Origin of the sequence: Streptomyces malaysiensis subsp. malaysiensis, assembly GCF_040653035.1 — a bacterium.
Lineage (GTDB): Bacteria > Actinomycetota > Actinomycetes > Streptomycetales > Streptomycetaceae > Streptomyces > Streptomyces malaysiensis.
In genome coordinates this window covers 168,533-282,882 of record NZ_JBEZNG010000002.1, presented here as the reverse complement: position 1 = coordinate 282,882, position 114,350 = coordinate 168,533, and the positions used below count along the sequence as shown (strand labels likewise).

General features: G+C 70.0%; 101 protein-coding genes and 4 pseudogenes (2 of these 105 running past the window's edge). 33 read left to right on the top strand and 72 right to left on the bottom strand.

Features of this window, described 5'->3' with window-relative positions:
- On the top strand, positions 1-321 hold the 3' end of the coding sequence (locus AB0E24_RS05475) for a Pls/PosA family non-ribosomal peptide synthetase (protein ID WP_359375000.1). The gene continues 3,846 nt to the left of window position 1, outside the view; 321 of the gene's 4,167 nt are visible here — the last part of the coding sequence; its start codon lies beyond the left edge, outside the window; its stop codon occupies positions 319-321.
- Positions 322-373: 52 nt separating this feature from the next.
- On the opposite strand, the gene AB0E24_RS05470 is transcribed toward AB0E24_RS05475, so the two are convergent.
- Both AB0E24_RS05470 and AB0E24_RS05465 read right to left on the bottom strand, forming a co-directional pair.
- Positions 374-1,777 carry an MFS transporter gene (locus AB0E24_RS05470; protein ID WP_359374999.1) on the bottom strand — a complete coding sequence of 468 codons (1,404 nt, stop codon included), beginning with the start codon at positions 1,775-1,777 and terminating at the stop codon, positions 374-376.
- Positions 1,774-1,995 carry a hypothetical protein gene (locus AB0E24_RS05465; RefSeq protein ID WP_359374998.1) on the bottom strand — a complete coding sequence of 74 codons (222 nt, stop codon included), beginning with the start codon at positions 1,993-1,995 and terminating at the stop codon, positions 1,774-1,776. The genes AB0E24_RS05470 and AB0E24_RS05465 overlap by 4 nt, the downstream gene beginning before the upstream one ends.
- A 91-nt stretch (positions 1,996-2,086) precedes the next feature.
- Here AB0E24_RS05465 and AB0E24_RS05460 point away from each other — a divergent pair, with 91 nt between their 5' ends.
- Entirely contained in the window at positions 2,087-3,019 is a 933-nt protein-coding gene (locus tag AB0E24_RS05460; protein WP_359375264.1) for a LysR family transcriptional regulator, read from the top strand.
- Positions 3,020-3,071: 52 nt separating this feature from the next.
- Complete coding sequence (locus AB0E24_RS05455) at positions 3,072-3,887, top strand: class I SAM-dependent methyltransferase (protein ID WP_359375262.1); 816 nt, start codon at positions 3,072-3,074, stop codon at positions 3,885-3,887.
- 55 nt (positions 3,888-3,942) lie between these two features.
- On the opposite strand, the gene AB0E24_RS05450 is transcribed toward AB0E24_RS05455, so the two are convergent.
- On the bottom strand, positions 3,943-4,557 hold the full coding sequence (locus tag AB0E24_RS05450; RefSeq protein WP_347236981.1) for a dihydrofolate reductase family protein: 615 nt from the start codon (positions 4,555-4,557) through the stop codon (positions 3,943-3,945).
- Positions 4,558-4,686: 129 nt separating this feature from the next.
- A complete protein-coding gene (locus AB0E24_RS05445) occupies positions 4,687-5,364 on the bottom strand; it encodes a hypothetical protein (RefSeq protein ID WP_359374997.1) in 678 nt (225 codons plus the stop codon).
- 294 nt (positions 5,365-5,658) lie between these two features.
- On the opposite strand from AB0E24_RS05445, the gene AB0E24_RS05440 reads away from it, so the two are divergent.
- Positions 5,659-6,864: a serine hydrolase domain-containing protein gene (locus tag AB0E24_RS05440; RefSeq protein WP_435865246.1), complete on the top strand. Its 1,206-nt coding sequence runs from the start codon at positions 5,659-5,661 to the stop codon at positions 6,862-6,864.
- 32 nt (positions 6,865-6,896) lie between these two features.
- Here the strand turns inward: AB0E24_RS05440 and AB0E24_RS05435 are convergent, their stop codons facing one another.
- The 3 genes from AB0E24_RS05435 to AB0E24_RS05425 form a co-directional block, all read right to left on the bottom strand.
- Positions 6,897-7,331, bottom strand: coding sequence for a VOC family protein (locus tag AB0E24_RS05435; protein ID WP_206331117.1), 435 nt, complete (start codon positions 7,329-7,331; stop codon positions 6,897-6,899).
- A 43-nt stretch (positions 7,332-7,374) separates the two neighbouring features.
- Positions 7,375-7,809 carry a helix-turn-helix domain-containing protein gene (locus tag AB0E24_RS05430; protein WP_167746815.1) on the bottom strand — a complete coding sequence of 145 codons (435 nt, stop codon included), beginning with the start codon at positions 7,807-7,809 and terminating at the stop codon, positions 7,375-7,377.
- A gap of 205 nt (positions 7,810-8,014) precedes the next feature.
- Positions 8,015-8,947, bottom strand: a complete 933-nt coding sequence (locus tag AB0E24_RS05425) for an NADP-dependent oxidoreductase (protein WP_100808636.1) — start codon at positions 8,945-8,947, stop codon at positions 8,015-8,017.
- Between the two features lie 94 nt (positions 8,948-9,041).
- Between AB0E24_RS05425 and AB0E24_RS05420 the strand changes: the two genes are divergently transcribed.
- A complete protein-coding gene (locus AB0E24_RS05420) occupies positions 9,042-9,422 on the top strand; it encodes a winged helix-turn-helix transcriptional regulator (RefSeq protein ID WP_069869417.1) in 381 nt (126 codons plus the stop codon).
- A 117-nt stretch (positions 9,423-9,539) separates the two neighbouring features.
- Here the strand turns inward: AB0E24_RS05420 and AB0E24_RS05415 are convergent, their stop codons facing one another.
- Both AB0E24_RS05415 and AB0E24_RS05410 read right to left on the bottom strand, forming a co-directional pair.
- Positions 9,540-11,132, bottom strand: coding sequence for an amidase (locus tag AB0E24_RS05415; protein WP_359375258.1), 1,593 nt, complete (start codon positions 11,130-11,132; stop codon positions 9,540-9,542).
- Between the two features lie 157 nt (positions 11,133-11,289).
- Positions 11,290-11,637: a hypothetical protein gene (locus AB0E24_RS05410; RefSeq protein ID WP_359374996.1), complete on the bottom strand. Its 348-nt coding sequence runs from the start codon at positions 11,635-11,637 to the stop codon at positions 11,290-11,292.
- Between the two features lie 280 nt (positions 11,638-11,917).
- On the opposite strand from AB0E24_RS05410, the gene AB0E24_RS05405 reads away from it, so the two are divergent.
- The gene (locus tag AB0E24_RS05405; RefSeq protein ID WP_359375282.1) at positions 11,918-12,139 is read left to right on the top strand and encodes a hypothetical protein; all 222 of its coding nucleotides are present in this window, start codon (positions 11,918-11,920) and stop codon (positions 12,137-12,139) included.
- Positions 12,140-12,209: 70 nt separating this feature from the next.
- Positions 12,210-12,474: pseudogene (locus AB0E24_RS05400) on the top strand (AMP-binding enzyme); the annotation flags it as partial.
- A 450-nt stretch (positions 12,475-12,924) separates the two neighbouring features.
- Here AB0E24_RS05400 and AB0E24_RS05395 read toward each other — a convergent pair.
- The 4 genes from AB0E24_RS05395 to AB0E24_RS05380 are packed head-to-tail and all read right to left on the bottom strand — an operon-like array spanning position 12,925 to position 18,567.
- On the bottom strand, positions 12,925-14,175 hold the full coding sequence (locus tag AB0E24_RS05395) for an NAD(P)/FAD-dependent oxidoreductase (protein ID WP_359374995.1): 1,251 nt from the start codon (positions 14,173-14,175) through the stop codon (positions 12,925-12,927).
- On the bottom strand, positions 14,172-15,608 hold the full coding sequence (locus tag AB0E24_RS05390; protein WP_069869422.1) for an NAD(P)/FAD-dependent oxidoreductase: 1,437 nt from the start codon (positions 15,606-15,608) through the stop codon (positions 14,172-14,174). Before AB0E24_RS05390 ends, AB0E24_RS05395 begins: the two co-directional genes overlap by 4 nt.
- Complete coding sequence (locus AB0E24_RS05385) at positions 15,605-17,038, bottom strand: FGGY family carbohydrate kinase (protein ID WP_359374994.1); 1,434 nt, start codon at positions 17,036-17,038, stop codon at positions 15,605-15,607. The genes AB0E24_RS05390 and AB0E24_RS05385 overlap by 4 nt, the downstream gene beginning before the upstream one ends.
- Complete coding sequence (locus AB0E24_RS05380; RefSeq protein ID WP_206331111.1) at positions 17,035-18,567, bottom strand: APC family permease; 1,533 nt, start codon at positions 18,565-18,567, stop codon at positions 17,035-17,037. Before AB0E24_RS05380 ends, AB0E24_RS05385 begins: the two co-directional genes overlap by 4 nt.
- 445 nt (positions 18,568-19,012) lie before the next feature.
- Between AB0E24_RS05380 and AB0E24_RS05375 the strand changes: the two genes are divergently transcribed.
- The gene (locus AB0E24_RS05375; RefSeq protein ID WP_069869425.1) at positions 19,013-19,774 is read left to right on the top strand and encodes a DeoR/GlpR family DNA-binding transcription regulator; all 762 of its coding nucleotides are present in this window, start codon (positions 19,013-19,015) and stop codon (positions 19,772-19,774) included.
- Positions 19,775-19,796: 22 nt separating this feature from the next.
- Here AB0E24_RS05375 and AB0E24_RS05370 read toward each other — a convergent pair whose 3' ends face one another.
- Genes AB0E24_RS05370 through AB0E24_RS05360 form a run of 3 tightly spaced genes read right to left on the bottom strand, consistent with a single transcriptional unit; the run spans position 19,797 to position 23,627 of the window.
- Positions 19,797-21,248 (bottom strand): carboxylesterase/lipase family protein, encoded by a 1,452-nt coding sequence (locus AB0E24_RS05370; protein WP_359374993.1) that lies wholly within the window; start codon positions 21,246-21,248, stop codon positions 19,797-19,799.
- Positions 21,245-22,294 carry an alpha/beta fold hydrolase gene (locus tag AB0E24_RS05365; protein ID WP_359374992.1) on the bottom strand — a complete coding sequence of 350 codons (1,050 nt, stop codon included), beginning with the start codon at positions 22,292-22,294 and terminating at the stop codon, positions 21,245-21,247. Before AB0E24_RS05365 ends, AB0E24_RS05370 begins: the two co-directional genes overlap by 4 nt.
- Positions 22,295-22,337: 43 nt before the next feature.
- Positions 22,338-23,627, bottom strand: coding sequence for an esterase/lipase family protein (locus AB0E24_RS05360; protein WP_359374991.1), 1,290 nt, complete (start codon positions 23,625-23,627; stop codon positions 22,338-22,340).
- A 371-nt stretch (positions 23,628-23,998) separates the two neighbouring features.
- Here AB0E24_RS05360 and AB0E24_RS05355 point away from each other — a divergent pair, with 371 nt between their 5' ends.
- Together AB0E24_RS05355 and AB0E24_RS05350 are read left to right on the top strand one after the other, a co-directional pair.
- A complete protein-coding gene (locus AB0E24_RS05355) occupies positions 23,999-24,337 on the top strand; it encodes a hypothetical protein (RefSeq protein WP_359374990.1) in 339 nt (112 codons plus the stop codon).
- Positions 24,338-24,360: 23 nt separating this feature from the next.
- Entirely contained in the window at positions 24,361-24,657 is a 297-nt protein-coding gene (locus AB0E24_RS05350; RefSeq protein WP_359374989.1) for a hypothetical protein, read from the top strand.
- Positions 24,658-24,848: 191 nt separating this feature from the next.
- Here the strand turns inward: AB0E24_RS05350 and AB0E24_RS05345 are convergent, their stop codons facing one another.
- The 18 genes from AB0E24_RS05345 to AB0E24_RS05260 all read right to left on the bottom strand — a co-directional run bounded on the left by AB0E24_RS05345 (position 24,849) and on the right by AB0E24_RS05260 (position 45,776).
- Entirely contained in the window at positions 24,849-26,069 is a 1,221-nt protein-coding gene (locus AB0E24_RS05345; RefSeq protein WP_359374988.1) for an alpha-D-ribose 1-methylphosphonate 5-triphosphate diphosphatase, read from the bottom strand.
- Positions 26,066-26,884, bottom strand: a complete 819-nt coding sequence (locus tag AB0E24_RS05340) for an ATP-binding cassette domain-containing protein (protein ID WP_359374987.1) — start codon at positions 26,882-26,884, stop codon at positions 26,066-26,068. The genes AB0E24_RS05345 and AB0E24_RS05340 overlap by 4 nt, the downstream gene beginning before the upstream one ends.
- Before the next feature lie 5 nt (positions 26,885-26,889).
- Complete coding sequence (locus AB0E24_RS05335) at positions 26,890-27,750, bottom strand: ATP-binding cassette domain-containing protein (protein ID WP_147969169.1); 861 nt, start codon at positions 27,748-27,750, stop codon at positions 26,890-26,892.
- On the bottom strand, positions 27,747-28,727 hold the full coding sequence (locus tag AB0E24_RS05330; protein ID WP_232636026.1) for an alpha-D-ribose 1-methylphosphonate 5-phosphate C-P-lyase PhnJ: 981 nt from the start codon (positions 28,725-28,727) through the stop codon (positions 27,747-27,749). The genes AB0E24_RS05335 and AB0E24_RS05330 overlap by 4 nt, the downstream gene beginning before the upstream one ends.
- Complete coding sequence (locus AB0E24_RS05325; RefSeq protein WP_359374986.1) at positions 28,724-29,809, bottom strand: carbon-phosphorus lyase complex subunit PhnI; 1,086 nt, start codon at positions 29,807-29,809, stop codon at positions 28,724-28,726. Before AB0E24_RS05325 ends, AB0E24_RS05330 begins: the two co-directional genes overlap by 4 nt.
- A complete protein-coding gene (locus AB0E24_RS05320; protein ID WP_359374985.1) occupies positions 29,806-30,885 on the bottom strand; it encodes a carbon-phosphorus lyase complex subunit PhnI in 1,080 nt (359 codons plus the stop codon). Before AB0E24_RS05320 ends, AB0E24_RS05325 begins: the two co-directional genes overlap by 4 nt.
- A 1-nt stretch (position 30,886) precedes the next feature.
- Positions 30,887-31,558, bottom strand: a complete 672-nt coding sequence (phnH, locus tag AB0E24_RS05315; RefSeq protein WP_069869436.1) for a phosphonate C-P lyase system protein PhnH — start codon at positions 31,556-31,558, stop codon at positions 30,887-30,889.
- Positions 31,555-31,995 (bottom strand): phosphonate C-P lyase system protein PhnG, encoded by a 441-nt coding sequence (phnG, locus tag AB0E24_RS05310; RefSeq protein WP_359374984.1) that lies wholly within the window; start codon positions 31,993-31,995, stop codon positions 31,555-31,557. Before phnG ends, phnH begins: the two co-directional genes overlap by 4 nt.
- Before the next feature lie 112 nt (positions 31,996-32,107).
- Positions 32,108-32,827 carry a GntR family transcriptional regulator gene (locus AB0E24_RS05305; protein ID WP_202819307.1) on the bottom strand — a complete coding sequence of 240 codons (720 nt, stop codon included), beginning with the start codon at positions 32,825-32,827 and terminating at the stop codon, positions 32,108-32,110.
- Positions 32,828-33,051: 224 nt separating this feature from the next.
- Complete coding sequence (gene phnE / locus AB0E24_RS05300) at positions 33,052-34,854, bottom strand: phosphonate ABC transporter, permease protein PhnE (RefSeq protein ID WP_246623010.1); 1,803 nt, start codon at positions 34,852-34,854, stop codon at positions 33,052-33,054.
- A gap of 3 nt (positions 34,855-34,857) precedes the next feature.
- Positions 34,858-35,715, bottom strand: coding sequence for a phosphonate ABC transporter ATP-binding protein (gene phnC / locus AB0E24_RS05295; protein WP_147965964.1), 858 nt, complete (start codon positions 35,713-35,715; stop codon positions 34,858-34,860).
- The gene (locus AB0E24_RS05290; RefSeq protein WP_359374983.1) at positions 35,712-36,653 is read right to left on the bottom strand and encodes a phosphate/phosphite/phosphonate ABC transporter substrate-binding protein; all 942 of its coding nucleotides are present in this window, start codon (positions 36,651-36,653) and stop codon (positions 35,712-35,714) included. The genes phnC and AB0E24_RS05290 overlap by 4 nt, the downstream gene beginning before the upstream one ends.
- Positions 36,654-36,874: 221 nt before the next feature.
- Positions 36,875-38,383 (bottom strand): peptide MFS transporter, encoded by a 1,509-nt coding sequence (locus tag AB0E24_RS05285; protein ID WP_359374982.1) that lies wholly within the window; start codon positions 38,381-38,383, stop codon positions 36,875-36,877.
- A gap of 702 nt (positions 38,384-39,085) precedes the next feature.
- Complete coding sequence (locus tag AB0E24_RS05280) at positions 39,086-39,979, bottom strand: LysR family transcriptional regulator (RefSeq protein WP_206331099.1); 894 nt, start codon at positions 39,977-39,979, stop codon at positions 39,086-39,088.
- Between the two features lie 93 nt (positions 39,980-40,072).
- Positions 40,073-42,499 carry a beta-glucosidase H gene (locus AB0E24_RS05275; RefSeq protein ID WP_359374981.1) on the bottom strand — a complete coding sequence of 809 codons (2,427 nt, stop codon included), beginning with the start codon at positions 42,497-42,499 and terminating at the stop codon, positions 40,073-40,075.
- 98 nt (positions 42,500-42,597) lie between these two features.
- Complete coding sequence (locus AB0E24_RS05270; RefSeq protein WP_069869443.1) at positions 42,598-43,410, bottom strand: carbohydrate ABC transporter permease; 813 nt, start codon at positions 43,408-43,410, stop codon at positions 42,598-42,600.
- On the bottom strand, positions 43,410-44,396 hold the full coding sequence (locus AB0E24_RS05265; protein ID WP_079153466.1) for a carbohydrate ABC transporter permease: 987 nt from the start codon (positions 44,394-44,396) through the stop codon (positions 43,410-43,412). Before AB0E24_RS05265 ends, AB0E24_RS05270 begins: the two co-directional genes overlap by 1 nt.
- A gap of 3 nt (positions 44,397-44,399) precedes the next feature.
- Entirely contained in the window at positions 44,400-45,776 is a 1,377-nt protein-coding gene (locus AB0E24_RS05260) for an ABC transporter substrate-binding protein (RefSeq protein WP_359374980.1), read from the bottom strand.
- 137 nt (positions 45,777-45,913) lie between these two features.
- On the opposite strand from AB0E24_RS05260, the gene AB0E24_RS05255 reads away from it, so the two are divergent.
- Positions 45,914-46,657, top strand: a complete 744-nt coding sequence (locus tag AB0E24_RS05255; RefSeq protein WP_079255845.1) for a GntR family transcriptional regulator — start codon at positions 45,914-45,916, stop codon at positions 46,655-46,657.
- Positions 46,658-46,693: 36 nt separating this feature from the next.
- On the opposite strand, the gene AB0E24_RS05250 is transcribed toward AB0E24_RS05255, so the two are convergent.
- From AB0E24_RS05250 to AB0E24_RS05230, 5 genes are all read right to left on the bottom strand, one after another.
- Positions 46,694-47,743 carry a BadF/BadG/BcrA/BcrD ATPase family protein gene (locus AB0E24_RS05250; protein ID WP_174882953.1) on the bottom strand — a complete coding sequence of 350 codons (1,050 nt, stop codon included), beginning with the start codon at positions 47,741-47,743 and terminating at the stop codon, positions 46,694-46,696.
- Positions 47,740-49,041 carry a family 4 glycosyl hydrolase gene (locus tag AB0E24_RS05245; protein WP_359374979.1) on the bottom strand — a complete coding sequence of 434 codons (1,302 nt, stop codon included), beginning with the start codon at positions 49,039-49,041 and terminating at the stop codon, positions 47,740-47,742. Before AB0E24_RS05245 ends, AB0E24_RS05250 begins: the two co-directional genes overlap by 4 nt.
- 57 nt (positions 49,042-49,098) lie before the next feature.
- Positions 49,099-49,923: a 6-phosphogluconolactonase gene (locus tag AB0E24_RS05240; protein WP_359374978.1), complete on the bottom strand. Its 825-nt coding sequence runs from the start codon at positions 49,921-49,923 to the stop codon at positions 49,099-49,101.
- Positions 49,924-50,276: 353 nt separating this feature from the next.
- Entirely contained in the window at positions 50,277-50,555 is a 279-nt protein-coding gene (locus AB0E24_RS05235) for a hypothetical protein (protein ID WP_069869448.1), read from the bottom strand.
- Between the two features lie 196 nt (positions 50,556-50,751).
- Complete coding sequence (locus tag AB0E24_RS05230; protein ID WP_359374977.1) at positions 50,752-51,678, bottom strand: LysR substrate-binding domain-containing protein; 927 nt, start codon at positions 51,676-51,678, stop codon at positions 50,752-50,754.
- Positions 51,679-51,920: 242 nt separating this feature from the next.
- On the opposite strand from AB0E24_RS05230, the gene AB0E24_RS05225 reads away from it, so the two are divergent.
- Entirely contained in the window at positions 51,921-53,381 is a 1,461-nt protein-coding gene (locus AB0E24_RS05225) for an MFS transporter (protein WP_359374976.1), read from the top strand.
- A gap of 37 nt (positions 53,382-53,418) precedes the next feature.
- On the opposite strand, the gene AB0E24_RS05220 is transcribed toward AB0E24_RS05225, so the two are convergent.
- The 12 genes from AB0E24_RS05220 to AB0E24_RS05165 all read right to left on the bottom strand — a co-directional run bounded on the left by AB0E24_RS05220 (position 53,419) and on the right by AB0E24_RS05165 (position 67,413).
- Positions 53,419-54,735 (bottom strand): aspartate aminotransferase family protein, encoded by a 1,317-nt coding sequence (locus tag AB0E24_RS05220; RefSeq protein WP_359374975.1) that lies wholly within the window; start codon positions 54,733-54,735, stop codon positions 53,419-53,421.
- Complete coding sequence (locus tag AB0E24_RS05215) at positions 54,732-56,453, bottom strand: acetolactate synthase catalytic subunit (RefSeq protein WP_359374974.1); 1,722 nt, start codon at positions 56,451-56,453, stop codon at positions 54,732-54,734. Before AB0E24_RS05215 ends, AB0E24_RS05220 begins: the two co-directional genes overlap by 4 nt.
- A gap of 195 nt (positions 56,454-56,648) precedes the next feature.
- Complete coding sequence (locus AB0E24_RS05210) at positions 56,649-57,287, bottom strand: carboxymuconolactone decarboxylase family protein (RefSeq protein ID WP_359374973.1); 639 nt, start codon at positions 57,285-57,287, stop codon at positions 56,649-56,651.
- 145 nt (positions 57,288-57,432) lie between these two features.
- A complete protein-coding gene (locus AB0E24_RS05205; protein WP_359374972.1) occupies positions 57,433-58,698 on the bottom strand; it encodes an ABC transporter substrate-binding protein in 1,266 nt (421 codons plus the stop codon).
- A gap of 41 nt (positions 58,699-58,739) precedes the next feature.
- Complete coding sequence (locus tag AB0E24_RS05200) at positions 58,740-59,555, bottom strand: carbohydrate ABC transporter permease (RefSeq protein WP_359374971.1); 816 nt, start codon at positions 59,553-59,555, stop codon at positions 58,740-58,742.
- Positions 59,552-60,466, bottom strand: coding sequence for a carbohydrate ABC transporter permease (locus AB0E24_RS05195; RefSeq protein ID WP_069869454.1), 915 nt, complete (start codon positions 60,464-60,466; stop codon positions 59,552-59,554). Before AB0E24_RS05195 ends, AB0E24_RS05200 begins: the two co-directional genes overlap by 4 nt.
- Complete coding sequence (locus tag AB0E24_RS05190; protein WP_359374970.1) at positions 60,463-61,554, bottom strand: ABC transporter ATP-binding protein; 1,092 nt, start codon at positions 61,552-61,554, stop codon at positions 60,463-60,465. Before AB0E24_RS05190 ends, AB0E24_RS05195 begins: the two co-directional genes overlap by 4 nt.
- A 1-nt stretch (position 61,555) precedes the next feature.
- A complete protein-coding gene (locus tag AB0E24_RS05185) occupies positions 61,556-62,596 on the bottom strand; it encodes a succinylglutamate desuccinylase/aspartoacylase family protein (RefSeq protein WP_069869456.1) in 1,041 nt (346 codons plus the stop codon).
- Positions 62,593-63,435: a phytanoyl-CoA dioxygenase family protein gene (locus tag AB0E24_RS05180; RefSeq protein ID WP_359374969.1), complete on the bottom strand. Its 843-nt coding sequence runs from the start codon at positions 63,433-63,435 to the stop codon at positions 62,593-62,595. The genes AB0E24_RS05185 and AB0E24_RS05180 overlap by 4 nt, the downstream gene beginning before the upstream one ends.
- A 20-nt stretch (positions 63,436-63,455) precedes the next feature.
- Positions 63,456-64,598 carry an aminotransferase-like domain-containing protein gene (locus AB0E24_RS05175; RefSeq protein WP_359374968.1) on the bottom strand — a complete coding sequence of 381 codons (1,143 nt, stop codon included), beginning with the start codon at positions 64,596-64,598 and terminating at the stop codon, positions 63,456-63,458.
- A gap of 189 nt (positions 64,599-64,787) precedes the next feature.
- Positions 64,788-65,918, bottom strand: coding sequence for a pyridoxal phosphate-dependent aminotransferase (locus tag AB0E24_RS05170; RefSeq protein WP_359374967.1), 1,131 nt, complete (start codon positions 65,916-65,918; stop codon positions 64,788-64,790).
- 4 nt (positions 65,919-65,922) lie between these two features.
- Positions 65,923-67,413: an alkaline phosphatase family protein gene (locus AB0E24_RS05165; protein WP_359375256.1), complete on the bottom strand. Its 1,491-nt coding sequence runs from the start codon at positions 67,411-67,413 to the stop codon at positions 65,923-65,925.
- 290 nt (positions 67,414-67,703) lie between these two features.
- Between AB0E24_RS05165 and AB0E24_RS05160 the strand changes: the two genes are divergently transcribed.
- The 4 genes and pseudogenes from AB0E24_RS05160 to aroA form a co-directional block, all read left to right on the top strand.
- Positions 67,704-68,588: a MurR/RpiR family transcriptional regulator gene (locus AB0E24_RS05160; protein ID WP_079255832.1), complete on the top strand. Its 885-nt coding sequence runs from the start codon at positions 67,704-67,706 to the stop codon at positions 68,586-68,588.
- A gap of 11 nt (positions 68,589-68,599) precedes the next feature.
- Positions 68,600-69,271 carry an HAD family hydrolase gene (locus tag AB0E24_RS05155; protein ID WP_359374966.1) on the top strand — a complete coding sequence of 224 codons (672 nt, stop codon included), beginning with the start codon at positions 68,600-68,602 and terminating at the stop codon, positions 69,269-69,271.
- Positions 69,272-69,395: 124 nt separating this feature from the next.
- Entirely contained in the window at positions 69,396-69,665 is a 270-nt protein-coding gene (locus AB0E24_RS05150; protein ID WP_093706747.1) for a hypothetical protein, read from the top strand.
- A 481-nt stretch (positions 69,666-70,146) separates the two neighbouring features.
- Positions 70,147-71,367, top strand: a pseudogene (gene aroA / locus AB0E24_RS05145) (3-phosphoshikimate 1-carboxyvinyltransferase); the annotation flags it as partial.
- Positions 71,368-71,508: 141 nt separating this feature from the next.
- On the opposite strand, the gene AB0E24_RS05140 reads toward aroA, so the two are convergent.
- A complete protein-coding gene (locus AB0E24_RS05140) occupies positions 71,509-72,393 on the bottom strand; it encodes a MurR/RpiR family transcriptional regulator (RefSeq protein WP_359374965.1) in 885 nt (294 codons plus the stop codon).
- Positions 72,394-72,954: 561 nt separating this feature from the next.
- Here AB0E24_RS05140 and AB0E24_RS05135 point away from each other — a divergent pair.
- Genes AB0E24_RS05135 through AB0E24_RS05125 form a run of 3 tightly spaced genes read left to right on the top strand, consistent with a single transcriptional unit; the run spans position 72,955 to position 75,758 of the window.
- Entirely contained in the window at positions 72,955-73,926 is a 972-nt protein-coding gene (locus AB0E24_RS05135) for an amino acid ABC transporter permease (protein ID WP_359374964.1), read from the top strand.
- A gap of 59 nt (positions 73,927-73,985) precedes the next feature.
- A complete protein-coding gene (locus tag AB0E24_RS05130; protein ID WP_359375254.1) occupies positions 73,986-74,741 on the top strand; it encodes an amino acid ABC transporter ATP-binding protein in 756 nt (251 codons plus the stop codon).
- Positions 74,742-74,786: 45 nt separating this feature from the next.
- Positions 74,787-75,758 (top strand): ABC transporter substrate-binding protein, encoded by a 972-nt coding sequence (locus AB0E24_RS05125; RefSeq protein ID WP_174882968.1) that lies wholly within the window; start codon positions 74,787-74,789, stop codon positions 75,756-75,758.
- Between the two features lie 145 nt (positions 75,759-75,903).
- On the opposite strand, the gene AB0E24_RS05120 is transcribed toward AB0E24_RS05125, so the two are convergent.
- The 3 genes from AB0E24_RS05120 to AB0E24_RS05110 are packed head-to-tail and all read right to left on the bottom strand — an operon-like array spanning position 75,904 to position 78,754.
- Positions 75,904-76,773: a citryl-CoA lyase gene (locus tag AB0E24_RS05120; RefSeq protein ID WP_359374963.1), complete on the bottom strand. Its 870-nt coding sequence runs from the start codon at positions 76,771-76,773 to the stop codon at positions 75,904-75,906.
- Complete coding sequence (locus AB0E24_RS05115) at positions 76,770-77,996, bottom strand: CaiB/BaiF CoA transferase family protein (RefSeq protein ID WP_093701462.1); 1,227 nt, start codon at positions 77,994-77,996, stop codon at positions 76,770-76,772. Before AB0E24_RS05115 ends, AB0E24_RS05120 begins: the two co-directional genes overlap by 4 nt.
- Positions 77,993-78,754, bottom strand: a complete 762-nt coding sequence (locus AB0E24_RS05110; RefSeq protein WP_174882971.1) for an IclR family transcriptional regulator — start codon at positions 78,752-78,754, stop codon at positions 77,993-77,995. Before AB0E24_RS05110 ends, AB0E24_RS05115 begins: the two co-directional genes overlap by 4 nt.
- A gap of 151 nt (positions 78,755-78,905) precedes the next feature.
- On the opposite strand from AB0E24_RS05110, the gene AB0E24_RS05105 reads away from it, so the two are divergent.
- The 3 genes and pseudogenes from AB0E24_RS05105 to AB0E24_RS05100 all read left to right on the top strand — a co-directional run.
- A complete protein-coding gene (locus AB0E24_RS05105; RefSeq protein ID WP_200764597.1) occupies positions 78,906-80,285 on the top strand; it encodes an MFS transporter in 1,380 nt (459 codons plus the stop codon).
- Between the two features lie 211 nt (positions 80,286-80,496).
- Positions 80,497-80,896: pseudogene (locus AB0E24_RS45965) on the top strand (VanZ family protein); the annotation flags it as partial.
- A pseudogene (locus AB0E24_RS05100) lies at positions 80,883-81,347 on the top strand (winged helix-turn-helix domain-containing protein); the annotation flags it as partial. The pseudogenes AB0E24_RS45965 and AB0E24_RS05100, both read left to right, overlap by 14 nt.
- Positions 81,348-81,369: 22 nt before the next feature.
- Here the strand turns inward: AB0E24_RS05100 and AB0E24_RS05095 are convergent.
- Together AB0E24_RS05095 and AB0E24_RS05090 are read right to left on the bottom strand one after the other, a co-directional pair.
- Positions 81,370-81,717, bottom strand: a complete 348-nt coding sequence (locus AB0E24_RS05095; RefSeq protein WP_359374962.1) for an extracellular solute-binding protein — start codon at positions 81,715-81,717, stop codon at positions 81,370-81,372.
- Entirely contained in the window at positions 81,638-82,267 is a 630-nt protein-coding gene (locus AB0E24_RS05090; protein WP_359374961.1) for a type 2 periplasmic-binding domain-containing protein, read from the bottom strand. Before AB0E24_RS05090 ends, AB0E24_RS05095 begins: the two co-directional genes overlap by 80 nt.
- Before the next feature lie 72 nt (positions 82,268-82,339).
- Between AB0E24_RS05090 and AB0E24_RS05085 the strand changes: the two genes are divergently transcribed.
- Positions 82,340-82,780, top strand: a complete 441-nt coding sequence (locus AB0E24_RS05085) for an Lrp/AsnC family transcriptional regulator (protein WP_069869473.1) — start codon at positions 82,340-82,342, stop codon at positions 82,778-82,780.
- 67 nt (positions 82,781-82,847) lie between these two features.
- Positions 82,848-85,805 (top strand): aminotransferase, encoded by a 2,958-nt coding sequence (locus AB0E24_RS05080; RefSeq protein ID WP_359374960.1) that lies wholly within the window; start codon positions 82,848-82,850, stop codon positions 85,803-85,805.
- Positions 85,806-86,028: 223 nt separating this feature from the next.
- Here the strand turns inward: AB0E24_RS05080 and AB0E24_RS05075 are convergent, their stop codons facing one another.
- Together AB0E24_RS05075 and AB0E24_RS05070 are read right to left on the bottom strand one after the other, a co-directional pair.
- Positions 86,029-86,865, bottom strand: coding sequence for an SGNH/GDSL hydrolase family protein (locus tag AB0E24_RS05075; RefSeq protein ID WP_232636051.1), 837 nt, complete (start codon positions 86,863-86,865; stop codon positions 86,029-86,031).
- Between the two features lie 593 nt (positions 86,866-87,458).
- On the bottom strand, positions 87,459-88,103 hold the full coding sequence (locus tag AB0E24_RS05070; RefSeq protein ID WP_359374959.1) for an NlpC/P60 family protein: 645 nt from the start codon (positions 88,101-88,103) through the stop codon (positions 87,459-87,461).
- 334 nt (positions 88,104-88,437) lie between these two features.
- Between AB0E24_RS05070 and AB0E24_RS05065 the strand changes: the two genes are divergently transcribed.
- On the top strand, positions 88,438-88,629 hold the full coding sequence (locus tag AB0E24_RS05065) for a phosphoenolpyruvate hydrolase family protein (protein ID WP_359374958.1): 192 nt from the start codon (positions 88,438-88,440) through the stop codon (positions 88,627-88,629).
- A 239-nt stretch (positions 88,630-88,868) separates the two neighbouring features.
- Here AB0E24_RS05065 and AB0E24_RS05060 read toward each other — a convergent pair whose 3' ends face one another.
- Positions 88,869-90,446 carry an APC family permease gene (locus AB0E24_RS05060; protein WP_359374957.1) on the bottom strand — a complete coding sequence of 526 codons (1,578 nt, stop codon included), beginning with the start codon at positions 90,444-90,446 and terminating at the stop codon, positions 88,869-88,871.
- 319 nt (positions 90,447-90,765) lie between these two features.
- A complete protein-coding gene (locus AB0E24_RS05055) occupies positions 90,766-91,485 on the bottom strand; it encodes a TetR/AcrR family transcriptional regulator (RefSeq protein WP_069869476.1) in 720 nt (239 codons plus the stop codon).
- A gap of 131 nt (positions 91,486-91,616) precedes the next feature.
- Between AB0E24_RS05055 and AB0E24_RS05050 the strand changes: the two genes are divergently transcribed.
- Positions 91,617-92,840, top strand: a complete 1,224-nt coding sequence (locus AB0E24_RS05050; RefSeq protein WP_251771144.1) for a saccharopine dehydrogenase family protein — start codon at positions 91,617-91,619, stop codon at positions 92,838-92,840.
- A 368-nt stretch (positions 92,841-93,208) separates the two neighbouring features.
- Here AB0E24_RS05050 and AB0E24_RS05045 read toward each other — a convergent pair whose 3' ends face one another.
- Entirely contained in the window at positions 93,209-93,604 is a 396-nt protein-coding gene (locus AB0E24_RS05045) for a hypothetical protein (RefSeq protein WP_359374956.1), read from the bottom strand.
- Here AB0E24_RS05045 and AB0E24_RS05040 point away from each other — a divergent pair.
- A complete protein-coding gene (locus tag AB0E24_RS05040; RefSeq protein WP_359374955.1) occupies positions 93,513-94,328 on the top strand; it encodes an erythromycin esterase family protein in 816 nt (271 codons plus the stop codon). The two genes, AB0E24_RS05045 and AB0E24_RS05040, sit on opposite strands and share 92 nt — an antisense overlap.
- 172 nt (positions 94,329-94,500) lie before the next feature.
- On the top strand, positions 94,501-95,760 hold the full coding sequence (locus AB0E24_RS05035) for an alpha/beta hydrolase family protein (RefSeq protein ID WP_359374954.1): 1,260 nt from the start codon (positions 94,501-94,503) through the stop codon (positions 95,758-95,760).
- A gap of 65 nt (positions 95,761-95,825) precedes the next feature.
- On the opposite strand, the gene AB0E24_RS05030 is transcribed toward AB0E24_RS05035, so the two are convergent.
- The 3 genes from AB0E24_RS05030 to AB0E24_RS05020 all read right to left on the bottom strand — a co-directional run bounded on the left by AB0E24_RS05030 (position 95,826) and on the right by AB0E24_RS05020 (position 98,639).
- Positions 95,826-96,977: an oxalate decarboxylase family bicupin gene (locus AB0E24_RS05030; protein WP_347235214.1), complete on the bottom strand. Its 1,152-nt coding sequence runs from the start codon at positions 96,975-96,977 to the stop codon at positions 95,826-95,828.
- Between the two features lie 91 nt (positions 96,978-97,068).
- Positions 97,069-98,364, bottom strand: a complete 1,296-nt coding sequence (locus AB0E24_RS05025) for an Nramp family divalent metal transporter (RefSeq protein WP_359374953.1) — start codon at positions 98,362-98,364, stop codon at positions 97,069-97,071.
- Positions 98,361-98,639 (bottom strand): hypothetical protein, encoded by a 279-nt coding sequence (locus AB0E24_RS05020; protein ID WP_141729609.1) that lies wholly within the window; start codon positions 98,637-98,639, stop codon positions 98,361-98,363. Before AB0E24_RS05020 ends, AB0E24_RS05025 begins: the two co-directional genes overlap by 4 nt.
- Positions 98,640-99,028: 389 nt before the next feature.
- Between AB0E24_RS05020 and AB0E24_RS05015 the strand changes: the two genes are divergently transcribed.
- A complete protein-coding gene (locus AB0E24_RS05015) occupies positions 99,029-99,802 on the top strand; it encodes an AfsR/SARP family transcriptional regulator (RefSeq protein ID WP_069869481.1) in 774 nt (257 codons plus the stop codon).
- Between the two features lie 346 nt (positions 99,803-100,148).
- Here AB0E24_RS05015 and AB0E24_RS05010 read toward each other — a convergent pair whose 3' ends face one another.
- On the bottom strand, positions 100,149-101,060 hold the full coding sequence (locus AB0E24_RS05010; protein WP_359374952.1) for an SDR family oxidoreductase: 912 nt from the start codon (positions 101,058-101,060) through the stop codon (positions 100,149-100,151).
- A 105-nt stretch (positions 101,061-101,165) separates the two neighbouring features.
- Between AB0E24_RS05010 and AB0E24_RS05005 the strand changes: the two genes are divergently transcribed.
- On the top strand, positions 101,166-101,744 hold the full coding sequence (locus AB0E24_RS05005) for a TetR/AcrR family transcriptional regulator (RefSeq protein ID WP_069869483.1): 579 nt from the start codon (positions 101,166-101,168) through the stop codon (positions 101,742-101,744).
- 277 nt (positions 101,745-102,021) lie between these two features.
- The gene (locus AB0E24_RS05000; RefSeq protein ID WP_359374951.1) at positions 102,022-106,107 is read left to right on the top strand and encodes a discoidin domain-containing protein; all 4,086 of its coding nucleotides are present in this window, start codon (positions 102,022-102,024) and stop codon (positions 106,105-106,107) included.
- A gap of 152 nt (positions 106,108-106,259) precedes the next feature.
- Here the strand turns inward: AB0E24_RS05000 and AB0E24_RS04995 are convergent, their stop codons facing one another.
- The 6 genes from AB0E24_RS04995 to AB0E24_RS04970 all read right to left on the bottom strand — a co-directional run bounded on the left by AB0E24_RS04995 (position 106,260) and on the right by AB0E24_RS04970 (position 113,048).
- On the bottom strand, positions 106,260-107,045 hold the full coding sequence (locus AB0E24_RS04995; protein ID WP_359374950.1) for a class I SAM-dependent methyltransferase: 786 nt from the start codon (positions 107,043-107,045) through the stop codon (positions 106,260-106,262).
- Positions 107,042-108,640 (bottom strand): ABC transporter ATP-binding protein, encoded by a 1,599-nt coding sequence (locus AB0E24_RS04990; RefSeq protein WP_359374949.1) that lies wholly within the window; start codon positions 108,638-108,640, stop codon positions 107,042-107,044. Before AB0E24_RS04990 ends, AB0E24_RS04995 begins: the two co-directional genes overlap by 4 nt.
- A complete protein-coding gene (locus AB0E24_RS04985; RefSeq protein WP_359374948.1) occupies positions 108,628-109,458 on the bottom strand; it encodes an ABC transporter permease subunit in 831 nt (276 codons plus the stop codon). Before AB0E24_RS04985 ends, AB0E24_RS04990 begins: the two co-directional genes overlap by 13 nt.
- Entirely contained in the window at positions 109,455-110,399 is a 945-nt protein-coding gene (locus AB0E24_RS04980; RefSeq protein ID WP_232636064.1) for an ABC transporter permease, read from the bottom strand. Before AB0E24_RS04980 ends, AB0E24_RS04985 begins: the two co-directional genes overlap by 4 nt.
- Positions 110,400-110,405: 6 nt before the next feature.
- The gene (locus AB0E24_RS04975) at positions 110,406-111,938 is read right to left on the bottom strand and encodes an ABC transporter substrate-binding protein (protein WP_069869489.1); all 1,533 of its coding nucleotides are present in this window, start codon (positions 111,936-111,938) and stop codon (positions 110,406-110,408) included.
- Between the two features lie 279 nt (positions 111,939-112,217).
- Positions 112,218-113,048: a helix-turn-helix transcriptional regulator gene (locus AB0E24_RS04970; protein ID WP_069869640.1), complete on the bottom strand. Its 831-nt coding sequence runs from the start codon at positions 113,046-113,048 to the stop codon at positions 112,218-112,220.
- 158 nt (positions 113,049-113,206) lie between these two features.
- Here AB0E24_RS04970 and AB0E24_RS04965 point away from each other — a divergent pair, with 158 nt between their 5' ends.
- Both AB0E24_RS04965 and AB0E24_RS04960 read left to right on the top strand, forming a co-directional pair.
- Positions 113,207-114,085, top strand: coding sequence for an alpha/beta hydrolase (locus AB0E24_RS04965; protein ID WP_069869490.1), 879 nt, complete (start codon positions 113,207-113,209; stop codon positions 114,083-114,085).
- A 181-nt stretch (positions 114,086-114,266) separates the two neighbouring features.
- Positions 114,267-114,350 carry the beginning of a PPOX class F420-dependent oxidoreductase gene (locus tag AB0E24_RS04960; protein ID WP_359374947.1) on the top strand. Its footprint extends 309 nt past the window's final position, so the window shows 84 of its 393 coding nt (coding positions 1-84); the start codon lies at positions 114,267-114,269; the stop codon falls past the right edge of the window.

Genomic DNA, 114,350 nt, shown 5'->3' with positions numbered 1-114,350 from the left:
GGCGTCCGCATGGGACACCGGGTCTTCGACGACGGATGCCGGATCCTGGAGCGCACCCTCACCCGGATCGGCGACGACTGCGTCCTGAACGCAGGCAGCATCCTCCAGGCGCACTCCCTCGAAGAAGGCGTCTTCAAGTCCGACCACATCGCGATCGGCGACGGCTGCACGATCGGTACCAGCGCCTTTGTGCACTACGGCGTGGTCGTCGAGGACCACGCCCGCCTCGACGCCGACGCGTTCTTGATGAAGGGCGAACACATCCCGGCGCACGCCCGATGGCGTGGCAATCCGGCGGCGGCACTCGTTCGCCCGCCATGACGGCCGAACCCGGCGTGGATGGAGCGGAACACCCGGCCCGAGCGGGGCTGTGTCAGGCGGTCCAGCCGTGCGTCTTGGAAGGTGGTCCTGGCCGGGATCGCACCGGCCCCGAGCCGGTCCGTCGCAGCGGGAGCGCGATCAACGCCGTGAGGACGAAGACCGCGGCCTCGTAGGCCATGGCGTGACCGAACGCCGCGTTCGCACCATCCGCCGGCGCGAAGTAGGCCAGCCCGGCCGTCGTCACCCCGAGCGAGCCACCGAGTTGCTGGGCCGTGGGCAGCAGGCCGGAGACCGAGCCCGCCGCGGGGCCCCGCACACCCGCCAGCACCAGAGCGAACACCGCGGCTGTGAACAGGCCGAACGCCGCGCCCCCGGCCGCCAGCACCGGCAAGGCCGCCAGGCGCCCGGGCCCGGTGCCGATGAGCCGCGCGAGCGCCAGGGCCATACCCGCCAGGACCAGCGCCGCGGCCGTCAGCACCGTCGGACCCAGCCGGCGGGAGAGTGCCGGAGCGGCATGGCTGCCCAGGACGGCCGCGGCGGCGAACGGCGCCGACACCAGCGCGGCGGACAGCACCGGATACCCGAGGGCGGACTGCAAGTGCAGGAACAGCAGGTACGTGAACGACGGCACCCCGGCGTTGAACACGAACACCAGCAGCACGCCCCGCCGCGCGGTTCCGTCTCGCAGGACCGACGGGTGAACCAGAGGGGCCGGCCGGCGCCGGAGGGTGAGGACGAAGCAGGTGAGGGTCGCCGCGGCCACGGCGAAGGAGGCCCATGTCCACCAGGGCCAGCCGGCCTCCCGGCCCAGCGCGCACGGCAGCACCAGCGCGCCGAAGCCAGTGGTGGTCAGAGCCGACCCGGCCCAGTCCACGCGCTGCCCGTCCGCACCGCGCGTACGGGGCAGCAGGGCGGCCCCCGCCAGCGAGACAACCGCCACCGGCACCGTGACCAGGAAGACCGCACGCCAGCCGAGGCCGAAGAGGTCGGCGCCGAGGAGAAGTCCACCGACGAGCGGTCCGGCCAGTGAGGCCACGCCCATCGTCGCGCCGTAGAGGGCGAGGGCCCGTGGGCGACGCTCGGGGGAGATGCCGGTGCGGATGAGCGAGAGCACCTGCGGGGCGACCAGGCCACTGCCCGCGCCCTGCACCAGCCGGGCCGCGACCAGCCATCCGGCGCCGGGCGCGGCGGCACAGGTCAGCGAGCCGACCGTGAACACCGCGGTGCCCAGCACGAACAGCCGCCGGTAACCGTAGCGGTCGCCCAGCCGTGCGGCGGTGATGAGCAGACACGCGTACGCCAGGGTGTACCCGGCCAGGACGAGCTGCACCGCGCCGGGGCCCGCGCCCAGGCCGGACTGGATGGCCGGAGCGGCGATCTGCCCGATCGTGACGTTGAGCAGCTGCACGAAGGTCGCACTCAGCACCACCGGCAGCAGGAACCGACCGCCGTTCACCGGACCAGCGCCCCGGCGAGCCACGACCTCCCGGTCAGCGGACCGGGCCGGCCGGACAGCGGGTATCCGCCGGGCGGGGGAGTGCCGAAGCCGTGCCGGTACAGGTCGCCGGCCCCACTCGCGGCACCGGCACCGGCATCGGCATCGGCACTGGCATCGGCGCCGTGGACGAGAACGGAGACCGTGTTGTTCACATCGGTGTTCAGGGAGGGCGTCATGGCTCCCATCCCAGTCGGCGACGGCAGCGTCATCCACTGAAAGATGTGACAGGCTGGGTGGCGATACTTCTCGGGTATGGAAGGGCTGGTCATGGAGGCGCGGCATCTGCGGTACGCGCTCGCCCTCGCCGAGCACGGACACTTCGGCAGGGCGGCCCACGCGCTGGGCATCGCGCAGCCCCCGCTGTCCAAACAGATCGCCGATCTGGAGCGCGAGACCGGGGCCCGGCTGTTCGACCGTACGCGCCAGGGCGTGTTCCCGACCGCCGCGGGCGAGGCATTCCTCAGCCGGGCGCGGCGGGCGCTGGAGGAAATGGCGGCGGCCACGGTCGACGCCGGCCGGGCGGCGCGCGGTGAGACGGGCCGGCTGCGCCTGGGGTTCATCGCCTCCGCGCTGCTCGACCCGCTGCCGGACGTCCTGGGCCGATTCGGCCGCGAGCGGCCCGATGTACGGCTGGAGCTGCACGAGATGGCATCGGGCCGCAGCGCCACCGCCCTCCTGGCCGGAGAACTGGACGTGGCCATCACCCTCGGATCGCCACGGGGCGCCGGGGCCGAGCACCTGGTGTCCGTCCCGGTCGGGCACGACCACCTCATCGCCGTCGTCAGCAGCGCACACCCCTACGCGGGCCAGGCGTCGGTGAGCGTGAACCAACTGCGGCGGCAGCCGCTGATCGTGGCCCCAGGGGAGGACGAGCCCGCGGTCGCCGCCGGACTGCGCACCCTGCTCGGCGAGGACGCCGCCGCGCTGGACGGTGCGACCGTCGCCAGGGACGTGCACACGATCATCGGCCTGGCCGCCTGCGGGGTCGGCGTGGGCCTCGGGCCCTCCCGCATGCTGGCGGCCCCCCGCCCAGGCATCTGGTTCTGCGAAGTGACCCCGCGCACGGCACTGCCCGACCTGGTCCTCTCCTTCGCCGACCGGCACCGCTCCCCGGTACTGGACGCCTTCCTCGACACGGTCCGCAGCAACTGCCCCGACGTCGGCGCCGCACTCGACCGGCGGTTCGGCGGTGTGCGTTAGCGTCAGGGCCTGCCGTGTTGTTGTGGCGGTGGCGGTTGTTCCAGGGAGGGGACTGGTAGTGCGGACGGCGTTTGACGAGTCCGAGCGGCGGGCGTGGGCGGGGCAGGCTGATGCCTATGCCGTGAGCTTTGCCAAACTCTGTGCGTATCCGGTGCCCGGGCTCCTCGACGCTGCCGGAGTCGGAAGGGGCGCACGGGTCCTCGATGTGGGGACGGGCACCGGTACTGCGGCCGCGGCCGCGTGTGAGCGGGGAGCGAAGGTGACAGCGGTGGACGCCGAACCCGGCATGGTCGCCCGGGCGGCGCCGGCGGCCCCGGGAGCTGACGTGCGGGTCGCTGCCCTGCCTCGCCTGCCGTTCGCCGACGACGAGTTCGACGCCGTGGTCGGCAACTTCGTCCTCAACCATGTCGGACGGCCCCGGGAGGCCCTGAGGGAACTGCGCCGGGTGACGCGGCCTGGCGGGCGGATAGCCGCCACCATCTGGGGGGTACCCGCGGCCTCGGGGCAGGCCCTGCTGGGCAGGGCTGTTCAGGCGGCGGGCGTCACCCGTCCCGCTCACCTGCCGACTCTTGCGCCAGAGGAGGACTTCCCGCGCACTGAACAGGGTTTTGCCGCGTTGCTGGGCGAGACGGGTCTGATGGATGTCGTCTGCGAGACCCTGTCCTGGGACCATCGGACCACTGCCGAGGAGTGGTGGAGCGGGCCGGCCGCCGGAGTGGCGACGATCGGGCAGATCGTGGCGAGTCAGGATCCGGCGGTCATCGCGGTAATCAAGGATCGTTTCCAGTCGCTGTGTGTGGAGTTCGCCGGTCCGGACGGCGTATTGATGTTGCCTCACATGGCCCTGATGGCGCATGGCCAGGCATGACGTTGCCCTCCCAAGGCGGGCAGGGTTGGGCAGGTAGGGGGGCTTGAGAGCACCGTCAGAGGATGTCGTAGGTCAGGTGCGTCGCTGTCGATGTCGGGGTCACGCTGCGCTGTACCAGTGTGTGCCGCGCCGTGCCGGTGAACAGCGGTGTCCCGGCGCCCAGGATGACGGGCGCGAGGTGGAGTGACAGCGCGTCGGCCAGCCCGGCGTCCAGCGCCGAGGCGACCGTTGCGCCGCCGCCCATGAGGACGACGTCGAGGTTCTTGCCGCTGGCGGACGATGCCGCCTGGGCGCGTTCGCGAGCCGTGGTGATGGCGTCGGGCAGTCCGGTGGTGACGAAGGTCCAGTCGAGGTCGGTGAGCCGCACTGATTCCGGTGGTGAGCTCGTGACGACGACGAAGGCCGGTTTGCCGACCTCGGCGGCTCCGTAGCCGGTGGTGTCGTTCCAGCCGTTCGGCCCGTCGACCAGGTCGAAGAGCCGGCGGCCGAGGACGACCGCGCCGGAGCGGGCGGTCGCCTCGCGCAGGACCCGGCGGTCGTCGGGATCGTCGGAGAACGCCCAGGTGTGCAGGGCTTCGCCGCCGGTGCCCAGACCGTTGTCGGGGCCGGGGTCGGGCCCGGTGACGAAGCCGTCGAGGGAGACCGAGATGTCGGCGATGATTCGTGTCATGCCAGGGCAGACCCGATCCGCCGCCCAAACTCATCGCTCCCGCGAGAGCGTTCGTTGCTGTGGTGAGGGACCGGAGCGTTCCCGCGGCCGGTTCTCGCTCCGGGCTGATCGGTGTGATCGTTGTACGCGCTATCGCAGCCTCGGATCCGGTGGCGGTGCCACATCCTTCGGATTCGGGTATTCGGGGTCCTCCCGGCAGTTCAACTGGGACGTTACCTTCTTCGCTGAGGCGATGAGCAGTTTGGCGTGAGAGTGGTCGCTGAGGGTGAAGTAGTCGCGCATGTTGAACTCCAGGGAACGGCCCCCTCCCGATTCCGTCCCGCTGCCGCCATCCGTGTCACATGTGACGAGGAGGCTGCCGGCGTTCTGCGGACCGGTGGTGGTCGTGTAGTGCACCGACCGGGCCGACGGGGGCGAGTGCGGAACCCACGCCACAGTGATGGCGAGCAGCTCTGCGCCATCGGCCTTGTCCGTCAAGGTGCAGAGGTGCTCGGGCGCGCCTCTCCTGGCCGGCTCCTCCCGCAGGGCCTTCGCGGTGTGACTGGTGGGGTCGGTCTTGACCGGATAGACCTTGCTGGGTCCGTTCGGCTTCCGGGCTTCCTTCGCGATGGCTTCGTCGAACAGGCCATCGCAGGCTTGGGTGACGGGTATGAGTCCGGCGTTGGCGGTCGGTTTCCGAGTCTCGGAGTCGTCGTCGCCGCTGCCGCAGCCTGTGAGGACGATGACGGACGTGCAGGCAAGGGCTGCCAGTCGCCCCGGAGTCAGGCGAAAGTCACACGGCACGATCTCTCCTGTCGGCTTCATCAACTGCCGCTCCTGGCCAACTGGGCGTCCCCCACGCCGCATACATAGTCGGCCCTTACGCGCTTGCTGACCTGGTTATATCAAGCGCTGCCGTGGAGTTCAGGACGGGCGGCGGTATCCGTATCGAGTGGGTGACAGTCCCGCGCTCGGTCCCGGACGGCGAAGGCGCCAACCTGGCCATGTGGATTCACCCCTGCGAGACCGCCGGTCCGGGAAGGGCACTGTGGAAAACCCGACGTTGAGCCCTCGGGCTGGCCGGATGGTTGTCCGGCATGCCCATTTCTACGCTGGGCCGTTATGTCGATGACTCGTCGCAGGACCATGTGCCGGACAGTGACCGTCGTCGCTGTCGCGTCCCTCGTCACACTCGGCCCGGCGGGGGCCGGTTTCGCGGCCACCGCCCGCACCCCGCCGGGTGGAACGTCCCAGCTGCAACGGGACACCGATGCGCTTCATGACGATGGTGTCACGGGGGTGTCGGCGACCGTGGAAACGCCCCGGGGAGTGCGAACAGCCCGCAGCGGGGTCGGTGACCTCAGCACCGCGCGGCCAGTGCCTCGAAACGGGTATATGCGGATCGGCAGCACCACGAAGACGTTTGTGGCGACCGTGCTGCTCCAACTCGCCGGTGAAGGGCGGCTGTCGCTGGAGGACCCGGTGGACAGATGGCTGCCGGGTGTCGTCGACGGCAAGGGCAACGACGGGCGCCGGATCACCCTGCGCCAACTCCTCCAGCACACCAGCGGGCTGCCCGACTACATCAGTGACGTCGTCCCGGACCTCAGCACAGCCGGGTATCACAAGAATCGCCGGACCACCCATAGCTCCGAGGAACGCGTTGCCTTCGCCATGCGGCACCCGCCGTCCTTCGAACCCGGTGCCGGCTGGGAGTACTCCAACACCAACTACATCCTCGTGGGCATGGTGATCAAAGCGGTCACGGGCCATTCCTGGGCACAGGAGGTCCAGAGCAGGATCGTGCGTCCGCTGCGGCTCGCGCACACGCTCACCCCCGGCAACCGGCCGTTCCTTCCCCGCCCGCACGCCCGCGATTACCAGCAGTTCGAGCCGGGTGGTGCCATGACCGACACCACGATCGCCTACCTGCCTTTCGACGGTGACGCCGACGGGTCGATGATCAGCACGGCGGAGGACACCAACAGGTTCTTCACCGCGCTGGCGGCCGGCGAGCTCCTGGCCCCTGCCCAGCTGGCTGAGATGCGGCGCACGGTCGAAGTACCCGCCGACCACGGTGCCCCGCCGGGCACGCGCTATGGCCTCGGCCTCGAGTGGACCCCACTGTCCTGCGGCGGCGGGTACTGGGGACACAGCGGCAATGGATTCGGCTATACGGCGTGGCCCGCCTCCGACGGGCGAAGCGCCGTCACCGTATCGCTGCACAGCCGACCGGGCGATGAGAACACCGAGGCGCGACAGCTCCGGGATGTCGCCACCCTCGTGGACCACGCTCTGTGTTCCTCACGTGACGAGGGAACCCCATGACATCGGCGGGTGCCGGTCACTGCCGATACGGATCAGTGCCGATTCGGGTCGAACTCCAGCACCTGCGTGAGCCGGATGTTGTTGCCCGACGGGTCCCGGAAGGACGTGTCGATCCCGTACGGCTGCGCCGTCGGCGGGTCGTTGAACTCCACGCCACGGGCGGACAGCTCGTTGTAGGAGGCATGGCAGTCGTCGGTCTCCAGGAACAGCGTGCCGCCCGCGCCCTTGGCCACCAGCTCCGACAGCTGGGCGCTGCTGGCCTCGTCGAGCATCGGCTGCCCCGGCACCGGCATCAGCACCAGCGCCGGGCCCCCGCCGGGCGGGGCGACGCACAGCCACCGGAAGTTCCATGCCTCCATGGTCACGTCCGCCCGGACCTCCCAGCCGAGTTTCTTGGTGTAGAAGTCGAGCGCCTCGTTCTGATCGTGCACCCAGAACTGCGCATTCGCGATCTTGATCGTCGTCATGGTCGCTCCTCGTCGCTCCTTGGCCGGTTGCCTGGAGTCGACGCTAAGCAGTCGGCGAGGCCGTGTCTTCTCGAAACGTGCGGTTCCGCGGCCGTCCGTAGGTCATCGCCACACAGCGGGGGATGCGTACATGCCGTGCGGCGGGCGGGTGCGCCGCACGGTACGCCTGCGGGGTCATCCCGTACATTCTGCGGAAGCTCGTCGTGAACGACCCGATGCTGTGCACACCGACGGCGACGCCGATCGCGGCCGTGGTCCAGTCGGTGGCGAGCAGCAGGGCGGCGGCCCGCTCGAGGCGACGGGTGAGCAGGTACTGGTGCGGCGACTCGCCGAACGCGGCTTTGAAGCTGCGGCTGAAGTGGGCGGGGGACAGCGCGGCGGCCGCGGCCATGTCGGCCACCGTGAGTGCCTGCGAGTAGCGGGCGTCCGCGAGATCCCTGGCGCGCAGGAGATGGCGGGCGATCGGAACATGGGCCATGGGACCCATTGTGCGGTGGCCGGGGCCCGCCGCTCCGGGAGGCTCGGTGGCCACGTCCTTGAGGGCGACCGCTGACATCCCTCGCCGCATGAGGAGCCGAGCTCGCGGATCTCTCGTCTCATCAACGCCTGTCGGGGCGCCGCGGGCGGCAGATCACCAGCCATTCATCAGTGGGGCCCCGCTCACGCAAGGCCCCACGGCGGGATCAGACGGTCAGGACGAGCTTGCCCTGGAGGTGACCGCCGTCGAGCATCCGGTGCGCGTCGGCGACGCGCTCGAACGGGAACGTCTCCTGCACATGGACCCGAAGCCTGCCCTGTTCGACGAGTTCGACGAGACCGCGCAGGGCGACCGGATCGGGGTCGACCGCGATACCGCTGAAGCGCATGCCGGCCGCCTCGTACTTGGCGACGAGCTTCGTATCCCCCTCGGCGACCGCCGTCACCAGGTGACCGCCCGGCCGAAGCACGTCGAGCGACCGCTCGACGGTGTCGCCGCCGATCGTGTCGAGCACGACGTCGATATCGCGGACCGCCTCGGTGAAGTCGACCTCCGTGTAGTCGATCACCTCGTCGGCGCCGAACCCCTCGACGAACGTCCGCTTGCTCCCACTGGCGGTCGCGATCACGTGCGCGCCGAGCGCTTTGGCGATCTGGACCGCGACATGGCCGACTCCGCCACCACCGCCGTGGACCAGGACGCGGTCGCCCTCCCTCACGCCGCCGAGGTCGACGAGGCCCTGCCACGCCGTCAGCCCGACGACCGGCAGCGCCGCCGCCTCGACGTGCGAGAGTGATGCCGGCTTGCGTACCAGGTGCAACGCCGGCGCCGACACGACTTCCGCGTACGCGCTCGCCGCCCGCGGGAACAGCGGCATCCCGAACACCTCGTCGCCGGGCCTGAACCGATACGTCAGCGACCCCTCCTCGACCACGCCGCTGATGTCCCAGCCGAGGACGAACGGCGGCCGACCGAGCAGCGGGGGGAACTCGCCGGCGCGCACAAGCGCCTCCAGCGGGTTCAGCCCGATCGCCTTGACACGGACGAGAACCTCGGTCGGGAGGGGCTGGGGCTCGGGCGCGTCCACGATGGTGAGCACCTCGGGACCGCCGAGCCTCTGCTGGGTGATGACTCGCATGACTCTCCTGGCTCTGGATGGGGAGAGCACCCAGGCTATGTTTCCGATAGGAACCGGCAGGTACCTATCGGAACCAGCAGGTACCTTTGGCGCCATGAGCGGTTTCGGTCCCGGTGGGCCCTTTCTCGCCGACTGCCCGGCGCGTCTGGCGGTCGAGCTGATCGCCGACAAGTGGACGGTGGTCGTGCTCTACGGCCTCAGCCAGGGCCCGGTGCGCCATGGCGAGCTGATCGAGCTGATCGGCGGCATCTCCCGCAAGATGCTCACCCAGACGCTCCGACGGCTCGAGGCGCACGGACTCATCCGCCGCCACGCCTACGCCGAGGTGCCGCCCCGCGTCGAGTACGAGCTCACCCCGCTCGGGGCGACGCTGATCGATCCGATCCATATGCTGACCGAGTGGGCGAGGGCGAACGGCGACGCGGTGCTCGACGCGCTCGACGCCGCTCCTGAGCCGGTCGCCCATAGCGACTGAGGCCCCCGCCAGGGCACTGAGTACCCTCTCGGCCGCTGCCCGGGACCGGCCCGGCCGCGCCCGGTCTGAAGGCTCTGACGACCTGAAGGCTCTGACGACGTTGCGAACGGCACGGGGTCATAAGCCCACATCGGCGGGGCGGTATGTCGGCGCTCTGCGGACCCGGCCGGCCTGCTCGTAGGCGTAGGCCAGGCGGAGCAGGGTCGGCTCGCTCCACGCCGTGCCCATGAACGTCAGGCCGACCGGCAAGCCGAAGGCGAAGCCGGCCGGGACGCTGATCGCGGGGTATCCGGCGAGTGCGGCGGGCGTGGACGCGCCGCCGCCGTAGCTGTCCCCGCGGACCAGGTCGATCTTGGCCGGTGGTCCGGTGGTCGGCATCACCAACGCATCGAGGCGGAAGCGCCGTAGCACCGCGTCGATGCCTTCGGCGCGCGACAGCCGGTGGTTGGTGGCCAGCGCCTCGCGGTACTCGCTCTCGGTGAAGTCCAGCTGGTGCACCGCCTCCAGCCCGTCCTGCCGTACATAGCGGAGCTCGCGGTCGGCGTGTGCGCGGTTGAACGCGATCAGCTCCGCCAGGCCGCGCGGGTGGTCGCCGGGGGCGCCGGCCAGATAGGCGTTCAGCGCACGCTTGATCTCGTACACCTGAACGATCTTCGAGCTGGGGAGGTCCTCGAGCTGCTCGGCCGTCGGGATGTCGGCCGGGTCGACCACGGTCGCGCCGGCGGCGCGCAGCGTGGCGATCGCCTGCTCCGCGATCTCGTCGGCGTGGTCGCTGTAGCCGAAGTACACGGCTCGCGGTATGCCGATTCGCGCGCCGCGCAGTCCATCGGCATCGAGGAAGCGGGTGTAGTCACGGTGGAAGTGGCCACGGCTCGCCTCGGTCGCCGGATCACGGTCGTCGATGCCGACCAGGACGCCGAGCAGGATCGCGGCGTCGCGGACCGTGCGCGCGATCGGGCCGACGCTGTCCTGGCTGGGCACGCCGGGGATCACTCCGCCGCGCCCGACCAGTCCAACGGTCGGCTTCACCCCGACGACGCAGTTCGCCGAGGCGGGGTCGATGATCGAACCGTTGGTCTCGGTACCGATCCCGGCGACGCACAGGTTGGCCGCGGTGGCGGCCGCCGTACCGGAGCTGGACTCGTTCGGAGACCGATCCAGCTTGTACGGGTTCCGGGTCTGCCCACCGCGGGCGCTCCAGCCGGCGTGGTGGGTGAGCGACATCCCACCGGCCCACTCGCTCAGATTGGTCTTGCCGAGGATGACGGCACCGGCCGCGCGCAACCTGGCGGCGACCGTCGCGTCCCTTGCCGGCCGGAGGCCCTCCAGGGCGAGGGATCCGGCGGTCGTGTGCATGCGGTCCGCGGTTTCCACCAGGTCCTTCAGCAGCACGGGCATGCCGTGGAGGGGCCCGCGGCGACGTCGTCCGGCATCCAGGCGCCGGGCCTCCCGCAGCGCCTCGGGATTGACCTCGATCACCGCACGCAGGAGTGGATCGATGCGTTCGATCCGATCGAGGTAATAGCGCGTCAGCCGTTCGGCGTCGAGCCGCCCTTCGTCCATCCGCTCGCGTAGTTCGGCGATGCCCAGCTCGTCCAGGCTCCCGGTGGCGGGGCGGGCCTGGGCGGGGGCGGCACCCAGCCACGGTGTGGCCGCCGCGGCGGTGCCGAGCGCGAGCATGCTCCGGCGCGTGGCGTCGATCCGGTTCATTCGGTACGGCGTGGTCATAGGTCGGCACGCTAGAGGTGTAACCGATGTGGCGCGCTCCGACTGGCCCCCGGCTCTTCGCTGGTGATATCCCCCTGCCGCACCGGGGGAACGCCGGAGACCGCGATGTGCCGGCGGGAATTCCCCGCCGTGATGGCCGTCAAGAGTGGGGATCGCTGCCGCCCAGCGCGCCGACCACGGTTCGGACGAGCAGGTTGACCTTTGCCTCGACCTCGTCTCCGGCGCCTGGGGAGGCCAGGGTGGGAGACCCCGCGGGCAGGTCGTGGACCTCGTGCAGAAGGGCCAGATAGACCTGACGGCCCCAGACCGGATCCGCCGCGGTTATCGCTCCTGCGTCTCGCAGACGAGCGAAGAGCAGGTCGAGACCGTCCAGGACCGCCGGCGTGATGGCCGCGGAGAGCTGGACGGCGAAGCGGTGGCTGAGCTTGAGGTCGAAGACGATCTCCGTGAGGCGGTGCAGCGCGACGAGGGGTGGCGCGGTCTCCACCCGTGCTTCCGCCAGTCCGAGCAGATACCGCTGAGTCAGCTGCTCGGCCAGGGCGTCCAGAAGGGCGGTGCGCGAGGCGAACCGGCGGTGGACGGTGACGCGGGCAAGCCCCGCGGCGTCCGCGATCCGCTCCTTGGAGCTTCGGGCTTCCCGGCCGTGCCGCCGGTACGGCCCACCCAGGCCCGCCGGTCATCGGCGGCGCCCGCCACGCACCGCTGTGCCGACGGCCGACTCACTTTCCCGGTCACCCGGCTCAGCACAGCGACTCCCGCCCATACCCGTGCTGCGCACTGGCCCCAAGGAGAGTCATGGCCGATACATCCACACCATCGCGCCGTGGCTCGGCTGGTTGATCAACATCGTGATCGCCGAGTGGCTGATCGCCAGGCGCGGACTTCCCGGAGTGCGCTGGGAGACCTTCCAGGAGGACCACGAGAAGCGGCCTGCCCGCCGGGAAACACACATGGGCAATGCCGCCGCCTCGGGGAGGACGCCGTGCTGACGAGCTGACCGCCAAGCCCCGGGACGTCTCCTCGCTCACCGAGGTCACCATCGGCGGCTCGGCCTGCCCGCCCTATGTCACCGAGGCCGCCGTGGTGGCCGTACCGGACGACAAGTGGGGCGAGTGCCCACTGGCCACAGTGGTCCTCAGGAAGGGCGCCACCACCCGACTTCGGGACCCTGCGCGCCTTCCTTGTCGAGGAGGGCGGCATCGCCAAGTGGCAGCTCCCGGAGCGCTGGACTGCCATCGAGGCGGTGCCCAAGACGAGCGTGGGCAAATTCGACACCTGCCGACCGAGTGCGACAGCCGCCGTCCGCGCTTGGCAAGTGCCATGAACTCGTGGGTGCCACCGCCGGAATCGGCCCCTGCCGGCGGGCTGGTGACATGAAACCTGTGACGCCCACGCTTCTGCCGGGCGGGACCGGTCTTGCACGAGAGATCCAGGTCCCGGAACTACCGAAGGCATCCGCCCGGCAGGGCGAGGTCCGAAGAGGAGCCGGTCCGACCACGGGGACCTAAGCGCTCCGCTGGAAGTGCCCTGACCTGCCGTCGATCGTCCGCAGCGCCGTCGTGGCTGGTCGCGCCCGCGCGGCGGAGCCGCACATCGACACAGCCCCGCGCCCCTGCGGGGCGCCACCGAACCGAAGCCGCATTCCGCCGATCCGCTTAGTCCCGAACGGGCGACGGGCGATCACCTCGGAAGGCCCCTTTGCACGCGCGTGCTCGAGGGCCACCGGTGAGCTATGAGAACTACCGCTGCTCCACCAACCGCCAGGGCGGTGAGTTCACAGGCTGATCTGGACGGGACCCGCTGCCTGGGAAACCCCGTCCAGCAGGCTGGAGGGGACGCGGAATACGCGCCCGGGGGAGGCGGGCCAGGGCAGGGTACGGCGTGCGATGGCCCGACCGTCCTGACGGACGGTCACCTTGGGGAAGCGGACGTACTCGTCGGTCCACAACAGCAGTCGGCCGCGGGCGGGTGCGGGGTCGTCGGGCCGCAGGATCTGCGGTGCGATCCAGCGGAAGGGTGCGCTGACGGTGAGCCGGACACCGGCTGCGGACCGGCGTTCGCCGTGCAGGTGGTTGATGACCTGTTGGGCGACGTGTTTACCGTCGAGCGCCGCGATGTCGGCGGTGTCGACGGGGTGGAGGAGATTGCCGGCTGCGAAGACCCCGGGGCGGCTGGTGCGCAGGGCACTGTCGGTAAGGGGACCGAGAGTGCCTTCGTCGAGGGTGATGCCCGCGGCGCGGGCGAGTTCGTGGTCGGGGATCCAATCGCCGGTGAAGACGATGGTGTCGCATTCGATGGTGCGGCGCTTGCCGGTGTCGAGGTGTTCGATCTCGACGGCCTGGCAACGGCCCTTGCCGATGACCTGGGTGACGCGGCTGCGGGTGGCGACGGGGACGCGCAGAACGGCGCGACCGGCGGCGTTGAACGCGGCGTAGGACTCGGCTTTCGGGTATCGGCTGATCATGAGTGCGGGTGTGCAGCCTGCCTCGCGGAGGGTGAGGGCCGCGGACCAGCTGACCAGTTCGCCGCCGACGATGACGGCTCGCTTGCCGACGGGCTGGTGGTGAAGGTGGACGAGGTTTTGGAGTTGTCCGGTGGTGTAGACGCCGTGGGGGCGGTCACCGGGGATACGGCGTGCGGTGCGGGGCCGTTCGCGGGCGCCGGTGGCCAGCACGATGGCCCGGGGGCGGATCTGGTAGCGGCCTTGGGGGCTGGTGACCTCCACGGTGTGATCGTCCGCCCAGCCGGTGACCATGGTGTTGGTACGGATCTCGGCTCCGGCCCTGGCGGCCTGGTCCACGAGGTGGCGGGCGTAGGCGGGACCGGACATCACGCGGTGCAGGTCACGTATGCCGTAGCCGGTGTGATCGCTGTGACGGGGGATGCCGCCGGCCTCCTGTTCACGGTCGACGACGAGGTTGTGCCCGGCACGGCGGGCGGAGAGTTCGGAGGCCGCGGTGAGCCCTGCGGGACCGCCTCCGATGATGAGGACATCGGGTTCGAGCAGTGACAGGTGGTCGGTCATCGGTCGTCCTTGTGCTGGCTGCGGCAGCCGTCGTGGGGCTGATGTTGGGTGCGCAGGGCGGCGATCGCCGCGCCGCAGAAGAAGCCCTGGCAGCGGCCGTTCATGGCGCGGGTGCGGCGGCGCAGTCCTTCGAGGCTGCGCGCGGGCAGGGGTGCGTGGCAGGCGTCACGGATCTCGCCTTCGGTGACGCGCTCACAGAAGCAGACGATGGTGCCGTAGGCGGGGTCCTGGGCGATGAGGTCCGCGTCCTGGTAGGGCCGGGTGCCCGCTTCCCCGATGTTCGGCATCCGGGGCGGGTCGGGCAGGCCGGTGCGGGTTCGCAGGGGCATTCCGGCCTTCTCCAGGAGACCGCGGACGTGCTCGGCGATCGCGATCCCGGCGGTCAGTCCGGTGGAGCGGATGCCGCCGACGAGGAGGTAGCGCTGCTCGGGGGTGGCCTCGATGAGGTAGTCGGGGTGGTCTATGGCGGCGCGTAGCCCGGCATAGCTGGCGGTGACCTCCTCGGTGAGCAGGCTCGGCATGAGGCGCTCGCCTTTGTCGAGGAGGAAGTCATAGCCGTCCTCGGAGGTGGCGGTGTTGGTGCGGTCGGCGAGGTCCTCGGCGGTGGGGCCGAGCATGATGTTGCCGTAGATGGTCGGGGAGATGAGCACACCCTTGCCCCGGGAGGAGGGGACCGGCAGGACGATCTTGTTTGCCTTGGGGCGGGCGAGCTTGTCGAAGACGAACAGTTCGCCGCGGCGGGGGGTGACCGTGAAACGTTCGTGGCCGAAGAGCCGGTCGATGTGGTCGGCGCCGAGCCCGGCGGCGTTGACGACCCAGTGGGCTCGGACCTCGCCGGCCTCGGTGTACAGCGTGGTTGTGTCGTCGGCTTGGTCGACGCCGGTCACGGCGTGTTCGAGCAGGATGGTGGTGCCCCGCTGCTGGGCGTCGGTGGCCAGGGCGAGGCTGGTGGTCCAGGTGCAGATGATGGATTCGTCGGGGACGGTCAGGCCGCCGCGCACGCCGTCGCCGAGGTCGGGCAGCAGACGGTACACCTCGTCGGCGTCGATGATGCGGCAGTGCTCGTACCCGTTGGCCTCGGCCTTGTCCTTCAGGCCGGGCAGGGCATCGGTCTCTTCCTCGTTCCAGGCCACCAGCACGGCGCCGGTGTGCTCGACGGGGATGCCGGTGGCTTTGGCGTAGGCATTGAGCAGGTGGTAGCCGCGGGCGACGAGCCGGGATTCGAGGGTGCCGGGTTTCGCGTCGAATCCGGTGTGGAGGATCGCGGTGTTGGCTTTGCTGGTTCCGTCGCCGATGTCATCGCGGGCCTCGACCAGTGCCACGGAGACGTCGTAGCCGGACAGTTCACGCGCGATGGCGGAGCCGACGATGCCTCCTCCGATCACCGCGATGTCAAAGACCTCGGGGTGGCGGGGGCGGGGAGTGGCGGTCATGGCTTGTCTCCTTTGGAAGCACAGTCCGTGGCGGCCTGCGCCCATGTGGTGCGGAACTGCTGGGCCCGGTCCTCGGACCAGCGAGGTTCGTATACGGTGCTCGGCTGCCAGTCGCCGACCGCCTCTTCAAGGCTCATGGCGGGGTCCAGGGCGCAGCGGGCGAGGGCGGCAGCGCCGAGGGGGGTGGCATGCGCGTTGGGGTAGATATCGACGGGCATCTGGGCGATGTCGGCCTGGGCCTGCATCAGGGCAGCGGAGTTGGTCAGGCCGCCGTCCGCCCGAAGTCGGTTCAGCGGGCGGCCGACGTCGCAGCCTACGAGGTCGGCCAGCTCGGTGACCTGCGCGGCGATGCCCTGGAGCACGGCGAGGACGAGGTGCTCACGGCGGGTGGCCAACGTCATTCCGCTGAGGGAGGCAGCGGCTTCGGGGGCCCACCGGGGGGCGGCCAGGCCGGCGAAGGCAGGCACGCACAGCACGCCCTCGGCGTCCGCCGCGGCGAGGGAGTCCAGCTCGGTGGCGGACTGGATGAGTCCGAGGTCTTGCAGCCAGCGCACTGCCGAAGCGACGGTGTAAACCTGCCCGTCCACGCAGTACAGGGTCTGTCCGTCTGTCTGCCAGGCCACCGACGTCGTCAGGCCGGCGCTGGAGCGCACGGCGTCGGGACCGGTGTTCGCCAGCAGGAACGCGCCTGTGCCGTAGGTGCACTTGGCGGTCCCCTGTTCCAGGCAGGCTTCTGCGACCAGGGCGGCCTGCTGGTCGACGATCAGTCCGGCCACCGGCGTCTCCTGTCCGAAGGCACGCGTGGTGCCGACGACCTCGTCGCTGGCCACGATGCGCGGCATCCGCTCGCCACCGAGACGGAACATCTCGGCGAGCTGTCCGTCCCACGCGGCGCTGTCCAGATCGAAGATCAGGGAACGGCTGGCTGTGGATGCGTCGGTGACGAACTCGCCCGTCAGGTGGTGCACCAGCCAGGTGTCGGTTGTTGTCACCACGCCGTCGCGGGTCAGGTGGCGGCGCAGCCAGGCCATCTTGGGTGCCGAGAAGTACGGGTCGAGGACGAGTCCGGTGCGCTGGGCGAGAACCTCGCTGTGCTCGGTCAGTTCGGCACAGATGCTCTCCGCTCGTCTGTCCTGCCAGACGATGGCTGGGGACAGAGGCGTTCCGGTGGCTTCGTCCCAGGCCAGGACGGTCTCTCCCTGGTTGGCCAGGGCCACGCCGTCGATCGGACGGCCGGCCATGCTCACGGCACGGCGTCCGGCGGTGAGGACGGAGGCAAGCAGTTCCTGGGGGTTCTGTTCGACGCCTCCGCCGGGGAGGTAGCTGGGACGGATGGCTTCCTCGGCGATGGCGACTGTTCCGTCTTCGGTGTCGATGACGATGGCCTTGGTGCCCGAAGTGCCTTGGTCGATGGCGAGGATCGTGGTCATCGCGCAGTCCCTTCCGCGCCGGCCTCAGCGGATTCGGCGGTGCCGTCCAGGACGCGGTCGATATCGGCCATGTCCGGCATCGTCAGCGCGGCACGGCCGCGCCGGGCGATGAACACGGCCAGGTATACGGCGCCGATCCCGCACAGCACCAGAACGTAGACCCAGGGGCCCCGGAAGGAGGCGTCCCGGAAGATGAGCAGCTCGTACACCAGCCAGACGGTGGCCAGGATGAGGACCGGGACCTCCCACCTGCCCAGGGAGAACCCGCGGGACGGGGGCAGGGAACGTCGCTTGACCGCGTACATCGCCACCGTACCGGCGTAGATGACGGCGGGAAGCAGGGTGGCCGCGGAGAACAGCTGGAAGAGGGCGTCGGCGGAGCGTGAGAACACCGCGAGGATGATCTGGGCGATGGCCATCATGAAGACGGTGGCGTTGAGCGGTGTCGCGGTACGGGGGTGGATGCGCTTGAGCAGACGCCAGCCGGGGAAGCGCTCGTCCCTCGACATCGCGTAGACCAGGCGGGTGCCGCTGAGGGTGATCACCAGTCCGCAGGAGAAGATCGAGATCACGACGAGAACCAGGAGGATCTTCCCGACGACCGAGCCGAGTACAGCGGTGATCACGGTCGCCACGGGGGTGGCCGACTGGGCTGCGCCGCCGATCCGGCCGGCGGCGGCGGTGATGGCGAGCAGGAACAGGAAGCCGAGGACTCCGAGTGAGAGCACGGCCTGGACCATGGCCTTGGGGATGACGCGCGCGGGGTCCTTGGTCTCCTCGGCCAGGTTCGCCGCGGACTCGAAGCCGACGATGGTGAACGCGCCCAGCAGAAAGGCCAGGGCGAAGGGGCCCGCGTGGGTGCCGCCGCCCAGGCCGTAGTAGCCGTGTTCCGGCACGGGCCCGGTTTCGAACAAATGAGCGAAGTCGAGCTTGCCGGTGAAGAAGCCCACCGCGAACAGCAGCACGGTCAGCGCGATCATCCCGATGAGCTGCGCCGTCACGGCCGCGTTGTTGACCCGGTGGGTGGTACGGGTCGAGGCGGCCACCAGTAGTGCCTGTAGCAACACCACGCCAGCCGTGATGACCCAGGCGTTCTGGGTCGTACCGGCGTATTGGAACAGCTCGGGCAGGATGGTGGAGGCGATCGTGTAGTCGACGGCGACCACGACCACGCCGAGGAAGGCGAACGAGATCCACCCCATGATCCAGCCCCACACGGGGCCGACGATCCGGGACACCCACTGGTAGGAGTAGCCGCCGATCGGGATGCGGGCCGCCAGCGCACCGAACACCAGGGCGATGGACAGTTGGCCGATCACCGAGATCGGCCAGGCCCAGATGCCGCGCGGCCCCGAGGTGGCCAGGACCGAACCATAGGTGGTGAAGATGCCGGTGGCGATCGACACGAACCCGAACGCCACCGAGAAGGAGGCGTACCAGCCCAGCTCCCTCGCCATCCCCGGCTGGGGCTCTGCCCCGTTCCGGTCGACTGATCTCGACTCCTGGGAACCTATCTCCGCATGTGCCATGACTCGTTTCCCTGCTTCGGGGTGCCCCCGCCGTCACCGCGGGGAGCCAGTGGATGGATTGAGCGCCGAAGGTGGTCGGCGTGCAGGCACGCCCCGCAGGGATGTGCTGGAGCCTGTCCGTGGAGGCTGGCGGTCGCGCCCACAATGGTGCACGACCCTGACTGCCGGTCGGCAGAGAGATGGGCGCTGACCGTTTCTGTGGACTATTGACCGTCGGCACCTGGAAGTGTGTATCTTTGCCTGTATGCCGTCAAGGGTTCCCTCGAACGCAATGCTTGGGACAGCACACCGGGATGCGGCACCGCAAGCCCCGGGATCCACCGGAATCCGGGTGTACACCGCGCCGTAGCGGTCGTGTACGAGCGAGGGCGGCGGCCGGGGAGACTGCGCCGAGCTTCTAGAATGCAGTCACAGGTCCACAGAAACGGTCACTCGGGAGGTCAGGATGCTCGCTGCGGAGCGTCACCGCAGAATTGTCGCTGAGATCGCCCGCATCAAGTTCGTGACCACCGACGACCTCACGACACTGCTGCGGGTTTCCCACGAGACGATCCGCAGAGACCTCGCGCTGCTCGAGCGGCAGGGTGAACTCGTTCGTGTTCACGGCGGCGCCACCGCCGCACAGACGCCGGTCGGAGAGGAGGCGTCCTTCAGTGAACGAAGCGACGCCTTCGCCGCGGAGAAGCAGACCATCGGCCGGGCGGCGGCAGCTCTCATCGAGCCGAATCAGACGATCGTCATCGACGTCGGCACGACCGCACTGGAAGTGGCCCGCGCCCTGCCGGCCGATCACGTGGGCGTGATCGCGACCCCGTCTCTGCTCGTGGCCGCCGAGGTCAGCACGCGCCCGCGCGCCGAGGTGCTGGTCAGCGGCGGCCGGCTGCGCGGAGGGGATCTGGCCTGTTCCAACGCGCAGGCCGTGGAGTTCTTCAGCAATCTGCGCGCGGACGCCGTCTTCCTGGGATCCGGAGGTCTTGCCCCGTACGGCCTGACCGACTACCACTTGGACGAGGTGGCCACCAAGCGTGTCATGCTGGCGAACGCCTCCCACCGCTATGTGCTGGCCGACTCCAGTAAATTCGGGCGCACCGCCGCACACCGGGTCTGTGAACTGAGCGGTTTCGATACTCTCATCACCGATCAACCGTGTCCGGCTGAGCTGCGCACCGCCCTCATTCAGGCCGGCGGCAGCATCATCGCGGGCTGACCGCCCTCCTCGAGGACAGCCTCTAGCGCACACCTTCCCAGAGTCGGCGTTCCTCTTCTCGCGGGTCGTCCAGCAGGGCGGAATCTTCGGCGAAGAGCCTCGTGGTGCGAGTGGCCGGATCGTATGGCGGCCAGCCGGGGTCGCCGGTCTTCGCGAAGGAGACCCACGCTTGGTGCATCTCGTCCGCGAGGGCCTGGGGCGGGTGGTCACCGAGGATCGGGGCGTACGACGGGTCCCGGAGGCGGTCGAAGACGAAACCCAGTTCCAGGGTGTGGCATGCGCCGAGGCGGGCGCCGAACCGCGGGGAGCGCCAGGCGAATTCGTACATGTACGAGCCCGGGACGGATTCGGCCAGGCGGATGCCGGGGATCCGGTAGAACCAGTCCGTGGCCACCGCGGCCAGGAGCTCGCCGGGGGCGGCGCCGGGGCGGGCGGTGCGGTAGAGGGGGAGTGCCTGGTCCGGGTCCAGACCGTAGGCAACTGTTCCGGCACGAAGCCGCGATGCGGAGACGGTTTCCAGGCGCTGTGTGGGCACCAGGAAGAAGCGGTACTCCTCGCGATTGGCGCCGATCAGGAGGTCGACGCCGCAGCCGGGGCCGGGAAGGGCGAGATCGGCTGCCACCGGTTCGAAGGGCATCATGTTGAGCACCGCCTCGCCCCACAGCGCCGGGTCCGGATGCGCGCCCACTTCGGCGCGGAGCTCGGCCTGGGCCGGTAGAAGGTCGGTGAGGGAGACCGCGGCGAAGGCGTCCGGGGTCGGTTCGATGCCGAGCTTCGAGCTCAGCCGGGAGGCGATCAGGGTCGCCGAGCCGGGGCGCAGGAAGTGGTGGCAGGCGCCGCTCTGGAGGATCGCCCGGCGGAACAGGCCGCGTGCCCGGCCGGTGGACAGCAGGACGCCGATGCTCATCGCGCCCGCCGATTCACCGAAGACGGTCACCTGCTCGGGATCGCCCCCGAAGGCGGCGATGTGGGCGCGGATCCAGCTCAGGGCGGCCACCTGGTCCAGGAGGCCGCGGTTGTCGGGGACGCCGGGCAGGTGCAGGAAACCGTCCGCGCCCAGGCGGTAGTTGAGGGTCACACAGACGACCCCATCGCGGGCGAAGGCGTTGCCGTCGTACGCCGACGCCGAGCCCGCGCCGTTTGAGAAGGCCCCGCCGTGCAGCCACACCATCACCGGCAGACCCGCACCCGGCTCCGGGGCGGGAGTCCAGATGTTGAGGTTCAGGCAGTTCTCACCGGGGATGACATCGTCCGGGACGAGCGCGTCGAAGGGCGGTGCGTAGGGCGCGTGCGGCGAGGTCGGGCCGTAGGCCGTGGCGTCGCGGACTCCGGGCCATGGCTCGGGCGGAGCCGGTGCGCGGAAACGCCGGGGGCCGAAGGGCGGGGCGGCGTAGGGAATGCCCAGGAACGACGCCACGCCGTCCGGGGAAAGAGTGCCACGGACCGCGCCCAGGGCGGTGACGCACACGGTCATGCCGACAGGACCTCCAGCAGTGCCGCGCCGAACTCCTCGGGGCGTTCCAGGTGCACCGCGTGCCCGGCGCCGGGCACGGCGACCTCCCGCACCGTACCGCCCTCGGCCGCGTAACGGTTCAGCACATGACGGGTCTGCGCCACCATCGGCTGGGCGGGGGTCCCGTCCCAGCCCGGCAACGCGCCGATCGCGCCCAGGTGTGCCAGGTCGAACATGGAGGTGTCCGAAACGATGGTGTCGTCCTCGCCGCGGATCCACAGCACCGGCGGCTTGGGACGGACCAGATGCAGCTCGTCGAGGCGGGAGTGGAGCGGGGACAGGCAGTTGAGGATTCCCCGGGTGCCGGGTGCGACGCCCGGCCAGACGGGGGAGGGCACGCTGTCGCCAGGATAGTGGTCGTCGCCGGTCCGCGTGGTGAGCATGGACTCGACGTAGGCGTCCTCGCGCTCAGGGCGCAGCGGCGGCTTGAAGTAGTGGTTCGCGAGGACGGCGCGGGGTGAGAACGGGGAGTCCTCTCCGCGGTCCCCCTCGGCGAGCCGGGCGACGAACTCCGGGCTGGCCGTGCCACCTCCCGAACCCGCTCCGTCCGGGGAGTTGAGGGCTCCGTCCACTCCGTGTGTACCGCCGAAGCCGTACGGGGAGACCGGGTTGACCAGGGTCAGGGAGCGCACCGTGGCCGGGTGGTCGCAGAGGTACCGCATGGCCACGCCTCCACCCATGGACCAGCCCACCAGATGTGCCCTGCCGATCCCGAGGGCCGCGAGCAGCGCGGCGAGGTCGTCGGCGTGGTCGCGCAGTCCGCGTGTGGCGTCGATGGGCAGCGGGTCGGTGCCGCCGAAGCCGCGTAGGTCCGGTGCGATGGGGCGGTAGCGGTCCGGCAACAGGGGCAGGGTGGAGTGCCAGAAGGCCGCGGTGGAGACGTTGCCGTGGAGGAAGACGACCGGTTCGCCCTCGTCGCGGATCTCGGTGAGCTGGACGGTGAGCCGCTCGGTGGGCACGCGGCGGGTGCGGAGGCCGTCCGTGGCGTTCGTGGTGCTCGTGGTCATTTGAGGGTCCTTTACGGGAGCTCCCGGCTCATGGGGAAGCTCGCTACGAGAGCCAGGCGGCGATCTGGGCGGCGGCGGAAGGGTTCCAGCCCAGTTCGAGGTGGTTGGCGCCGACGATGGTGGCCGTGCCGCCGACCGTGGGGATGCCGGTGGTGTCGAGCGCGCTGCTGATGAAGACGACACCATCGCTGGGTCCGCGGTTCTCGTTGAAGATGCCGAGAACGTCGGGGGATCCGCCGGCCAGCAGATAGGTGGTGACGGCGGCGGGTACTCCGGCGTTGTGCAGTGGTTTGATCAGTGAGCCGGCGTCGATGGCGGCCTGGATGCCGCTGCCCGCCGTGTACAGGCCCTGGCCGCCGTAGTAGGTCGTGTACCAGTCCTGCGTGGCGCCGTCGACTCCGTAGACCCCGTCCCAACGGGCCAGCATCTGGCGCTGGCCGGGGTAGTCGTCGTACCCGCCGGAGGGGGTCATTGAGAACTCGGGGTGCGCGGTATACAGCCCGTAGCAGGTCATGTGCGAGTGTGGGGAGGGAGCGTTGACCTTGCCCCCGCACTCGGGCCAGATGGAGAAGTCGTGCGCCCAACCGTGGGCGTAGGGGTAGTCGTAGCCGCCGTTTGGGCCGCCGAGGGTGATGAGCTTGCGTACGTCACCGGCGTAGCCCCGTCCCCAGCTCGGCTTCACGGACGACACATAGGCGCGGGCCGACATCTCGCCCTTGCTCCAGCCGACGAGGTCGACCTTGTCGACACCCAGCCTGGCCTTGATGACGGCGATCGCGTCGCCGACGATCTGCGCCTGCATCAGATTGTCGCCCTGCTTGTGGGCGAAGCCGACGGCGAAGACGCGGTGGCCGCGTGCGGACAGGTATTGCATCAGCCCGGTGGACGGGCAGGAGACGGCGCCGCAGCCGTAGCCGCCCGCCTCGCCCGGATTGGCCCAGGCGCGGTCCGCGGTGTCGTTCGCGCCGTGCACGAGGAGGATGGGCGTGGTCCGGGCGCCGGTGTTCCAGCCGGGGGCCGAGTGGAGCAGGAAGCGGCCGGAGGAAGGGCGGGAGACGCCGCCGAAGTATGTGAGGCGTTGTCCCTCCTGGTCGCCGCGGCCATCCGGGGGGTAGTCCTCGGTGAGGAATCCGGCGGTGGTGTCGAGGTAGCGTTCCACGCGTTCCCAGCCGTTTGTGACGGTACCGCTGCCGTAGTCGGCCTCCTGGAGGAGGTAGGAGGGCGGTTCGGCGGCGGACGCGGTGCCGCCGGTGACCGGAGGCCCGGCCACCGCCGCCAGCAGGAGAGCGAGCAGCAGTCGCCATCGGCCCGCACGGTTTCTTCGGTGTCGCATGTTCCGGCGCCCCCTTGCCCACTGTGTGACCTGACCGCCCCCGCTCGGCGCACACGCTAGGCGGGGGAGACGGGAGAAGACATGGGTGGGAACCCCACAAGGAAGGCGGTCCGTGTGGGGAAGGCGGGGATGGTCCGCCTCGCCGAGCGCGCCCCCTCGGCCGAGTCGGTGGCCGGAGCGGTGTGTGAGTCGTACACCTTCAGTTGGGCGTCCAGACGGCCCATCAGCTCGGTGATGGTGGCGTTGTGTCCGGCCTCGCGCAGCGAATATCTCGAGGATCTCCTCCGGTGTGCGGGTGCGGACGACGTAGCCGCGGGTAGCCCGCTCCACCAGACCATCCTGTTCAAGCCTGATCAGGGCTTCCCGTACGGGTGTGCGCGAGACGCACCGAGGGAGCCATCATCGGCACGGCCGCCGAAGTGGCCGACGGCATGGAGCGGTGGTACACCGAGGGCGCCTGCGACGGGTTCACCGTGGGCGCCGTCCACAGTCCGGGCGCGTTCGAGGACTTCGTCCGTCAGGTGGTTCCCGAACTCCAGCGGCGCGGTGTGCTCCGCACCGAGTACGAGGGCAAGACCCTGCGCGACAACCTGGGACTGGAACGCCCCGCGTCCGGAACGTGGCGCAACCGCCGCTACGGCGCCCGAGCACCGGCTGGTCCGGGCGCGAAGACCCTGTCCTGCCCGTCCGCCCGCCGCCGATGGCCATGAGGGAGACGAGGAGAAGAAGAACGATGCCGACCGCAGGCGACACCGTGAGCATCACCGGCCGGACCACGGACACCCAGGGCCGTTTCCTGGTGACCGCCAGAAGCAACCATGTCGTCTCCGACGCCCGTACGGGACCGGCCGAGGCCGTCCAGGCCGGAGAGCTGCTGCTGTCCGCCCTGGCCTCCTGCTCCCTGAGCAACATCGAGCTCCACGCCCAGGAGCGCGCGTCCGGCCTGCCCGGCGGGCAGGTCCACATCAGCTACGAACGGCCCCGCAGGACCCCACCCGGTACGCCTGTATCCGCCTCGGCCTCCTCCTGAGTGGAGTCACCCAGGAGGAGGCCGAGACTCTGGCCGGACTCTTCGCCGACAGCTGCCCCATCTACAACACTCTGCGCCGGGGCGGCAACGTCGTCATCGCCGTCCGCGCCGAAGCCCCCGCGGACCGAGATCACCGGGCAGGGGAAGAGAGGTGATCGCTGCGAGGGGATGGAGATCCGTCGTGGTCATCGTCACCGCCCCGCAGGGCTGAGCAGTCGGGCCACGGAGACCGGGGTGCCGTCGCCGTCCCGGGACTCCTCGGCGAGCAGGGACATCCGTACGGTGGGCCGACCTCCTTCGGCACTGACCACGACCAGGTCGGCACGGAGCCCCGGGACGAGGGCGCCGCGGTCGGTGAGTCCCGAGGTGCGTGCGGCGCCCGAGGTGATGAGCGCCACCGCGGTGTGCAGCGGGACCACTCCCCGCTCCGCCAGACGCAGGGTGGCGGCCAGCAGCGTGGTGGGCATGTAGTCGCTGGACAGGTTGTCCACCAGGCCCTCGGCGATCAGGGCCTCGGCGCCGACGTTGCCGCTGTGCGAGCCGCCGCGCAGCACATTGGGGGCACCGGCGACGACCGGCATCCCGGCGTCGTGTGCGGCCCGGGCAGCCTCGCGGGTGGTGGGAAACTCGGCGACGGCGGCGCCTGCCGCGCGTACCCCGGCGAGCTCCTCCGCGCTCTCCACGTCGTGGGCGAGCAGCCGGATCCGCCCCGCGCGTACCTCCTGGCCCAGGTGGGCGAGGGTGCGGGCGCGCTGCGAGATGCCGCCGGCGCGCTCGTCGATACGGTGGCGGATGAACCGGTCGGCGTCTTCGGCGGACAGGTGTTCCTGCTGCTGGATGATGGCTCGGTACGCCTCCAGGTTCCGGTACTGGCCCTGGCCGGGCGTGTGGTCCTCGTAGGAGACCAGCGGCGGCACATCGCTGTGCGGCTGCCCGGCGAGGGCCCCCTTGAGGGCGTCCAGCGCGTCGGCGTCGCGGGCGTCGAGGCGGTGCAGCAGCCGGTGGTCGATCAGGCCGACGCCGGACGCGGCCCGCTCCCGTACAGCGGTGGCGAGCGCCAGCGAACGCTCGATGGTGCGGTCCTTCTCGGTGTTGGTCTGGTAGCCGACCGCGTGGTGCATCGTGGTGACGCCCGCCGCCCGGACCCGTCCCTCGAAGCTCAGCACGGCGAAGGTCGCGTCGAACTCCACGGTGGGGCGGGGGCGTTGCTCCTTCTCCAGCGCGTCGCTGTGGGTGTCGATGATGCCCGGCAGCAGCAGCGCGCCGCCGAGGTCGAGGGCTCCGGCCGGGACCGTGCCCGGGGTGGCGGGGGCGACGTCGGTGATCCGGCCGTCCTCGACGACGAGGAGGGCGTCGTCGAGGGTGCGGTCGGGAAGCACGGCGCGGGCGTGGACGAACGCGTGGCGGCTCATCGGGCCACCTCCAGAGGCAGTTTCGGGTTGCGCAGGATCTCCCCGGGGGCGCCGGTGGCCAGCACCCGGCCGCCGCCGAGCACCACCACGCGGGTGGCGAGGCGTTCGATGGCGTCGAGGTCGTGGAAGACGGACAGGACGGCGGTGCCGGTCTCCTCCAGGCGGGCGATCAGATCCAGGACGGCGGCGCGGTTGGCCGGGTCGAGGGCTGAGACGGGCTCGTCGAGCAGCAGCAACCGGGGCGGTGCGATGGTGCCGGCGGCGATGTTGACGCGTTGCTTCTGCCCGCCGGACAGGACGGTGGCGTGCATGTCCCACAGGTGTCCGGCGATGGCGACCTGGCGTAGTGCGGCGGCGGCGGCCTCCCGGGCTTCGGTCCGGTCCATGCCGCGTGCGACGCCGGCCGAGGCGACGATGGAGATCACCGAGCGGCGCGGCTGGGGGCGCAGGAACTGCGAGACGTACCCGATCTCCTGGCCGCGCAGGTCGGCGGCCTCGGCGTCGGGCAGGCCGGCCACGTCGAGGAGTTCACCGCCCGCGGTACGGAACCAGATGTGGCCGGCGCCGGACAGATAGGTGCGGTAGACGCACCGCAAGAGGGTGGACTTGCCGGCCCCTGAGGTGCCGGCGAGTGCGACGTGTTCGCCGGGCCGGACATCGAGGTCGACACCGTGCAGGGCGTCCACGACCCGGCCGTCGATGGTGTGCAGGGTGAAGTCCTTGCGCAGTCCGCGCACCGACAGGACGGTGTCGTCGGGGACGCCGGGGACATCCGCGGGGGTTCCGGGGCGAACGGGGGTCTGTACGGGGGTCACTGTGGTCATCCTCGGGCCGCCGCGACGAGTTGCTGGCTGTAGGGGTGCTGGGGGTCTTCCAGGAGCTGGTCGGTGAGGCCGGACTCGACCACCCGGCCGTGCTTCATGACCAGGACCCTGCGGGTGAGCATGTCGATGACGCCGAAGTCGTGGGAGACGACGACGGCGGCCACTCCGGTCTCCTCCAACAGGCCGCGGAGCAGGTCGAGCACGCCCGCGGCGACCGAGGCGTCGAGCCCGGTGGTCGGCTCGTCCAGGAGCAGCACCGGCGGGTCGTTGGCGAGGGCCTTGGCGATCTGCACTCGCTGGCGCATACCGCCGGAGAAGGTGCGGACCATGTCGTCCATGCGGCTGAGCGGGACCTCGACCCGCTCCAGGAGTTCGGCCGCGCGCTGCCGGATGCCGTCGTAGGAGCGCCAGCCGACGGCGGTGAGCGGGTCGGCGATGTTCCCGCCGGCGGTCACATCCAGGTTCAGGCCGGCCGCCGGGTCCTGGTAGACGGCGGCGATGTCCTTCAGGCGGAGCCGTCGCCGAGCCGAGGGCAGGAGGTCGCACAGGTTGACGGTGCCGTCGCCGACGGAGCGCAGGGCGATGGCGCCGGCGGTGGCCGTCTCATCGCCGGCGACGCAGCGCATCACGGTGGACTTGCCGGAGCCGGACTCGCCGATGATGCCGAGGGCTTCGCCGGGCGCCACGTCGAAGGAGACGTCCCAGGCCGCCACGACCGCGCCGGTCGAGGGTGAGACGGCCGTGCCGTGCTCCGGTCCGGTGCCGGTCAGGGACACGGGCGACGGGTCACCGTAGACGCGGCCGAGGCCGGTCACTTTCAGGGCCCAGGGACGGTCCGGGAGGATGGGGGTGGTCATGCGGTGGTCTCTTCCTCGTCTGCGGTGGTGCGCCGCACTGCCACGCGGGCCAGGTCGATCGGGCGGGCGGCGACGTCGGCGGGGGCGTCGCCGGTACGTCGGCGGGTGCAGAAGTCGGTGTCGGAGCACGACCAGGTGCTGGGCGCACCGTCCTCGCCCGGCTCCTCGACGAGGTAGGTGTCGTCGGAGCCGCAGAGGCGGCACGCGGTGCCCGGGGTGTACTCGACCTCGAAGGGGCGGTCGTCGAAGGTGAGCGGGACGACACGGGTGTGCGGGGGGACGGCGAACAGCCGCTTCTCGCGGCCGGCCGACAGGATGGTGATCGCGTCGGAGTCGTTCATCTTGGGCACGTCCCAGCGTGGGATGGGGCTGGGCGTCATCACGTACCGGCCTTCGACGAGTACCGGGTAGCCGGCGGCCGCCGTGATCAGTCCGTTGTGGACGATGTCCTCGTAGAGCCAGACCCACATCTTGGCGTAGTCCGCCTCGGCGTGCATGCGGCGCTGCTCGTCCATCTCCTGCACGATGCGGAACAACGGTTCGGCGTTGGGCACTTGGAGCACCAGGATCTGCCCGTCGGTGAGCGGCTGCTCGGGGATACGGTGCCGGGACTGGATGATGTCGGCGGCGCGGGTGTCGGTCTCCTCGCTGGAACCGGTGTGCTCGGTGATCAGGCGGCGCAGGTTGGAGGCGTTGACGCCGGCGTCCTCACCCTGGTCGATGACCTTCAGCTGGTGCTCCTCGCAGACCAGCGAGAGGGTGGCCTGTAGACCGCCGGACCCCCAGCCGCGGGCTACCGGCATCTCCCGGGAGCCGTAAGGGACCTGGTAGCCGGGGATGGCGATCCCGCTGAGCATGGCGCGGCGCAGCTCCCGCTTGGACAGCTCGTCGAAGATGCCGGGACGGGGGTCGGGCCCGGCGAGGGCTCCGGCACGGGAGGCGCCGGTGCCGGTGCGGGTCGGGGACAAGGTGTTCATACGGTCTCTCCCGGGGGGTTGGCGTCCTGACCGGCGGCCTCGGCGCGGTCCAGCACCGAGCGGTACTCCACGTGGTGCGGCAGCTTCAGGTGCTGCGCATAGCCGGTGGAGTCCAGGCCGTCGAGAGTGAGCAGGACGTCGTGGTGGAGCTCGGAGGTGGCGTCGTAGTGGACCAGCGCCAGGTCGAGGCCCGCCATGGCGATGGACTTGCGCTCGTTGTGGCCGAAACAGATGCCGTAGCCGACGCCGAGGTGGTGTTGGGCGGCGGCGCTGGGCACGTTGTAGAAGGACTCGACCTCGCTGACCCGCACCTCGGCGACCGTCACCGGCTCACCGGTGTGCGGGTGGGCGATGCGCACCGGCAGCGCGCCGTGCCGCAGTTCGCCGGGGATCTCGTGGTCGGGGCGCCAGTCGCAGCCGTACCACCACAGGTGCACCAGCGAACCGGTGTCGCCTCGCGCCATGGTCTGCAACCACGCCGAGCGCGGGGCACCGGGCCGTGCCGGGCGCCGGGTGATGTCGTAGAGCTCGGGGTCGTCGGGACGCTCGGGGAGCGGGGCGACCAGGCCCATCTCGCGGAGAATGGCCAGGACGTTTCCCGGGACACGTTCGACGGCGGAAGGGTCGGCCGAGTGCTCGTGGTCGTGGTGGAGGTGCCCGTCATCGGCGGGAGCCGGGGACTCGTCGATGACGTGGGCCCGGCCCTCGTCCTCGGGGAGCAGGTCCAGCAGGCGACCGGCGTAGTCCACGGTGCGGCCGAGGATCTGGCCTCCGGGCGGGTTGCGAAAGGCGGAGCTGATCCGGCGCACCACCCGCAGTTCCGAGGTGGCCACCGGGGCGGACACCGCGAGGCGGGGCTGTGCGGCGCGGTGGGCGCGCAGCAGGTGCGCGGCCTCCGCCGGGTCGCCCTCCGCCTGACGCACGGCGCGGGCCGCAAGCTCGGGAGCCCACAGGCCGGCCTCGCTCATCGCCCGGTCCACGGCGAGGTCGAGGCGCTCGGTGAGCTGGTCCAGTTCCAGCCACCCCGGTTCTTCGGCATGGACGGCGGCCGCGGAGGCAGCCGCCGGGGCGGGGGTGATCACAGGCCCTCCTCAGGGTTGGGTGCCTGTAGGGCGCGGAGCCGATCGACGATCGAGCGGAAATCCACGTAGTGCGGGAGTTTGAGGTGTTCGAGGTAGCCGGCCAGCTCAGGTCCGTCCAAAGCGGTCAGCACTCGCTGCTCCAGTCGGTCGGCGGTCTTGTCCCGGTGCACCAGCAGGTCCAGGCCCGCCATGGCGAGTGCCTTGGCCTCGTTGTCGCCGAGGCACAGTCCGTAGCCGATGTCGAAGCGGCTGCCGTCCGGATGGGGCCGGGCGTCGGGTCGGACCGTGCGCGCCTCGCTCACCCGCACACCCGCAACGGTCACCGGAGAGCCGGTGAAGGGGTGGTCGATGCGCAGCGGCAGGTGGCCGCGGCGCAGTTCGAGGGGGATCTCCGGCTGGGCGTTGCGCGGCGCTTGGGCGACCAGGTACCACAGGTGGGTCAGCGAGCCGGTCTCGGCGCGGGTCATCGCGGTCAGCCGGGCCGAGCGCGGGACACCGGGGCGGGCGGGGGCCCGGGTGATGTCGAAGGGCTCCGGGTCGGTGGGGTCACGGCGGTCGGCCAGCAGCCCGGCGGGCGGGAGGCCGACGGGCGGCACGGCTGAATCCGGTGCGACGACGGGCGTTCCGGCGGTGGCGGGCCCGCGCGGTGGTGGTGCCGTGGCGCGGGCGGTGTCCTCGTCGGCGAGGTCGAGGATCCGGGGCGTGTAGTCGTGTGTGGCGCCGAGGATTTGACCGCCGGGCGGATTGCGATACGCCGGGGAGATACGGCGCACCGGGCGTATCGCGGCGGCGGGGACGGGTGAGCTGTAGGCCAGGCGGGGCAGGGTGGAGCGGTGGGCCCGCAGCAGTTGCGCGGCCTCCAGCAGGTCGCCGCGTGACTGCCGGACCGCGCGTGCCGCGAGTTCCGGGGCCCACAGTCCCGCCTCGCCCATCACCCGGTCCACGGCCAGGCCCAGCCGCCCGGTGATCTGGTCCAGTTCCAGCCATCGGCTGGCTCCGCCCAACCGGTCCCGGCGGGCGAGGCGCTCGGCGGCGTGGATGGCCTCCTGGCCGCCCCGTACTCCGGAGTAGCCCATGTCAGTCCTTCCCCGAACGCCGTACCCGAGTGGTGCGCGGCAGCCCGGCCACGGCGCCGTCCGGGGTGGTGAGGAAGAGGTCGACGCCGCGGGGGAACGCCGCGTTGGCAGCCGCGAGTGCCGTGACCGTGTCCGCGGTCAGCCCGCGCACGGTGAGGCGCCGCTGGGTGCCGTCCGGAACACCGGGTCCGGTCAGGAGGAGTTCGGTGTCGTGCGGGCCCTCTCCGCCGAGCGCGTCCACCTGGGCGAAGACGCGGGCGCCGATCTCCGGGTCGAGCGGGGTGCCCCGGTTCAGGGTGGCGATGTCCTCGGGGGAGAGGGGGCGCAGCGCGATCACGGTACGGGCGGCGGGCAGCTCCGCACGCTGGGCGCCGGTCGCGGCGTACACGGCATCCGCCCAGGCCGCGGAGTCCGGGTCGGGATCGGTCAGAACGTGCACCGGGACCTCGACGTCGATCAGTCCGCAGGCGGCGACGGCGGCGGCCGGCGCCGCGTCGGGGACGGCGAGCCGGCGTACGCGGCCGGGCCGGGCGAGGACGTCGAGCAGCGCGGTGAAGTCGAGCTGGGACTGCTGGGGCGTGCGGCGCAGGGCGCGGATGCGCTGCGCGTCCGGGGCGCCGGAGGGCACGCGGTGGGCGGGGGCCAGGGCGGTGCCGGCCGCTCGGTCGGTCATGTCAGCTCCTCGAAGACGACGGTGGTGGCGGTGACGTCGGCCCACTCCGCGGCCTCCTGCGAGGCGTGGCGCTCGGCCACGGCCGCGCACAGGGCGTCGATCTCGGCGGTGGCGGGTCCGCCGACCGCGGCGAGGGCGTCCAGGAGCGCTCCGGAGAGGGCGGCGACCCGGTCGTCGCCGGGCCGCATGCACCAGCCGGGCACGCCGGCCACTTCGACGGAACACTCGGTGACCAGCACTTCGCCGAGGTAGAAGCGGGTCTCCTCGACGGGCTCGCGTACCTGGAGGACGACCATGCCGGTCTCGGGGGACTTCAGGACGGTCGGTTCGGGAATGGTGCCGTCGGCCAGGAGCCGTTCGGCGAGTGGGACGATCTCCTCGTGGGCGGCGGCTGCGAGCAGTTCACAGCGCCGTTCACGAGTCGGTGTCGAAGACACGCGTGTTCTCCTTGTTTCCTTGCAGGGGTCGCCGCGCGTGCGGGGCTTCGCTCGCTGTCGCGGCCGTAGGTGTGTGGCGGGACGCCGGGGACGGCCGCCCCGGCGCGGGCGGTCAGCCGAGGTCGTCGAGTTCGACCACGAGGCGTAGGCCGTCGGGGCGGGACCAGGACTCGCTGCACATCAGGGGAGCTCTGGTGCGGGAGTCCCGGCTCATGCTCTCCAGCAACCAGACCGGCCGGTTGCGCTCGGCCTCCAGCCCCGCGGCCGCCTCGGGCGGGGGCAGCACGCTGCTGACCCGGCACCAGGCGCGCACCGGCACAACGCCGCACATCTGCCGCAGAATCACATCGAGGGACTCCACGGCGCGCACCGCTGAGCCGAGATCGGGCAGCAGGTCCACCGGGATCCACGCCTGGGTCCAGCTGCTGGCCAGGCCGTTGAGGTAGGTCTGCGAGATGAGCAGGTGAGCGGGGCTGCCCTCGCTGCGCTCGAGCCGGTCGGCGTGGTCCCCGCCGAGGCCGACGCGGCGTACGTCCCGCACCACGCGGCGATGCATGCCGCCCGCCTCCTCGACGGTTCGGCTTCCCGACGGGGGCTGGCGTCGCGACAGCAGGTAGTCGATGGGCCGGTTGACGAACGTGCCGGCACCGCGGACCCGCCGCACCAGCAGGCGGCCCTCCAGCTCCTGGAGGGCGGCGCGGGCCGCGGCACGGCTGACGCCGAAGCGCGCGGCGATCTCGTGTTCGCTGGAGACGCGGGTGCCGGCCGGCTGGTCGACGATCTCGGCCGCGAGTACCTCGGCTATCTCTGCGTACCTGCTCTTCTTGGCCACGCCTTCGACTCTGAACCCCGTTGTTGTCCGTACAAGTGTCCCCACACCATCGGTCCCCAGCCCGCAAGTGAACAACAGGAACACTTGTCGTGCCTTTTCAACCGCGGTCCGACGCCATCCGGTGGCGCGGCCGGGTGGGAAAAGCGACGACGGCCCGCTCTGTCTCGGACAGAGCGGGCCGTGTTCGGGTCGGCACGGACCTCTACGGGCCTCAAGGCGCCACGTCAGGCGTATACCTTCCGTACCCATACCGCGAGACCCTCCACCAGCAGCACCACGGCCAGAACCATCAGCACCACGGTGGTCACCACGCCGAACTCCAGGACCCGGGCGGCGTTGAGGAGGTCGTAGCCGATGCCGCCCGCGCCCACGATGCCGAGCAGCGTGGCCGAGCGGATGTTGACATCGAGCTGATACAGCACATGGCCGACCACGGCGGGCCAGGCACGCGGCAGGACGCTTGCGAAGAAGACCTGGCGGCGCCGGGCGCCGGTGGCCAGCAGGGCTCGGACGGGTCCTGGCTCCACTTCCTCCAGGGAGTCGGCCACCAGCTTGCCGAGCAGCCCGATCGAGCCGATGCCCAGGGCCAGTGCCCCGGCCACCGGGCCGAGGCCGGTGACCACGACGAGGACGATGGCCAGGATGAGTTCCGGAACGCCCCGCACGCACAGGATCACCGTCCTGAAGAACCGTGCCACCCGTGGCGATCCCACCACGTTCCCCGCCGCCAGCACGCCCAGCAGCACGGCGGGTACCAGACCGATCAGCGTGCCGGCGAGCGAGATCTGCAACGTGACCCACAGGTCGTCCAGGAGTGTGCCGCCGGTTCCGGCGGTGCCGGGCGGCAGGAAGTCGCCGAGGGTGGGCAGGAAGGAGTCGGCGGCGCGGGTCAGGGCTTGCCAGGAGACGCCGGACCGCACCGCGGAGACCACGACGAGGGCCAGGGCCAGGACCAGCCAGACCGTACGGCGCACCCGTGCTCCGTTCCACGGCGGGCTGGTCCGCGGGCGGGCGGGGGCAGTGCCGCCGCCGCTGGTGACGGCGGTGCGGGACGGGGGGCGTCCGGGCGCGCGGGCCACGGCCGGTCCGGGCGCGCGGGCCACGGCCGGCGGTAGGGCCGCCGCCGTGGCGTTCCGGGCCGCCCGGCCGCGCCACCGCGGGCGGCGGGAGCGGGTGGTCACCTGCGGCAGCAGGGTGCGCCGGACGGCGCCGGAGACCGACTCGAACGCGAAACACGTCAGCAGCACCACGAGCGCGAGGGCCATGGCCCGCTGGTAGTCGAGCCGGTTGACGGCGGTGGCGAGGCTGTAGCCGATGCCGCCGACGCCGACGAAACCGAGCACCACGGAAACGCGCAGGTTGATGTCGAGGCGGTGGAGGGCGGTGGCGACCAGGGAGGGCAGCACTTGGGGGAGTACGGCACCGGTGATCTGCTGGAGACGGCCGGCACCCGCCGCCCTGAGCGCGGTGCGCGGGCCCTCGTCGATCTGCTCGACGGCGTCCGCGGTGAGCTTTCCGACCATGCCGACGGAGTGCATGCCCAGGGCCACGACGCCGGTCATGCCGCCCAGGCCGAACACCCGGAAGGCGGCGATGGCGAAGACGACATCGGGTACGGCGCGGCACAGCACGATCACCGCGCGCGCCACCACCCGACAGGGCGCGCCCAGCGTGGTGTTACGGGCGGCCAGGAGAGCCACCGGCACGCTCAGCACGACCGAGAGGGCGGTGCCCGTGATGACGACGGCCAGGGTCTGCCAGAGCAGGCCGAGCAGTTCCGGCGCGGGTGGGAAGTCCAGGGGCAGCATCCGGCTGGAGAAATCGACGGCGTTGCCCGCGCTGTCGACGAGGGTGGCGATGTTCAGACGCAGGCCGATGAAGGCCCAGATGCCGCCGGACAGGCAGATCAGCAGGGCGAGCCCGGCCGCCATTCCCGGGACACCCGGGCGGGCCAGGGTCCGCCGAGCGGCGGTCGCGCCGGAGGTGGCCGTGGGGGTGAGCGGGGGGCGCTGGTCAAGGGCGGACACGCCTCACCCCGTTTCCGTGGGTGAGGCGACCGTCATGGGGAGGGGTGCGGGATCCGCGCCGACTTCGGTGTACAGCCGCATGACCTCGGCGCGGTCGATGTCACGGGTGGTGAGGTCCATCACCACCCGGCCCTGGCGCAGCCCGATGACGCGGTCGGCCCAGTTCAGGGCCAGATCCACCTGGTGCAGGCTGCACAGGACGGTGAGCCGGCCCTGGTCGGCGATGTCCTTGAGCAGCCGCATGATCTGGGCGGAGGACTCGGGATCGAGCGAGGCCACGGGTTCGTCCGCGAGCAGCAGTTCGGGACGCTGCATCAGGGATCTGGCCACGGCGACGCGCTGCTGCTGGCCGCCGGAGAGGGTGTCGGCCCGCTGGAAGGCGTGTTCGGTGAGGCCGACCCGCCCCAGCCCGTCCAGGGCGCGCTCGCGAATCGCACGGGGGTAGGTGAACAGGCCCAGGCGGGGGCCGCGCAGCGAACCGAGCGCTCCGGTGCAGACGTTCTCCAGGACCGTGAGCCGGCCCACCAGGTGGAACTGCTGGAAGACGAACCCGATACGGCGGCGCAGCTCCCGCAGTCCCGCGTCCCCGGTGCGGGCCAGGTCGGTGCCGAGCACGGTGCCGGTGCCGGAGGTGGGCCGCTGCAAGCCGTTGAGCTGGGCGAGGAGGGTGGACTTCCCGGAGCCGGACAGGCCAAGGAGCGCGACCACCTCGCCGCCCGTGACATCGAAGGAGACCTCGTCGAGGGCGGTCCGGACGTCGGGGCCGCGGCCGAACCGCTTGGTGAGCCCGGTCAGCCGGATCACCGGCCGGGCATGGTCCGCCCCGGCCGGAGTCTCGGCCCGGGTGTCGAGGGCCGTCACGAGCCGGCCTTGCACTGCGGGTCACCGGTGGTGGCGCATACGTCGCGGACAGTCTTGTAGTCGGAGTCCTTGGCCGGGACGTAACCCCAGTAGCCGTAGATGAAGCAGCCGTCGCCCTCGCAGTACCCCTTGGACTTCAGATAGTCGGCGTTGGCCTTCTTGGTGAAGACGTCGGTGAGCTGGCGGCGCAGTTTGCCGCTGAGGTCGGTGGAGACCCCGACCGGGGAGCTGGGGATGAGCGGTGACCTCCACACCACCTTCAGGTCGCCCTTCTTCAGCTTGCCCTTCTGGATCAGCAGCTTGTCGACCATGGTGTTGTCCGCGAAGCCCGCGTCGCAGTCCCCGTGGGCCACCGAGAGCGCGGACGCGTCGTGGCCGCCCGCCATCACCTTGGTGTACGAGCCGACCTTCAGCCCGGCCTTCTTCAGCCCCGCGCGCGGGTACAGATAGCCGGACGTTGAGTTCTCGTCGACGAAGCACACCTTGTGGCCCTTGAAGTCGGACAGACCGCTGATGTCCTTGTTCCCGCCGCGGGTGATGCCGTACGACCAGTAGCCGGGGGTGCCGCCCTTGGTGAGGAGCTGACGGGCGATCGGCTCCACACCCACACCGCTCTTCTTGGCGACCACATACGACAGCGGGCCGTACACCGCGATCTGGGCTTTGTGCGCGCGCTGGGCCTCGATCACGGCGGCGTAGTTCGTCGCCTTCTGGAGCACGACCTTCTTGCCGGTCTCGTCTTCGATCAGCTTGACGAGCGGCTTGTAGTGCTGGGCCGTCGAGCTCGCGTCCTCAGAGGGAATGATCGCCATCGTCAGAGTGCCGGGGTTCGCTCTGCTGGAGGAGGAGTCACCGGCGGCGCTGCTGCCGCAGGCGGTCAGTACCAGCGGCAGCAGGGTGGCCGCGGCGAGTGCGGAAGGGCGCAGGGGACGTGACATGAGGGTGGTCCTTACGGGTTCTGGGCGGCGGGGCACCGCCGGTCGTGCCGCAAGCCTCAGTACCGCGGGTGAGTCACCCCACCCCGGCAAGTGAAGGTCCGCTGAACAGCCTCGTATGTGATGCGTGACTTGGTTGCACAAGCGGGGTGCCGACGGCGGGGCACCGGGAGCGCGCGCCGTGGCGGCGCCCCCGGCGCGTGGAACTCACCTGGTGGCTCCGGTCAGTGCTCGGATCCCGTCTCCAGGAGCCGTTGCACCGGCCTGCGCGCGGCGAACAGGGCCAGGCCGATACCGATGCCGCACATGGCGGTGATGGCGAGATAGGAGGTGTTGTCGATCACGGTGAACAACTGACCGAGCAGACCTGCCAGGGAGGAGCCCAGAGCGAGGGTGAGGAAGTTCAGCCCGACCATCTGGGACCGGAACTTCCGAGGGCCGATCCTCGTGGCCAGGGAGAGCCCGATCGGGCCGACGAAGACCTCGGAGGAACCGGCCGCCATCATGAACACGAGGATCAGGAGCAGCGGGATATCGGCGTGCCCGGTGGCTTCGGAGATGAGGAGCAGGAACAGATAGGCGCAGCCGATCTGGGTCAGTCCGATGGCGACCTTGGTCACCGGCCCGGGTTGGCGCTCCCCCAGGGTGCTCCACATCCGGGCGACGAGCGGGATGATGAGGACGAGCGCCAGCGGGCTGACGGTCGTGATCCAGGCCACGGGGAATTTCCATCCCCCGATGTGCAGATCGATGCGTTCGGTGATGAGGATCGAGATCGCGGTGAACTTCTGGAAAAGGAAGCCGAAGTACACCCCGGACGCCAGGAAGAGCGGAAGGTAGCCGAGCACACGCCGACGTTCGTCGCCGCTGACGGCCGGGGAGGTGGTCATGGTGAGGAAGTAGGCGGCGGCGGTCACCAGGGCGGCGACGGTCACCACGGTGGACAGGTTCTCCGCCCGGAGCAGGCGGGTGGCGACGGCCGCTCCGACGGCGGCGAGGAGGGCGATGGCGGCCAGTACGACGAGCGGGCGATGCTTGGCGGGGAGCGGGTTGTCGACGGTCCGGGCGCGCTCGGGCAGGTGTTTCATCGAGGCGAGGTACTGGACGAGGGCGGCGCCCATGCCGATCGCCGCCAGCCCGAACCCGTAGTGGAAGCCGAGTTCGTTCTGGATGAGGCCGCTGGTGAGCGGTCCGGCCACCGCACCGATGTTGATGGCCATGTAGAAGTAGGAGAAGCCGGCGTCCCGGTGGCGCTCGTCCTGGTCCTGATCCAGGACGAAGCCGACGATCGAGGTGATGTTCGTCTTCAGCGCACCGGTGCCCAGGACGATGCACAGCAGTCCCACGCCCAGCCCGGTGATCCCGGGCGCGAAGGCGAGTATCACATGCCCGGCGGTGATGACGGCGGCGCCGTACAACACCATGTTCCGCGGGCTGACGAGCCGGTCTCCCATCCAGGCGCCGAGGATCTGGGACAGGTATACGGCTCCCCCGTAGGCGCCGACGATGCCCGCCGCGACGGCCGGGTCCAGGGCGAGACCGCCGTCCGTGGTCTCGTAGAGCAGGTAGAAGGAGAGGATGCCCTGGAGACCGTAGAACGAGTAGCGCTCCCACAGTTCGGTGAGAGCCATACTCCACAAGCCGCGTCCGAAGCGATGTCCGGGCGCCCCGGCCGGTGCCTGGCGAACGTCGCGGCCGGTTGCCGTTGTTCTCTGGTGCGGTGTCGTTCTCATACGCTGAGTCCTGTCAGTCGTGGCCCGAGACGGGGATGAGGAGGTGGCCGGGGACGCCCGATCTTCTTCGTGCCGGTCGGCGAGGCCAGGCGCTGGTACGTGGCGCGCGCCGAGTCGGCGCAGAGGGTTCGGATGCCCGGCGTCCGAAGTCGTGGTCGGTCCGCACAGCCGGGACGGGGTGCCGTCACGCCGGAGCCGTTCGCCAGGAAACGCGCCTCACGGGCACCCATGAAGTCATCGCGTGGCCAGGACGGACCGGCGGGCCGACGAGATGACGCCGGCCTGCGGGCCACATCCTCATCGGCGCGCGGCCGCAGCGGCGACGTTCCGGGCCGCCGCGACGCTGCCGGTCATCCCGGCGTAGTCGTCGGCCATCTCACCGTCGGCATTTTCCGCACGGTGGACGACCTGTCGTATCGACTGCGCCGGGGCCGCCGTGAAAGCGATGAGGGCAGCCTTTGCCCGAATGCGTCACGCGCTCCGTGCCGGCGCAATGTCTTCGCCGAACTTTCGGCGACCGTGTTTCCCACCTTCACCCCTCCATCGCTTCACCGAAGGTGCGGTGAGTTCAGCACGGCCGGGGGTGAGTGGTCTAATAGAGATTTAGCTCGGCGCGATAAGCATCCGTTATCGCCTTGCTCCGACGACGATGTCGTAAGCGGCGGCGGAGCTGTCTGCTCCGCGAGCTCACCGCCGCGGCCTTCACCGCCCCCGGGGGCTCAGGTGCTCCCGGCACAGCTGGATAAAGCGGTCCACCGGCGCCTGCGCGGCATGCGGCTGCCAGGCCATCACCAGCGTGGTGGTCGGGACGGGGTCGACGAATCGTCGCATGCGTACCCCGGGCGGGCAGAGCTTCCGGGCCCGGTGCTCGTCCAGGACGGCGATGCCGGCACGGCCCGCGACCTCACGCAGGATGTGCTCGGCATCGGGCTGTTCCAGGACCACCCGCTGGGGGCGGTCGCCCCAGATCTGCCGCCGGATCTCGTCGTGATACCCCGGACCCTGCGCTCTGGGCCAGTGGACCAGCGGCAGGTCGATCACGTCGTCGGACGAGACACGCTCCCGGGCCGCCAGCGGGTGGTTGTCAGCCATCGCCACCACCAGTTCCTCCGTGGCGACGACCAGCGACTCCAGTGCCCGGTGGCGCACCGTCGAGCGCACGAACGCCACGTCCACCTCGCCCGCTTCGAGCAGTTCGAGGTTCCGGCTCGTCCACGCGGTGGACAGGGACAGCCGCACCGCGGGGTAGCGCATGCGGAACCGTTCAACGAACTCGTGCATGTCCAGATCGGCACCGGAGCGGGTGTAGGCCACCCGCAGCACCCCGGCGGGCTGCTCCGCCGCCGCCCGCACCTGTTCGACACACAGTCTGGCCTCGGCAAGCACCCGTTCACCACGCTCGCGCAACACTTCGCCGGCCGTGGTGAGGGTGATCGCCTTGGTGCTTCGGTGGATCAGTGGTGTACCGAGCTCACGCTCCAGGACCTTGATCTGCTGCGACAAGCCCGGCTGCGAAATATGCAGTTCCTCGGCCGCCCGACCAAAATGGAGCACGCGCGCGAGCACCAGGAAATACTCCAGTCGCCGCAATTCCACAACGGAAACCTTACATGGACGGTGCAACGGAAGAGCCCGACGAAAGACCGCGAATCCCTCCCAGCGTGCGACCGACGCCGCGGCGGCTCCGGGTCATATACGGATGGTTGTCCTGACGCGGCGATCCGTTATCGAGCGGCCCACCTCGATCTCGTACGAGCCGCCCACGAAGGACCATGCGTCGGTCTTCTCGTCCCAAATCTCGAAGGCGCGCTGAGGAAGGCCGACGGTGGCCTCCGCGCTCTCGCCGGGGCCGGCCTCGACAATGGCGAAAGCCGCCAGCCAGCGGGCGGGACGCTCGGCGCCCGGCTCGTCGGGGGAGAGGTAGACCTGGACGACCTCGCGGCCCGCGCGCTCGCCGGTGTTGCGGAGATGGACGGTAGCCGTTGTGCCGTCGGATTCGACGGACTCGTAGGTCCAGTCGGTGTAGCCGAGGCCGTGTCCGAAGGGGTAGGCCGGGGTGCGGCCCTCCTTCTCCCAGGCGCGGTAGCCGATGAACACGCCTTCGGCGTAGGGAAGTTCACCGCCCTTCGGGACCACTTGAGTGACCGGGGCAGCGGTGAGGGCGCCCCAGGTGGTGGGAAGTCGGCCGCCGGGTTCATGGGCGCCGGTGAGTACGTCGGCGAGGGCCGCGCCGGCCTCCTGGCCGGGGAACCAGCTCAGCAGCACGGCGGCGACCTCGTCCCGCCACGGGAGCTCCACGGGGGAGCCGGAGTTGACGATCACGACGGTGCGGGGGTTGGCGGCGGCGACGGCGTGGACCAGGTCGTCCTGGCGGCCGGGAAGGCGCAGATCGGTGCGGTCGAAGCCTTCCGACTCGACCCGGTCGGTGGTGGCGACGACGACCACGGCGGTGTCGGCGGCGCGGGCGGCCTCGACGGCCTCGGCGATCAGCTCATCGGGGTCGCGCCGCGGTCCCTGGTGGGCGAGGGCGAAGGTGATGTCCTTCATGAGGGCCTCGTCCTCGGAAACCGTGACGTGGTGGATGAGGGAGACCTCGACGGGTTCGCCGGTGGTGAGTTCGGCCTCGGCACGGGGCACCGGGGCGTCGAAGAGCCCCGAGAAGGGGTCGTCGTGGTCGAGGAGCTGGACGTCGTCGTAGTACGTCGTGCCGTCGATGCCGAGCCGGTACGCGCCGATGCCCTTGATGCCGAAGGTGTGCCGTCCGGTCTCGCGCGGGGTGAAGGTGCCGGTGAGCTCGATGGTGCGGAGGCGCTGGATGGTGACCCCCTCGGGGAGCTCCACACCGGACCAGTGGATCTGCCCGTCGGGGACGCGGCAGGTGCCGATGACGGTGCCGTCGATGTCCCGGCACACGGCGCTGAGTTCGAAGTCCTGGCGGGCGGTGGCGAGTTCGGTGCTGGGGTCGGCGCCGACGGCGTAGCTGAGGGTGCCCTCGGGGAGTGCGGTGGTGAGGCCGTCGAGCGGGGAGACGATCCGGGAGGGGAAGACGGTGGCGGAGCCGCCGCCGAGGACGCGCGCGTCGCGGGCGGCGGCACCGATCAGCGCCACCGTTCCGGGCTTCAGGGGCAGGGCTTCGCGCTCGTTGCGGAGCAGGACGAAGGAGCGGCGGGCGATCTCGCGGGCCAGATCCTCGCCGTCGATGAGGTCCGGCAGGTCGGTGACGGCGGGCGCCGCGCCCTCCAGAACGCCGACGCGGGCGGCGAGCCGCAGCACGTTGCGTACGGCGGTGTCGACTCTGGCCTCCTCGACCCGGCCCTCCCGCACCGCCTGGGCGAGTGCGTCGCCGTAGACCGTCGTCGGGCCGGGCATGGCGACGTCGAGCCCGCCCTCGATGGCGCCCTTCATCGACCGGGCCGCGGTCCAGTCCGAGACGTTGAACTCGTCGAAGCCCCACTCGCCGCGCAGGATCTCGTTCACCAGGTGGTGGTGCTCGGTCATCGTCGTGCCGCCCACCGCGTTGTAGGCGGTCATGATTCCCCAGGGGTGGGCGTTCTCGACGATGAATTCGAAGGGGGCCAGGTAGAGCTCGCGCAGGGCGCGCGCGGAGACCAGGTTGTTCACGGTGAAGCGGTCGGTTTCGGCGTCGTTGGCGACGAAGTGTTTGGCCGTGGTGCCGACGCCGCCGGACTGGACGCCGTTCACATAGCCGGCGCCGATGACGCCGGTCAGATACGGGTCCTCGCTGTATGCCTCGAAGTGGCGGCCGCCGAGCGGGGAGCGGTGCAGGTTGACGGTGGGGGCGAGCAGGACGTGCACGCCCTTGCGGCGGGCTTCCTGGGCGAGCAGGGTACCGGCGCGGTGGGCCAGGTCCTGGTCCCAGGTCGCGGCCAGCGCGGTCGGGGACGGCAGGGCGATCGACGGGTCGTCGGCGGTCCAGCGCACACCGCGCACACCGATCGGGCCGTCGGACATGACCAGGGACTTCAGACCGATCTGGGGGAGTGCCGGCAGCGACCACCTGTCCTGTCCGGCCAGGAGCCGGGTCTTGGCGCTCAGATCGAGCCTGGCGAGGGCCGCCTCGACGACCGCCTCGCGGGCCCGCTCCGCCTGTGCCACGAGGGCACCTCCTCGTTGAAAGCCATTCATCAAGCAACCATTCGCGGTAAAGAGGTGAGTTCCTCTATGTTTCATGCGTTTCATAACAGGCTGGTGCCTCAGCCCTTGACCGCCCCGGAGAGCATGCCGCGGATGAACTGCCGCTGGCAGAACACATACAGACCCACGACCGGGACGGAGATCAGCACCGCCGCCGCCGCGAGCAGGTTGACGTGCACCAGATAGCGGCCGGAGAAGGCGCCCAGGCCCAGGGTCATCGGCTGGTGAGCCGGATCGGAGACCAGGATCAGGGAGAGGAAGTAGTCGTTCCAGGTCCACATGAAGTTGAGCAGGACGAAGGTGACGATCGCGGGCCGGGAGATCGGCAGATAGATCCGCCACAGCGCGCTCCAGGTGCCGGCGCCGTCCACCTGAGCCGACTCGCCGATGCTCGAAGGCACCGTGCGGAAGGCCGCGCGCATCCAGAACGCGCCGAAGCTCACTCCCGTGCCCACGTGCGCGAGGATGATGCCCTGGTAGGTGTCGGTCAGTCCCTGCCACTGGAAGTCGTAGTACATCGGGACGACGATCGCCTCGAGGGGGATCATGATCCCGAAGAGCATCAGCGGAAAGAGCAGCTTTTCCCCCACCACGCCCAGCACTCCGAAGGCGTAGCCGCTGAGGATCGCCAGCGCGGTCGAGATGGCCACCGCCGTACCGGTGATGATCAGGCTGGACTTCAGATATTGCGTGAGGCCGGCCTGCTGCCAGGCATCGGTGAAGTTGGACCACTGTATATGACCGAGGTCCAGCGACCCGGTGATCTCGGGGCTCACCGCGACGCCCAGGGTCCAGATCACCGGGAAGAGTACCGCGGCGGCGAGCAGGGTCAGAAAGGCGTAGTTGAAAACCTTTTCCCGCGTGGAGATCATCAGTCGTCACTTTCGGAGAGCTTGACCACGGCCAGCGACACGATCAGCGCGACCACCGCCAGCACCACGCCGATGGCGCAGGCCGCGCCGACGTCCGGATTGCTGAAGGCCCGCTTGTAGAGCACCACGGTGGGGGTGATGGTGGAGGTTCCCGGGCCACCCTTGGTGGTGAGCCAGACGATGTCGAAGACCCTGATCGCGCCGAGCAGGGTGAGCGTCAGCGCCACGGCGAGCTGTCCGCGCAGGCCCGGCAGGGTCACCGTGAAGAACTCCCGCACCGGGCCCGCCCCGTCCATGCGCGCGGCGTCGTAGAGCTCGTTCGGGATGTTCTGCGCTCCGGCGGCGAACAGCACCATGCACAGGCCGAACGCCCCCCAGGTTCCGGCCAGGCCGAGGGCGGGCAGCGCCCAGGTGAAGTCGCCCAGCCAGCCACGGGTCAGCCCGCCCAGGCCGAAGGCGGTGAGCACGCTGTTGAGGGGCCCGTCCGGGGCGTAGATCTGCTTCCACACCACCGCGACGACGGCCGGGGTGAGCACCTGGGGAAGGAAGATGATCCAGCGGTAGACCCCGGCGCCGCGGGTGTCCTTGCGTGCGGTCAGTGCCGCGCTCGTCATCCCCAGGGCGACCGGCAGGAGGGAGAAGAAGACGATGAAGAACAGGGTGTGGCCGACCGCCTGACGAAGTGTCGGATCGGTGAAGAAGTCGGTGTAGTTCTCCAGTCCGGCCCAGGTGGCCGCCGTGACGCCGTCCCAGTGGTAGAAGGACAGATTCATCCCCTGCCCCGCCGGTAGCAGCACCACGCATGCGTAGATCAGCAGTGCGGGGGCGAGGTATGCCAGCCCCAGCCAGCGGCGGCGCCGGCGCGAGGACCGCCGAGGGCGGTTTGCGCGCCGCGGGGGATGGACGGATTCGCCGCCCGCGGTAGCGGTGGCGGGCGCGGCCACGGCGGCGGCCTGGGAGGCGCGGCTTTCGTCGAGTGTGGCCATGGCCTACCTCGCCAGGCTCTTCACGAATGCGGTGGCGTCCTTGTCGGCGGCGTCGACCACCGCTTTTGGCGTGGACTTCCCGGCCAGCGTCTTCTGCATGGCGCGGTTGATGGTGTCCAGCATCGTCGGTGTGGTCCAGTCCAGATAGGGCACGGATGTGCCCTCCGCCGAGATCTGCCCGGCGATGGCCACATCGTCGCTGAACAGCGGATTCCCCGCGGGGGCCGTCACATCCGGGTGCAGCAGCGGCATCGTCTCGTGCCGGACGGCGAGCTTGGCCGCCTGCTCACTGGCGGCGAAGTCGAGGAAGGCCGCGGCGGCGTCGGCGTGCTTGGACTTCGAGGCGATGGAGAAGTTTGTCGCGGAGGAGGCCGTGGCCACTGGCTTGCCGCCGTCCGCACGGGGCAGGACGAACGAACCGAACCCCTTGGACTGTCCCGGCTTGAACGGTAGCGAGCCCGAGTAGTTGAAATGGAACAGCCCTTTGCCGTTGACGAAGGACTGGGCGGCGTCGTCCGAGTCGGTCCCGGCGTAGTCCTTGACCAGGTAGCCCTTGTCGGCCCACTGCTTGAAGGTGGATACCGCCTGCGGGAAGCCGGTCTGGGTGATCTTCACCTTGCCGTGCGAGTAGATGAAGTCGGAGATCTTGCTCTGTGCGCCGAAGGCGTTCATCAGCGAGAAGAGCGGCACAGTGATCTTGACCTGGTCCGAGGTGCCCACTGTGACGGGCGTGATGCCGTCCGCCTTGGCCTTGGCGAGAGCGGCCTGGAACTCGGCGTAGCTGTGCGGGACCTTGGCGCCGATCTTCTTGAGCAGGGCCCGGTTGTAGTAGACCTCGATCAGCGAGGCGCGGGCGACCGGGGTGCCGAACAGCGAGCCGGTGCCCATCTGCTTGCCGTCGAGGCTGAACTCGTGCTCCTCCAGGATGGACCGCGGGAAGGACCGCTTCCATCCGTAAGCCTTGGCGTAGTTGTCCAGATTGAGCACCAGCCCGCCGCGCACGAGGGTTCCCAGCGACTGCCAGCCGTTGTTGGCCGGTGCGATGTCCGGGGGGTTGGTGGACTTCAGCTTGAGCGGCAGCGCGGCCATCACCTGGTCCCAGGGCAGCGAGTTCCGCTCGATGGTGATGTTGGGGTACTTCTTCTCGAATGCCTTGACGACGTCCTTCATCCAGGCGTTGTCAGGATCGCCGGTGAAGTAGTCCAGTATGTGCAACGTGACCTCGCCCATCGCGGCCGGATCGGTGGCGACCGCGCCTGGTTTCGCGGAGTTGTCCGCACTGTTGCCGTTGGTGCCCGGCATGCAGCCGGCGACCAGACCGACCGCCGCCAAAGGCGTCAGCGCTCCGGCGATCCGTCGAGTTCTGCGGTGCGAGACCACGGTGTCTCCTGTCCTCGATGGGGTGTCCCGAAAGTCCGGATGCTCGCGAGCCTAGGCGCAGCAGACCACTTAGTCCAGATGTAGGAAGCTGGTTTGTTTACTCCACTCGGCAGACCAGTCTTGGTAACGTAATGGGCATGACGAGCGTCGAGGACACCAAGGCGGGGGCCGCCGTTGCGCAGACCTACCGCCGACTCAGCGAGGCGTTGCGCCGCGGGGTCTATGCACCGGGAAGCCGATTGCCAGGGGAGCGGGACCTCGCCACGGACCTCGGAGTCAGCCGCTCCACCCTGCGCCTGGCGCTGGGTCGGCTCGCCGAGGAGAACAAGCTGGAACGCTCCTCGCAGCGCGGCTGGTTCGTCCGCCGCAACGTCGTCGGCGAACCGCCGAGCACCCTACAGAGCTTCTCCGAGATGGCGCGCGCCCGCGGGCTGCGCCCGCAGTCCGAGGTGCTGCGCCGACGCGCCCGCCCGGCCACCTTCGAAGAGGCCGAGCAGCTGTCCGTCGCTCCCGCCTCCCGGGTCCTCGAACTGCGTCGGCTGCGCCGTATGGACGACGTGCCGGTGTGCGTGGACTCCAGTGTGGTGGTACTGGCTCTCGCGCCCCAGCTGGCCGAGATCGACCTCACCGACCGCTCACTGTACGAGACCCTGGAGCAGGACTGCGGACTGCGTATCGCCCGCAGTTCCTACACGGTCCACGCGGCAGCGGCCGACAAGGACACCGCCGAACTGCTGGACATCGAACCGGGCGACCCGGTGCTGATCGGCGAGGAGCTGACCTACACCGACACCGGCTCCCTGGTGCTGACCGGCCGGATGGTCTACCGCAGCGATGCCTACCGCTTCCAGGCCGACCTGTTCCGCCCGGTGCGCCCCTGACGCCACCCCGGCGGTGAACGCCGGGGCGCCGCGTCTTCAGGTGGCCAGGAACTCCCGGGGCGGCAGGCTCCCCGTCACCTTCTCCAGCACGGCGTCGGCCACCACCGGGTCCGCCAACGTCACCCCGCCTTCGGCGAGGGCGTCCAGCAGCGCGCCGGCCACCGGTGGCAGGGAGCCGCGATGCAGCACCGCTCCGGGCACGTGCGCGGGCAGCTCCGCGAACAGCGCATCGGCGACCGGGGAACCCTCCGCCATCAGGACCGAGCCCGACAGTACGACGCTCACCGGCCCTCCGGCCTGCGCCAGTCCGGTTCGCCGTGCGGCCACCCCGGCGTACTGGGCCAGATGGTGTCCTTGGGCACGGACGATCTCCACGGCCGCCGGATCACCCGCCGCGGCCACCGCCGCGACCACGCGCGCACAGCTGTTCCGCTCGCGGCCGGGGGCACGGCCCTGGCGGCGGGTGAGCCAGTGGTTCAGGGCCGCCACGGTGGGCTTCCCGAAGTGCGCGAGCAGGGCTTCGGTCAGGGCGGTCGGTGGCCGGAGCCCCAGCTCGGACAGGAAGATCGCCCGGAACGCCTCGTTCGCCAGGCCCGTGGCGCCCATGGGGTACTGACCCCACCAGCCCATGTCCCACAGCTCACCGTCGGGCCCGCGGGCGGCGATCGCCCCCGATGTCCCGCCGGTCACCGAGATGCCGATACCGCGGGGATCGCCGCACCGGATGGCGGCATAGCCGTCGTTGAGGATGCTGCGGCTGGTCAGAGCCGCGGGGTAATGACGCGTCAGGGCCATGTCCCAGTAGCTTTGATCCTCGGGCCAGTCGACCCCGGCCAGCCGGAAGGCCGCGCTTCGGACGGCCCGGATGTCCGCCCCGGCCTGGGCCAGGGCAGCCCGCACCGCCACCAGCGCCTCGGACACGGCGGCCTCGGGGGTCGCCGCCCCGTAGATGTCCCCGCAGCCCGAACGCCCGGCGCCCACCACCTCACCGGAGGCGGTGGACACCAGGGCCGCGGTCTTGCTGTTGCCCGCGTCCACGCCCAGGTAGAGCGCGGACGCGGGACGTGCCGTCTGAGCCCGCGTCACGGCAGCAGACGCTCCGGCAGCCAGGCCCGCTGCGCCGTGGCCAGCTCGTCGTACAGCGCCTCGGCCACCGGCAGCGACGGCACGAGCGGATTGGCCGTCAGAGCACGGACGGCGTCCGCGGCGGTGCCCTCCCAGGCCGCCTTGGCGGTGAGGATCTGGTACTCGGCCAGCTGCTGGACGATGCCACGCACCGAGTGCGGCAGCGGCTTCTGCTCCTCGGGGTGGAAGCCCTTGCCGTCCACCGTGCCCCACAGCTCGACGACGGTCGACTCCTCGAATCCGGGCAGCCAGCCACCGGTGTTGGTGATGTTGAAGGGGAGACGTGCCGGGGCGTCGTTGTAGAACGCGCTGATCGCCTCGATGGCCAGCTCCAGCTCGTGGATGCCGCCGCGTGAGCGGTCCTTCTCCAGCTGCGGGGCGTCGGAGGCGGCCTGCTCCCGGTAGTGCTCCCAGTAGTCGGGCAGCGAGTCCAGGATGACCTCGGAGCGGGTCTTGGCGGCCAACTGCCGCTCGCGCAGGATCTCGTCCTTGAAGTAGTAGTAGTTGAAGTAGTCCGAGGGAATGGACTCCATCGCCACCGCCAGGTGCAGCGCACGCATGCCGTTGCGGTCCTCGGTGGGCTGGTCCTTCAGCGCCTCGTAGCGCTCGCGCAGGATCGGGAAGGCGTCCTGGCCGTCATAGGTCGCCTCGGTGGACCAGCAGTTGTGATTGACGCCGACGAGGTTGGCCTTGAGCTTGTCCGGGTCGAGCCCGGCGGCCTTGGCGACGACGGGCGGGAAGACGATCGGGCCTTCGCAGAAGGAGACGATGGGGATGTCGGTGTAGTCGGAGACCGCCTGGGAGACGATGTTGACCGGGTTGGTGTAGTTGAAGATCCGGGCGCGGGGGGCGACATCGGCGAGGTCGGCGCAGACCTCCTTGATGATGTTGATCGAGCGCAACGCCATCATCGTGCCGCCCGGCCCCTGCGTCTCCTGGCCGATGACCCCGTACTTGAGCGGGATCCGCTCGTCCAGCGCACGGGCCTCGAAACCGCCGGGACGGTAGCTGCTGAGCACGGCGTCGACGTCGCGCAGGCCCTCACGCTGGTCGGTCGCGGTGCTGATGGTGATGTCCAGGCCCGCGTTGCGGGCCATCTTCTCGGTGAGGGTCCGGACCACATCGAGCCGGTCCTGGTCCAGGTCGATCAGCACGAACTCCGAGCCGTCGAACTCCTTGCCGTGGTGCATGAAGGAGGCCATGGTCCCCGCTCCACGCGAGGAGCCACCGCCGAGGTAGGCAATCTTGACGCGAGCCATCGATCCTCCAGGATCTTTTGGTGATTCAGTTTCGGATTGACGATGTGAACCGCGGATTCAGGGCGAGGTGAGTGCCGCGGAGGCGGTCACCGCCGCCTGGTCGAGGTAGAGCCGCGGGCGCGCGCATTCGGCGAAGACGGTGGCAGGCCAGTCGGCCTCGTATCCCTCCGCCAGGGTGAGCCGCCCCGCGGCCCTGCCCTTGTCGCCGCCGTGCGCCACCATCACCACCCGCTTCGACTGTGCGCGGATGGTGCCGATCCCGACCGTGACCCCGTACCGGGGAACGTCGTCCAGTCCGCCGAAGGTCGGGAAGGTCGCCAGGTTGTCGGTCCTGGTCTGTTCGCCCAGCTGGACCACTCTGGTCCGCGAGTCCGCCGGGCTGCCCACCGGGTTGAAGGCGATATGCCCATCACCCGCCCCGGAGGCCAGCAGGAACAGATCGATCCCGCCGAGCTCCGCGATCCGCCGGTCGTATGCCTCGGGATCGGCCGGATCCGGCCCCCACAGCCGCTCCGGCGCGATCCCCCGACCGGCCCCCGCCGCGGCGTTCAACCGCCCGACGATCTCCTCACGCCCGAACCGAAGGCAGCTGTGCGGCAGTCCGGAGTCGATCGCCCGGTACTCCCGGCCGTGCGAACCCAGCGGCGTGGCCTCGACGTACTCGTCCATCATCACGATGACGACATGCCCCAGACCCAGCCCCCGCGCGGCCACCTCGTCCGCCAGCGCCCGGTAGGTGCTGGCGGCGGTGCGACCGCCCGGACACCCGAGCGCATACGGCCGCCCCGCTCGCGCGGCATTCTCGATTTCCACGGCGATCTCCGCGGCCAGCTTGCGCCCCAGGGCCTCTGGGTCCGGGAAGACGATCGGCGACACCCGCACAGGAGGAACTCCCTCTCGGTCAACACTTTCGCAGACCAGTTACGCCACAGACCATACTGTGGTCTGACTGGTCTAGGCAATGGCCGAACGATGACAGCGCTGTGGAGTGGTGCGGCGGGGATCTGGCACAGCCCCGGCTACGACCGAGCCGGCCACGACAAGCTCGCGGTCGCTCCAGCCCTATGAGCTCGCGGGACCGCCCATCGGTCGTCCCAGCGGATCAGGTCTCATTCGAGCGATCTTCGTGTGGTCGCCGACGGCCGTCGCCACCGGTGTGCTCCGGGCGGAGGACCTGCCCGCCGTGGTGACCATCGCCGTGCCGGCGACCGCCGACTGCTGAGCCGCGACCGCCTTCACCGACCTTGCTGCGCACGTCCCCGAGCTGCGAGTTTCGCGGAGCCCCGGGTCGCCCGGCGCCGAGCCGCGTCGTTACGCCGCTGTCGGTTGTGCTCGGCGAACCACGCGCTCCATACCTTCAGGTCCCAGTGCATGACGCCGTTGATCATGCGCGGGGCCGGGTGGCCGTTCTCCTCCCGGTCCCGCCACATCCTGGACAGCGGATCCCGGGTGTAGCCGGTGTGCTCCATGAGGTCGTGGCGGTTTGCGAACTGGCGGCCGTTGATGGTCTCCATCGGCGCTGCTCCGTAGCGGTGGCGGGATGTGGCTGTGATGGGTCGCATGCTCGGCTGCTGGGCCTATGTTCCGGCCCCTCCCGCGCTGTGGCCGGACTGCCCTGCCCCGCTTGGCGCACACGTTAGGCACGGGGGACAGGAGGAGACATGTGCGCGGGCCCTATAAGGGAGGCGATCCGCATGGTGCGGCGGTCCTCTATGGGCGCGTTCCGGGGACTCTCGCACGTGTCGGCTCGGTCGGCCAGTGACGGGTGCCGTGGATGGGTCGGATGCGGTTGGTGTGCGCGAGGATGGCGGTGGCCAATGCCTCCACGGGTTCGGCGGGGGCGTGTGGATTGGTCAACAGCACGAGGTCGATCTCGCCGAGTTCGGGCAGTCCGGTGCTGCTGGGAAGCTCGAGGAGGTCGCCGGGCAGCAGGCTGCGGGCGAAGATCGCGAGGCCGAGGCCGGCGCGGGTGGCGGCGAGCACGGCGTTGACCCCGCGCACCGTGCAGACCACTCGGTGTCTGATGCCCGCTTGCTCCAGCGCCCGCACGGCCAGCGCCCTGCTCGGGCTGGGTGCCTGGTACACGATGAGCGGCACCGGTCGTTCCTCATCCCACTGGAGGCCGGTGCCCTCGGCGGCTGCCCAGACCAGCCGGTCCCGGCGCACCAGCCGGCCCCGCCCGTCTCCGGCGGGGGTCTTGAGGAAGGCGGCGTCGATGTGGCCGGATTCCACTCGGCGTTGCAGCTGCACCCCCTGGGAGACGGTGAGGTCCAATGTGATCCCGGGGTTGAGGTGCCGGAAATCCCGCAGGATCCGTGGCACTTGGGTCAGCGCGAGATCGTCGGTCACTCCGAGTCGCAACCGGCCCCGCACACCGGCGTCGGTGAAATAGTCCGCCGCCTGGGCGTGTGCGGCGAGGATGGAGCGGGCGAAGCCGACCATCGCCTCCCCGTCGACGGTCAGCGTCACGCTGCGGGTGTCCCGGACCAGCAACGGCCGGCCCACGGCCTGCTCGAGCTTGCGAATGTGCTGGCTCACCGTGGGCTGGCCGAGGCGGAGCGCCACCGCGGCCTGGGTGAAGCTCAACGACTGCGCCACCGCGAGAAACGTCCGCACCTGCTCCGGAGGAAGGACCATCCCCCTACGCTAGGCCGATTCATCACGAACAGCAATGAGCGTTATTGGACCGATTCTCTTTCTGAATTGGTGTGGGCACTCAACGATGGAGACGAAGACCCCGCCAACGAAGGAGGCACTTCGCGATGACCAGGGCGGCCGACGGAGGCGAACATCCCCGCACCGGGGCAAAACCGCTTGCCCCCGGCAGGGGAAGGGATTCCGGACCGGGCGGCACCGAGCCCGCGATACGCGACAAGGAGATGAAGCCCACCACACCGGGCAAGCGGGGCACCGTCGCCGCCGCGCTCATGCTGGCCATGGGGCTGGCGGCGCTCGACTCCACCATTGTCTCCACCGCCGTTCCCCAGATCGTCGGCGACCTCGGCGGCTTCTCCGCCCTCTCGTGGCTGTTCTCCGGCTATCTGCTCGCCGTCACGGTTTCCCTGCCCGTCTACGGCAAGCTGTCGGACACCTTCGGCCGCAAACCGGTGCTCGTCGTGGGCGCGGCCCTCTTCCTGCTCGGCTCCCTGCTGTGCGCCGGTGCCTGGAACATGGCGGCGCTGATCGCCTTCCGCGTCGTCCAGGGCCTTGGCGGCGGCGCCCTTCAGGGCACGGTCCAGACACTCGCCGCCGACCTGTACCCCCTGGCGGAGCGCCCCAAGATCCAGGCCAGACTTTCCACGGTCTGGGCCGTGTCGGCGATCGCCGGCCCGGCTCTCGGCGGCGTCCTCGCCGCGTATGCCGACTGGCGCTGGATCTTCCTGGTCAACCTGCCGGTCGGCTCGGTGGCGCTATGGCTGATCGTCCGTCACCTCCACGAGTCCGACCGCCGGTCGGCCGCCCGCCCGAGCGTCGACTGGGCGGGGGCGCTCGCGGTGTTCGCCTGCGGGGGCGTGCTGCTCACCGCGCTGGTGCAGGGCGGGGTGGCCTGGCCATGGTGGTCGGCCCCGTCCCTCGCCCTGTTCGCCACCGGACTCGCTCTGGCCGCGCTCGTGGTCGTCGTCGAACGACGGGCCCGTGAGCCCATCATGCCCGGCTGGGTGTGGCGCAGCCGCACGATCGCCGCCGTCAACCTGGCCCTTGGCGCGCTGGGCCTGGTGACGGTGGCACCCAGCCTGGTCCTCCCGACATACGCTCAGTCGGTTCTGGGGCTGGGGCCGGTGGCCGCCGGTTTCGTCCTGTCCGTCTGGACGCTCAGCTGGCCGATCTCGTCGGCCTTGAGCCGACATGTCTACGGGCGCATCGGCATCCGCAACACCGGGATGCTCGGCATCGGCGTGGCGGCGCTGATCCTGTTCGCGTTCCCCTTTCTGCCCTACCCCGGCCAGGTCTGGCAGCCGGTGGCCCTGATGCTGCTGCTGGGCGCTGCGCTCGGCCTGTTCAGTCTCCCGCTCATGGTCGGTGTCCAGTCGACGGTGGGGTGGTCGAAACGGGGTACGGCCACCGCCTCCATCCTCTTCTGCCGCCAGACCGGCCAGACGGTCGGCGCGTCGGTCTTCGGTGCGATCGTCAACGGGGTGTTGGCGACGCGGCTCGGCGGCGCGAGCGATCTCGATTCGGTGACGCGAGCGATCGATGCCGGGACCTCGCCGGAGGGGGTCCGGCGGGCCGTCTCGGACGCCGTCCACGCCGTGTATCTGGGCGCGGGGTGCGCGGCGGCGCTGGCGTTCCTGGTCCTGCTGTTCCTGGCGCCGCGCCGCTTCCCGGTCCTCACGGAGTGACGCCGACGGCCATCTGCGCGCCCCGGCCTCCGCCGCCCTAGCCGGTGTTGCCGACCGGCTGACGGGAAGCCGCGGCCAGCGCTTGGTCGACGGCGGCCAGGGTCCGGTCCACATCGTCGTCGGTGTGGGCCGCGGAGACGTACCACAGGCCGGTGTCGCGGGCGTGGACTCCGCTGCGGATGAGGTGTTCGGAGAGGTGGCGGAGCGGTTCGGTACGACCGGCGAGCGTGTCCGCGTAGGTGCGCGCAGGTGTGGGAGCGCCCCAGTGCAAACGGATCAGGGCGCCGGCCCGCAGGGCCTGCAACGGCGCTCCGTGCCGGGCGGCGAGCCGCTCGATGCCGTCGGCGAGCTCGTTGGTCAGGCGTTCGAGGCGAGGGTAGAGGGAGTCCTGGTCGCTCTCCAGGACATCGAGAGCCGCATTGGCCGCGACCACTGATGTCGCGTTGCCGTTGTAGGTTCCGGCGTGCCCGATCTCCTCGGCGATGCGCATGACCTCGGCACGTCCCGCCACCGCGCTGATCGGGAACCCTGCCCCGAGGGCTTTGGCGAGGACGGTGAGGTCGGGGGTCACGCCGGTGCGCTGCTGGGCGCCGCCGGGGGCCAGCCGGAAGCCGGTGACGACCTCGTCGAAGACGAGCAGGCAGCCGTGCTGGTCGCACAGGCGGCGGGCCGTGGCCAGATACCCCTCGTCGGCCCAGAGGTTGCCGCCGTTGACCGCGACGGGCTCCATGATGACCGCGGCGACGTCCGCACCGTGCCGCCCCAGCAGGTCGGCAAGGGCCTCCGGATCGTTCCAGGGGCAGATCAGAATCTCGGGCCCGACGAGGTGGTGATCGGCGACGATCGCCGGGCGCGGTGCCGGGCCGGTTCCGGCGGGGCTGCCCGGCCCGTTGGCGGTGACGGGGTCGATCCAGCCGTGGTAGTGGCCCTCGAACTTGACGGTCTTGCGTCGTCCTGTCGCGGCGCGGGCCATCCGCAGCGCCGCCTGGACGGCTTCGCTTCCCGTCACATTGAGCAGGACCATCTCCGCGCCGGGCACCATCCGGACGATGCGCTCGGCCAGCTCCGCCTCCGCCTGGTGCTGACCGCCGTACAGGACGCCCGCGGCGAGCTGCGTGCGCACGGCCTCGATCACCCGTGGCGGCTGGTGTCCGAGCAGCATCGGGCCGTACCCGGCGACATAGTCCACGTACTCGTTGCCGTCGACGTCGGTGATCCGGCTGCCCAGTGCGGAGGTGAAGGCCAGCGGGGTGGGTCGCAGCACAGCCCGGCGGGAGGAATTCACTCCCTTGGGGATGACCTGATGGGCTCGCCGCATGTACTTTTCCGAACCGGCGAAGGTCTTCACGTTCACAGGGCGACTCCAGCCGTCAACTCCGACAGGGTGGGGTCGTCGTCCCAAGCGGAGATCGGTGGGAAGGCGTCCGCGACGGTCACCACATCGATCACGGTGACCGCGGACGAGCCCATCGCGTCACGGAGCGCGCCGGCCAGGTCGTCCGCGACGTCGACACGGACGCCTCGCGCGCCGCATGCGGTGGCGATGGCGGCGTGATCGATCCGGGTGATGTCGATGGCGGTGGTGTGCTCGGCGAACTGGTGCAGCTCGGAGTGTTTCTGGTAGCCGAGGATGGCATTGTTCAGCACGATGACGGTGAGGGGCAGGTTCATCCTGACGGCCGTTTCCAGCTCGGACCAGCAGTGCGCGAACCCGCCATCACCGACCACGGCGACCACGGGGCTGTTGGGGCCGGCCGCCTTGGCGCCAATGGCCATGGGGAGTCCCCAGCCGAGCCCGGCGAGCCCTCGAGGGGACAGAAATCGCTGGCCGCCGCGCTGGGCGCGCAGATAGTTGGACATCCAGATGGAGCTGTAACTCGCGTCCGCCACGACGATGGTGTCCGGGGTCAGCAGAGCGTCGAGCTCCTTCATGATCCTCTCGGGCCGGATCGGTGAGCCGTCCGCCGTCGCCCGGGGCCCGATGCGCCGCTCATGCTTGATCCTGGCCTGCGCGATCTGAGCGATCACCTGATCACGGGCGGCCTCACGGGTATCGAGCGGGGAGGACTTCAGCTGATCCACGATCGCCCGCAGGGTGAGCTTGGCGTCACCGACCAGGCGGACGGCTTCGTAGTTGCGTCCCACCTCGACCGGGTCCATGTCGATGTGGACGTAGGTCGCCGTGGGCGGGAACAGACGCCAGGCGTCTGTGGCGTTCTCGTTGGTTCGTGTGCCCACGAACACGATCACATCCGCGTCCGCCACCAGTGGACGGGCGTAGTGCGTGGCCGCGTAGTCGCCCATGGCATAGCCGATCACGCCTACCGAGAGCGGATCGGTCTCATCCACCGTCCCCTTGCCCATGGGCGTCGTCGCCACCGGCAGCGCCGCGAGTTGCTGCATGTCGTGAAGCTCGGGCGCGGCCCCGGAAACGTGAACCCCGCCCCCGGCGACCACCAGCGGGCGTTCGGCTGAAGCGAGCAGATCGGCGACGTGCTTGATCTGCTCAGCTCCCGGAAGGTACCGGTCCAGGGGGAAGTGACCGTAGCCGGCCCGACGGGAAGAGGCGACCGGCAGGGGGGCGGCCAGGACATCCTTGGGGACGAGCAGTACGACGGGCCCCGGGCGGCCGGAGGTCGCTTCGGTGACCGCCGCGTCGACGTAATCGTCGACCCTGGCGGGATCGTCAATGCGGTGGATCGCCTTGGCGCACGCGGCAAAGAGCTTGACGTGGTCCAGTTCCTGGAAGGCATTGCGGTCCCGGGCCGCCTGTGGGACTTCCTGGACGATGGCGATCACCGGCACCGACGCTTTGAACGCCTCGGCCAGAGGCGGCACCAGCAGGGTCGCGGCGGGGCCGTTCTGAGCGGCCACGACGCCGACCTTGCCCGACACCCGGGCGTAACCGTCGGCCATCGCACCGCCCGCGTTTTCGGTACGGTATACGATCTGTCGAATCGATTCTTCGGGTGTGGCCAGGAAGAACAGCGACGGCAGACTCTGTCCGAACACGTCGCTCACACCGTGGCGCCGCAATGCCGCTGCCAATCCTCGCGCGACCGTGCTTGTCATGTGGGATCTCCTCCATCAGCCCTGTTCGGCGATTGTTCATGGAGTGGATCACACACATTCTCCAGAGGTCCAATAGAGGGATTTGCCGCCCCGATAACTATCGCTTATCGGGACGGCAAAGTTGCCTCCTATTGGCCTTTGTGTACATGGTAAACGCGGAAGTAAAGGGTTGACGCCGGGGATAAAACAGGTTGGCTATTCGGCCGGGGCGGCCGCGGTCCCCAGCGGATCGTCGTGGGCCGTGGGGGACGGCCCGGTCATCGGTCGCAGGCTCAGGGCGTGGCTGATGCGTGAGGTGGTGACGAAGCGGGCGGCCAGGTGGATGATCGCGACCAGACCGCGGTCGTCGAGGTGGGCTCCGGCCGCGGTCAGGGCGGGTGTCGGCGGCGCCGCGAACACCACGGCGAGTGTCAGCCGGCGCACCGCTTCCTCGGCCGCGGTGAGGCCGCCGACGGCGCGGCCTTGAGCCGCTCCGATCCACGCCTCGCTCATGCCGTGCGCGCGGGCCACGTCCAGGTACTGGGCACGTTCGTACTCGTTGCCGAGCGCCTGGTGCGTGGCGAGGGCCACGATCAGCACGTGCTCGGGATCCAGCGCGGCCTTCAGCTGTTCCGTCATGTCCAGCAGTGCCAGGACGGCGCCCGGATGGTGCAGGGCCACGGCGAGGAACCCGTTGATGTAGCCGAGCCGGTCCGCCCGCTCGGCGAGCCGGTCCCGCAGGCCGTCGGGCAGTCCTGCCACGACCGTCGCCAGGTCCACGGGTTCGGGCCGCGTCCTGTCGCCGAGGCCCCGGTAGGGCACCGTCGTCCAGTCGACCTCGGGTCGGTCGGACATCTCAGTCCTCCACTGTGGTCGGGGCCGCGGGCACCTGCGAGGTGGGCCGGGCGGCTTCGTCCGGTCCGGGTGCCGGCGGTTTTCGGGCAGGGCATATCGGCACGGTGGTGATCTCTTTACCGGGGGGAGAGTGGGCAGGATCGGTTCAGGGGAGGAGGGATTCGGCCCGGCGCGCCGCGTCGTTGAGCGCCTGTCGTGGTTCCTTCGCGCCCGTGAGGGCGGCGTAGATGTTCTGCTGTAGCAGGTCGTTGATCTGAACGGCCCGCAGGCCGGGGAACTGGAAGCGTTGCGCGAGGTCCGGGACGGAGTCGAGCGCCGGCCGGCGGTACGGCTGTTCCTTGATGACCGGGCCGAGGTACCGGGCGCCGGTGGCCCGCACGTTGACGGGGATCTCGCCGGTGTTCGTGCACAGCTCGGTCTGCCCGGGGGCGCTGATGAGGGCCTGGATGATCTGCCAGGCGGCCCGCTGTTCCCGCTTGTCCTTGGTGAAGATCACCAGCGATCCTCCGCCCGGTGGCAGCCGCCGGGTGCCGCCGTCCGGGATCGGCACCATGGCCGTCCGGCAGTCGAACGACGCCTCCTTGGCGTAGCGCACCGGCTTGGTGGATGGGCCGAAGACCATCGCCGCGTCGCCGCGGAGGAACGCGTCGTCCATCTCCAGCGTGGTCGTCGGGGTGCTGAGCTTGTCGGTGATCAGCCCGCGCCAGTAGGTGAGCACGTCGAAACCGGGGCGGTCGGCGAACGTGGTACGCCGTCGCCGTGTGTCCATCAGGGAGCCGCCGGCCCAGCCGATGAAGTTCTCGAACGTCCAGTTGGAGTCCGCGTTGTAGGAGTGCAGCGCCCCGTAACGCGCGGCCCGCCGACCCACCAGGGCCGCCGCGGCGGACCGCATCTCGCTCCAGGTGGTCGGCGGCCGGTCCGGGTCGAGCCCGGCCTTGCGGAAGGCATCCGCGTTGTACGAGAACACCATCGTGCCGAGGCTGTAGAGGGCGGCGACCGTGTGCCCGTCGTAGCGGTTCACCCGTCGGAACGGCTTGATGTAGTCGTCCGGTCGGAAACCGCCCTCCGACATCAGGGGTTCGAGGGGTTGCAGCAGGCCGGCCGCGGCATAGGTGAGGACGGCATTGGCGCCCACCAGGGCCATGGTCGGCGGAGTACCGGCGGCGAACGCGGTGGCCAGCCGGCCGTCGACGTCCGACCAGTTGCCGCCGCCGCCACTGAGCTGGATCTCGAAGGAGACGCCGGTGCGCCGGGTGAAGTCCTTGCCGAGCGCGGCACCCGCGGCCTGCGCGCGGACGCCGCTCGGGACGAGGAACCGCAAGGTGCCGGATGTGTCGCGGCCGCAGGCGGTGGTGACCGCGGCGGCACCCGCGGCCAGCAGCAGTGCCCGTCGGGAGACGATGCTGGTCATGGCTGTGCTGTCCTTGCGTGGGTACGGAATACGGACCACGGCTATTCGCCGTCGGCGGTGAGGACGAGTCCGCGGACGAGGTGCCGCTGGATCAGGAGGAAGCAGATGAGCAGCGGCAGTGCCGCCAGCGCGGCGATCGCCAGTTGCACGTTCAGCGGCACGGTGCTCTCCGGTCCGGAGACCCCGGCAACCGCGTACGGGACGGTCGCGGCGCGGTCGGTGGTCAGGACGACCGACGGCCAGTACAGGTCGTTCCAGTGCGAGACGACGCTGAACACACCGGCGGCGACCAGGGCGGGACGGACGTGCGGCAGTACCACCCGCCACAGCATCGCCACCGGCCCGACGCCGTCCAGCCGGGCGGCGTCGAACAGGCTCACCGGAATGGCGAGGATGAACTGGCGGAACAGATAGATGCAGAACCCGCTGCCGACGCTCGGCAGGATCAGGGCCAGGTAGCCGTCGAGCAGACCGAGGCCCGACAGCAGGAAGTAGATCGGGATCCCGGTCACCTGGACCGGAATGACCAGACAGATCAGGACCAGCTTGAACGTCAGCCTTCGGCCGCGGAACTCCCAGCGCGCCAGCGCGTAGGCGACCGGCAGCGAGGTCACCACCTGTGCGAGGAAGATCGCCCCGGTCACCAGCACGCTGGTGCCGTACACGCGCGGCCAGTCCAGCGCGGCCCAGGCGTCGCGGACATGGTCCAGGGTGAGGTGCGGCGTCAGGTCCCCGTTCAGCGGGTTGCCCACGAGGAACGTGCCCGCGACCATCAGTACCAGGGGCCCGAGCATGATCACGCCACCGGCCGCGACCGCCGTGTGGACACCGACGCGGCGCCGAATCGTGGTGTTCATCGCGCACCCGCCCGCTCAAGCCGGCGTCCGCCGGCGAGGTACTGCGCGGCGACCGTGACGAGCACGAGGCCGAGGAGGACGGTGTTGACGATCGAGCCGCTGCCGATGTCGAGATAGCTGACGCCGTACCGCCATTGCAGGTCCGCCAGGGTCTCGGTCGCCCCCAGCGGTCCGCCGTCGGTCATCACATGCACTTGGTCGAAGACACGGAGCGCGTCGCGGGTGGCGATGATCAGGGCGAACATGGTCGACGGTCCGAGCGCCGGCCAGGTGATGTGCCAGAACCTGTGCCAGGGACCGGCGCCGTCCAGCCGGCCGGCCTCGTGCAGATGCCGCGGCACACTGGACAGCCCGGCGAGGAACATCACCATCGACGAGCCGATGCCCGCCCAACTGCCGATCACGGCGATGGCCGGCAGCGCCAGCGTGGTGGAGTGGAGCCAGTCGGTGGCGCCGGTCAGCCGCCCGATGGTGGAGTCGACCAGTCCCGTGCCGGGGTAGAACAGCCGGCGCCACACCACCGACATCGCCGCCATCGTCGCGATCGTCGGCAGGAAATACACCGTGCGCCACAGTCCGCCCCAGCGTGGCAGGGCATGGATGCCGAGCGCCGCGAGCAGGCTGAGGCCCACGATCACCGGCACCGTCAGCATGGCGTACAACAGGGTGTTGAGCGTGGCCTGTTGTAGTTCGGGGGAGGTCAGGATGCGATCCCAGTTGCGCAGCCCGACGAAGCGGATGGAGCGCGTGAGCGGTTGGTAGTCGAACAGGGTCAGCGCCATCACCGTGCTCAGCGGCACGATGAAGAACACCATGAGGAAGGTCGCGGCCGGTGTCACCAGGAGCGCCGGTACATACCGCCGTGGTGTCCGAAGGCGCCGCGGTACGGAGGCGTCGAGCAGTGCGGTCATGGGCAACGCACCCCGTCGGCGGTGAAGTGGTGCAGATCGGACCGCCGCACGTGCAGCGCGAGCTCCCCGCTCGGCCGGGTGTCCGCCGGTACCCGCATCCGGGCGCGCCGGCCGTCGATGTCGAGGTGGACGAGGCGGTCGCGTCCGCGTAGTTCGGCCATGAGGACCTGGCCGCGCAGATCGATGTCGTCCCCGTCGCCCGTGCCGATTCTCAGGTGGTCCGTCCGGCAGCCGACGGTGGCGGCCCCGGGCATCGATCCTGTGGCGAACGGGCCTTCGGCGTCGAAGGTGTTCATCCCGTCGAGGAAGGTGGCCACGAAGGTCGTCGCCGGGGTCCGGTAGACGTCCTCGGGGGGTCCGGCCTGTTCGATGCGGCCCGCACGCATGACGACCAACTGGTCCGCGAGGGCCAGGGCCTCGACCTGATCGTGGGTGACGAACACGACCGTCATGCCCAGGCGGCGCTGGAGCGTGACGAGTTCGGCGCGCATGGTGTCCCGCAGGGCAGCGTCGAGGTTCGAGAAGGGCTCGTCCATGACCAGCACCGCGGGGTCGCGGACCAGGGCACGGCCGATGCCGACCCGCTGCCGCTGCCCGCCGGACAGCTCGCTCGGCTTGCGGTCGAGCAGCCCGTCGAGACGCATCAGTTCGGCGGCCCGCAGGGCGCGTTCGCGGCGGGTCGCCCGGTCGACCCGCCGCATCCGCAGCGGGAACTCGATATTGCCGAGGACCGTCTTGTTCGGGTACAGGGCGTAGTTCTGGAAGGCCATCGCCACACCGCGGTCCTCGGCGGAGATGTCGGTGACATCGGTCTCGCCGATCTCGATCCGGCCGGATGTGAGCGTCTCAAGACCGGCGACGCAGCGCAGCAAGGTGGTCTTGCCGCAGCCGCTCGGCCCGAGCAGCACCGTGATGGATCCGGCGGGCACGGTGAGGTCGACGTGGCTGAGGGCGTCGGTCTCGGAGCGGTCGAACCGCTTGGTCGCCGCGGATACCCGTACCGCCGACGGTGTCGGCGCCGCGGTGTCGTCGGCGAGCGCCGAGGGCGCGGTCCGGCGGGTGGTCCCCGCCGGTGATTTCAGCTGCATGTCACGCACCGTCTTCCCAAGGTCGGCCCAGTACGAAGACGCAGTCCCCGAGGCCCGTGCGCGCGGGGATGCGCCGTGCGAGGACGACGCCGTCACGGGTGGACACCACCGGATCCGGCTCCCGCCACGGTGCGGTGGTGTGGCGGATCAGCCCGACGACCTGACCGCTGTGGACCCGTTCGCCCAGTGACACCAGAGGCTCGAACAGGCCGCGTTCGGTGGAAGCGGCGTAGACGTACTCATGGGCCGGTGTCCGGTGCAGCATCGTCGTCGTGGCGGGCGGTTCGGTGGTGAGCGGCCTACGCAACAGGCCGATGTGATGCAGCAGGCGCAGCACACCGTGCTCGGCGAGCCGGACCTCCTCGCGGCCGACCGACGCGCCACCGCCCAGCTCCGTGGACAGATGGAACACGCCCGCGCGCCGGCAGGCGCCGATCAGCGCGGCGTCACCCCCGGTGGAATGGTCGATGATCATCGAGGTGGGCATGCCGAACGCCCGCAGCATGTCCAGGGAGCGGGCGAACCTGTCCGGGTCGTCCGACCGCGCGACGACGGCGACCGGAAGGTACTCGATGGATTTGCCGCCCGAGTGCAGATCGAAGACGAACTGCGCGCGGGGCAGGATGTGGCTTTCGATGAAGTGGGCGATCATCTCCGTGGGCTGGCCGTCGGGCCGGCCCGGGAAGTTGCGGTTCAGATTGCCGCCGTCGAGCGGGGAAGTCCGCTGGTCCGCCGCCACCGCGGGTGCGTTGGCCGCCGGCAGGATGATGACCTGGCCGGTGATGTCGGCGGCTCGCAGCCGTTGCAGCAGCCGCATCACCACCACCTGGCCCTCGTACTCGTTGCCGTGGTTGCCGGCCATGAGCAGCGCGGTGGGACCGTCGCCGTTGCGCAGCGACACGATCGGGATGCCCGTGTAGCCGTAGCCGGCGTCGCCATCCGATGTGCTGTGCACGGCGAGCGGCAGCCGCAGGTAGCCGTGCGCCTCGCCGTCGGAGTCCAGGTCGACGTCGGTGAAGATCCGGGTGGGTGCGCGGGTCATCGTTCGCTCCTCGGCGAGCCGGACTGCGCGGCGATGGCCGCCTTGCGCCGCTCGGCCTCGCCGACGATCTCGTCGTAGAAGGCGGACGCGGCCGGGTCGAAGTCCGTGCTTGGCCGCGGTTCCGGGCGGAAGTGCCCGTGGCGGTCGGTGCCGCGGACCAGCGTGGCGCTGTCCTGGAAGCCGGTGGTCTGCCGGACGTGGGCGGCGACGTACCGGATGGTGATCCCGCAACGCCGCACGTCCGATGTGTTCGGCGAAGAGCCGTGCACCAGCATCGTGTGATGCAGTGAGAACTCGCCGGGCTGTAGCTGGAGGTCGGCGGCGGCCGCCTCGTCGACATCGACCGTGATCTCCTGACCGCGGCTGGCCATGTTGTCGGCGGCGAAGGTGTCGGTGTGCCGCAGCTGGCCGTCGGTGTGGGTTCCGGGGACGACACGCAGGCAGCCGTTTCGCCGGTTGCTCGGGGTCAGCGCCACCCAGGCGGTGACGACGCTGGGCTCGGACAGTCCCCAGTAGGTGGCGTCCTGGTGCCAGGCGAGGAACCCCGGGTCGTGGGGCTTCTTGTCGAAATGGCCGGTCGCCCAGGCCAGGATGTCGGGACCGAGCACGTCCTCGACGGCGTCGAGGATCCATGGCTCGCGCATGAGCTCGTTGAGCCACGTCATGAGGAGGTGCGGCTTGACCTTGGCACGCGCCCACAGGCCGGGGTGGTCGGCCTCCAACTGGTCCATCCGGTCGCGGTAGCCGACCGCGGCGTCGGCGTCGAAAGCGCGGATCGGGCATACGTAGCCGTCGGTCCGGTAGTCCTCGACCTGTGCGTCGGTGAGTACCTTGGGCATCTTTCGGGTCTCCTTGGTGATCAGCGGTGGTAGGCGTGGCGGACGGCGGTGAGGCCGCGCTCCAGGGCGGCGCGGTCGGGAGGCGCGCCGACGCCGAACCGGACCGCCTCGGGGGCGGTGCCGGTGCCGAAGTAGAAGGTGTCGCTGGTGCCGATGGAGGCACCCGCGGCGAGCGCGCCCGCCGCGAGCTCCGCGGCGGTACGGTCCGCGGACAGGGGCAGCCAGACGTGCAGCGACTCGGGTGTCGCGCGGTGGTCGATCCCGGCGAGCGCGTCCGTCACCAGTTCGTGGCGGGCGCGGATCTCGTCCCGGACCGCGTCGATGATCGCGGTGGCCCCGTCGTCCTCGACGAGGCTGCTCATCACGGCGGCGTTGATCGGCGCGACCATCCAGTAGGTGCTGCGGACGCCGGGCCAGAACCGGGCCTTGGCGGACTCCTCGTCCGGCGCGACGACGTAGGCGACCTTCAGCCCGGCGGCGATGCTCTTGGCGGTGCCGAGCACGTACCAGGACAGTTCCGGCAGGTACGCCGACAGCGGCGGGGGCGCGTCCGTGGGGAGGAGGCTGTAGATGTCGTCTTCGATCACGGACACGTCGTACCTGCGGCAGACGTCGGCGATCGCGCGGCGGCGGTCGGTGCTCATGGTGACGGTGGTGGGGTTCTGCAACGTCGGCATGGTGTACAGGGCGGCGGGCCGCCGGGTCCGGCAGACCCGCTCGAACGCCTCCGGATCGATCCCCTCGCCGTCCATCGCCACGGGAGCGACGTCGATGCCGAGGGTCTGGACGAAGGTGCGGATCGTCGGGTAGGTCAGGCCCTCGACGGCGAGCAGCCCGCCGCGGGGAACCAGTCCCGAGAGCAGCTGGATGAGGATGCTCTGGGTGCCGTTGGCCACGACGACCCGCTCCGGGGTCGGCGTCGTCCCCAGGCGCCGGCCGGTGAACGCGGCACCTGCGGCCCGGTCACGGTCGGAGCCGCGGTACTGGTGTGCGCCGATCAGACGGGACGGCGACCGACGGGAGAGCGCGGAGTCGAGGGCCGCACCGTACCGTGCGTCGAACACCTCCGGTACGTCGGGCGGCAGGTTGCCGCTCATGAAGACGGGACTCTCCCGGCGGCGCAGGTCGTCGGGGTTGTGGTCGGAGGCGATGAGTGAGGTCATGAGGGGCTGCTTCCTTGAGATGAGGTGGCCCGGGTGATGGAGAGGTCGGTGAGCCGCCGGAAGAAGACCGGGGCGGGCGTGGTCCGCGACAAGGGCCTGATGAGTGCGTGGTGCGCGCGGATGATGGCTGTCCCGGCGGTCGCGCAAACCAGGGGTGCCGGTGCGAAGGCCGAGGGGCGGCCCGGTTGGTCAGTCGTCCCAGTCGCCCAGGACGTCGGCCATGATCTGTAGTCCGTGGCGCAGTTGTGCCTCCTCGACGGCGAAGCTCAGCCGTACGTGTCCTGGCGCGCCGAATGACGTGCCCGGCACGGTGACGACGCCGGCGCTCAGGAGCCGGTCCGCCACCGCGAGGTCGTCGGGGTGGAACCGGCGGATGTCGGGGAAGACGTAGAACGCGCCGTCGGGGGGCGTCTGGAACAGGCCGAGAGGTTCCAGGACGGATGCGCACAGACTCAGCCGCTCGCGGAGGGTCGCGCGGAAGCCGGCGGTGACGTCCGGCCCGGTGAGCGCGGCGAGTGCGGCTGCCTGCGCTATGCGGCCGACGTTGGAGGTGGTGTGGGACTGGACGGCGGTCGCGGCGTCGATGACGTGCTTGGGGGCGGACATCCAGCCCACCCGCCAGCCGGTCATGGCGAAGGACTTGGAGACACTGCCGACCGTGACGAGCCGGTCGGTGATCGCCGGAGCGACCCGGCTCGGCGCCGGGACGGGCCGGAAGCCGAGGTCGACATAGGTCTCGTCCGACACGATCCAGACGCCGTGCTCGGCCGCCCAGGCCAGGAGGGCGCCGAGCTCCGACCGGTCGTAGACCAGGCCGGTGGGGTTGTTCGGCGAGCACAGCACCAGCGCCCGGGTCGACGGCGTCCGGGCCGCCTCAACGTCGTCCGAGGTCACCTTCAGCGCACCGGTGGACGGCTGGACGACCACCGGACGGCCGCCCGCGAGCCGGACCGAGGAGGGGAAGGTCACCCAGTACGGCGCCGGGATCAGCACCTCGTCGCCCGGCTGGAGCAGCGTCATGAACGTGTTGAACAGGGCCTGCTTCGCACCGTTGGTGACCAGCACCCTCGATCCGTCGAGGGGAGCCGTGGCCGGTGGGGTGAGCCGGTCGGCGATCGCCTGACGCAGGTCGTCATCTCCGCCGGTCGGTCCGTAGTGGTGGTTCTCCGGTTCGGACGCGGCGTCGATGGCCGCGTGCACGATGTGGGCGGGCGTCGGCAGGTCGAGTTCGCCCGCCGAGAAGTCGAAGACATCGACGCCCTCACGGCGTAGCTTCGCGGCGCGTTGGCGCAGTGTGGCGGTCGGCGACAGGGTGACCACGGGCCTATTCCTCGTTTCCCGAGTCGGCCTGCCGCCCGGAGGCGGCCGGTTCGGCGAGGCCCTGCGCGGGATCGCGGTGCTCGGGCGGCGTCCGCTGGCCCGACACACCGCCCACCAGGTAGGAATGGCTCCCGGTCCGGCGCACGCTGACGGACGCGTCGCCGCGCCGGATCGTGCGTTCTTCGACGAGAAGTCCGGGGGCGTCGGTGACATCGCGCAGCGACTCGTTCAGCACACGGCCGTCGACGTCGTCGAGCGGTGCTCCGGTGACGAGCGTGTACGCGGTGGCGGCGATGTCGGCCGGTCCCGCGGGCTCGTCGCGCCGGGTGCGGGTCTTGAAGGCCGGCCCATGCAGGATCAGCGGAATGCGCATGTCAGCCGGGTGGACGGTGCCGTGCACGCCGCTGTACGGCTGGGTTCCGTCGGCCCGTGCGTGCAGGGCACGGGCCGGCGGGTCCGCGGGCCCGCACTGGTCGGCCGATTCGGTTCGCATGGTGATGACCAGGTCTGGCGTGAACGGTGAGTCTCCGCTCACGGCCAGCGACAGCGGGAACGCGCCGTCGGGACAGTGGGCGTCCGCGCAGAAGACGGGTCCCGCCCAGGGTTCTTGGACGATCCGGGCTGTCATGTCGGCCCGTAGGCGCGGTGCCGTGCCGGGCTCGAAGTAGCCGAAGACGGCGCCGCTGTTGAACGTGGGCACGAATCCGTTCGGGGGCAGGCCGGAGCGTTCGGCGATCCGGTCCAGTGTCCCGGTCAGCTCCGGCGACTCGATCGTCTCGCAGAAACCGTGGTCGGCGGTGAGGATCAGATTGCACTCCCGGCCCGTATCGAGCACGGCGGTGTGCAGGGTGCGAACGGCCCGGTCGGTTCGTCGAATCGCCTCGGTGCTGGTCGTCGACGTCAACCCGGTGGCGTGGTGCGCGGTGTCGGGTTGTCCGGACCAGAAGATCAGCAGATCGGGAGCGCGCGTCGTGATCGAGACCACCCCCGCGGCGACTGCCCACTCCAGCGCCTCGTCGTCGGACGCGGGGCGTGGCCCCAGCTCCTCGATCGCGGCCCTGACATTGGAGGGAACGCAGCGGTGGACCTCGTGCTCGGGACCGACCGAGGCGATTCTGGCTCCGTGTCCGGCGTCGCTGCCGGGATTGAGCAGGTAGGTGCAGCCGGCCGAGCCGTTGCCGACGACCACGGTGCTGCGGCCGGACCTGCTGAGCCGCTCCGCGACGGACGCCTGCGGCATGGCCCCGGCGCCACGCAATCGGCGCACGTCATCGGCGACTGCCGTGTTGAGGTGACCCAGCTCGGGATGCCACACCCGATTTCCGAAGACCCCCGTACGTCCGGGGTGGCACCCCGTCGCCAGCGTCGCGGCGTTGGTGCGGGTCAACGCGGGGAAGGCGGCGACGGCGTGGTCGTAGGAGCAGCCCTCGTCAGCCAATCGCGACAGGAACGGGGTGGTGGAGGCACTCAGAGCGGCTGGCCGGAGGCCGTCGATGACCGCGATCAGGGTGAGTGGTGTGGCAGGAATCGTTCTCTCCTTCCTCAGGGGCCACTGCGGGGCGCGCCGCGCTGTGTGGCCGTCCAGCTCGGGGGCCGTGTGAACTGCTGCCGGCCTGTGCTGGCGGTGCCAGGCTCAAAGGCCCGGATGGCGTGCGAACCAAGCTGCGGTTACCGAAGGATGAACTATCCAGCTCATCCTGAAACACGGGATGGATTATCCAATCCGTGCTAGTCTCCTGCCCGCATCGACAGTCGATCTGTGTTCGCGCGGCGAGATGAGGTCTCATGGTTGCAGCCGAGTCATCCCTGGTGAGCGGCGAGTTCGTCACCCGTGCTCAAGCCGCGCTGCCCAGCCTGGGCGCGACGGACAAGCGGTTCATCGAGCTGGTCCTCAGTGACCCCGAAGCGGTCGTGCGCGGCTCGGTCACCGAGCTGGCCCAGAAGGCGGGCGTCGCCCAGTCCTCAGCCGTCCGGGCCTGCCAACGCATCGGGTACCGGGGCTACCAAGACGTCAAGCTCGCCATCACCCGCGATCTCGCCCAGCGGGGTGAGCAGGAGCAGGAGCTCGCCCACGAGGAGGGGATCGACAGCCGGACCTCGGCCGGCGAGATCCTGGATCGCATCCTGCGCCGGAGCGGCCGGGCCCTGGTCGATGCGGTACGGACCGTCGACCCCGAGCTGCTGTCCCTCGCCATCGACCGCATGGCGGTGGCCGGCCGCGTCCTCGTCGTCGGGAACGGCACCTCCGCGGCGCCGGCCCACGACGCCGCCTACCGGTTGTCCGCGCTCGGCCTCGTGACGACGTACCCCACCGACGTGATGGCCCAGCATCTCGCGGCACGGCATCTCGACGACTCGTGTGTATGCCTGGTCATCAGCCACACCGGTGCCAGCCGCGAGTCGCTGCTGGCCGCCGAGGCGGCCCGGGCGGCGGGTGCCTTCACCGTCGCCATCACCAGCTTCACCAACTCTCCCCTGACCCGCGTCGCGGACGCCGCGCTGATCGCGGGAGGCCCCGAGTACGGCTTCCGGCTCGAAGCCATGGCAAGCCGCCTCGCCCATCTGGGCATCGTCGACGCGCTCTTCGTCGGCATCGCGGTCCGCCGCCCCAAGGCGTCCACCAAAGCACTCGATGTGATGGCCGACATCACGATCGAACACTCTCTGTAGAAGGAACACCTGTGCCCCACCAAGACGCCTCCCGAGCGATAGACCTGGCCGTCCTCGACATGGCCGGTACCACCATCGCGGACAACGGCACCGTTGAACGGGCCGTGGACGAGGCCCTGTCCCTCGCCGGCCTCGACGCGATCGCCCCGGAAACGCTCCGCCCCCTGCGCGGCATGGCGAAGACCGACATGTTCAACCGCCTGGCGCCCGATCGCCACAAGGCCGCCGAAGCGCACCGTGCCTTCATCGACCTCATGCTGAACGCGGTGCTGGCGGGTGAACTGACCGCCAAGGACGGGGCCGAGGACGTCCTCGCCGGCCTGCACGAACGCGGAATCAAGACCTGCCTCATGACCGGATTCGACGCCGCGGTCCAGGACGCACTCCTCGAAACCCTCGGCTGGCGGGACATGGTCGACCTCACCGTCGCCCAGTCCGGAACACTCCGTGGCCGCCCCTATCCCGACCTGATCCTCTCCGCGGTCATCCAGCTCCGTGTCGACGCGGTCCAGCGCGTCCTCGTCGCCGGTGACACGGTCAACGACCTGCTCGCCGGTACAGGCGCCGGAGCCGGACATGTCATCGGCGTCCTCGGCGGAGCGCACGACCGCGAACACTTGCGGTCCGCACCGCACACGGCCATCGCGGTCGACCTGAAGGACGTGCTCGGCAACCTTTCTTAGGGCAGGTACGGCGGCGTCATCCCGCGCGGGCGCGCTCCGAGCGAGCCGCGCCGTTCGCCGGTGAGCGCCGACCACGCGGCGATCTGAGCACCACGCTGAAGATCCTCGACGACTGGGACACCCCATGCACTCGCCCCACCGCCCGGCGCGGTACAACTTCGACGATCGCCGCGACGCCGACTCACCGGCGTTCATGACGGGAACCCTGCCGCCCAAGGTGCCCGATGTCTTCAACCCGATCCTGCACCGCACCAGGCCGCCGCGGCACGGTTCGTCGCCCGGTGCTTTCCGCAACCACCGGACCTTGAGCGGATGGTCGTCACCAACGGCACTCGGCGTCCCCTTCGACCCGGACAGCGACGCCACGGCTGGTCCGACGCGGGCCGCGGGCTGATGCACGACGGGCAGCGGGAGGAAACGATCAGGTGACGCCGCGGGCCGAGGCGGCCGTGTTGTCACGCCATCCGATCAGCGAGACGCATGCCGTGGAGATACCCGACGAGACGATGCACCGCGGTGGCTGTACCGCGGTCGTGGAAACCGCGCTCGGGCGGCTGCCCATCCTGTCGGCCGGCCTGTGGGGCAACGTGAAGATCGCATGGCACCGGCGAGTGATCGCCGACCGGCCGCGGCCGTACCGCACGATCGTGAGACACCTCGAGTCCGTCGAGAGCGAACTGCCGCCGCTTGTCGGCGCGGACCTCAACGCGGAACCCGACAGCGGCGAACTCCGCCGCCCGGCGGTCGGCCGACGAGCCACCCAGTGTGGGAAGGACCAGTTGCAAGGCATGAACATCGAACTCTCCTCGCCGCAGAACGAGGGGCCGCGGCGCGGGGATGGCGGACCCCTTTCCGAGGGCGGCTTTCGGTTCCAGGACGCCCCGGGGTCGAAGTCCATCACCGCACGCGCGCTGTTCCTGGCGGCCGCCGCCCGAGGAACGACGGTGCTGCACAGACCGCTGGTCTCGGACGACACCGTGGGATTCGCCGAGGGCCTTGCCCGGCTCGGCTACCGGCTGGAGCGCACGCAGGACCGGTGGAGCGTCGAGGGCCGCGCGCGGGGACCGGTAGCCGAGGAGGCGTCGGTCTTCTGCCGCGACGGTGCCACCACCGCGCGATTCCTCCCCGTCCTGGCCGCCGCCGGCCACGGCGTCTTCCGCTTCGACGCGTCCGCCCAGATGCGCCGCCGCCCCCTCGGCCCACTCACCCGGGCACTGCGTTCCCTCGGCGTCACCGTCATCCACGAGGAGCGGGAGGGCCACCACCCGCTGACCGTGCGTGCCGACGGGATCAAGGGAGGGCACGTCACGCTGGACGCCGGGCTGTCGTCCCAGTTCCTCACCGCACTGCTGCTGGTCGGCCCGCTCACCGAGCAGGGGCTCGCCATCACCGTGACCGACCTGGTGTCCGCGCCGTACGTGGACATCACCGTGGCGATGATGGAGAGCTTCGGGGTGCGTGTGCACCGCGACGGGGACACCTTCACCGTGCCCGCTCAGCCCTACCCGGCCATCGACTACGCGATCGAGCCGGACGCCTCCACCGCCGGCTACTTCCTGGCGGCGGCCGCGCTCACCGGGCGTCGCGTCACCGTCCCCGGGCTTGGCTCGCGCAGCCTCCAGGGCGACCTGCGCTTCGCCCAGGTGCTCGCCCGGATGGGAGCACAGGTCACCCTGGCCGAGGACCACGTGACCGTCACGGGCGCTCACGGCGGGCGGCTGGCCGGCATCACCGTGAACATGCGTGATATCTCCGACGCCGTGCCCACGCTCGCCGCCATCGCACCGTTCGCCGACGGGCCGGTCCGGATCGAGGATGTCTACAACACCCGGATCAAGGAATGCGACCGGCTCGAAGCCTGCGCCGAGAACCTGCGTGCCCTCGGTGTCCCGGTCCAGATCGGACGGGACTGGATCGAGATCCACCCCTCCCGGCCCCGCCCGGCACACATCGCCTGCCACGGCGACCACCGTATCGCCATGGCCTTCAGCGTCACCGGACTGCGTACCCCCGGCATCACCCTGGACGATCCCGGATGCGTGAAGAAGACCTTTCCCGGCTTCCACCGAGCGTTGGACGACCTCCGTAAGTGGTGAGCCGGGGCCACAAGCAGGCCCTGCTGACTCTCGCACGCCGACGCCTCAATGTCCTGTGGGCGATGATCCGTGACGGAGAGTGCTACCACGCCTCATCTTCCGTCACGCTGGCGGCTTGACATCACGATTGGGAAGTTCTTTCTACAGGGAGTGTTCGATCGTGATGTCGGCCATCACGTCGAGTGCTTTGGTGGAGGTCTTGGGGTGGCGGACCGCGATGCCGACGAAGAGTGTGTCGATGATGCCCAGGTGGGCGAGGCGGCTTGCCATGGCTTCGAGGCGGAAGCCGTATTCGGGGCCTCCCGCGATCAGTGGGGCGTCTACGACGCGGGTCAGGGGCGAGTTGGTGAAGCTGGTGATGGCGACGGTGAAGGCGCCGGCGGTCCGCGCCGCCTCGGCGGCCAGGAGTGACTCGCGGCTGGCACCGGTGTGGCTGATGACCAGGCACACACAGGATTCGTCGAGGTGCCGTGCGGCGAGGTGCTGGGCCCTGACGTCGGTGGGAAACGTCGTGACGAGGCCGAGTGCGGATAGTCGGTAGGCGGCGTCGTGGGCCGGCGCCGCGGAGGTGCCGATACCGATGACGAGGACGCGGGTGGCCGTCGCGATGCGGTCGATGGTGAGTGACAGCAGTTCGGGGTCGACGGTCTGTACCGCGTCGGCCAGGGCCCTGCCGCTGCGGCGGAGTATGCGGTCGAGGATGTCTCCGGCAGGTGTCTGACTGTCGATTCCCTCTTCATGGGCGAGTTCTTGTTCCTGCTCGTTCTGCTGGGCGAGGTCGCGGGTGATGGCGAGCTTGACGTCTTGGTAGCCCCGGTACCCGATGCGTTGGCAGGCTCGGACGGCTGAGGACTGGGCGACGCCCGCCTTCTGGGCCAGCTCGGTGACCGAGCCGCGCACGACCGCTTCGGGGTCACTGAGGACCAGCTCGACGAACCGCTTGTCCGTCGCGCCCAGGCGGGGCAGCGCGGCTTGGGCGCGAGTGACGAACTCGCCGCTCACCAGGGACGGCTTGGCTGCAACCACGGGACCTCGATTCGCTGCGCATGCGTGGATCGACTGTCGATACGAGCAGGACGCTAGGGCCTGTCGTCAAAGGGGGCGCCCTGCTCCCGACGCCTGGCACGGCCGCTCGCCGCGTTGTCGCGTCACCCGAGTACGCCCAGTACGAGGGCGACGCTCCGCCTTGCGATCGACCGCACCAAACGCCGCTCGCGGCCGGGCGCCCCCTTTGACGACAGACCCTAGCACGGATGGATTATCCATCCTGGGCTAGAGCTGTATCTGGATAGTTCATCCCTCGGTAACCCGAGCGTGGCCCCCGTGCCACCCCCGACTCCGAACCTGGCACCGCCGGGGCGGGTCGGCGGCGAGGCCCACCTGCGTCAGGCGATCGCCGACCGGCTCACGCCAAGGATCACACGGGCAACGCGTTCATGGCGCTGCTCAAGCCCGGGGACGAGGTCCTGACGACCACCGCTTGATGTGCTCGCCCGACCGGCGGGCGATGGTCTCCCGCACCGTCTTCCACCGCTTGCCCTGCCCGCCCGGGCTCCCCGAACTCACCGCTGAATCGGAGACGTCATCATGACCGCTGTCACTGACGGCAAAGCCGCGCCAGGACCACCGGGCGGCAGTGCCGAGCAGTCCAGACCTCCCAAGATCGTCCCCGTCCGGCACCCCGGCCGCTGGGCGGCCGTGGCCATCGCCCTCGTCCTGGTGGCGCAGTTGGTACACGCCCTGGCCACCAACCCCGGCCTGGAGTGGGCGACTTTCGGGCAGTACTTCTTCGACCCCAGCGTTCTGCACGGCGTATGGCTGACCATCCAGCTCACCTTCTACGCCGGGTTGGCGGGCTTCGCGGGCGGCATAGCGCTGGCCTTCATGCGGCTCTCTCCCAACCCCCTGCTGCGAGTGACCGCCTACGCTTACGTCTGGGTCGTGCGCTCCGTGCCACTGCTGGTGCAGGTGCTTTTCTGGTTCAACATCTCCTACCTGTACTCGCGGCTGAGTATCGGGGTGCCGTTCGGCCCGGAGTTCTTCTCTTTCAGTACCACCCATCTGGTCAGTTCGACGAGTGCCGCCGTCATCGCGCTCTCGGTCAACGAGGCCGCCTTCGCCTCGGAGATCGTCCGAGCGGGGCTGCTGTCCGTCAGCCAGGGTCAGCTGGAAGCCGCCGCCGCGCTGGGGATTCCCGGGCGCCGCCAGCTTCTGCGCATCGTGCTGCCGCAAGCCATGCGGACCATCGCGCCCAACGCTGCCAACCAGCTGATCTCGCTGTTCAAGAACACCTCGATCGTTTCCGTGATGGCGATCATGGAGCTCTTCTACACCGTCCAGGTCATCTACGGGCGCACTTCCCGCGTCGTGCCGATGCTGCTTGTCGCGACCGCCTGGTACATCCTGCTGACCACCCTCCTGACGATCTTCCAGTACTACGTCGAGCGGCGTTTCGCCAAAGGCACGACGCGGGCGCTGCCGCCGACCCCTGTTGAGCGGGTGCGCCTCGCCATCCGCGACGTCCGCGCGGCTGCCAAGGATGAAGGGACCCCGCGGTGACCACGAAATCGCCTTCCGCCGACCGCCGTCCGCACAAGGCCGCGGCCGATCCCGCCCGGGTGGTCGTCGACATATGCGACGTCCACAAGAGCTACGGCCTGGTCGAGGTACTCAAGAGCGTCGATCTCCAGGTCCGCGCCGGCGAGGTGACCGTTGTGCTGGGCCCGTCCGGATCCGGCAAGTCCACCCTGCTGCGCTGCATCAACCACCTGGAGAAGGTCAAGCGCGGCACCGTCACCATCGACGGCGAACTGATCGGCTACCGGCGGGTCGGCGACAAGCTGCACGAGCTGCGCGAGCGCGAGGTGCTGCGCCAACGCACCCACATCGGCTTCGTATTCCAGAACTTCAATCTCTTCCCGCACCTCACGGTGGAGGAGAACCTGGTCGAGGCACCCGTCTCCGCCCTGGATGTGCCGCGTGCCCAGGCCCAGGAACGCGCCGAGCGGCTGTTGGAGCGCGTCGGCCTGCGCGACAAGGCGACCGCCTACCCCGGGCAGCTGTCCGGCGGCCAGCAGCAGCGCATCGCCATCGCCCGAGCGCTCGCCCTGGAACCCAAGGTGCTGCTCTTCGACGAGCCCACCTCCGCACTCGACCCGGAGCTGGTCGGCGAGGTGCTGGATGTGATCAAGGATCTGGCGCGTGCCGGCACCACCATGATCGTCGTCACCCATGAGATCGGCTTCGCCCGTGAGGTCGCCGACAACGTGGTCTTCATGGACGAGGGCCGGATCGTCGAACAGGGGACACCGGGCGACGTGCTCGACTCCCCCCGGCACGAGCGCACCCGCACCTTCCTCTCAAAAGTCCTCTGACCCCACTTCTTCCGATTCTCTTGTCTCTTGAAAGGCAGAACCACCATGTCCGTGCTCATCCGCCCCAAGCTCGCCGCGTTCACCACCCTGACGATCGTCGCCGCGCTCGCTCTGAGCGCCTGCGGCGGTTCCACGAAGGACGCGTCCGGATCGGCGTCCAAGGGGCCCTTCAACACCAGCCCCGAGCAAAGCCGCTACGGGGCACCCAAGGTCGCCTCCATCGCCGCTGAAGTACCCGCGGCCATCCGATCCCGGGGCACCCTCGAAATCGGCAACTCCAAGGGGAGCACCGCGCCGCTCACCTTCTTCGCCACGGACAACAAGACCCTCATCGGCGTGGAAACGGACATGGCGTACGCGATCGCCTCGGTGTTCGGCCTCAAGGTGCACTACAACCCGGTCTCCTTCGAACAGATCTTCGTCGGTCTGGACAGTGGCAAGTACGACGTCGGCGTCTCCAACATCACCGTCACCGAACTGCGCAAGCAGAAGTACGACATGGCCACCTACCGCAAGGACGCGCAGGCGTTCGAGGCCAAGAAGGGCACGACGTGGCGCGTCACCGGCCCCAAGGACGTGGCGGGCAAGACCATCGCCGTGCCCACCGGGACCAGTGAGGAGAAGGCCCTGCTGGACTGGAGCGCCCAGAACGTCAAGGCGGGCCGCAAGCCCATCAACGTGAAGTACTACCAGGACGAATCGGCCTGCTACCTGGCCCTCCAGTCCGGCCACATCGACGCCTACCTCCATCCCAACCCCGAGGCCCAGTACCATGCCAAGACCTCCGGCCAGACCCAGGTCGTCGGCGGCATCATCGGAGACGGAGAGCACCTTCAGGGCCTGATCGCCGCGACCACCAAGAAGAACGACGGCCTCGGCAAGCCGCTCAACGACGCGATCAACTACCTGATCAAGAAGGGCGTCTACAGGAAGATCCTGGCCCGCTGGGGTCTCACCAGCGACGGGGTGAGCACCTCACAGCTCAACCCGCCCGGCCTGCCGATCGACAAAAAGTGAGCGCCCGAATACGGAACGTCCAACCCGGGCAAACGCTCCACACCACAGGAGGCCCGGCGCGCCCGTCGGAACAGGCGACCGCCAAGCAGGCCCCGCCGTCCAGGACTCTTGGGATTCGTGTGTGGGCGTGATGACCCTCCGAGTTCTAACTCGGGCGCTGGTCGCGGTTATCCCGCGTCGGTCGAGGTGGCATCGCCCTGGGGGGTGGGCCGTGATAGCCGGGGAGGAGGGGGCGGGGGAGCGGGCCCTTGATCCGGGTGCCCGACTGTTGTTCTTCCCAGGCGTGGGCGAGGATGCCGACGCTGCGGGAGAGTACGAAGAGGCCGCGGCCGAGTTCTGCGGGGAAACCGAGTTCGGCGTAGATGATGGCCGTGGCGCCGTCGATGTTCATCGGGACCGGCTTGGGGCGATCGCCGGCAAGGGCCTCTTCGAGGGCCAGCCCGGCGGCGAGGGCGTCGCCTTGTACGTCGCCTTCCTGGATCGCCCGGCGGACCAGCGCCAGCAGGGGGTCGCGCCGCGGGTCGCGGGGGTGGAAGCGGTGGCCGAAGCCGGGTACGTACGCCCGGCGGGCCCGGTGCTCCGCGACGATGGACGCGGCCGACTCGCCTTCGATGATGCGCTCCAGCAGTTGCATGCACTGCTGGCCGGCGCCGCCGTGTGTGTCGCCGAGCAGCCCCGCGCCGGTGGCCATGGCGCTGTTGAGGCCGATACCACAGGTGGCGGCCATGCGGGCGGCGGCGATGGACGGCGCCTGCGGGCCGTGGTCGACCGCGGCGACGAGCGCGGCTTCCAGCAGCCGGGCCTGCCCGGGGGTGGGCAGCTCGCCGCGTAGGAGCAGCCAGATCTGCTCGGCGAAGCCGATGCGGCCGATGAGCTCCTCGACCGGGTAGCCGCGCAGCAGGATCTCGCCCGGGCGGATGCGGCTGATGGCCGTCGACCACCAGTCGCTGCTCGCCCGAGCGTCGGGTGATGCGGTCGTGTCCTCGCCTGGTCGGCGGGTGTGCTGCGTGCTCATACCGCGCCCGTCTTCTTGAAGGTGTCGATCTCCTCGGGTGAATAGCCGAGTTCGGCCAGCACTTGGTCGGTGTGCTCGCCAAGCAATGGCGGTGGCTCGGCGGTAGTGGCCGGCTCGCCGTCGATGTGGACCGGGCTGCCCAGGACCCGCAGCGGGCGGTCGCGTCCACCGGGGAACGGCAGGCTGCGCACGAAGTCCCGGGCCGCGAGCTGCTCCAGGCCCAGTGCCTCGGGCACCGACAGGACCCGGGCGGCGGGGACGCCGGCATCGGAGAGGACCTCCTCCCACTCCTTGGCCGTGCGCGAGGACAGGGCCTGCTCGATCTCCTCGCGCAGCCGCTCGCGGTGTGCCCGGCGGTCGGCGGGGTGGGCGAACCGGGAGTCGTCGAGCAGGTCTTCGCGGCCGATCAGGCGGCACAGCGTGGCGAACTGCTGCTGCCGGTTGGCGGCGATGTTGAGGTGTCCGTCCGCCGTACGGAAGGTCCCGGAGGGGGCGGCGGTGAAGTTCTCGTTGCCCATGGGCCGCGGCGGACGGCCGGTGATCAGGTAGTTGGAGGTGACCCATCCCATCGCCGTGAGCGCGGCTTCCAGCATGGATACGTCGAGGAAGGCGCCCGCCCCGGTGCGTTCGCGGCGGACGAGGGCCGCGGCGACGGCGTACGCGGCCGCCATGCCGCCCAGGGTGTCGGCGACCGGGAAGCCCGCTCGAAGGGGGTTGACCTCCGCCGTGCCGGTCACGCTCATCATGCCGCTCAGGCCCTGCACGATCTGGTCGTAGGCCGGCCTGGCCCGCAGCGGCCCGATCTGGCCGAAGCCGGAGACGGCGCAGTAGATCAGCCGTGGGTTCGCGCGCCGCAGGACCTCCCAGCCGACGCCGAGGCGTTCCATGACTCCCGGGCGGAAGTTCTCCAGGAGCACGTCGTGCTCGCGTACGGCACGCAGCAGGACATCGCGGCCGCTTTCGTGCTTGAGGTTCAGGGTCAGGGAGCGCTTGCCGGCGTTCTGCGCGAGGAACGACGCGCCCAGCAGGTCCTCGCTCAGCGCCCGGTCGGCACCCAGCTGGCGGGCCAGGTCCCCCGACTCCGGCAGCTCCACCTTCAGTACGTCCGCGCCGTGCAGCGCCAGCTGGTACCCGGCGAACGGGCCGGCCAGGACGTTGGTCAGGTCCAGGACGCGTATCCCGTCGAGCAGCGGCGGCGCGGCGGGGGGCGTGTGCGTACTCAACGGGTCGGGTCTCCGATGCAGTCGAGGGCGGTCAGGTCGCGGGCGGTGGCGACGAGCGCGGCGGCGAAGGTGGCGACCGCCTCGTCGGTGAAACGAGTGGTGGGCCCGCCCAGCGCGATGGCGGCCACCAGGCGCCCGTCCCGGTCGAAGACGGGGGCGGCGACGCCGGAGACCCCGGCCTCCCGTTCTCCGTGACTGGCGGACCAGCCCTGGACCGCGGCCCGCCGTGAGCGCTCCCACAGCGTCTCCGCCCAGTCGGGGTGAGGCGCCTGCGCGGCGATGGCGTCGATGTCCGGGCGCTCAGCGCGCGACAGCAGGATGTGGCTGGCCGCGCCGGACCATAGGGGCATCTCCTCGCCGACGCGCACCACGTGGCGCAGCGTACGGGTCCCTTCGTGGCGCGCGATGCAGATCCGGGCGCGCTGCTGGCGCACGTACAGGTGTACGGCTTCCCCGCCGCTGGCCTCGCTGAGCTCCTTCATCCGCACCAGTGCCGCTTCGGGCAACTGCCAGGTGAAGCGGGCCAGATCGGCCCAGCGGAGCAGGCTGGGGCCGGGGACGGTGCGGCCGTCGCCGCGGCTCCACAGCAGCCCGCTCTGCTCCAGGGTGTGCACCAGGCGCACCACGGTGGACTTGGCCAGCCCGGTGGCGTCGGTGAGCTCGCGCACCGTGCGGCTTGGGTGGTCGGCGTCGTAGAGCGCAAGCAGATCCACGGCACGCTGCACGCTGCGTACCCCACCGGAGTCGTTCCCTGGCACGGTCTCCTCCTCGAGACGGACGGCAGACAAAGTCCTTCCCCCCAACCCCTTGCCGGGTGGTGAGCACGTCCATAACATCACCGAACCATTCAGCGGCACAAGTGTGCCACCTGGTGGTACAGCCCGTATGCGGTGACAAAGGAGTGCGACTGTGGCTTCCCAGAGCCCTGCCCCTGACAAAAGATCGCTGTTCCAGCCGCGTGTCGCCCTCGCGGCGGTCCTCGGCACCACGGTGGAGTGGTACGACTTCGCCCTCTACGGAACCGCGGCCGCGCTGGTCTTCAACAAGGTCTACTTCCCCGACAGCGACCCGCTCGTCGGCACGATCCTCGCCTACGGCACCTTCGCCATCGGCTTCCTCGCCCGCCCCCTGGGCGGCGCTTGGTTCGGGGAGCGCGGGGACACCCGCGGCCGGAAGAACGTCCTGGTGGCCACGCTCCTTTTGATGGGCCTCGCCACCACCGCCATCGGCCTGCTTCCCACGTACGGACAGGTCGGCATCGCCGCGCCACTGCTGCTGACCCTGCTGCGCTTCGTGCAGGGCTTCGCCGCGGGCGGGGAGAAGACCGGCGCCCTGATCATCCTCTTCGAGAACGCGCCGCCCAAGTGGCGCGGCCTGCTGACGTCCCTGCCCGCCATCGGCACCGGATCCGGCACCCTGCTGTCCACCGGCGTCTTCGCGCTCGCCACCGGGCTGCTGTCCGAGGACGCCTTCCTCGCCTGGGGCTGGCGGGTGCCCTTCCTGCTCAGCGCGGTCCTCACCCTCTTCGGCCTCTGGGTGCGCCGCTCCCTGGAGGAGACCGCCGACTTCCAGCAGGCCGGCCTCGCCGCCTCCGCGGCGTCTTCGGCCCGCGTCCCGCTGCGGCAACGCATCCGCGACAGCCGCGTCGTCGCGGCGTGGCGCCGCTATCCCAGGGAGATGCTCATCGTCATCGGCGCGGGCTCGGCCGAGAACGCGGGCTACTACATCTTCGGCACCTTCTCCGTCACCTACGCCGAAGACCGAGCCCTGCCGACCGCGGCACTGCTGAGCGGCATCTCCCTCGTCGCCGCCGTGAAGCTGGTGACCGTACCCGCCTTCGGCGCGCTCTCCGACCGCGTCGGCCGCCGCCCGGTCTCCATCGCCGGCGCGCTGATCCTCCTCATCGCGGCCTGGCCCTTCTTCCTGGTGCTCGACGGCGGACATACCTGGGCGATCTGGCTCGCGCTCCTGGTCACGCTAGGAGTGGGGCAGTCCGCGGTCCTCGGCTCCCAACCCGCCTTCTTCGCCGAACTCTTCGACACCAGCGTCCGCTTCAGCGCAGTGGGCATCGCCAACAACATCGGCACGGTGCTCACCGGGGGGCTGGCCCCGCTGCTCGCCACCAGCCTGCTGCTCTGGTTCGACCACAGCGTCACCGGCGTGGTCGTCTTCATCGCCCTCATGAGCGGACTCACCGTGGTCACCGTGGCGCTCGCACGGGAGACGCGCCACATCGAGGGCCGGAAGCCCGCGACGCACACCGACCGAGACCTACAGGCCGCACCTTAGCGGGGCTCCGCCTTGCCATCGCCTCCCTTGGCCATCCCGCCCAGCGCGGACACGCTCTCGCGGACCGCACCCAGGCCGATGTCGACACCTGGTACGCAGCCCGCCCTACCGACCGGCGCCAGCGAGGACGCACAGGGGCCATCCGTGTGTATCGCGGGCGTATCGAAAATCGCATACGCCACCGGAACGGCCCCTCGTCTCCAATGGGGCCATGAACCACAACGCATCCCTGTCGGCACCGCCCCGCCGCACGCGCGGGGGCGTGCTCCTCGGCCTGGCGATCCTCGGCGTGGCGAGTGCCGCGTTCGTCGTGCGGCGGCCGCTCATGATGTCCGCTCCGATGTGCGTGGCCGGGCGGTGGCACGGCTGCTTCGACACGTTCAACGGTGTGGTGCTCATGACGCTGGTCGCGCTGCCGCCCGCCGCGCTGGTGGTGTGGGCTATGGCACGCCGTCGGCGAGCCGCCGGCGTCACATCGGCGTGGCGGCTGTCGCTGGCCGAGGTGGGCATGGTCCACGGGACGGGTGCCGTTCCTCTGGCTGACCATGATGCCGGGCACCGGGGCCGGCACCGTCCCCGCCCGGGTGAACCTCGTACCGCTGCGGGACCTCCGGCAGCGGCACCCCGATCCTCATGCTCACCGCCGCCGACCGGATCGACGACAAGGCTTCCGGGTTCCAGCTCGGCGCCGACGACTACCTCACCAAACCGTTCGAGCTGCGGGAGCTCGTGCTGCGGCTGAGGGCGCTCGACCGCAGACGCGCGCACGCCCGGCCCCCGGTCCGCGAGATCGTGGGCCTGCGGCTGGACCCCTTCCGCCGGGAGGTCTTCCGCGACGGACGCCACGTCGCGCTCACCCGCAAACAGTTCGCCGTGCTCGAAGTCCTCGTCGCCGCCGAAGGCGGTGTCGTCAGCTCCGAAGAGCTACTGGAACGGGCCTGGGACAACAACGCCGACCCCTTCACCAACGCCGTCCGCATCACCGTTTCCGCCCTGCGCAAACGACTCGGCGAACCATGGCTCATCGCCACGGTGCCCGGCGTCGGCTACCGAATCGACACCGGCATGGACACCGGCATGGACATCACCCACCATGCTCGAACAACTCGAGTCCCGCCGCGTAGGCGCGGCCTGACCACACCATGGCCATGGAGACCTCGCCGGACTCCAGCAACTGCTGTGAGCGGGCCCCGGTGTCCCAGAAGACCAGCGACGAGCGCACGCTCGTGAGCTTCTTGAGGGCCCGGTCGACGTTCAGTGGATACAGCCGGTCGGGGGCGACTCCGTCGGCGAGCAGCGCCGCCTCCAGCGCACCCGGGGACGCATCCGACGGGATGCCGGGTATGGCGCGCTTACCGGGGTACTTGCCGGTGTTGAAGAAGTCCGCCCAGCTCTTGGGCGGGTTGCCGCCGAACTTCTTCTTGTCGTACATCAGGACCACGCCATAGCTCATGGCCGGTACGGAGTACTTGCCCCCTCATGTCCTTGGGCAGCTTCGAGGTGTCGACGATCTTGGGGTCGAGCGGCATCAGCAGCTTGCCGCACTCACGCTTGGCCCAGAGCGTATCGGTGTCCGTTACGTCCCAGGTGACGTTCTTGGCGTCGACCTGGGCCTTGATCTTGGTGTAGTCGGTGGGACCGTCGGAAAGCACCTTCGCCCCCGACTCGGAGGCGAACGGCTTGACGGCGGCGGCCTCCTGGCCGTCCTGGAAGATGCCGCCGTAGGAGGCGAAGGTGAGGGTGACGCCGTCGAGCGCGCCCTTCTTGACCTTGCCGGCCGCGGCCGGTCCGGACCCGAGGTCGACGTCGGCCCCGGCAGGGCTGGTGCCGACGCAGCCGAAACGTGACCCGCTCGCGGCGTTCGCCCGCCGCGCCGCGCGAGCTGTGGGTGCCGGAGTGCGCTCACCGGCCCCGCTGTGCTGGGTAGTTCTGCTCGACGAGCCGGACTGTGCTCGATTACGCTGTAGATGCAGTCGATTCAATCGCCTTATGCTCGGTTTGTGCTTGAATCCATTGGCTGATGTCCTGAATCTGTAAGAAGGGAGAGGTGACCCATGGACGACACCGACCGGGCCATCCTGCGGGAGTTGCAGGCCGACGGTCGTATCCCCTATGCCGAGCTGGGGCCGAAGGTGGGATTGTCACCCTCGGCCGCGAGACTTCGGCTTCAGCGGTTGATCGACACCGGGACGGTCCAGGTCGTCGGGGTGACCGACCCGATGGCCATGGGCCGGCAGACGATGGCGCTCCTGGGCCTGCGCATCGAGGGCGACCCCCGGGCGGTGGCCGATGAACTTTCCCGGCACGACGAAGTGGTGTACGCGGTGCTGACCTCCGGCCGCTTCGACCTGTTCGTCGAGATCGTGTGCGGTCGCTCTCGTGATCTCCTGGATTTCATCAACGATGTCGTACGGCCCGTCGAGGGCGTCGCGTCCGTGGAGAACTTCCCCTACTTCGCCATTCACACCCACCGGTTCATGTGGGGAGTCGACTAGGAGCATCCGCGCGTTCGCGCCCAGCCCGCCCTCATCACGCTCCGCTCACCAAGCCGAGGAACCCGGCATGTCGCACGACGAGTACCGCACCATCGACTTCTTCGCCCAGGACGCGCTTCCCGCACCGCGGGTGTCGCCCGCTCAGGCAGAGCGCATCGCCTCCCGGCGTCTCGGCGTCACCGCTCGCGCGGAGGTGCTGGGAAGCCAGCAGGACGCCAATTTCCTGCTGTGCTCCGACACCGGGACACCCCTGGCGGTCCTGAAGATCGCCAACCCGGCCTTCAGCCCGATGGAGATCGAAGCCCAGGACACCGCCGCCGACCTGATCGCCGCGGCTCACCCGGAACTGCGCATCGCCACCGTCCTGCGTCGGCCCGACGGCTCCCCCCGGTGCGCGAGGGTGGACACCGAGGGCGGGCCGGTCATCGCGCGGCTGCTGGAGCACCTCCCCGGCGGCCCGCTCTCCGGACCGCGACACTTGTCCCCGAGTACGGTGGCGGCCATGGGCGCGATCGCCGGGAAGGTCAGCGTGGCCCTGCGCGACTTCCGGCACCCGGGGCTGGACCGTGTACTCCAGTGGGACCCGCGGTACGCCGACCGCGTCGTCGTCAAGCTCGCGGAGTACATCCCGGAGCCAGACCGCCGCGCTGCCGTCCAGGCCGCGACCGTCACCGCTTGGACGCAGGTGCAGAAGGTCGCCGTGCTGCTGCCCTGTCAGGCCGTGCACCTCGACCTCACGGACGACAACCTGATCCGTTCTCCCGACAGCCGCCTCCCGATGCCCGACGGAGTCATCGACTTCGGTGACCTGACCTGGAGTTGGGCGGTTGGCGAACTGGCGGTGTCACTCGCCTCGATGCTCCACCACGACGGTGTCGAGCCCCACCACGTGCTGCCCGCCATCCGGGCCTTCCACGCCGTCCGGCCGCTCTCCCCAGCGGAGGTCGAGGCGCTGTGGCCGCTTGTGGTCCTGCGCGCCGCCGGTCTGGTCGCCAGCGGCCGTCATCAGGCCGCCGTCGACGAGCGGAACGCCTACGCCAAGGCCGCGCTCGACCGCGAGTGGCGAATATTCGAGCAGGCCACCCACCTGCCACTTCCCGTGATGACCCACCTCATCGAGGACGCGGTCGGCCTCGCGGACGCGCCCCCTCACGCCGATACACCAGTGCGGCCGCTGCTGCGGGACCTCACCCCCGACGACATCTCCCCGCTCGACCTGTCCACCGGGGCCGACTCGATGGACCACGGAGTCTGGCTCGAAGCGGACACCGAGGATCGGCTGGCGGCCTCCGCACTCGCCGACGGCGCGGCCGCGGCCGTCACCCGGTACGCGCAGGCGCGACTCACCCAGACCCAGGCCCTGTCCGCCGCGTCTCCCGCGACCGTGGCCACCGGCATCGACCTGTGGCTCGGCAGGGCCACCGTGGTGCAGGCTCCCGGCACCGGCGAGGTCCTCGCCGCGGCGCCCGGTCAGCTGACGGTCACCTACGGCCCGCGGGCGCTGACGTTGTCCTTCCCCCACACGGTCCACCCCGTGATCCCCGCCGGGGCGACGCTCCGCGTGGGCCAGGACCTGGCCCACCTCCCCGCCGGGACCTCGGTACGTCTTGGGCTGCGCGATGCCGATGGCCCGGCCGTCCCCGCGCTGGTGCGCCCCGAGTACGCCGCCGGGTGGCTCGCGCTCACCACGGACCCCTCCCCGCTCATCGGTCTTCCAGCCCCCGGCCATGAGGAGCACGTGGACCTGCTCGACCGGCGGGACGCCGTGTTCGCGACCGCGCAGGAGCACTACTACGCCGACCCGCCCCGCATCGAGCGTGGTTGGCGGCACCATCTGGTCTCCACCGAGGGTCGCTCCTACCTCGACATCGTCAACAATGTCACCCCGTTGGGCCACGCTCATCCACGCCTGGAGCAGGCGGTCTCGCGGCAGCTGCGACGGCTCAACACCAACTCGCGCTTCCATTACGCCTCGGTGGTGGAGTTCACCGAACGCCTCGCCGCCCTCCTGCCCGATCCCCTGGACACGGTGTTCCTGGTCAACTCCGGCTCCGAGGCGGTCGATCTGGGCATCCGGCTGGCCATCGGCGCCTCCGGGCAGCTCGATGTGGTCGCGCTCCGCGAGGCGTATCACGGCTGGACCTACGCCTCCGACGCCGTCTCCACCTCGCTCCAGGACAACCCCAACGCCCTGGCCACTCGCCCAAGCTGGGTCCATACCGTGGATTCGCCCAACTCCTACCGCGGCCGGCACCGCGGGGCGGACGCGGTGCGCTACGGACCCGAGGCGGCCGCGATGATCGGCGATCTCGCCGCTTCAGGTCGCCCGCCAGGAGCCTTCCTCAGCGAGACCTTCTACGGCAACGCCGGGGGCGTGGCCCTGCCCGAGGGCTACCTCGCCGAGGTATACGCCGCGGTCCGCCGCCACGGCGGTCTGGCAGTCGCCGATGAGGTCCAGGTCGGCTACGGCCGACTGGGCCATTGGTTCTGGGGCTTCGAGCAGCAACAGGTCGTCCCCGACGTTGTCTGTGTGGCCAAGGCCATGGGGAACGGCCACCCCCTCGGCGCCGTCATCACGTCCAAGGAGGTTGCCGGCCGCTACCGTGACCAGGGCTACTTCTTCTCATCCACCGGTGGCAGCCCGGTCTCCAGCGTTGTGGGCCTCACCGTCCTGGACACCCTGCGCGAGGAGGATCTCCCGGGCAACGCGGTACGCGTGGGCGGCCGTCTCAAGAGCCGGCTCCAGGAACTGGCCGGCCACCACGACCTCATCGGCGCCGTCCACGGCTCGGGCCTCTACCTCGGCCTCGAACTCATCCGGGACCACACCACCTTGGATCCCGCCACGGAGGAGACCGCCGAACTCTGCGACCGCATGCTCGACCTCGGTGTGATCGTCCAGCCCACCGGAGACCACCTCAACATCCTCAAGATCAAGCCGCCGTTGTGCATCGACGCCACCGCGGCCGACTTCTTCACCGACACGCTGGACCGGGCCCTCACCCAACTCGGCCACCGTCGCTGACCACTGTCGAAGCGATGAGGTGATCACTGGGGAGCGGCACGAGTCGCTATGCCCGTTCGGTCTCGCTCGCTTCGCGAGCTGAGCCGGGGCACATCGCCGGCTGGGGCACACCGTCGGCCGGGGGACGAACTGGGAGGGGCCGCTGGGTGGGCCCGCGGGGTGGTGGGTCCCGGTGGGGGAGCGGTGGGCTGTCCGGCCGGTATCGCCCGACAGCCCGCCGTGGTCAGCCCGTGAGCCCGGTCAGCAAAGACAGGTAGCCGTCACGGTGCCCGGCCTGGTTGGGGTGGTAGGACTCGTTGATCTTGTCCCACTCCAGACTTGTCACCCAGGTCTCCCCATGCGAGCAGATGGTGTGCGGGTCGAAGGCGGCACGTGGGTCGAGGAAGGTGAACCCGGCCTTCGCGGCCTGGTCCGCCAGTATCGAGTCGAGGGTGTCGGCAACCGAGTTGAGCGCCGTACGTTCGGTGTCGCTCAGCCCGAATATGCCGCAGGTGCCGCCGATCGTGTACAGCCGGGGATAGCCCACCACCACGACCGTGGCGTTCGGCGCGTTCGCCCGTACCGACGCGTAGGTGTTCGCCAGGGCGCCCGGCAGCTTGCCGTTCGCGGCGGCCTTCGCGGCCTCCGCTCCGGCGACGCAGTCCTTGTCGTCGATGGTGAGGACGCAGTTCGTCATGACGTCGACGACGCCGATGTCATTGCCGCCCACCTGCACCGTCACCAGTGTGGTGTCCGCGGTGAGTTGCGGCACCTGCTGGCTGCCGAGCTCCGCGGTGGTAGCCCCGGAGCACGACGCCTCCACGAAGGCGTATGCGGGGTGCTGCTGTGCCCACAGCCGGGGGTATGTCAACGGGCCGCGGCGGCACGCGTCGTCGGGGTTGTCGTATACGCGGGTGCCGGGCGCGACGGCGTAGGAGTCGCCGAGGGCCACGTACTTACCGGCAGCTGTCGGCTCAGCGCCGGTGGCGTACGCCCCTGGTGCTGCCGCGACCGTCAGGCAGACGGTGGCCAGCGTGAGGGCGAGGGACGCGAGGCGTCTGCGACTTCTTAAAGGGCGCATGCTTCACTCCTGGATTGTGGGTGCCGTCTTGGCGGATGAACCAACTGTCAGCCGGGGTGTCAGCTCAGCCCTGAAGCTCCGTGATCGGAGCCGACGCGGTCTCGTCTTTTTGGGCAGGATCGACATCGAGGTGCCTCCTTCCGACTCCTGCCTCGGCCTCTGGCCGATGAACTGGGAGACGCTGTGGGGGCGTCGACTCGCCGGCCCGGAGGAGAATGGCGCGGACCTGTCAACCGCCTCTCCCGCGCCGACCTCGCTGAGCGGGGAGGGCCGCGCCACCGGCTTGGGTGCCGTTTCGCACCATCGACGAGCTCACTATCACGTCGGTGCCGTGCTCGCTCGGTACACAGGCGCCTTCCTCCCAAGGCCGCGCAGCTCGTGGTTCTCCAGGTCACGCGCGAATTTGGGCTTGGCAGCCCAAATTCCGGGGTTGGCGGTGTCGGTCAGTCGACCGCTCTCCCCGAGAGGGCGGGAGTGCGTGGGCTCTCGACAGTGGCGTGTGAGCCGGATGAGCCGCGGTGGGGACCGTGTGGCCGTGGCCGGTGAGCGGGTGTTGAGCAGTGGCGACGTCGCGCCGGTGCTGCTCCCGCTCGTCAGCGTTGGGCAGGAAGCGTCCGACTCCGCGACGGATCGTCCAGGAACTCGGAGTCGGTGATGTTCACTGCGCGGTACGGCTTGTACTCACTGCCGGTGCCCAGCCCGTAGGCGAGAATGCGGTGATCCGTACCGTGGCCGCCGCGTTGTTCGAACGCGCTATAGGCGGTCCGTGAAGAGTCCCTCCAGCTTTCGAAGATGACCACGTGGCGCGTGTTGCTGTTGCCCTCGGCATCGATGAGCAGATCACCAGGCTGTAGGTCATTCAGGGTGACCGGGGTGGTGAGATCGCGGTTGCCGGCCAGTTCTACTGTGTTGGGCCCCGGCTTCCATAACCCGAGGGCCATGGAAACGTACCCGGAGCAGTCCTGGCGATAGCCGTCGGACCACACCGAGGTCTGGCTGTAAGGCACCTGAGAACCGTTGTTGGCGGTCAGCCAGGTGGCCGCGCGGCGTAGCACCTCGGACGGGGTGACGGGCTCCGCCTGGGCGTGAACGGATACCGAGACGCTGGAGGTGGCGGGCACCGGGGGAGTGGCGGCAAACGACGGGCCGGCCGGCAAACCCGTGAGAGTGATACCACCGACGGCCACTGAGGCCAGTGCTATTCGTGTCCGACGGCTCGTTCTGGAGAGCAGCGACATGGCGACTCCTGATGTGTGGGGGGAATGAGAACCGGGTGTCAGGCGAAACCGCCATCCCGGCTTGGACGGTGGCCCCCGTCGCAGCCCGCCTCCTGGGTGAGGCAGGGGGACCGCTCGTCGGCGAACGCGGTACCGACAGCGGCGGATGGCCCCGGCCGAGCGGCCAGCAGGCGGGCGGACAGCGGCCGTCCTCGCTTGCACGGCCTTGTCCGCACCTCATGTTCCGGCTCTCCTGGTCACACGCGTTCAGCCAGGCTGCCGCGCGCGGTGTAAACGTTAGCCAGGAAACGCGGGCGGCGGCATATGTGCGGCCCCCATACGGCAGCGGTCGAGTATGGGATCGGCTCCGGGTCTTGTGCTGTGCCACGGCGGCCCCCTCGCCGAGCCGGACGACGTGCGCTACGTTCTGGACCGGACACAGGGAATCGCCGGGTTCTTCGGCGCTTCGTCGATGGAACGACTGCCCACCGAACGCGCCATCGCTGGCCAGCTCCGCGCCTTCAAGCAGCTACCCGCGGCCAACTGACGCCACCGATACGAAGAGGAGACAACTGACGCACCAAGACCCGAGTTTGATCCCCACCATGGTCTTCGACTGGGGGCGATCAAGTGGCACGTGACCCCGGACACCGTTCCCCACGCGGTCTCATCGACCAAGGTCCGCGGCACCAGGCGGCTGGCGGAATCCGCGCGGGCGGGATCCGCACCCCGGAAGGTCCGGGCGTCGTAGGACCGCCGCCCGGACCTCGGCGGGACGAGGAGTCCTCAGTCCCCGCGGTGTCCGGTGTCCGCGGCAGCGGACGCCCTGACGAGCGCCGGCTCTGCGGTGCTTGTGCCGTCCGCTTCGACGGTGCCGGGCAGGGCGGGGGGAAGGGGGTGCGGTTCGGCCCAGAAGCGGCGGGAAGTCCCCCGCCACCACAGCATGAGCAGTACGCCGACGATACCCAGGACGATTCCGATGACCAGGGGCGGCCCCATGCCGAACCAGGAGACCCCACTGTAGGAGTTCGCAGGGTCCGCCATGGTGATCACCGATTCCACCAGCAGCCAGGTCAGCAGCAGGGCACCGACGATCGGGCCCGCGCCGAGCAGCAGGAAGTTGCGCACGCTCGTGGTCAGCAGATGCCGATGGTGGACGGCGCAGGCCAGCCCGGTGAGCGCGTAGTAGAACGCGACCAGCAGGGACAGCGCGGTCAGCGAGTCCGCAAGCGCGTTGTCACTGAGCCAGTGCATGACGAGGTACCACACGATGGCGATGCCGGTGACCCACCAGGTGGACACGTCGGGCGTGCGGTGCCTTGGGTGGATACGGCTGAAGCCTTGGGGCAGGGCGTGCCGACGGGCCATGGACAAGGCGGTCCGGGAGGACGGGATGATGGTCGTCTGGGTGGAGGCGAGGGCGGACGTGGCGACGGCGAGCAGCACCACCCAGCTCCATCCGCCGAGTACCTGGTCGGAGAGCGTCGCGAACACCGCTTCCTCATCGTCGGCGTGGTCGCCGAGGAACCCGGGACCGCAGTAGGCGACCACGGCGAAGGCCACGGACACGTAGGTCGCCAGCAGGATGACCGTCGACCAGATGGCTGCCAGGCCCGGAGCGGTGACGGCGCCTTCCGTCTCCTCGGTGAGGTTGACCGCGGACTCCCAGCCCCAGAACGTGAAGACGCCGAGCAGGAGTCCTGAGGTGAGTGGTGCAACCCCCGCGCTGAAGGGGTTTAGCCAGCCCAGCGACGGGTGGACGGCATGCAGGGTGCTGGTGCCGGCGTGGACGCGGTAGAGGGCCACGGCAGCGAAGACCAGTAGTCCGGCCACTTGCAGCAGCGTCAGTACATTCTGTAGCCGGGCAGAGGCTTCGGTGCTTCGGACGCAGAGGGCGGACATCGCCAGGATGACCAGCACCGTCAAGGAGCGCAGGACCCAGGTGTTCGCGACCCAGCTGTCGAGCCCCGCCGCCAGTAGACCGAAACGCGTCCCCACCTCGGCGAGCGAGCCGACGACCATCACTCCGGTCATGGCGACGGCCCAGCCGCCCAGCCAGCCTGTGGTCGGGCCGAGTATCCTCGACACCCAGGAGAAGGTGGTGCCGCAGTCCGGGTCGACCCGGTTGAGGTAGTAGAAAGCGGACGCGACCAGCAGCATCGGGAGGAAGGAGGCCAGCATCACGCCGGGTACGTTGACCCCGACGAACGCCGCGATGGGACCGATGACGGCTGCCAGCGAGTACGCGGGTGAGGTCGAGTTCAGACCAATGGCGATGGAGTCGACAAACCCGATCGCGTTCGGATTGAGCCCGGCCGTCGGCTTGGGCCCTTCGGGAGTCCCCCGCGCAGTGTCTTCGGCCATGTGATCCCTCTTTCTGGATGTCCTCGGGCGTCTCCAGCGGCAAGGTCGCACCGGACAACCGGAATGTCCGTAGCGGGTGACCCCGAGGCGACGCCAGTAACGAGAGGGCGCCGCTCGTGCCCATGTCCGGGGACAGCGATGCCCGCCAGGTGTGGCCGACGGTACGGTCTGGGCGGGTTATATGACGCCGTAACCTCGTGGTTCCGAAGAGAAAACGCGCTGGGAACCTGAACGTCAATATCGTTGGCATAAGCATCCGCCGGAACCATTCCGAAGCCTTGAGAACTCGATGGAACATGCCGAAGAGGTATGGATCGGGTCATTCAGTCGTTCGGGTATCCGTGACAGCCAGTTCGGCGGCGATGCCGTCCAACAAGGTGTCAAGGACCACCGGGTAGGCGCTGTGCAGCATCCGGGCGGCGAGCAGGCGGGCGGTGGCGGCGATGTTCGGGTGGGACGTGGCCGGCAGCCGGGCGTAGGTGGAGTCCCACGTTTCCCCGTCCCGCGCGCGGGACTCCTCGGAGAGTGCCAGCTCCCCCGCGTCGAGCGCGGCGAAGGCCAAGGCGAGGTCGATGAACGCCTGGTAGAAACGGACCGCGGCCGGATCGGCCAGGCCCGCCCCACGCAGAATGCCGAGGATTGTCTCGTCCACCGCGATCTCTCGCGGACGTCCGCTGACCCGGCTGGCTGTGAGCACGGCGGCCTGCGGGTGTGCGAGATAGGAGGAGTGGAGAGCGAGCCCGAGGGCGCGCAAGTCGGCCCGCCAGTCACCGGTGGCTGTCCACCTGTCCAAGGCTCGGCCCATCAGCTCGTCGCCGATGGCCCGGGCCAGATCGTCCATCCCCGCGAAGTAGCGGTAAAGGGTGCTCGGGTCCGCACCCAGCGCGGCTCCCAAGCGTCGGGCGGTCAGGCCGGCACTGCCGTGCTCGCGCAGCATCCGCAGCGCGGCCTGCACAATGAGCGTCTCGGACAACACCACGCCCTGTCGCGTGGGCCTGCGCCTGCGCCGCGCCTCTTCGGGCACCACCCGCTTCGGCATCCCCTCACCCTCCTCCATGACCGTCGGTACGGCCCTTATGTCAACACAGTTGACCTTACAACGCCCTGTGCCGTTGCATCAGGGGCAAGCCGGAGGCGATCTGCTCCCGAAACAGAAGAAGGGTCACTGACATGCGAGTACTTCTCGTCGGCGCGGGCGGCGTCGGCACCGCCGCCACCCGGATCGCGGCACGCAGGGAATTCCTGACCCACATGGTCGTGGCCGACTATGACCTCTCCCGCGCTGAAGCGGCCGTCGCCGCGCTGAAGGAGCACGGCGACCGGTTCAGCGCGCTGCGTCTGGACGCTACGGACGAGAACGCGGTGCGGGCCGCGCTCACCGAGCACCGATGCGACGTCCTGTTCAACGCGACCGATCCACGGTTCGTGATGCCCTTGTTCAACGCGGCCCTCGCGGCCGGAGCACACTATCTGGACATGGCGATGTCGCTGTCCGTGCCGCACCCCTCGCGGCCGTTCGAGGAGTGCGGGGTGAAGCTGGGGGACAGGCAGTTCGAACTGGCGGACCGCTGGGTGGAATCCGAGCGCCTGGCCCTGGTCGGCATGGGTGTGGAGTCAGGGCTGTCGGATGTCTTCGCGCGGTATGCCGCGGACGAGCTCTTCGACGAGATCGAGGAGATCGGCGTGCGCGACGGCGCGAACCTCACTGTCGAGGGCTACGACTTCGCGCCCTCTTTCAGTATCTGGACCACCATCGAGGAGTGCCTGAACCCGCCGGTGGTCTACGAGAAGGAACGTGGCTGGTTCACCACCGCACCGTTCAGCGAACCGGAGGTTTTCGACTTCCCCGAGGGCATCGGGCCGGTGGAGTGCGTGAACGTCGAGCACGAGGAGGTGCTGCTGATCCCTCGCTGGGTGGACGCGCGCCGCGTGACGTTCAAGTACGGCCTGGGCGACGACTTCATCGCGAGGCTGAAGACCCTGCACGAACTGGGCCTGGACTCGACCACGAAGGTCACCGTGCCCGGCGAGCACGGACCGGTCAAGGTCTCGCCGCGTGACGTGGTCGCCGCCTGCCTGCCCGACCCCGCCACCCTCGGCGACCGGATGACCGGCAAGACCTGCGCCGGCACCTGGGTCAAGGGCACCAAGGATGGCAAGCCCCGTGAGGTGTACCTGTACCACGTGGTCGACAACCAGTGGACAATGCGCGAGTACGGCTCACAGGCTGTCGTCTGGCAGACCGCGATGAACCCGGTCATCGCCCTCGAACTGCTCGCCGCCGGCGCCTGGTCCGGCAAGGGCGTTCTCGGTCCCGAAGCCCTGCCGCCCCGCCCGTTCCTCGACCTGCTCACCGAGTACGGCGCCCCTTGGGGCCTGCGCGAGCAGGGGTGACGCCTACGTGAGCCGCGCAACACGCCATCGTTCCGCAAGCGTCCCCTCCGTTCCGAGGACTCCCCTCGAGGTCGACTTGGAGGCCGCTCGCAAGGTGTGCGAGGCGTGGCCGTTCATACCCGACGGCTCCGCCCCGCCTGCGAGCGAACCGCCGGGCTGACGGTGGGGCAGCGCGCGCGTAGGCGATGGCGTCCAGGTCGGCCTGGCTGAACGTGCGGAGGCCCGCGCCCTTGGGGAGGTATTGGCGCGGCAGCCGGTTGACGCTTCTATGTCAAGCGGGCCACCCCGGCGGCCCTGGCCCGCAGTGCCAAGGGGACGTCGCGGAAGCGGATCAGTCTCAGCGGCGCTGCGCTTCCTTGCTGGGGCCGCTACGCGGCGCCGCCGCGGATTGTGAGCACAGTGCGGTGGGTGGAGACCTCCAACTCGGCGGGAACGCCCAGGGGGAGGGCCAGGCTGCTCGGGCCGTGGCCGAAGCCCAGTTCCCAGGCGACCGGGACGCCGAGGGGAGTAAGACGTTCGCGGAAGACGTCGCGGAGCAGTGGCTCGGGACGACACCCTTGCGAGGAACCGAGGACGATTCCTGCGACGCCGTCCAGCGCGCGGGAGTGCAGTAGCTGAGTGAGTGCCCGGTCAAGGGCATAGGCGGGCTCGTTGACGTCCTCCAGGCAGAGGATGTTCCCGCGTGGGAAGCCTGGGCTTGCGGCCCCGGATCTTCTGCCCGAGAGTCTGGGCTGGGCACTCGACCTCACGGCTCCCGAGACCATGTGGGAACTGGGCGAGGAACGGTCGACGCCGCGGCTGGCCCGGGCCCTGGCCAAGACGTCCCACGCGGCGAGCCGGGCGTGTTCCGCATGGTCGGTGCCGCGCATCCCGGTAGTCCTGGGGAAAACCCCCGGCCCGGCCCCATGGCTGTCCATACCCCGGCAGGCGACCGGGATCGACCGAACGGCACGCCAGTATGCCTTCGACTTCGATGATCCCGCTCAGGTCGCGCAGTCCATGCGCTACCGCGACCAGGAGATGGCCGCCAACGTCGGGTGGTGGCAGCGGTACACCGGAACCAAGGTGCTGCTGTCGGCGCACGACGCCCATGTCGGCTACGTGTCGAGCGACCCGGCTCACTACCCGAAGATGCAGGGCGCCTTCCTGCGCGAGAGGCTCGGCTCCGGCTATTTGAGCGCCGGCCTGACCTTCGACCAGGGCTCGTTCAATGCCACGGGCCCCGATGGTGCCGTCCACCGCTGGACTCTGGGCCCTGCGGGGCCGGGCACCAACGAGCAAACCCTGGACCGGGTCCACCTCCGCGACTACGTCGTCGACCTGCGCTCGGTCGGGTCACCGGCACGCGAGTGGCTGACCCGCACCCGGCCGACCCGCATCATCGGCACCGACTACCCGGACGGGCCGTACGACATCGCCCTCGCTCCCACACACGACGTCCTGATCCACCTCCACCGGGTGACGGCCGCGCGGCTTCGGGACCGGTAGTCAGAACGTGGCGATGGTCCAGCGACCCAGTGGCGGGGACGGAGGCCGGCGAACGCGAGACGCCGCTGGACTTGCTCGGGACGCACTCTTGTCCATGGTGGACTTGAGTGCACCATGGACACGGGGGCGTCCCGGATGTCGACGCGAACAGCGAGTCCGTAACGTCGCCGACATGAATGATGAGAGGTGCAAACTCCAAGGACGACAGGGCAGTTGGCGGATACGGAAGGGGCTCTCCGCGGTGGCGGCCCTGCACCTCGCCGGATTCGCCCTCGCGCCGGTCGCCACGGCGGCGGAGCGCGACACCGCCCACCGCGGCACCCTCGTCTCCGTCGCCCCGGTCGCCGACCGTGGTGTCGGGCAGGTCAGGAAGTTCCTGGCCGGGAGGGGTATCGCGACCGATCCGGTGCGGTACGGCGTACGGGCGTACCGGCTGACATACCGGACCGTGGACCCATACGGGAAACCCACGACCGCGACCGGGCTCCTCAGTCTTCCCCGGGGCGGAGCCCTGCGGCTCGACCTTGTCTCGGACACGCATGGCACGATGGTCGATCGTGCCTACGCGCCCTCCGTGAGTGAGGATTTGGGCCGTGTGCCGTCGTATCTGAACGCCTCGGCGGGGCGGGCGGTCGCCGCGCCGGACTATCTGGGGCTCGGTGAGGGGCCGGGCCTGCATCCGTACATGGACACCCGCTCGGCCGTCACCGCCTCCGTCGACATGTTGCGCGCCGCCCGCACGGTCGCGGACCGGCTCGGCCGTCCGCTCACCGGTGACGTCTACGCGACCGGGTTCTCGCAGGGCGGCCAGGTCGCGATGGCGCTTGGCCGGGCGCTGGACGGGGGTGCGGACCAGCACTTCCGGCTGAAGGGGCTGGCCCCGGTGAGCGGGCCGTACGACCTGGAGGGTCAGGAGGTCCCGGCCCTGTTCGACGGGCGGGTCAACGACACCAGTGGTGTCTTCTACATCTCGTACTGGCTGGTCGCCCAGAACCGGCTGTATCACTTCTACAGGGATCCGGGCGAGGCATTTCGTGCGCCGTACGCAAACCGTGTGGAGTCACTCTTTGACGGAAGGCATGGCGAGGAGGACGTGGTCAAGGGCCTCGCCTCCTCGGTGAAGCGGCTGCTCACGCCCGCCTTCTACAACCGTCTGCGGCACCCGAGCGGGCCGCTGCTGGACGCCATGCGCTCGGCCGATCACACCTGCGACTGGAAGCCGGACGTGCCGGTGCGGCTGTATGCGGGGGCGGCCGATACCGACGTGCCCATCGGGAACGCGCGCAGTTGCGCGCTCCGGCTTGCCGCTCACCAGGCGCATGTTTCCGTGGTGGACCAGGGCGACGTGGACCACTTCGGGTCTTTCGCGGCGTCGGCACCACAGGTGGCGCGCTGGTTCGATGCGCTGGCCGGAGGCGGATCGCCACGGTGATTACGTGATCGGGCCGGCCCAGCGGAGGGCCTCCGGCGGTGGGCCGGCCGGTGGGGCCTTCCGGGCTAGGGGCGGAAGATGGGCTGCTTCTCCCTGCGGATGGACCTCATCACGTTGTCACTGAGGTTGAGGTGTTGCTGGACCACCTCGGGCGGGGTCAGTGCCATCCACTGGGCCAGGCTGACGTCCTCGAAGCTGGGCGCCAGAAACATCTCGAGGAATTTCAGTGGTGTGTCGCCGGTGTTCTCGATGTAGTGGCCCATGGCGAACGGGACGTAGCCCACGTCACCGGCTTGATAGTCGAACGTGCGGTTGCGCCCCGAATCGGCGAAGACGCCCATCCTCCCTTGCCCCGAGATGTAGTACTGCCACTCGTCGTTGTTGGGGTGCCAGTGCAGCTCGCGGATGGCGCCGGGTTCGATCTCCACCAGAGCGGCTGACGTGGTCGTCGATGCCTCGAAGTTGTGCGAGTCGACGATCCGGGCGGTGCCGCCACTGGTGCGGATCGGGGCCTGGGAGTCGAGGCTGTGCTTGAAGCTGCGGGGTACGTCCCCGGTCGGGCTGAGGATCCGGTCGGATTCGAGGGGCGGAGGGACGCGGCCGTTGAAGATGTACAGCTCGGAGGTCGGGATCGAGGAGAAGTCCTCCTCGGGGACGCCGAAGTTCTTGGCGAGGATGGACCGGGGTGTGTGGGCGAACCAGTCGCTGATCAGGAACGTGCCGTTCTCCGAGAAGTTGCCGTCGTTGAAGACGAGGAGGAACTCGACTCCCTCGTCGAGGGCTTGGATGTGGTGCGGGATGCCTTGGGGGAAGAACCAGAGGTCGCCGGCCGAAACGTCTTCGAGGAAGTTTCGCCCCTCCTGGTCGACGGCGCTTATCCGGCATTTGCCCTCGAGGACGTAGGCCCACTCCGACTGCTTGTGCCAGTGGAGTTCCCTGAACGCGCCGGGCTTGAGCCTCATGTTGACACCGGCGAGTGTGGTGGCGATCGGCATTTCGCGTTGTGTCACCTCGCGGGCCCATCCTCCCTCCTCGAGTCGCATGTGTGCCTGGCTGAAGGAGAACTTCAGATTCGGCAGTGTGCCCGAGTCGGTGTCGGGAGGGACGAGAATGTCCGGGTTCTGTAGGTCGATTTGTTTGTTGCGCGGGCCGTTGTCGGTGGCCCCGTGGCCGTTTCGGATCGGCTGCGGCACCTGGTGTGTGGTGGTCTCGGTCATCGTGGTGTCCCTTCGGGTGATGGTGTGCGGGAAAGGGTGTGTGTCGCGGGGTGGACGCTCGCGGCGTGTGACCAGGAGCCGTCCAGGGGCATCAGCCGCCTTGCACCATGGTCACGACGAGATAGGCGTTCAGGCAGATCACCAGGGCGCACACCAGAGCACCGGCCGCTGTGGTGGCGGGCCGGTTGGCCAGCGGACCCATGAGGTCGCGGCGCCGTGTGATGACGACGAGCGGGGCCAGGGCGAACGGGATGCCGAATGCGAGGACGACCTGGCTGAGGACGAGGGTGGCGGTGACGGGGAGCCCGGCGCACAGCAGCGCCGGTGCCATGGTCAGCGTGCGTCGTGCGAAGAGGGGGATGCGCCGCCTCAGGAATCCCCGCATGACCACTTGTCCGGCGTATGTGCCGACACTGGCGGACGAGATGCCGGACGCGAGCAGGGCCACCGCGAAGGCCATTGCCGCTCCACCGCCGACGGTGCGGCCCAGGTCGTCGTGCGCCGCGGTGATGGCGTCCAGGTCGCCCGATTCGGTGTGCCGGAAGAGAGCCGCGGACAGGCAGAGCATTCCGAGGTTGACGGCGCCGGCGAGGGTGAATCCCAGCGTGCAGTCGATCCGCAGATAGCGCAGGAGGAGCCTCCGGTCACCGGGCCTGTCCGTCCGCACCCTGTGCTGGGTGAGCGCGGAATGCAGGTAGACCGCGTGCGGCATGACGGTCGCCCCGATGATGGCCGCCGCGAGCAACGCGGTTGTCCCACCGCTGAGGTGGGGGACCAGGCCCGCCATGGCGTCCGCGGGTGATTGCCGGCCAACGGTCAGCAGATCGTAGGCGAATCCGGCCAGGACGAGGAGCAGCAGGGCCATGATGGCGAGCTCGAAGGCACGGCAGCCTCGTTGCTGGCAGGCGAGAACGGCAAACGACACCACCGCCGTCACCACCGCGGCCAGCGGGATCGGCATGCCGAACAGCAGGCTCAGGCCGACCGCGGCACCGGCGAATTCCGCCAGGTCCGTGGCCATGGCCACCAGCTCCGCCTGCGCCCACAGGAGGCGGCTCAGCCATCGCGGTGCGAGTTCACGGCACTGCTCGGGGAGGTTCCTCCCGGTGGCCAGTCCGAGCTTCGCCGACAAGTACTGCACGAGCAGTGCCATGACGTTGGCGAGCACGACGACCCATACGAGCATGTAGCCGGTACGCGCGCCCGCCTCGACATTGGTCGCCACGTTGCCGGGGTCGACATAAGCGACGGCGACGACGAACGCGGGACCGAGAAGAGCCAAGCGGAACCGCCATCTCCCGCGGGACCGGATGTCGCGGAACTCGCCGAGAACCTGCGAGCGATCCTCGGCGGGAGTCGTCGCACGCGCAGTGGTGGGAGCGCTCATCGGCACTGCCCGCCATCCGGTCCACTGGGCGCGGAGGACGTCAGAGGGATGTGGGCGAGGCGACGACCGACGAGACGGCACACAAGAAAAGCCGCCAGCAGAATTCCTCGGCCGAGCATGTGATGCGTCACCGCCAGGATGACAAGAAACAGCAGCATCGCGTCGTAGATCCGAGTCGGAATTCCGCTGTGTGACAACGGACCGGTGCCGATATGCGGAATGCGGCGTGCGTACCAGCAGGACAGTGGTGAAGATGCGGAGTCGCGCTTGAACACGGTATCCCCTCTCGATCTCGTCGCCGTCCCTGATGCCGGGCTCAAGGAGAAGCCTTGACATACGAGATCACCAAGGCGTCACGGCAGCGTCACCCGCCTACGGGGTGGCTCGGCGGCTGGGAACCGGCCGAGGGGATTCAGGGCCCGTGCACAGGCCCAGGAGAAGTCCTCGCGCGGTAGTGCCGAAGGTCGTACGGTGTTTGAATGGAAGATGCGGCACTCCTGCGGGGCCATCGCCGCTGGCCGGCGATGAACCGGCTACCGCGACTGACATGTGCGGCGCCGCTGTCGACGCGGCGGACGTGGCATTGCCGACGACCCTCGGAGAAGCCGCATCAAGGAATCGCGCTTTGCCGACGAGGGCGTTTCTGTGGTCTGAGGAGAAGGCAATGGAGTGGTCCGACGAATCCTGCCCGCATGACCCTCCCCATTTGACGCTCATGGGAAGTTTCGACTTGCGCTGTGAGGGAAAGTCCGTGCCGATTTCCCCGGCGGGTCAGAGGCTGCTGAGCCTGCTCGTACTGAGTCGCCGCACGCTCACCCGTGAATACACCGCCGAGAAACTATGGCCGGACGCCACTGGGATCCGAGCCGCCGGCTGCTTGCGCTCGGCCCTGTGGCGGTTGCCCAAACTGAATCGGCCGCTGGTCATCGCCACACCGAGCACCCTTCAGGTGTCACAGGACATCGAAACGGATCTGGTGTCGACCGAGGACATTCTATACCGGGCAATTTCCTGGTCGCAGCCCTCGGGTCGGCACAGCCCGCAGGAAATGCCGCTCCCGGACGTGGAGTTGGCGGACCAAGCGCTGAGCAGCGACCTCTTGCCGGAGGCTTGGGACGAGTGGGTCATCGTCGAGCGGGAGAGGCTGCACCAGATGCGCCTTCACGCTTTGGAATCGCTCGCCTGTATCCACCGATCGGCGGGCCACTTCGGCCAGGCACTGGACGCGGCACTGAGGGCGGTCGCCGGAGAACCACTGCGTGAGAGCGCCCATCGGCAGGTCATCGAGACCTACCTCGCGGAGGGGAACACCGGCGAAGCCATTCGGCATTTCGACGAACTGCGACATCTTCTTCATGCCGAACTCGGACTCGAGCCGTCCCCGCCGCTCTGCCGACGCGTTGAAAGCGCGGTCGGCGCCATCCGCATACGGCAGTGACGTTCAGGTGGCGGGGGTCCGGGACGCTGAGGTCATGGCTGTTCATGACACTCGCACTGGAGTCCTCATACTTCGCGTGTGGTGGGAGCCGGAGCAAACACCGGCTCTACGGGCACGCTTGCTGGTCGCCATAAACCCTCAGCAGGCCCCTGCCGTGTATTCAGTCGCGGCGGGCCTGGACGATGTCTGCGACCAGGTACGCGCATGGCTTCAAGAGTGGAGTCGGAGTATGGAGGCCCCGGACAAGTGACATCAATCAGCATCGCGATGGTGCGACTCCGGGAGTGAAGCGTCCTGCTCTTCGGCTGGGCGATGACTCGTCCGCCTCACCACACAGGACACGGTCTCAGGGGGCTGTGGGGGCGAGGTCGGGGTCCCGCTCGAGGTCTGCGATCAGTCCCGGGTGGGAAGGCGTCCAGTTCAGGGCGTCGCGGGTCCGCCGGCTCGAAACGGGGTTGTCGAGGCCGACGAAGTCGGTCAGGAAGCCGAAGTGCTTCTCGGTGTTCTCCGCGGTGATGCCGGCGACGGGCAGGTTCAGGCGGCGGGCGATAGTCCGCGCGATCTCGAGCAGCGGGATGCCCTCCTCGGCAACAGCGTGCAGGCGTACTCCCGCAGGCGCGGATTCGAGAGCGAGGCGGTAGAGGCGGGCGATATCCCGTGTGTCCGCCGAGGGCCACCGGTTGCTGCCGTCGCCCAGGTGGCCGGAGGTCCCGGTGGCGCGGGAGATCTCGATCAGGCCCGAGACGAAACCGTAGCGGCCGTGGCTGTGCACCGTCGGAGGCAGGCGCACCACCGAGGAGCGCACGCCCTGCCGCGCCAGAGCGATCACGCTGTTCTCGGCGTCGATACGCGGACCGCCGGGAAGCGTGACGTCCTCCGTGAGTACGCCGGAGAATCCCGCGAGCGCCATCGCGCCCGTCGCGTTCGTACCGACGAAGGGCCTGCCCGTTCCGGCCAGGGCCGCACCGATGGCCTGGATGGCGCGGAGGTCCGCGGCGACGGCGCCGGCGAGATCACCCGATCCCTGCTGCGCGTGATCGAAGGCGAGGTGAATGACCCCGTCGGCCTCTCCCGCAGCGGCACTCAGAGCGTCGAGATCAGCGAGATCGCCGCGCCGGACTTCGGCGCCCAACCCCTCCACGACCGCGGCGGAGCGGTCCGAGCGGGCCAGCCCGGTCACGGCGTGGCCGGCGGAGAGCAGCTCGGGAATCACCGCGGAGGCGACGTGTCCGGAGGCTCCGGTGACGAAGATGCGCATGGTCGATGCTCCTCTCGGCCTCGCCGCGACGGCGAGTGCCTGATTTCAGTGTCTGCAATCAGGGTACGAGGTGATTTCAGAGACCGCAATCGATACGCTTGGGGCATGCCGCGATGGGAGCCGAACGCCGCCGGACGTTTGCAGGACGCCGCTCTTGAGCTGTTCGCCCAGCAGGGCTTCGAGCGGACGGCCGTGGCCGAGATCGCGGCACGCGCGGGCCTGACCGAGCGCACCTTCTTCAACCACTTCGCCAACAAGCGAGAAGTGCTGTTCGGCCCGACCTCCGAACGCCATCAGCAAACGGTCGCCCGCGAGATCGTGGCGTGTCCCGCCGGGACTTCGCCGCTGGAGGCCGTGGTCCATGGCTTGCAGGAGGCGGCCGACGAGATGCTCGAGGGCCTCCGGGCGTCGGCCGCGCGCCGACGGAAGATCATCGAGGCCACGCCGGAGCTACAGGAGCGCGAAGAGGGCAAGCGGGCGGCACTCGCAGCCGCGATGGCGCATGCCCTGCGCGAGCGGGGCCTGGACACCGATACCGCGCTTCTGACGGCGCGCGCGGGCCTCTTGATCGAGCAGACCGCGGAACGGCAGTGGGTCCAGCCGGGCGCGCGACACACCCTGCGAGACCTGCTCTCCAGCGCCTTGTCGTCACTGCGCGCTGTCATCAACGGCGGCCCCACTTGAGGCTGAGGCCAACGGGGCCGCGCTTGGGGCCGGGTGCCGGACCAGCGCACGGGCAGCGGCAGATGCGGGGCTGAAGGCACACGGCCCGGGCACCGGATCCCATCGTTCGCTTCGGCCATGCCCCGCGCACATTCGTCCGGCGGCGGCCGAAGCGACCGCGCATCAGGGGTTGACAGAAAACGCTAGCCGGGCACAGCCTTTGGCAACGTTGTCATCCGGTTCGGCGCGGGCGTGCGGAGCCGGTTCGGCCTGCGCTTTTTGATGGGACGTCACACACATGACACATCAGTCGGGTCCGTCGCGCCTTCCGTCGCGACGGACCGTCGTCACCACGGGGACCACCCTGCTGGCCGGATTCGGCCTCAGTTCCGTGCTGCCCGTGCCGAATGCTGCTGCCGCCCCCACCGGCGCACCAGGCGCACCCGCCACCCCCGGCGAGTTGGCCCTCCACCGACCCGTTTCGGTTTCCTCCACCGCCTACGCCGCCACGCCCGGCTCGTTCGTCGTCGACCGTCTCTCCTCCCCGGGCGTCAAGGGCAGTGGCTGGCGCGCCGAGGGAGGCGACCCGCAGTGGATCGCCGTCGACCTCCAGGCGACCTGCGAGGTCACCCACATCCGACTGGCCTTCGAGGCCGACGCCTCCGACCCGGTGTACACGCCCCCCACCACCGGCAATGTGCACAGCGGCACCACCGGCAAGGAGATCCAGTCGAGCTACTCGCTGGTCTTCGTGGTGGAGACCTCTCTCGACAACAAAACGTGGACCACGGCGTACCGCACCACGGCGGGCACCGGTGGTGTGGTGAAGATCCAGCTACCGCGCCCTGCCCGGGCCCGCTGGGTGCGCATGACGTCCCAGAAGCGCTCCAGTCCGCTGCCCCTCGGCCTCAATGCCTTCGAGGTGTACGGCACCGCCAAGGGCCGGCGCCCTTCGGCCACGGGCTGGACCGACTGGGGTTCCCACCCCGGCGAGGCGCCGAAGCTGACGGTCGCCGACGACGGGACCGTGCCCATGGCGTCGGGCTGGCGGCTGACCATGGACGACTGGGCCGGCACGGACGGCGCCGGCCTGTCGAAGACCTCCGTGGACACCAGCGGATGGCTGCCCGCGGCCGTTCCCGGTACGGTGCTCGGCTCGCTCGTGGCCCAGGGCAAACTGCCCGACCCGGTGGCGGGCCTGAACAACCTGCACGTCCCGGAGGCCCTGTCGCGCCACTCCTGGTGGTACAAGCGGGACTTCGCGCTGCCGCGCGGCCTGCGCACCGGTGCCGGCCGGCACATCTGGCTGGAGTTCGACGGCATCAACCACAAGGCCGATGTGTGGCTCAACGGCAAGCAGGTCGGCGATCTGACCTACCCGTTCGCCCGCGCCGCGTTCGACATCACCCGCCACCTCGATGTGCACGACGAGAACGCGCTGGCCGTGAGGATCACGCCGATGCCGGTGCCGGGCAGCCCGGGGGACAAGGGCCCCGAGGGCGAGGCATGGGTCGACGCCGGCGCACCGCAGATGAACCTCAACTCCCCGACCTACCTCGCCTCCTCGGGCTGGGACTGGATGCCCGCCGTGCGCGACCGCGCGGCCGGCATCTGGAACCACGTCCGGCTCAGATCGACCGGGCACGTCATCATCGGTGACCCGCGCGTGGACACCGCCCTGCCGGGCCTGCCGGATGTATCGGTCGCCGAGGTGACCTTGGTCGTACCGGTCCGCAACGCCGACACCGCCGACCGCCGGGCGACGGTCACCGCGGCCTTCGACGGCGTGCGGATGACCAAGAGCGTCACCGTGAAGGCAGGCGAGAGCGTCGACGTCGTCTTCGCCCCCAGCGCCTTCAGCCAGTTGAGGCTGCGCAACCCCAAGCTGTGGTGGCCCAACGGTCTGGGCGAGCCCCATCTGCACGACCTCACGCTGACCGCGTCGGTCGGCGGCCAGGAGAGCGACCGGCGCACCACCCGCTTCGGCATCCGCCAGTTCGGCTACGAGTACGAGGTAACGCTTCCGTTCACCGCGTCCGATGACGCCTACACGCAGACCGTGACCTTCGAGCGGCAGCAGGCCCGGCACGTCCGTATCAAATGCCTGACCCGGGCCACCTCCTGGGGCAACTCCCTGTGGGCCCTCTCCGTCGGAGACAGCGCCAGGCCCGGCGTCGACCTGGCCCTGCACGCCGCCGCCGAGGCATCCAGCACCGACCAGGACGGCCACGGCCCGGCCAACGTCACCGATGGCGATGCCGGGACCCGCTGGTCATCCGACTTTGCGGACGACCAGTGGATACGCGTCGACCTGGGCTCCACCCAGTCCTTCGACCGGGTCGACCTCACCTGGGAGCAGGCGTACGCGAAGACTTTCGTGGTCCAGGTCTCGACGGATGGCTCGGACTGGATCGATGCGAAGTCCGTCGACAACGGGGCGGTGCCGTTGCCGTTCGGCAACGGCGACACCAGTCTCCAGGTCGAGGACTTCGACCGGCGGACCGCACGCTATGTGCGCCTCAACTGCGGACTGCGCAACACCAGCTGGGGCAATTCCCTGTGGACCTTCAGCGTCATCGACCGCGGAGACCCGGGCACCGATCTCGCCCTGCGCCGGAAGGCCACCGCCTCCACGGAGGAGTCCGACCACCCCGCGTCCCACGCCACCGACGGCGACCCGGACACCCGCTGGTCCTCCGCCTATGAGGACCACCAGTGGATCCAGGTCGACCTCGGATCCTCACAGGCGTTCGACCGCGTCGCCGTCGTCTGGGAGACCGCGTACCCGAAGACGTACGTCATCCAGGTGTCCGACGATGGCGAGAGCTGGACCGATGTGAAGTCCGTGTCCAACGCCCCCGAACCGCTGAAGATCAGCGTCAATGGTGTGCGCGTGCTGGCCCGCGGCGGTAACTGGGGCTGGGACGAGCTGCTGCGCCGCATGCCGGCCGAGCGCATGGACGCGGCCGTGCGTATGCACCGCGACATGAACTTCACCATGATCCGTAACTGGGTCGGCAGCAGCGACCGGGAGGAGTTCTTCGCCGCCTGTGACCGGCACGGCATCCTGGTGTGGAACGACTTTCCCAACGCATGGGGCATGGACCCGCCGGACCGTGAGGCGTTCATCTCGCTCGCGCGCGACACCGTGCTGCGCTACCGCATCCACCCGTGTGTGGTCATCTGGTGCGGGGCCAACGAGGGCAACCCCCCGGCCGCCATCGACAAGGGGATGCGCGAGGCGGTGCGGGAGCAGGTGCCCGGCCTGCTCTACCAGAACAACTCGGCCGGAGGAATCGTCACGGGCGGCGGCCCGTATGGCTGGGTGGAGCCGGAGAAGTACTTCGACCCCATGACGTACGGCAGCAAGGACTTCGGCTTCCACACCGAGATCGGCATGCCCGTCGTCTCCACCGCGGCGAGCACCCGCAACATGACGGGTGACGAACCGGAGTGGCCGATCAGAGGCGCCTGGTACCACCATGACTGGAGCGAGCGCGGGAACCAGGCACCCCATGTCTACAAGGCGGCCATCGAAGCACGCCTCGGCGAGTCGGGGGACCTGGACGACTTCGCCCGCAAGGCGCAGTTCATCAACTACGAGAACACCCGCGCCATGTTCGAGGCGTGGAACGCCAACCTGTGGGACAACGCCTCCGGCCTGATGCTCTGGATGTCCCACCCCGCCTGGCACAGCACGGTCTGGCAGACCTACGACTACGACTTCGACGTCAACGGCACGTATTACGGTGCCCGGTCGGCCTGTGAGCCCCTGCACATCCAGGCCGACCCGGTGAAATGGCAGGTCGTTGCGGTCAACCACACGGCGACCGACCTGCGCGGCGCCACCGTCACCGCCCGGCTGTTCGACCTGAGCGGCCGGCAGCTCGGCACGGCCAGGACGGCCCGGGTGGACGTCGCACGGGCCGACACCGCGAAAGCCTTCACCGCGGAGTGGACGAACGGCCTTCCGGACCTGCATCTGCTGCGGCTCACACTGACGGACGCCAAGGGCAAGGAGGTGTCACGGAACACGTACTGGCGCTACCGCGGCGCCTCGTCCCTGCGGGAGCTGAACAAGGCCAAGCAGGTGAAGCTGACCGGCGACATCACCAAGGTGTCGAGCTCCGGGGACCGCCACGAGATGACGGCCGTGATCCACAACCGCGGATCCGCGGTGGCCGCCATGGTCCGGCTGTCCCTGCTGGAGGAGGCCCACGGCCGGCGGGTGCTGCCGACGCTGTACAGCGACAACTACCTGTGGCTGCTGCCCGGTGAATCCCGCACCGTCGATCTGTCCTGGCCGTCGGAGGCCGGCTCGTCCCGGCGCCCGGTGCTGACGGCACAGGCATACAACAGCCCGGTGACGACGCTGCGCGGCTGAGAGCCCCGTGCCCCGGCCCCGGCTCCGCCCACACCGGGACCGGGGCACGGCTCCGCCCACACCGGGACCGGGGCACGGTTCCGACCACCGTCGAGGGGCCGCATCCGGCCCTTGCCCCCGATGCCGGAGCCGAGATTCTGCCCGGCAGCGGCTCAGCGCAGCGCGGCCACCAGTGCGTCACCCGCCGAGCACCAGACCTGCCGCGCCTCGGCGAAGCCCTGCTCACGCAAGGTGTCGAGATGCCAACTCGTGGCCGTGGGGCGGTCAGGCTTCGTACCGGCGGGCCGGGGCTCGCGCGGGTCGCCCAGCAGCGCGAAGCGGCGCGCCGCCGGTTCGGCGAGGGCGGGGGCGTCGGCGGCTCGGCTCCACCAGTCGGCCCAGTCGAGCGCGCCCTCCCGGCGCTGCCGCGCCTGGCCTTTGGTGAGCAGGGCGTTCATGGCGGCGTTGAGACGGGGAGCCGACTCGTCGTACATGTGGTCGGCGTTGAGGAACACGCCGCCCTGGCGCAGCAGCCCGGCCAGCGTGCCGTAGAGCCGGCGGAGCGGTTCGGTGTCCAGCCAGTGCAGGGCGGTGGCGGTCACGACGGCGTCGAAGGACGTGACGGGGAGCCGCTCGGTCCAGTCGGGGTCGGTGAGGTCGGCCTCGGCGAAGGTGACGCGTTCGTCACCGGCGAAGTGGCCGCGGGCGATGGTCAGCAGCACCGGGTCGATGTCCACGCAGACGATGCGGGCGCCGGGGAGCCGGCGCAGTACGCGGTCGGAGATGCTGCCCGTGCCGCAGGCGAGGTCGAGGACGAGCGGGGTACGGCCCGCCACCGCCTCGACCGCGTCGATCATGACGCGGAAGCGTTCCTCCCGGTCCGGCATGTACCACTCCTGCTGGCGGTCCCAGCTCGTCTGCCACTGCTGCCAGTCGGACGCGGTCGATGTGGTGGTCATGGGCGGGGGTGTTCCTTTCGCTGGATGCCGGGCGGGGCCGGTGCGGAGGGCGCCGTGGTGGCGCCCAGGTGCCGGGACCGCAGCAACAGGCGGGTGGTCTCGGAGCGTGGGCAGGAGAGGACCGCACCGGCGGCGCCGCTCTCCACGACCCTGCCGGTGTCGAGGACGACCACGTCGTCGGCCAGCCGCTCGACGAGCGCGAGATCGTGGCCGATCCACAGCACGGCCGTGTCGCTCTCTGCACGGAGGCGGGTGAGCTCGGCGGTCACCAGCTCCGTGCTGACCGCGTCGAGCGCGGTGGTGATCTCGTCGCAGATCAGCACCTCAGGCTCGGCGAGCAACGCCCGTGCCAGCGCGGCCCGTTGCAGTTCGCCGCCGGACAGCGAGGCGGCGTGCCGCGCCGTGTGCTCCGCTGTGAGACCGAGCCGCTCCCACAGCTGCCGGGCCCGCTCCTCCGCCTCCGGCACCGTGAGACCGCGCAGCCGTACGGCGGTGCGGGCGACCTGTTCCAGAACGGTGCGCCGCTCGTCGAAGGAGTTGCGCACCTCCTGCCAGACGTACTGCACGCCCCGGATCTGCCGGGCGGTGCGGTGGCGCAGCACGGGCAGTGGCTCACCGCGGAACGTGATGTGTCCGCGGTGGCGTTCGTGCAGCCCGGCGAGACAGCGCGCGAGGACGGTCTTGCCGCTGCCCGAGGGGCCGACGACCGCTGTGCAGCCCCCTTCCGGTACCCGTACCGCCACATCGTGCAGGATCTCGCCCCGGCCGCCCGGGCGCAGCCACGCGGTCAGGCCCCGTGCGTCCAGGAGGGGCCGGGAGTCCGCGGGCGCGGCTGCCGCCGGGGGAGGGGGCGGCACCGCGGGGGGTGGCAGCACCTCTGACGTCAGGCCCGTCGCGGTCACCCGGCCGCGCTCCAGCAGCACCGTGCGGGCGGCCACCGCGCGGACCAGGCCGTGGTCGTGGCTGAGCAGCAGGAGGGTGTGTCCGTCGGAGGCCAGCCGGGTCAGCTGCTCCGCCAGTCGCCCTCGCGCCACCGTGTCGAGGCCGGTGCTGGGTTCGTCGAGCACCAGGACGCGGGGTCCGCAGGCCAGTACCTGGGCGAGGGCCACGCGCTGTCGCTGGCCGCCGGAGAACTGGTGCGGGAAGCGGCGCCGGGTCGCGGTGTCGTCGGGCAGGCCGGCGGTGCGCAGCGCCTCTGCCGCGTGTTCCGTGGCGGCGGACCGGCCGCGGGTGCCGTCCTGCCGGTGCAGACGGGCGAGTTCGGTGAGGACCGAGCCGATCCGCCGGGCGGGGTTGAGGGCGTGGGCCGGGTGCTGGGGCAGGTAGGAGACGACACGGCCACGGACGTTCCGGGCGGCGCCCGTCTGCCCCTCGTCGCCCACCACCTGAATCCCGGCGACCCGTACCGTGCCGCTCAGCCGTACGCCGGGTGCGGCCTCACCCAGCAGGGCCAGCGCGGCGGTGGTCTTGCCGCTGCCGGAGGGGCCCACCAGGGCGGTCACCTCGCCGGGCGGGACGGTGAGGTCGACGCCGTCCAAGAGCCGGGCCGTTCCGGCGTATGCCGTCAGGCCGCTGACCTCGATCACCGGTTCCACGCCATCGCCTTCCCTCCGGTCCGCCCGGCGCGCGGCAGCAGGCCGTCCGCCAGCAGATTGACGCCGACGGTGAACATCACCAGCATCAGCGTCGGCGCCAGGACCGCCCACGGCTGCACGAACAGCGCCTCCCGGCTCGCGGCGATCATCACGCCCCAGTCCGGGGAGGTCGGATCGAGGCCGAGGCCGAGGAAATTGGCGGCGGCCACGGTGAAGACCGCGCCGCCGACACGGGTGCCGGCATCGGCCGCGGCGACCGGCAGTACGGCCCGTCCGACGTGTCCGAAGAGGACCCGTGCCGGGGGCTCGCCCTGGAGGCGCATCGCCTCGGCGACGGGTCCGCTGGCCGCGTCCAGCGCCGCGGCCCGCAACAGCCGGGCCACGGCGGGCACATTGAGGGCGGCCACCGCCAGTGCCACCGCGACCGGATGCCCGCGCCAGCCGACCCCGACCACGCTGATCACCAGCAGGGAGGGGAGCGGCAGCAGCAGTTCCACGGGCCGGATGAGCAGGTCGTCCAGCCATCGGCTGCGGGAGGCCGCCGCGGCCAGGCCGAGCGTGGCCCCCATGGCGACGGCCAGTGCCACCGCGGCACACGCCACGCCCAGGGCGCTGGCCCCGCCGCGCAGCACCAGGGCCAGGACGTCCCGGCCCAGGGCGTCCGTGCCGAGCGGATGCCCGGCGCCGAGGGCGTAGGGCATGCCGTCGGAGGGGATGTCGGCGTCCGTCACGAGCGGGCCGACGACGGCCGCGGTGACCGGCAGCAGCAGAAGCAGCGCCCCTCCCGCCGTATGCCGGGTACGTCCGCCGGCGCTCATCGCAGTACCTCCGAACGGGGAGCCAGCCGCTGGCTGACGAGATCCGCCGCCAGATTGAGCAGACACGCCACCGCCGCCAGGGCCAGGGTGAGCGCCTGCACCGTCGGCACGTCACGGTTCTGTACGGCCTCGACCAGCGCGGTGGCGGTGCCCGGGATGGCGAAGACGGCCTCGACGACGAGCACGCCGCCCAGCAACTGGTCGCCGGTACGGGCCAGTTCCTGTACGCCGGGAACGGCGGCGTTGGGCAGGACGTGCCGCAGCACGAGCCGGGTGGGCGGCACCCCCAGACGGCGGGCCTGCACGGTGTAACCGGCGTGCAGCGCCGTGACCGTACCCGCCCGGATCTGCCGGGACAGCACGCACACGGTCCGGGCCAGCAGCACCGCCACCGGCAGTACGAACAGCTCCGGCCGCTGCCACCACCCCTCGTCCGCGCCCACCCAGGTCGACGGCAGCCAGCCCAGTCGTAGCGCGAAGACGCTGACCAGCAGCAGGGCCAGGACGAAGTCCGGCACCGAGGTGAGCGTCAGCGTCACGGCGGAGACGACGCGGTCGGTACGGCTGCCCGCCCGCAGCCCGGTCAACAGGCCGACCGCGACGGCCAGCGGTACCAGCAGCACGATCGTGACGGCGGCCAGCGTGGCCGTCACCGGGACCGAGGACGACAGCACCTCGCTCACCGCACCCCCGCCGACCAGCGATGTACCGAGGTCACCGGTGAGCAGACCGTGCGCCCAGTCGGCGAACCGCTCGGCGAGCGGCCGGTCGAGACCCATCTGCTCCCGCAGCTGGGCGACCTGGTCCAGGCCGGTCTGCTCGTTGAAGTCGACGGTGGCGGCGTCGCCCGGCAGCAGGTTGGTCAGCAGGAAGATGATGACACTGAGCGCGGTGAGCTGGACGAGTGTCCACCCGCACCGCCGTAGGGCGAAGCGCAGCACCCTGACTCAATCCAGCCACACCGTGTCGAACCGCGCCCAGTCCACGGTGTTGGGCGGGGCCTCCTTCACGCCCTGGACGGTGTGGGAGATCGCGTTCAGCCACTCGGGATGGCCCCACAGCACCAGACCGCCCTGGTCGCGCAGTGTCGTCTGCACCGACCGGTACCGTTCGCTGCGCTCGTCGTCGTCCACCATGGCCCGCGCGGCGGTGAAGGCGTCGTCGAAGTCCTGGTGTTTCCAGGCGGTGGCGTTCTGCGGGGCGTCGGCGAGCAGCCGTTCGCTGATGTAGGTGGGGATGGTCATGGCGCCGCACCGGTGGTTGGTGACGGTGCCCTTGCCCAGCACGTCCGTGAAGTACGACTCCGGCGGCCCGTTGACGACCTCCACCTTCAAACCCGCCTCCCCGGCCTGCTCGGTGAACAGGTGGGCGGCCTGGGCGAAGCCGTCGGCCGCCGTGGACGTGTAGAAGGTCACCTTCTTGTTGTAGAGACCGGTGCGCTTGAGCAGCCGCCGGGCCTCCGGCACGTCCCGCTCGCGCTGCGCCAGGCCCTCCGGGTAGTACGTGTAGCCCTTGCCGTACACGTCGTTGCCGATCTCGGCGCGGCCCGCGCAGACCACCTCCACCAGCCGCTCCCGGTCCACGAGGAGTTTCACGGCCATCGCCGCGTCCGGGTCGTCGAACGGTGCCCGGTCCGTCTTCAGCGCGAAGCCCTGCACCCCGCTGCGCCTGGTCGCCACCACCCGCACCCGGCTGTTGTGCTCCACCGTGCGGGCGAAGGTGGGCGTCATCTCGTGCGCGAAGTGCACCTCGCCACTGCGCACCGCGGCGGCACGCGCCTCGGTCTCCGCGGACAGGATCCGGACCTCGTCCAGGTGCGGGGCCCCGTTCCAGTGGTCGTCGAAGCGGCGGCCGGTGAAGCCGCGACCGGCGGTGAAGGAGACGAACCGGAACGGGCCGGTGCCGACGGGCTTCTTCGGGTCGTCCCAGCCGTCGCGGACGATCGGCGTGCCGGTCATCGCCAGCTGGCTGGGCAGTTCGGCGTTGGGCCGGGTCAGCGCGATCTCCACGCCCCGCCTGCCCACCTTGCGGCAGTTGGAGAGGTCGATGTGGGAGAGGGAGTTCTTCGCCAGGTGGTCGGCGGCGTCGGGGTCGAGGATGCGGGAGATGCTGTACAGCACGTCGTCGGCGTCGAGGACATGCCCGTCGTGGAAACGGGCCTCCCGCAGCTCGAACCGCCACACCCGAGCGTCGTCGTCGCTGGACCAGGAGCGGGCCAGCCTCGGCACCGGCCGCAGGGTCGAGTCGAGCTCGACGAGCTTGTCGAAGACGGCCTTGTGCCGGGCGATGTCGACGAACTGCCGCTGCGCGTGCGGGTCCATCGTCTCCTTCACACCCGCACCGGGGAAGGCCGCGCGCAGCGTCCCGCCCTTCTTCGGCGAGGAGGAACCGGAGTCCGCGGACGAACAGCCGGTGAGCAGACCGGCGCCTGCCGCGGCCGCCACGGTGAGCACACTCCGGCGGGTGGGGGTGACCGGCATGTGGACGCACCTTCCTGCCTGTTGCTCCAGAACCACAGCACACGCATCCAATATGTTATTGCGATCAATATGCAATAGGGGCTGCTGTGGGGCTGGTCACTCGGGCCGACACCGTTGTCGCAGGTGTCCTGGTCAGGTCGTCGGGGCGCTGTGATCTCAACGATCGATGAGATGGGATCGCATCGCCCCATGTCGTTGCGTACGAGGGTGATGTCGGCCGCGTCGATCGCGGCGTCGGTGCCCTCCGTGATCACGGCGGTGTGCGCGGCGCCGCCGGTGTCAGCGAGCGAGCCGGCGCAACACGGCCAGGCTGTCGCTCTGCGGTGGCGCCGTCATGACCATGAGTAGTTGCTGCTCGCCGAGGGTCTGGAGAACCTGCCAGTCGAGGGCGTAGTCGCCGACGTCGGGGTGGGTGAGGTGTTTGGTTCCGTTGGTCTCGTAACTGGTGTGCTGTTCGGCCCACCAGGTGCGGAAGTCGGCGTCGGTGAGGGAAAGTTCGCCGATGAGGGAGGAGATTCTGGGTTCGCTGTGTCCGTTGGTGGTGACACGGACGAAGCCGACGCAGATCCGGGCGAGGGGTGCCCAGTCGGTGTAGCGGCCGCGGATCTGGGGGTCGAGGAAGAGCATGCGCAGGAAGTTGCGTTCGAGGCGGGGCACGCGGGCGAAGTCGCGGAAGACGGCGGTGGCCAGCGGGTTCCAGGCCAGGATGTCCAGGTAGCGGCCGAGGACGAGGGCGGGGCTGTCGCGCAGGTTGTCCAGCAGTTGCTGGAGCTGAGGGCGCACCCCTTCAGGCCCGGTCGGCTTGCGGGGGCGCTGGTCGGTTTTGCCGGCGAGCTGGAAGAGGTAGCTGCGTTCGTCCTCGCCCAGGCGCAGGGCGCCGGCCAGAGCGTCCAGGACCCCCGGGGAGGCGCCGGCCAAGCGGCCCTGTTCCAGGCGTGTGTAGTAGTCGGTGCTGATCGAGGCCAGCTGGGCCACCTCCTCGCGGCGCAGGCCAGGGACACGGCGGGGCTGCCCGGGCGTGGACAGGCCGACGTCAGCCGGGTCGAGGCGGCTGCGGTGCGCTTTAAGGAAGGCAGCGAGTTCCCTGGGACGGTCTGCGTGTGGGGTCATGCCGCCCATGGTCTCCCACGGACAGACCGGCATGCAGGGCCATGCCCAACCTAGGAAGAGTCCTTCCCAGGAAGAGTCTTTCCCCTGTTCAGCCCTGCTTTCCGGCGGAAGACTCGTCATCGAGCCCGAGAGAACTTCCCCTGAAAGGCAGTCCCGTCATGCGCATCGACATCACCTTCGACAGCCACGGCAACCGTCTGGTCGGCCACCTCTACCTCCCCGAAGGGCGTACCGGGGCGGTTCCGGCGGTGGTCGTGGTCGGAGCTGCCTCCGGCACCAAGGAACAGTCACCGGCGGCCTATGGCGCCCGGCTCGCCGAACTCGGGTATGCGGCCCTGGCGTTCGACCACACCAGTTACGGCGACAGCGAGGGCCTGCCTCGCTTCGACGAGGACCCCTACGCCAAGGCCGAGGACATCAAGAACGCGGTGACGTTCCTCGTGGGTCGCGAGGAGGTCGACCGGGAGCGGATCGGGGCGGTCGGCGTCTGCGGCGGGGGCGGCTACGTCCCCTACGCCGCCGTCGCGGACCGGCGGATCAAGGCGGTCGCGACGGTCAGCGGCCTGCCCGACCTGCGCGCCACCATCACCAGCGGCTACGCGGGCGACTGGCGCCAGACGATGGGCGCCGCCGCCATGGCACGCGAGGCGTACGCACAGGGCGCGGAACCGCGGTACGTGCCCTTCATGCCCGACGGCGACGGCGGTGAGTGGGTCAACAACGGCAAGAAGTTCTACCTCACCGACCGCAACCAGGACCCCGCCTGGAACAACAAGATGCTGCTGTGGTCGTACGACAAGATGGCCCAGTTCTCCGCCCTGGACACCATCGAACTCCTCGCGCCCACCCCGCTGCTGCTCATCGCCGGCACCAAGGCCGAGACGCTCGAGCAGAGCCAGGCCGCCTACGGCGCCGCCCAGGAGCCGAAGGAACTCTTCCTCATCGAGGGTGGCACGCACTTCGACTTCTACGACCTGCCCGAGTTCGTCACCCCCGCCGTCACCAAGATCAACAGCTTTCTGCGCGTCCACCTCTGACCAACGCCCCGGGCCCACGCCCAGGCAGTCGCCGCCCCTCCCGGACCCGCACCCGCACCCGCGGCCAAGGACCGGGACCGGGACCGGGACATGATGGAGGCTGCCGGGCTTCCGGCACACAGCCGACGGCGCCGGTAGGCGCGGCCGACCTTTGACGACCCGGATCAGGAGACGATTCGACATGGACGATGCCACCGCACTGGAAAGCCTCGGCACGGGCAAGTACCTGCTCGTCACCAGCTACCGCAAGAACGGAACCCCCGCC

Coding starts and splice junctions, on each gene's coding strand:
- AB0E24_RS05285 (WP_359374982.1), bottom strand. CDS start 38,383: ATGAGAACGACACCGCACCAGAGAACAACGGCAACCGGCCGCGACGTT.
- AB0E24_RS05320 (WP_359374985.1), bottom strand. CDS start 30,885: ATGGGCTACTCCGGAGTACGGGGCGGCCAGGAGGCCATCCACGCCGCC.
- AB0E24_RS05225 (WP_359374976.1), top strand. CDS start 51,921: ATGAAGCCCACCACACCGGGCAAGCGGGGCACCGTCGCCGCCGCGCTC.
- AB0E24_RS05465 (WP_359374998.1), bottom strand. CDS start 1,995: ATGACGCCCTCCCTGAACACCGATGTGAACAACACGGTCTCCGTTCTC.
- AB0E24_RS05330 (WP_232636026.1), bottom strand. CDS start 28,727: ATGAACACCTTGTCCCCGACCCGCACCGGCACCGGCGCCTCCCGTGCC.
- AB0E24_RS05430 (WP_167746815.1), bottom strand. CDS start 7,809: ATGGCCCATGTTCCGATCGCCCGCCATCTCCTGCGCGCCAGGGATCTC.
- AB0E24_RS05255 (WP_079255845.1), top strand. CDS start 45,914: ATGACGAGCGTCGAGGACACCAAGGCGGGGGCCGCCGTTGCGCAGACC.
- AB0E24_RS05185 (WP_069869456.1), bottom strand. CDS start 62,596: ATGACCCGCGCACCCACCCGGATCTTCACCGACGTCGACCTGGACTCC.
- AB0E24_RS04975 (WP_069869489.1), bottom strand. CDS start 111,938: ATGCCGGTCACCCCCACCCGCCGGAGTGTGCTCACCGTGGCGGCCGCG.
- AB0E24_RS05450 (WP_347236981.1), bottom strand. CDS start 4,557: ATGACACGAATCATCGCCGACATCTCGGTCTCCCTCGACGGCTTCGTC.
- AB0E24_RS05345 (WP_359374988.1), bottom strand. CDS start 26,069: ATGAGCCGCCACGCGTTCGTCCACGCCCGCGCCGTGCTTCCCGACCGC.
- AB0E24_RS05085 (WP_069869473.1), top strand. CDS start 82,340: ATGGACGACACCGACCGGGCCATCCTGCGGGAGTTGCAGGCCGACGGT.
- AB0E24_RS05335 (WP_147969169.1), bottom strand. CDS start 27,750: ATGACCACCCCCATCCTCCCGGACCGTCCCTGGGCCCTGAAAGTGACC.
- AB0E24_RS05055 (WP_069869476.1), bottom strand. CDS start 91,485: ATGCCGAAGCGGGTGGTGCCCGAAGAGGCGCGGCGCAGGCGCAGGCCC.
- AB0E24_RS05190 (WP_359374970.1), bottom strand. CDS start 61,554: ATGCAGCTGAAATCACCGGCGGGGACCACCCGCCGGACCGCGCCCTCG.
- AB0E24_RS05060 (WP_359374957.1), bottom strand. CDS start 90,446: ATGGCCGAAGACACTGCGCGGGGGACTCCCGAAGGGCCCAAGCCGACG.
- AB0E24_RS05215 (WP_359374974.1), bottom strand. CDS start 56,453: ATGACAAGCACGGTCGCGCGAGGATTGGCAGCGGCATTGCGGCGCCAC.
- AB0E24_RS05150 (WP_093706747.1), top strand. CDS start 69,396: ATGCACTCGCCCCACCGCCCGGCGCGGTACAACTTCGACGATCGCCGC.
- AB0E24_RS05390 (WP_069869422.1), bottom strand. CDS start 15,608: ATGACCGCCACTCCCCGCCCCCGCCACCCCGAGGTCTTTGACATCGCG.
- AB0E24_RS05195 (WP_069869454.1), bottom strand. CDS start 60,466: ATGACCGCACTGCTCGACGCCTCCGTACCGCGGCGCCTTCGGACACCA.
- AB0E24_RS05015 (WP_069869481.1), top strand. CDS start 99,029: ATGGAGTGGTCCGACGAATCCTGCCCGCATGACCCTCCCCATTTGACG.
- AB0E24_RS04965 (WP_069869490.1), top strand. CDS start 113,207: ATGCGCATCGACATCACCTTCGACAGCCACGGCAACCGTCTGGTCGGC.
- AB0E24_RS05375 (WP_069869425.1), top strand. CDS start 19,013: ATGCTCGCTGCGGAGCGTCACCGCAGAATTGTCGCTGAGATCGCCCGC.
- AB0E24_RS04995 (WP_359374950.1), bottom strand. CDS start 107,045: ATGACCACCACATCGACCGCGTCCGACTGGCAGCAGTGGCAGACGAGC.
- AB0E24_RS05385 (WP_359374994.1), bottom strand. CDS start 17,038: ATGACCACGATCCTCGCCATCGACCAAGGCACTTCGGGCACCAAGGCC.
- AB0E24_RS05415 (WP_359375258.1), bottom strand. CDS start 11,132: ATGAACCGGATCGACGCCACGCGCCGGAGCATGCTCGCGCTCGGCACC.
- AB0E24_RS05425 (WP_100808636.1), bottom strand. CDS start 8,947: ATGCGAGTCATCACCCAGCAGAGGCTCGGCGGTCCCGAGGTGCTCACC.
- AB0E24_RS05025 (WP_359374953.1), bottom strand. CDS start 98,364: ATGAGCGCTCCCACCACTGCGCGTGCGACGACTCCCGCCGAGGATCGC.
- AB0E24_RS05365 (WP_359374992.1), bottom strand. CDS start 22,294: ATGACCACGAGCACCACGAACGCCACGGACGGCCTCCGCACCCGCCGC.
- AB0E24_RS04985 (WP_359374948.1), bottom strand. CDS start 109,458: ATGAGCGCCGGCGGACGTACCCGGCATACGGCGGGAGGGGCGCTGCTT.
- AB0E24_RS05035 (WP_359374954.1), top strand. CDS start 94,501: ATGAATGATGAGAGGTGCAAACTCCAAGGACGACAGGGCAGTTGGCGG.
- AB0E24_RS05000 (WP_359374951.1), top strand. CDS start 102,022: ATGACACATCAGTCGGGTCCGTCGCGCCTTCCGTCGCGACGGACCGTC.
- AB0E24_RS05265 (WP_079153466.1), bottom strand. CDS start 44,396: ATGGCCACACTCGACGAAAGCCGCGCCTCCCAGGCCGCCGCCGTGGCC.
- AB0E24_RS05395 (WP_359374995.1), bottom strand. CDS start 14,175: ATGACCGACCACCTGTCACTGCTCGAACCCGATGTCCTCATCATCGGA.
- AB0E24_RS05030 (WP_347235214.1), bottom strand. CDS start 96,977: ATGACCGAGACCACCACACACCAGGTGCCGCAGCCGATCCGAAACGGC.
- AB0E24_RS05120 (WP_359374963.1), bottom strand. CDS start 76,773: ATGAGCACGCAGCACACCCGCCGACCAGGCGAGGACACGACCGCATCA.
- AB0E24_RS05175 (WP_359374968.1), bottom strand. CDS start 64,598: ATGACCTCACTCATCGCCTCCGACCACAACCCCGACGACCTGCGCCGC.
- AB0E24_RS05230 (WP_359374977.1), bottom strand. CDS start 51,678: ATGGTCCTTCCTCCGGAGCAGGTGCGGACGTTTCTCGCGGTGGCGCAG.
- AB0E24_RS05440 (WP_435865246.1), top strand. CDS start 5,659: ATGTCGATGACTCGTCGCAGGACCATGTGCCGGACAGTGACCGTCGTC.
- AB0E24_RS05040 (WP_359374955.1), top strand. CDS start 93,513: ATGTTCCCGCGTGGGAAGCCTGGGCTTGCGGCCCCGGATCTTCTGCCC.
- AB0E24_RS05065 (WP_359374958.1), top strand. CDS start 88,438: ATGGGATCGGCTCCGGGTCTTGTGCTGTGCCACGGCGGCCCCCTCGCC.
- AB0E24_RS05200 (WP_359374971.1), bottom strand. CDS start 59,555: ATGAACACCACGATTCGGCGCCGCGTCGGTGTCCACACGGCGGTCGCG.
- AB0E24_RS05370 (WP_359374993.1), bottom strand. CDS start 21,248: ATGACCGTGTGCGTCACCGCCCTGGGCGCGGTCCGTGGCACTCTTTCC.
- AB0E24_RS05435 (WP_206331117.1), bottom strand. CDS start 7,331: ATGACGACGATCAAGATCGCGAATGCGCAGTTCTGGGTGCACGATCAG.
- AB0E24_RS05010 (WP_359374952.1), bottom strand. CDS start 101,060: ATGCGCATCTTCGTCACCGGAGCCTCCGGACACGTCGCCTCCGCGGTG.
- AB0E24_RS05180 (WP_359374969.1), bottom strand. CDS start 63,435: ATGCCCAAGGTACTCACCGACGCACAGGTCGAGGACTACCGGACCGAC.
- AB0E24_RS05080 (WP_359374960.1), top strand. CDS start 82,848: ATGTCGCACGACGAGTACCGCACCATCGACTTCTTCGCCCAGGACGCG.
- AB0E24_RS05050 (WP_251771144.1), top strand. CDS start 91,617: ATGCGAGTACTTCTCGTCGGCGCGGGCGGCGTCGGCACCGCCGCCACC.
- AB0E24_RS05245 (WP_359374979.1), bottom strand. CDS start 49,041: ATGGCTCGCGTCAAGATTGCCTACCTCGGCGGTGGCTCCTCGCGTGGA.
- AB0E24_RS04970 (WP_069869640.1), bottom strand. CDS start 113,048: ATGACCCCACACGCAGACCGTCCCAGGGAACTCGCTGCCTTCCTTAAA.
- AB0E24_RS05125 (WP_174882968.1), top strand. CDS start 74,787: ATGTCCGTGCTCATCCGCCCCAAGCTCGCCGCGTTCACCACCCTGACG.
- AB0E24_RS05420 (WP_069869417.1), top strand. CDS start 9,042: ATGAGCGGTTTCGGTCCCGGTGGGCCCTTTCTCGCCGACTGCCCGGCG.
- AB0E24_RS05460 (WP_359375264.1), top strand. CDS start 2,087: ATGGAGGCGCGGCATCTGCGGTACGCGCTCGCCCTCGCCGAGCACGGA.
- AB0E24_RS05235 (WP_069869448.1), bottom strand. CDS start 50,555: ATGGAGACCATCAACGGCCGCCAGTTCGCAAACCGCCACGACCTCATG.
- AB0E24_RS05210 (WP_359374973.1), bottom strand. CDS start 57,287: ATGTCCGACCGACCCGAGGTCGACTGGACGACGGTGCCCTACCGGGGC.
- AB0E24_RS05360 (WP_359374991.1), bottom strand. CDS start 23,627: ATGCGACACCGAAGAAACCGTGCGGGCCGATGGCGACTGCTGCTCGCT.
- AB0E24_RS05005 (WP_069869483.1), top strand. CDS start 101,166: ATGCCGCGATGGGAGCCGAACGCCGCCGGACGTTTGCAGGACGCCGCT.
- AB0E24_RS05350 (WP_359374989.1), top strand. CDS start 24,361: ATGCCGACCGCAGGCGACACCGTGAGCATCACCGGCCGGACCACGGAC.
- AB0E24_RS05045 (WP_359374956.1), bottom strand. CDS start 93,604: ATGGTCTCGGGAGCCGTGAGGTCGAGTGCCCAGCCCAGACTCTCGGGC.
- AB0E24_RS05135 (WP_359374964.1), top strand. CDS start 72,955: ATGACCGCTGTCACTGACGGCAAAGCCGCGCCAGGACCACCGGGCGGC.
- AB0E24_RS05160 (WP_079255832.1), top strand. CDS start 67,704: ATGGTTGCAGCCGAGTCATCCCTGGTGAGCGGCGAGTTCGTCACCCGT.
- AB0E24_RS05095 (WP_359374962.1), bottom strand. CDS start 81,717: ATGTACGACAAGAAGAAGTTCGGCGGCAACCCGCCCAAGAGCTGGGCG.
- AB0E24_RS05075 (WP_232636051.1), bottom strand. CDS start 86,865: ATGCGCCCTTTAAGAAGTCGCAGACGCCTCGCGTCCCTCGCCCTCACG.
- AB0E24_RS05270 (WP_069869443.1), bottom strand. CDS start 43,410: ATGATCTCCACGCGGGAAAAGGTTTTCAACTACGCCTTTCTGACCCTG.
- AB0E24_RS05070 (WP_359374959.1), bottom strand. CDS start 88,103: ATGTCGCTGCTCTCCAGAACGAGCCGTCGGACACGAATAGCACTGGCC.
- AB0E24_RS05380 (WP_206331111.1), bottom strand. CDS start 18,567: ATGGCACATGCGGAGATAGGTTCCCAGGAGTCGAGATCAGTCGACCGG.
- AB0E24_RS05290 (WP_359374983.1), bottom strand. CDS start 36,653: ATGTCACGTCCCCTGCGCCCTTCCGCACTCGCCGCGGCCACCCTGCTG.
- phnH (WP_069869436.1), bottom strand. CDS start 31,558: ATGACCGACCGAGCGGCCGGCACCGCCCTGGCCCCCGCCCACCGCGTG.
- AB0E24_RS05205 (WP_359374972.1), bottom strand. CDS start 58,698: ATGACCAGCATCGTCTCCCGACGGGCACTGCTGCTGGCCGCGGGTGCC.